This is a genomic window from Microbacterium sp. NPDC064942, from assembly GCF_049545525.1.
Lineage (GTDB): Bacteria > Actinomycetota > Actinomycetes > Actinomycetales > Microbacteriaceae > Microbacterium > Microbacterium gawkjiense.
The window spans coordinates 1-94,452 of record NZ_JBMWDR010000010.1 but is presented as its reverse complement, the minus strand read 5'-3'; the positions used below and the strand labels follow the sequence as shown (position 1 = coordinate 94,452).

At 67.8% G+C, this 94,452-nt stretch carries 116 protein-coding genes and 1 tRNA gene; 36 read left to right on the top strand and 81 right to left on the bottom strand.

The annotated features are described in order from the left end of the window. Positions 1-164: 164 nt before the first annotated feature. From ACPEH2_RS14625 to ACPEH2_RS14590, 8 genes are all read right to left on the bottom strand, one after another. The gene (locus ACPEH2_RS14625) at positions 165-758 is read right to left on the bottom strand and encodes a hypothetical protein (protein WP_423719020.1); all 594 of its coding nucleotides are present in this window, start codon (positions 756-758) and stop codon (positions 165-167) included. Continuing rightward, a complete protein-coding gene (locus ACPEH2_RS14620; RefSeq protein ID WP_005052651.1) occupies positions 755-970 on the bottom strand; it encodes a hypothetical protein in 216 nt (71 codons plus the stop codon). The genes ACPEH2_RS14625 and ACPEH2_RS14620 overlap by 4 nt, the downstream gene beginning before the upstream one ends. 14 nt (positions 971-984) lie before the next feature. Next, on the bottom strand, positions 985-1,695 hold the full coding sequence (locus ACPEH2_RS14615) for a hypothetical protein (RefSeq protein ID WP_005052653.1): 711 nt from the start codon (positions 1,693-1,695) through the stop codon (positions 985-987). Positions 1,696-1,794: 99 nt separating this feature from the next. Then, positions 1,795-2,232, bottom strand: coding sequence for a DNA-directed DNA polymerase (locus ACPEH2_RS14610; protein ID WP_005052657.1), 438 nt, complete (start codon positions 2,230-2,232; stop codon positions 1,795-1,797). A gap of 105 nt (positions 2,233-2,337) precedes the next feature. Further along, a complete protein-coding gene (locus tag ACPEH2_RS14605) occupies positions 2,338-2,904 on the bottom strand; it encodes a hypothetical protein (protein ID WP_005052659.1) in 567 nt (188 codons plus the stop codon). Then, complete coding sequence (locus ACPEH2_RS14600) at positions 2,904-7,898, bottom strand: CHC2 zinc finger domain-containing protein (protein WP_005052663.1); 4,995 nt, start codon at positions 7,896-7,898, stop codon at positions 2,904-2,906. Before ACPEH2_RS14600 ends, ACPEH2_RS14605 begins: the two co-directional genes overlap by 1 nt. 224 nt (positions 7,899-8,122) lie before the next feature. Next, positions 8,123-8,395 carry a hypothetical protein gene (locus ACPEH2_RS14595; RefSeq protein WP_005052665.1) on the bottom strand — a complete coding sequence of 91 codons (273 nt, stop codon included), beginning with the start codon at positions 8,393-8,395 and terminating at the stop codon, positions 8,123-8,125. A 621-nt stretch (positions 8,396-9,016) separates the two neighbouring features. Next, positions 9,017-9,709, bottom strand: coding sequence for a hypothetical protein (locus tag ACPEH2_RS14590; RefSeq protein WP_423719019.1), 693 nt, complete (start codon positions 9,707-9,709; stop codon positions 9,017-9,019). 210 nt (positions 9,710-9,919) lie between these two features. On the opposite strand from ACPEH2_RS14590, the gene ACPEH2_RS14585 reads away from it, so the two are divergent. After that, positions 9,920-10,396 carry a hypothetical protein gene (locus ACPEH2_RS14585; RefSeq protein ID WP_423719018.1) on the top strand — a complete coding sequence of 159 codons (477 nt, stop codon included), beginning with the start codon at positions 9,920-9,922 and terminating at the stop codon, positions 10,394-10,396. Positions 10,397-10,411: 15 nt separating this feature from the next. Here the strand turns inward: ACPEH2_RS14585 and ACPEH2_RS14580 are convergent, their stop codons facing one another. The 6 genes from ACPEH2_RS14580 to ACPEH2_RS14555 form a co-directional block, all read right to left on the bottom strand. Continuing rightward, positions 10,412-11,872 (bottom strand): hypothetical protein, encoded by a 1,461-nt coding sequence (locus ACPEH2_RS14580; RefSeq protein ID WP_423719017.1) that lies wholly within the window; start codon positions 11,870-11,872, stop codon positions 10,412-10,414. Continuing rightward, positions 11,865-12,857: a hypothetical protein gene (locus ACPEH2_RS14575; protein WP_423719016.1), complete on the bottom strand. Its 993-nt coding sequence runs from the start codon at positions 12,855-12,857 to the stop codon at positions 11,865-11,867. The genes ACPEH2_RS14580 and ACPEH2_RS14575 overlap by 8 nt, the downstream gene beginning before the upstream one ends. Positions 12,858-13,157: 300 nt before the next feature. Next, positions 13,158-14,201 carry a hypothetical protein gene (locus tag ACPEH2_RS14570; protein ID WP_005052668.1) on the bottom strand — a complete coding sequence of 348 codons (1,044 nt, stop codon included), beginning with the start codon at positions 14,199-14,201 and terminating at the stop codon, positions 13,158-13,160. 2 nt (positions 14,202-14,203) lie between these two features. After that, positions 14,204-14,356, bottom strand: a complete 153-nt coding sequence (locus ACPEH2_RS14565) for a hypothetical protein (RefSeq protein ID WP_005052671.1) — start codon at positions 14,354-14,356, stop codon at positions 14,204-14,206. A 38-nt stretch (positions 14,357-14,394) separates the two neighbouring features. After that, a complete protein-coding gene (locus ACPEH2_RS14560; RefSeq protein WP_423719015.1) occupies positions 14,395-14,760 on the bottom strand; it encodes a hypothetical protein in 366 nt (121 codons plus the stop codon). Further along, a complete protein-coding gene (locus ACPEH2_RS14555; protein WP_005052675.1) occupies positions 14,757-15,035 on the bottom strand; it encodes a hypothetical protein in 279 nt (92 codons plus the stop codon). Before ACPEH2_RS14555 ends, ACPEH2_RS14560 begins: the two co-directional genes overlap by 4 nt. An 88-nt stretch (positions 15,036-15,123) precedes the next feature. On the opposite strand from ACPEH2_RS14555, the gene ACPEH2_RS14550 reads away from it, so the two are divergent. Further along, positions 15,124-15,288: a hypothetical protein gene (locus ACPEH2_RS14550; RefSeq protein WP_423719014.1), complete on the top strand. Its 165-nt coding sequence runs from the start codon at positions 15,124-15,126 to the stop codon at positions 15,286-15,288. Positions 15,289-15,295: 7 nt separating this feature from the next. Here ACPEH2_RS14550 and ACPEH2_RS14545 read toward each other — a convergent pair whose 3' ends face one another. From ACPEH2_RS14545 to ACPEH2_RS14465, 17 genes are all read right to left on the bottom strand, one after another. Further along, complete coding sequence (locus ACPEH2_RS14545) at positions 15,296-16,177, bottom strand: hypothetical protein (RefSeq protein WP_423719013.1); 882 nt, start codon at positions 16,175-16,177, stop codon at positions 15,296-15,298. Then, complete coding sequence (locus ACPEH2_RS14540) at positions 16,178-16,636, bottom strand: prepilin peptidase (protein WP_172400032.1); 459 nt, start codon at positions 16,634-16,636, stop codon at positions 16,178-16,180. It lies immediately after the preceding gene. A 156-nt stretch (positions 16,637-16,792) separates the two neighbouring features. Then, the gene (locus ACPEH2_RS14535; RefSeq protein WP_423719012.1) at positions 16,793-20,116 is read right to left on the bottom strand and encodes a LysM peptidoglycan-binding domain-containing protein; all 3,324 of its coding nucleotides are present in this window, start codon (positions 20,114-20,116) and stop codon (positions 16,793-16,795) included. Between the two features lie 16 nt (positions 20,117-20,132). Further along, on the bottom strand, positions 20,133-20,888 hold the full coding sequence (locus ACPEH2_RS14530) for a hypothetical protein (protein WP_423719011.1): 756 nt from the start codon (positions 20,886-20,888) through the stop codon (positions 20,133-20,135). A 280-nt stretch (positions 20,889-21,168) separates the two neighbouring features. Beyond that, positions 21,169-21,780 (bottom strand): hypothetical protein, encoded by a 612-nt coding sequence (locus ACPEH2_RS14525; RefSeq protein ID WP_005052688.1) that lies wholly within the window; start codon positions 21,778-21,780, stop codon positions 21,169-21,171. A 10-nt stretch (positions 21,781-21,790) separates the two neighbouring features. Beyond that, positions 21,791-22,192, bottom strand: a complete 402-nt coding sequence (locus ACPEH2_RS14520) for a pilus assembly protein TadG-related protein (RefSeq protein WP_423719010.1) — start codon at positions 22,190-22,192, stop codon at positions 21,791-21,793. Positions 22,193-22,197: 5 nt separating this feature from the next. Next, positions 22,198-22,647 (bottom strand): hypothetical protein, encoded by a 450-nt coding sequence (locus ACPEH2_RS14515; RefSeq protein ID WP_005052692.1) that lies wholly within the window; start codon positions 22,645-22,647, stop codon positions 22,198-22,200. Next, on the bottom strand, positions 22,647-23,060 hold the full coding sequence (locus tag ACPEH2_RS14510) for a TadE/TadG family type IV pilus assembly protein (RefSeq protein ID WP_423719009.1): 414 nt from the start codon (positions 23,058-23,060) through the stop codon (positions 22,647-22,649). The genes ACPEH2_RS14515 and ACPEH2_RS14510 overlap by 1 nt, the downstream gene beginning before the upstream one ends. Before the next feature lie 15 nt (positions 23,061-23,075). Beyond that, entirely contained in the window at positions 23,076-23,270 is a 195-nt protein-coding gene (locus ACPEH2_RS14505) for a hypothetical protein (protein ID WP_005052697.1), read from the bottom strand. Between the two features lie 101 nt (positions 23,271-23,371). After that, positions 23,372-24,253 (bottom strand): type II secretion system F family protein, encoded by an 882-nt coding sequence (locus ACPEH2_RS14500; RefSeq protein ID WP_005052700.1) that lies wholly within the window; start codon positions 24,251-24,253, stop codon positions 23,372-23,374. Beyond that, positions 24,250-25,116 (bottom strand): type II secretion system F family protein, encoded by an 867-nt coding sequence (locus tag ACPEH2_RS14495; protein WP_423719008.1) that lies wholly within the window; start codon positions 25,114-25,116, stop codon positions 24,250-24,252. The genes ACPEH2_RS14500 and ACPEH2_RS14495 overlap by 4 nt, the downstream gene beginning before the upstream one ends. Position 25,117: 1 nt before the next feature. Next, positions 25,118-26,743, bottom strand: a complete 1,626-nt coding sequence (locus ACPEH2_RS14490; RefSeq protein WP_423719007.1) for a CpaF family protein — start codon at positions 26,741-26,743, stop codon at positions 25,118-25,120. Further along, positions 26,740-27,567 carry a hypothetical protein gene (locus ACPEH2_RS14485; protein ID WP_005052708.1) on the bottom strand — a complete coding sequence of 276 codons (828 nt, stop codon included), beginning with the start codon at positions 27,565-27,567 and terminating at the stop codon, positions 26,740-26,742. The genes ACPEH2_RS14490 and ACPEH2_RS14485 overlap by 4 nt, the downstream gene beginning before the upstream one ends. A gap of 6 nt (positions 27,568-27,573) precedes the next feature. Beyond that, positions 27,574-28,266, bottom strand: coding sequence for an SAF domain-containing protein (locus ACPEH2_RS14480; RefSeq protein WP_005052710.1), 693 nt, complete (start codon positions 28,264-28,266; stop codon positions 27,574-27,576). A 118-nt stretch (positions 28,267-28,384) separates the two neighbouring features. Then, entirely contained in the window at positions 28,385-28,984 is a 600-nt protein-coding gene (locus tag ACPEH2_RS14475) for a hypothetical protein (protein WP_423719006.1), read from the bottom strand. Position 28,985: 1 nt separating this feature from the next. Continuing rightward, entirely contained in the window at positions 28,986-29,660 is a 675-nt protein-coding gene (locus ACPEH2_RS14470; RefSeq protein WP_005052715.1) for a ParA family protein, read from the bottom strand. Positions 29,661-30,515: 855 nt separating this feature from the next. Next, on the bottom strand, positions 30,516-31,280 hold the full coding sequence (locus ACPEH2_RS14465; protein ID WP_423719005.1) for a hypothetical protein: 765 nt from the start codon (positions 31,278-31,280) through the stop codon (positions 30,516-30,518). A gap of 312 nt (positions 31,281-31,592) precedes the next feature. Between ACPEH2_RS14465 and ACPEH2_RS14460 the strand changes: the two genes are divergently transcribed. The 12 genes from ACPEH2_RS14460 (at position 31,593) to nrdH (ending at position 43,665) form a co-directional block, all read left to right on the top strand. Further along, positions 31,593-31,829, top strand: coding sequence for a hypothetical protein (locus ACPEH2_RS14460; RefSeq protein ID WP_005052720.1), 237 nt, complete (start codon positions 31,593-31,595; stop codon positions 31,827-31,829). Then, positions 31,829-32,818, top strand: coding sequence for a conjugal transfer protein (locus ACPEH2_RS14455; RefSeq protein WP_005052723.1), 990 nt, complete (start codon positions 31,829-31,831; stop codon positions 32,816-32,818). Before ACPEH2_RS14460 ends, ACPEH2_RS14455 begins: the two co-directional genes overlap by 1 nt. A 16-nt stretch (positions 32,819-32,834) precedes the next feature. After that, entirely contained in the window at positions 32,835-33,158 is a 324-nt protein-coding gene (locus tag ACPEH2_RS14450; RefSeq protein ID WP_005052725.1) for a hypothetical protein, read from the top strand. A 10-nt stretch (positions 33,159-33,168) separates the two neighbouring features. Continuing rightward, positions 33,169-33,744 carry a hypothetical protein gene (locus ACPEH2_RS14445; RefSeq protein ID WP_423719004.1) on the top strand — a complete coding sequence of 192 codons (576 nt, stop codon included), beginning with the start codon at positions 33,169-33,171 and terminating at the stop codon, positions 33,742-33,744. Positions 33,745-33,746: 2 nt separating this feature from the next. Further along, positions 33,747-33,962: a hypothetical protein gene (locus ACPEH2_RS14440; protein WP_423719003.1), complete on the top strand. Its 216-nt coding sequence runs from the start codon at positions 33,747-33,749 to the stop codon at positions 33,960-33,962. Positions 33,963-33,976: 14 nt separating this feature from the next. Then, positions 33,977-36,499: an ATP-binding protein gene (locus ACPEH2_RS14435; RefSeq protein ID WP_423719002.1), complete on the top strand. Its 2,523-nt coding sequence runs from the start codon at positions 33,977-33,979 to the stop codon at positions 36,497-36,499. Continuing rightward, positions 36,496-38,526 carry a hypothetical protein gene (locus ACPEH2_RS14430; RefSeq protein ID WP_423719001.1) on the top strand — a complete coding sequence of 677 codons (2,031 nt, stop codon included), beginning with the start codon at positions 36,496-36,498 and terminating at the stop codon, positions 38,524-38,526. Before ACPEH2_RS14435 ends, ACPEH2_RS14430 begins: the two co-directional genes overlap by 4 nt. A gap of 6 nt (positions 38,527-38,532) precedes the next feature. Continuing rightward, entirely contained in the window at positions 38,533-39,780 is a 1,248-nt protein-coding gene (locus ACPEH2_RS14425) for a M23 family metallopeptidase (protein WP_423719000.1), read from the top strand. Positions 39,781-39,903: 123 nt separating this feature from the next. Beyond that, positions 39,904-40,497: a hypothetical protein gene (locus ACPEH2_RS14420; RefSeq protein WP_423718999.1), complete on the top strand. Its 594-nt coding sequence runs from the start codon at positions 39,904-39,906 to the stop codon at positions 40,495-40,497. Between the two features lie 406 nt (positions 40,498-40,903). Further along, positions 40,904-43,015: an FtsK/SpoIIIE domain-containing protein gene (locus tag ACPEH2_RS14415; RefSeq protein ID WP_423718998.1), complete on the top strand. Its 2,112-nt coding sequence runs from the start codon at positions 40,904-40,906 to the stop codon at positions 43,013-43,015. Between the two features lie 58 nt (positions 43,016-43,073). Next, entirely contained in the window at positions 43,074-43,352 is a 279-nt protein-coding gene (locus ACPEH2_RS14410; protein WP_423718997.1) for a hypothetical protein, read from the top strand. Between the two features lie 52 nt (positions 43,353-43,404). Next, positions 43,405-43,665, top strand: coding sequence for a glutaredoxin-like protein NrdH (gene nrdH / locus ACPEH2_RS14405; protein WP_005052743.1), 261 nt, complete (start codon positions 43,405-43,407; stop codon positions 43,663-43,665). Positions 43,666-43,734: 69 nt separating this feature from the next. Here nrdH and ACPEH2_RS14400 read toward each other — a convergent pair whose 3' ends face one another. Genes ACPEH2_RS14400 through ACPEH2_RS14385 form a run of 4 tightly spaced genes read right to left on the bottom strand, consistent with a single transcriptional unit; the run spans position 43,735 to position 45,659 of the window. Further along, positions 43,735-43,968 carry a hypothetical protein gene (locus ACPEH2_RS14400; protein ID WP_005052746.1) on the bottom strand — a complete coding sequence of 78 codons (234 nt, stop codon included), beginning with the start codon at positions 43,966-43,968 and terminating at the stop codon, positions 43,735-43,737. A 7-nt stretch (positions 43,969-43,975) separates the two neighbouring features. Then, on the bottom strand, positions 43,976-44,197 hold the full coding sequence (locus tag ACPEH2_RS14395) for a hypothetical protein (protein WP_423718996.1): 222 nt from the start codon (positions 44,195-44,197) through the stop codon (positions 43,976-43,978). Beyond that, positions 44,194-45,147 (bottom strand): DUF3560 domain-containing protein, encoded by a 954-nt coding sequence (locus ACPEH2_RS14390; protein ID WP_423718995.1) that lies wholly within the window; start codon positions 45,145-45,147, stop codon positions 44,194-44,196. Before ACPEH2_RS14390 ends, ACPEH2_RS14395 begins: the two co-directional genes overlap by 4 nt. Continuing rightward, positions 45,144-45,659, bottom strand: coding sequence for a hypothetical protein (locus ACPEH2_RS14385; RefSeq protein ID WP_005052752.1), 516 nt, complete (start codon positions 45,657-45,659; stop codon positions 45,144-45,146). Before ACPEH2_RS14385 ends, ACPEH2_RS14390 begins: the two co-directional genes overlap by 4 nt. A 193-nt stretch (positions 45,660-45,852) precedes the next feature. On the opposite strand from ACPEH2_RS14385, the gene ACPEH2_RS14380 reads away from it, so the two are divergent. Together ACPEH2_RS14380 and ACPEH2_RS14375 are read left to right on the top strand one after the other, a co-directional pair. Then, a complete protein-coding gene (locus ACPEH2_RS14380; protein WP_423719021.1) occupies positions 45,853-48,639 on the top strand; it encodes a DNA methyltransferase in 2,787 nt (928 codons plus the stop codon). Continuing rightward, positions 48,636-48,971, top strand: coding sequence for a hypothetical protein (locus ACPEH2_RS14375; protein WP_423718994.1), 336 nt, complete (start codon positions 48,636-48,638; stop codon positions 48,969-48,971). The genes ACPEH2_RS14380 and ACPEH2_RS14375 overlap by 4 nt, the downstream gene beginning before the upstream one ends. 485 nt (positions 48,972-49,456) lie before the next feature. On the opposite strand, the gene ACPEH2_RS14370 is transcribed toward ACPEH2_RS14375, so the two are convergent. The 17 genes from ACPEH2_RS14370 to ACPEH2_RS14290 all read right to left on the bottom strand — a co-directional run bounded on the left by ACPEH2_RS14370 (position 49,457) and on the right by ACPEH2_RS14290 (position 59,059). Continuing rightward, positions 49,457-49,732, bottom strand: coding sequence for a hypothetical protein (locus ACPEH2_RS14370; RefSeq protein ID WP_005052758.1), 276 nt, complete (start codon positions 49,730-49,732; stop codon positions 49,457-49,459). Next, positions 49,729-50,013, bottom strand: a complete 285-nt coding sequence (locus tag ACPEH2_RS14365; RefSeq protein ID WP_423718993.1) for a hypothetical protein — start codon at positions 50,011-50,013, stop codon at positions 49,729-49,731. The genes ACPEH2_RS14370 and ACPEH2_RS14365 overlap by 4 nt, the downstream gene beginning before the upstream one ends. Next, positions 50,010-50,255 carry a hypothetical protein gene (locus ACPEH2_RS14360; RefSeq protein WP_005052762.1) on the bottom strand — a complete coding sequence of 82 codons (246 nt, stop codon included), beginning with the start codon at positions 50,253-50,255 and terminating at the stop codon, positions 50,010-50,012. The genes ACPEH2_RS14365 and ACPEH2_RS14360 overlap by 4 nt, the downstream gene beginning before the upstream one ends. Positions 50,256-50,265: 10 nt before the next feature. Continuing rightward, positions 50,266-50,676, bottom strand: a complete 411-nt coding sequence (locus tag ACPEH2_RS14355; RefSeq protein WP_423718992.1) for a hypothetical protein — start codon at positions 50,674-50,676, stop codon at positions 50,266-50,268. Positions 50,677-50,702: 26 nt separating this feature from the next. Further along, complete coding sequence (locus tag ACPEH2_RS14350) at positions 50,703-51,410, bottom strand: HNH endonuclease family protein (protein WP_423718991.1); 708 nt, start codon at positions 51,408-51,410, stop codon at positions 50,703-50,705. A gap of 11 nt (positions 51,411-51,421) precedes the next feature. Beyond that, positions 51,422-51,625 carry a hypothetical protein gene (locus ACPEH2_RS14345; RefSeq protein WP_005052768.1) on the bottom strand — a complete coding sequence of 68 codons (204 nt, stop codon included), beginning with the start codon at positions 51,623-51,625 and terminating at the stop codon, positions 51,422-51,424. Between the two features lie 104 nt (positions 51,626-51,729). Further along, complete coding sequence (locus ACPEH2_RS14340; RefSeq protein ID WP_062633409.1) at positions 51,730-52,605, bottom strand: ArdC-like ssDNA-binding domain-containing protein; 876 nt, start codon at positions 52,603-52,605, stop codon at positions 51,730-51,732. Positions 52,606-52,710: 105 nt separating this feature from the next. After that, the gene (locus ACPEH2_RS14335) at positions 52,711-53,664 is read right to left on the bottom strand and encodes a hypothetical protein (RefSeq protein WP_423718990.1); all 954 of its coding nucleotides are present in this window, start codon (positions 53,662-53,664) and stop codon (positions 52,711-52,713) included. Between the two features lie 4 nt (positions 53,665-53,668). Beyond that, positions 53,669-53,992: a DUF3846 domain-containing protein gene (locus ACPEH2_RS14330; RefSeq protein ID WP_423718989.1), complete on the bottom strand. Its 324-nt coding sequence runs from the start codon at positions 53,990-53,992 to the stop codon at positions 53,669-53,671. Positions 53,993-54,076: 84 nt separating this feature from the next. Next, on the bottom strand, positions 54,077-55,480 hold the full coding sequence (locus tag ACPEH2_RS14325) for a hypothetical protein (RefSeq protein WP_423718988.1): 1,404 nt from the start codon (positions 55,478-55,480) through the stop codon (positions 54,077-54,079). Positions 55,481-55,591: 111 nt separating this feature from the next. Further along, the gene (locus tag ACPEH2_RS14320; protein ID WP_423718987.1) at positions 55,592-55,720 is read right to left on the bottom strand and encodes a hypothetical protein; all 129 of its coding nucleotides are present in this window, start codon (positions 55,718-55,720) and stop codon (positions 55,592-55,594) included. An 88-nt stretch (positions 55,721-55,808) separates the two neighbouring features. Continuing rightward, positions 55,809-56,300, bottom strand: coding sequence for a hypothetical protein (locus tag ACPEH2_RS14315; protein WP_423718986.1), 492 nt, complete (start codon positions 56,298-56,300; stop codon positions 55,809-55,811). Continuing rightward, entirely contained in the window at positions 56,297-56,518 is a 222-nt protein-coding gene (locus ACPEH2_RS14310) for a hypothetical protein (protein ID WP_005052790.1), read from the bottom strand. The genes ACPEH2_RS14315 and ACPEH2_RS14310 overlap by 4 nt, the downstream gene beginning before the upstream one ends. A gap of 47 nt (positions 56,519-56,565) precedes the next feature. After that, entirely contained in the window at positions 56,566-56,865 is a 300-nt protein-coding gene (locus ACPEH2_RS14305; RefSeq protein ID WP_062633405.1) for a hypothetical protein, read from the bottom strand. A gap of 164 nt (positions 56,866-57,029) precedes the next feature. After that, complete coding sequence (locus ACPEH2_RS14300; RefSeq protein WP_423718985.1) at positions 57,030-57,272, bottom strand: hypothetical protein; 243 nt, start codon at positions 57,270-57,272, stop codon at positions 57,030-57,032. Between the two features lie 36 nt (positions 57,273-57,308). Continuing rightward, positions 57,309-58,586, bottom strand: coding sequence for a hypothetical protein (locus ACPEH2_RS14295; protein ID WP_423718984.1), 1,278 nt, complete (start codon positions 58,584-58,586; stop codon positions 57,309-57,311). A gap of 11 nt (positions 58,587-58,597) precedes the next feature. After that, on the bottom strand, positions 58,598-59,059 hold the full coding sequence (locus ACPEH2_RS14290) for a hypothetical protein (protein WP_423718983.1): 462 nt from the start codon (positions 59,057-59,059) through the stop codon (positions 58,598-58,600). Between the two features lie 380 nt (positions 59,060-59,439). Here ACPEH2_RS14290 and ACPEH2_RS14285 point away from each other — a divergent pair, with 380 nt between their 5' ends. The 13 genes from ACPEH2_RS14285 to ACPEH2_RS14225 all read left to right on the top strand — a co-directional run bounded on the left by ACPEH2_RS14285 (position 59,440) and on the right by ACPEH2_RS14225 (position 71,808). Then, positions 59,440-59,649, top strand: coding sequence for a heavy-metal-associated domain-containing protein (locus tag ACPEH2_RS14285; protein WP_067119704.1), 210 nt, complete (start codon positions 59,440-59,442; stop codon positions 59,647-59,649). After that, positions 59,649-60,611, top strand: coding sequence for a heavy metal-binding domain-containing protein (locus tag ACPEH2_RS14280; RefSeq protein ID WP_067119702.1), 963 nt, complete (start codon positions 59,649-59,651; stop codon positions 60,609-60,611). Before ACPEH2_RS14285 ends, ACPEH2_RS14280 begins: the two co-directional genes overlap by 1 nt. Before the next feature lie 35 nt (positions 60,612-60,646). Further along, a complete protein-coding gene (locus ACPEH2_RS14275; protein WP_067119698.1) occupies positions 60,647-62,920 on the top strand; it encodes a heavy metal translocating P-type ATPase in 2,274 nt (757 codons plus the stop codon). A 49-nt stretch (positions 62,921-62,969) separates the two neighbouring features. Then, on the top strand, positions 62,970-63,212 hold the full coding sequence (locus ACPEH2_RS14270) for a YHS domain-containing protein (protein WP_067119694.1): 243 nt from the start codon (positions 62,970-62,972) through the stop codon (positions 63,210-63,212). Between the two features lie 55 nt (positions 63,213-63,267). Further along, entirely contained in the window at positions 63,268-63,564 is a 297-nt protein-coding gene (locus tag ACPEH2_RS14265) for a metal-sensitive transcriptional regulator (protein ID WP_067119691.1), read from the top strand. A gap of 55 nt (positions 63,565-63,619) precedes the next feature. Further along, complete coding sequence (locus ACPEH2_RS14260) at positions 63,620-64,771, top strand: FAD-dependent oxidoreductase (protein WP_067119688.1); 1,152 nt, start codon at positions 63,620-63,622, stop codon at positions 64,769-64,771. After that, positions 64,768-66,012: an MFS transporter gene (locus ACPEH2_RS14255; protein ID WP_067119687.1), complete on the top strand. Its 1,245-nt coding sequence runs from the start codon at positions 64,768-64,770 to the stop codon at positions 66,010-66,012. Before ACPEH2_RS14260 ends, ACPEH2_RS14255 begins: the two co-directional genes overlap by 4 nt. Then, complete coding sequence (locus ACPEH2_RS14250) at positions 66,009-67,529, top strand: multicopper oxidase family protein (protein ID WP_101305190.1); 1,521 nt, start codon at positions 66,009-66,011, stop codon at positions 67,527-67,529. Before ACPEH2_RS14255 ends, ACPEH2_RS14250 begins: the two co-directional genes overlap by 4 nt. Positions 67,530-67,672: 143 nt before the next feature. Then, positions 67,673-67,885: a YHS domain-containing protein gene (locus tag ACPEH2_RS14245; protein WP_067121084.1), complete on the top strand. Its 213-nt coding sequence runs from the start codon at positions 67,673-67,675 to the stop codon at positions 67,883-67,885. Between the two features lie 62 nt (positions 67,886-67,947). Continuing rightward, positions 67,948-69,153, top strand: a complete 1,206-nt coding sequence (locus tag ACPEH2_RS14240) for an FAD-dependent oxidoreductase (RefSeq protein WP_067121082.1) — start codon at positions 67,948-67,950, stop codon at positions 69,151-69,153. Positions 69,154-69,171: 18 nt separating this feature from the next. Further along, positions 69,172-71,346, top strand: coding sequence for a heavy metal translocating P-type ATPase (locus ACPEH2_RS14235; protein WP_067121080.1), 2,175 nt, complete (start codon positions 69,172-69,174; stop codon positions 71,344-71,346). An 18-nt stretch (positions 71,347-71,364) separates the two neighbouring features. Then, entirely contained in the window at positions 71,365-71,679 is a 315-nt protein-coding gene (locus tag ACPEH2_RS14230; protein WP_067121078.1) for a metal-sensitive transcriptional regulator, read from the top strand. 58 nt (positions 71,680-71,737) lie between these two features. Further along, positions 71,738-71,808, top strand: a tRNA-Cys gene (locus ACPEH2_RS14225). A 29-nt stretch (positions 71,809-71,837) separates the two neighbouring features. On the opposite strand, the gene ACPEH2_RS14220 is transcribed toward ACPEH2_RS14225, so the two are convergent. The 3 genes from ACPEH2_RS14220 to ACPEH2_RS14210 form a co-directional block, all read right to left on the bottom strand. Continuing rightward, entirely contained in the window at positions 71,838-72,623 is a 786-nt protein-coding gene (locus ACPEH2_RS14220) for a F510_1955 family glycosylhydrolase (RefSeq protein WP_354645990.1), read from the bottom strand. Positions 72,624-72,748: 125 nt separating this feature from the next. Continuing rightward, a complete protein-coding gene (locus tag ACPEH2_RS14215; protein ID WP_067121076.1) occupies positions 72,749-73,360 on the bottom strand; it encodes a DUF305 domain-containing protein in 612 nt (203 codons plus the stop codon). A gap of 79 nt (positions 73,361-73,439) precedes the next feature. Beyond that, positions 73,440-73,865, bottom strand: a complete 426-nt coding sequence (locus ACPEH2_RS14210) for a DUF6153 family protein (protein WP_067121074.1) — start codon at positions 73,863-73,865, stop codon at positions 73,440-73,442. Between the two features lie 129 nt (positions 73,866-73,994). Here ACPEH2_RS14210 and ACPEH2_RS14205 point away from each other — a divergent pair, with 129 nt between their 5' ends. Further along, the gene (locus tag ACPEH2_RS14205; RefSeq protein WP_067121088.1) at positions 73,995-74,381 is read left to right on the top strand and encodes a four-helix bundle copper-binding protein; all 387 of its coding nucleotides are present in this window, start codon (positions 73,995-73,997) and stop codon (positions 74,379-74,381) included. A gap of 45 nt (positions 74,382-74,426) precedes the next feature. Here ACPEH2_RS14205 and ACPEH2_RS14200 read toward each other — a convergent pair whose 3' ends face one another. Further along, on the bottom strand, positions 74,427-75,368 hold the full coding sequence (locus ACPEH2_RS14200) for a cation diffusion facilitator family transporter (protein WP_067121073.1): 942 nt from the start codon (positions 75,366-75,368) through the stop codon (positions 74,427-74,429). Positions 75,369-75,461: 93 nt separating this feature from the next. On the opposite strand from ACPEH2_RS14200, the gene ACPEH2_RS14195 reads away from it, so the two are divergent. From ACPEH2_RS14195 to ACPEH2_RS14185, 3 genes are read left to right on the top strand one after another with little or no spacing between them, the layout of a single operon-like run. Continuing rightward, positions 75,462-76,067 carry a TetR/AcrR family transcriptional regulator C-terminal domain-containing protein gene (locus tag ACPEH2_RS14195; RefSeq protein WP_131494501.1) on the top strand — a complete coding sequence of 202 codons (606 nt, stop codon included), beginning with the start codon at positions 75,462-75,464 and terminating at the stop codon, positions 76,065-76,067. 48 nt (positions 76,068-76,115) lie between these two features. Then, positions 76,116-76,496: an ArsR/SmtB family transcription factor gene (locus ACPEH2_RS14190; protein WP_423718982.1), complete on the top strand. Its 381-nt coding sequence runs from the start codon at positions 76,116-76,118 to the stop codon at positions 76,494-76,496. Further along, a complete protein-coding gene (locus tag ACPEH2_RS14185; protein ID WP_101305188.1) occupies positions 76,493-77,716 on the top strand; it encodes an MFS transporter in 1,224 nt (407 codons plus the stop codon). The genes ACPEH2_RS14190 and ACPEH2_RS14185 overlap by 4 nt, the downstream gene beginning before the upstream one ends. Positions 77,717-78,068: 352 nt before the next feature. On the opposite strand, the gene ACPEH2_RS14180 is transcribed toward ACPEH2_RS14185, so the two are convergent. From ACPEH2_RS14180 to ACPEH2_RS14160, 5 genes are all read right to left on the bottom strand, one after another. After that, positions 78,069-78,518, bottom strand: coding sequence for a hypothetical protein (locus ACPEH2_RS14180; RefSeq protein ID WP_423718981.1), 450 nt, complete (start codon positions 78,516-78,518; stop codon positions 78,069-78,071). Between the two features lie 11 nt (positions 78,519-78,529). Then, a complete protein-coding gene (locus tag ACPEH2_RS14175) occupies positions 78,530-79,300 on the bottom strand; it encodes a hypothetical protein (protein ID WP_423718980.1) in 771 nt (256 codons plus the stop codon). 339 nt (positions 79,301-79,639) lie between these two features. Then, positions 79,640-79,771: a hypothetical protein gene (locus tag ACPEH2_RS14170; protein WP_423718979.1), complete on the bottom strand. Its 132-nt coding sequence runs from the start codon at positions 79,769-79,771 to the stop codon at positions 79,640-79,642. A 125-nt stretch (positions 79,772-79,896) separates the two neighbouring features. After that, complete coding sequence (locus tag ACPEH2_RS14165) at positions 79,897-80,142, bottom strand: hypothetical protein (RefSeq protein WP_423718978.1); 246 nt, start codon at positions 80,140-80,142, stop codon at positions 79,897-79,899. Then, positions 80,139-80,588 (bottom strand): hypothetical protein, encoded by a 450-nt coding sequence (locus ACPEH2_RS14160; protein ID WP_423718977.1) that lies wholly within the window; start codon positions 80,586-80,588, stop codon positions 80,139-80,141. Before ACPEH2_RS14160 ends, ACPEH2_RS14165 begins: the two co-directional genes overlap by 4 nt. Before the next feature lie 158 nt (positions 80,589-80,746). Between ACPEH2_RS14160 and ACPEH2_RS14155 the strand changes: the two genes are divergently transcribed. Together ACPEH2_RS14155 and ACPEH2_RS14150 are read left to right on the top strand one after the other, a co-directional pair. Next, a complete protein-coding gene (locus ACPEH2_RS14155) occupies positions 80,747-81,007 on the top strand; it encodes a hypothetical protein (RefSeq protein WP_423718976.1) in 261 nt (86 codons plus the stop codon). Beyond that, the gene (locus ACPEH2_RS14150) at positions 81,007-82,188 is read left to right on the top strand and encodes a hypothetical protein (protein ID WP_423718975.1); all 1,182 of its coding nucleotides are present in this window, start codon (positions 81,007-81,009) and stop codon (positions 82,186-82,188) included. Before ACPEH2_RS14155 ends, ACPEH2_RS14150 begins: the two co-directional genes overlap by 1 nt. 56 nt (positions 82,189-82,244) lie before the next feature. Here the strand turns inward: ACPEH2_RS14150 and ACPEH2_RS14145 are convergent, their stop codons facing one another. The 6 genes from ACPEH2_RS14145 to ACPEH2_RS14120 all read right to left on the bottom strand — a co-directional run bounded on the left by ACPEH2_RS14145 (position 82,245) and on the right by ACPEH2_RS14120 (position 85,334). Then, positions 82,245-82,826: a DUF6927 domain-containing protein gene (locus tag ACPEH2_RS14145; protein WP_423718974.1), complete on the bottom strand. Its 582-nt coding sequence runs from the start codon at positions 82,824-82,826 to the stop codon at positions 82,245-82,247. Positions 82,827-82,937: 111 nt separating this feature from the next. Then, the gene (locus tag ACPEH2_RS14140; RefSeq protein ID WP_423718973.1) at positions 82,938-83,207 is read right to left on the bottom strand and encodes a hypothetical protein; all 270 of its coding nucleotides are present in this window, start codon (positions 83,205-83,207) and stop codon (positions 82,938-82,940) included. A gap of 62 nt (positions 83,208-83,269) precedes the next feature. Beyond that, the gene (locus tag ACPEH2_RS14135; RefSeq protein WP_423718972.1) at positions 83,270-83,788 is read right to left on the bottom strand and encodes a hypothetical protein; all 519 of its coding nucleotides are present in this window, start codon (positions 83,786-83,788) and stop codon (positions 83,270-83,272) included. Positions 83,789-83,917: 129 nt separating this feature from the next. After that, positions 83,918-84,337, bottom strand: a complete 420-nt coding sequence (locus ACPEH2_RS14130; protein ID WP_423718971.1) for a hypothetical protein — start codon at positions 84,335-84,337, stop codon at positions 83,918-83,920. Positions 84,338-84,394: 57 nt separating this feature from the next. After that, positions 84,395-84,778 (bottom strand): hypothetical protein, encoded by a 384-nt coding sequence (locus tag ACPEH2_RS14125; RefSeq protein WP_423718970.1) that lies wholly within the window; start codon positions 84,776-84,778, stop codon positions 84,395-84,397. 124 nt (positions 84,779-84,902) lie between these two features. Beyond that, a complete protein-coding gene (locus ACPEH2_RS14120; protein ID WP_423718969.1) occupies positions 84,903-85,334 on the bottom strand; it encodes a DUF6573 family protein in 432 nt (143 codons plus the stop codon). Positions 85,335-85,442: 108 nt separating this feature from the next. Here ACPEH2_RS14120 and ACPEH2_RS14115 point away from each other — a divergent pair, with 108 nt between their 5' ends. Continuing rightward, on the top strand, positions 85,443-85,955 hold the full coding sequence (locus tag ACPEH2_RS14115; protein ID WP_423718968.1) for a DUF1643 domain-containing protein: 513 nt from the start codon (positions 85,443-85,445) through the stop codon (positions 85,953-85,955). A gap of 55 nt (positions 85,956-86,010) precedes the next feature. Here the strand turns inward: ACPEH2_RS14115 and ACPEH2_RS14110 are convergent, their stop codons facing one another. The 14 genes from ACPEH2_RS14110 to ACPEH2_RS14045 form a co-directional block, all read right to left on the bottom strand. Continuing rightward, positions 86,011-86,355: a hypothetical protein gene (locus ACPEH2_RS14110; RefSeq protein ID WP_423718967.1), complete on the bottom strand. Its 345-nt coding sequence runs from the start codon at positions 86,353-86,355 to the stop codon at positions 86,011-86,013. Beyond that, positions 86,352-86,636 carry a hypothetical protein gene (locus tag ACPEH2_RS14105; RefSeq protein WP_423718966.1) on the bottom strand — a complete coding sequence of 95 codons (285 nt, stop codon included), beginning with the start codon at positions 86,634-86,636 and terminating at the stop codon, positions 86,352-86,354. Before ACPEH2_RS14105 ends, ACPEH2_RS14110 begins: the two co-directional genes overlap by 4 nt. A gap of 124 nt (positions 86,637-86,760) precedes the next feature. Continuing rightward, positions 86,761-87,339 carry a hypothetical protein gene (locus ACPEH2_RS14100; protein ID WP_423718965.1) on the bottom strand — a complete coding sequence of 193 codons (579 nt, stop codon included), beginning with the start codon at positions 87,337-87,339 and terminating at the stop codon, positions 86,761-86,763. After that, positions 87,336-87,779: a hypothetical protein gene (locus tag ACPEH2_RS14095; protein ID WP_423718964.1), complete on the bottom strand. Its 444-nt coding sequence runs from the start codon at positions 87,777-87,779 to the stop codon at positions 87,336-87,338. Before ACPEH2_RS14095 ends, ACPEH2_RS14100 begins: the two co-directional genes overlap by 4 nt. 115 nt (positions 87,780-87,894) lie before the next feature. Beyond that, positions 87,895-88,440, bottom strand: coding sequence for a hypothetical protein (locus ACPEH2_RS14090; RefSeq protein WP_423718963.1), 546 nt, complete (start codon positions 88,438-88,440; stop codon positions 87,895-87,897). A gap of 135 nt (positions 88,441-88,575) precedes the next feature. Continuing rightward, a complete protein-coding gene (locus tag ACPEH2_RS14085; protein ID WP_423718962.1) occupies positions 88,576-88,764 on the bottom strand; it encodes a hypothetical protein in 189 nt (62 codons plus the stop codon). 119 nt (positions 88,765-88,883) lie between these two features. Next, positions 88,884-89,096, bottom strand: a complete 213-nt coding sequence (locus tag ACPEH2_RS14080; RefSeq protein WP_423718961.1) for a hypothetical protein — start codon at positions 89,094-89,096, stop codon at positions 88,884-88,886. A gap of 163 nt (positions 89,097-89,259) precedes the next feature. Further along, a complete protein-coding gene (locus ACPEH2_RS14075; protein WP_423718960.1) occupies positions 89,260-89,535 on the bottom strand; it encodes a hypothetical protein in 276 nt (91 codons plus the stop codon). A gap of 124 nt (positions 89,536-89,659) precedes the next feature. Next, entirely contained in the window at positions 89,660-90,058 is a 399-nt protein-coding gene (locus ACPEH2_RS14070; protein ID WP_423718959.1) for a hypothetical protein, read from the bottom strand. A 138-nt stretch (positions 90,059-90,196) separates the two neighbouring features. Next, complete coding sequence (locus tag ACPEH2_RS14065; protein WP_423718958.1) at positions 90,197-90,595, bottom strand: hypothetical protein; 399 nt, start codon at positions 90,593-90,595, stop codon at positions 90,197-90,199. 161 nt (positions 90,596-90,756) lie between these two features. Next, positions 90,757-91,140 carry a hypothetical protein gene (locus tag ACPEH2_RS14060; RefSeq protein WP_423718957.1) on the bottom strand — a complete coding sequence of 128 codons (384 nt, stop codon included), beginning with the start codon at positions 91,138-91,140 and terminating at the stop codon, positions 90,757-90,759. Positions 91,141-91,249: 109 nt separating this feature from the next. Next, positions 91,250-91,828 (bottom strand): hypothetical protein, encoded by a 579-nt coding sequence (locus tag ACPEH2_RS14055; RefSeq protein WP_423718956.1) that lies wholly within the window; start codon positions 91,826-91,828, stop codon positions 91,250-91,252. Between the two features lie 134 nt (positions 91,829-91,962). Beyond that, positions 91,963-92,973, bottom strand: coding sequence for a DUF4192 family protein (locus tag ACPEH2_RS14050; protein ID WP_423718955.1), 1,011 nt, complete (start codon positions 92,971-92,973; stop codon positions 91,963-91,965). 240 nt (positions 92,974-93,213) lie between these two features. Continuing rightward, on the bottom strand, positions 93,214-94,098 hold the full coding sequence (locus ACPEH2_RS14045) for a hypothetical protein (RefSeq protein ID WP_423718954.1): 885 nt from the start codon (positions 94,096-94,098) through the stop codon (positions 93,214-93,216). Positions 94,099-94,452 lie beyond the last annotated feature (354 nt).

Genomic DNA, 94,452 nt, shown 5'->3' with positions numbered 1-94,452 from the left:
CCTTCCCGGGTGGGCAAGCGGCTGCGCCGCACGCCTCGGGCGGGCCGGCGAGCCGGCCGCTGTCGTGGGTGGAGTTGTCGTGGCGGTGCCCGGCAGGTCCGGCTCGCTGCGCTCGGCCGGCCTCGCCTCGATCCCGAGCGCGGTCGACACCGCGGCTCCCCCGGTCAGCGGGGGTGATGGGTACGGGTGGCTGTCGCGATGCGCTCGAGTGCGGTTTCGACAGGAGTCCACGGACGCACGATCTCGTCGACGGTGTCCTGAGTGAGGCCGAGGCTCTCCATCTGCCAGGTGATGCAGAGCCGTCCGTCCTCGAGGTACATCGGTCGACCGTCGTCCCAGGTGGCGTAGCTGCCGATGACGCGGGTTGCGTCACGAGCTCGCATGCGCACATCGGTTTCGACGATCGCAGTGATGATGGCGCCGGGCGCGCACCATGAGATCTCGTGGCCGGCGAAGTCGGGATCTTCCTCGGTGGCGCCGATCGGCTCGACGGCGTAGAGGGTGCCTCGCGATGTCAGGGTGCCGGAGGGTGTGGTGATCTCGGTCTGGAACGCGAAGGCGCGAGCGAACTCCTGGCGCGTGCTGAAGTAAACGCGATCGGTGCGAGAGACGAGGCCGATTTCCGGCCGATCGCGGGGTGTGTATGAGATCGGGATGCGCGCGGCCGCGGCGTCATAGGGACTCAGGAGGCGTGAGCCGACCGTGAGGCCGGGGAACCCGCCATGCCAGAACGTGGGGCCCGTGTGCCCCTTGCTCACGGGGTCTGCTCTCTGCCGACTGCTTCTTCTGCTTCGATACCGGTGGCGAGGATGCGCAGCGCTCGAGCCTGCTGAGTGGGCGTCATTTTGAGCGGGGCGTCGACGATGTTGTGGATGCTCAGGCTGTACTCCCCGGCGCCGTCGAGCGTGATCGTGGCGACGGCGAGAAGCTCGTCCTCGTCGGGAAGGTTGAGCGGGAGCTGTCGGAGCATGCCTCTGCCGCCTGTCAGTCGCTCTGTTCGGTGGTCTTGCGGACGCTGGTGCGGGCACGCTTCCGGTAGGAGCGCAACGTCTTGCGGGGAGCCTCGTCGAGGAAAGCCTTGCCAGCGCCGCTGGCGAGCTTCGTGTTGCGCAGCTGGACTCGGTAGGGGTAGACGTCCTCGAGGAGCTCGCTACGGGCGACGATGGCTGCCCAGTAGCTCGGGAAGGTCACGCGCTCGACGAGCTCGCCGCCGGCGACGAGACGCTTGTCTGCGGCGCGGTCGCGGTCGGTGCGGGCCATGCGGACGGTGAGGACGGGCATTCCCTTGATCTTGATGATCGCGAGATCCCACTGCTCGAGGTAGCCCTTGTAGCCCCAGAGTGCGACGGCGTTCTCTGGATCGGTGGTGATCTTGGTCACGGCGCCGCGGGCGTAGACGAGATCCTTGCGCTCCTGGTCGAATGCGCCCTGTGGTGGGCGGACGAGCGAGATGACACGCTCGAGTCGACTGGCAGGAACTCCGTCGCGGATCCACCGGCGGATGGTGCCCTCCGAGACGCCGAAGGTGTCGGAGGCGGTGCCGGCGTTGACGTGGCCGAGCCGGTTGAAGCTGCCGAGGGCGGCGCCCATGATTTTGCTGAGCTTGTGGGCTCCCCAGGCTTGCTCGAGCGCATCGACGTCGGCGCTCTCGGGGGTGAACCACAAGGGTGCCGGCGTGTCGATCTCGTCTGGCATTACCTGACTCCTACTAGTGAATGTGACATTCACAGCCTAGAGGCGTGGGCGCGCTCCGTCAACCGAGCTGGTGCCGGCGCTGCGGCGAGCGCGAGGCGATCACTCGACTGCAGCGCCGCGGTAGGCGAGTACGTGGGCGACGAAGGTGGATCCGGTGTCGGCATAGAGCTTCTTGAGCGCTGGCGTCGAGACGGAGTCCTTCTCGGTGCGGGGCAGGCTGAGATCCTCGAAGAGGGCCTGCTGCAGCTGTTCGCGGCTGCGCAGGTTGATCTCGCGGCCGAGCTCGGCGAATGCGCTGTGAGCTGCCTCTTCCTGGGCGGTGTCGCCGGCGGTCTCGGTGAGGCGTCGCTGGATGAACGCGTCGGCGTCCTTCTTGCGGAACAGCGGCGAGCGCGCGGTCTTGGGTGCGACCGACTCGGGGAAGCCGGCCTTGCGCTGCTTGGTGCCGGTGGCGTAGACGCGCACCGTCTGCTGAGAGACGTTGAGCTTCTCGGCGATGTAGGCGTAGTCGACGAGCTCGGGCATGGAGGCTGCCATCGGCTGGTCCTTTCTCTGGTCGTCAGTCCGGTCACACCTGATAAAAGCGTGACATTCACTACATACAGCGTAGCGTGACGAGGCTGTGGTGCCGGGTCATTCGTGTCAGCGGAACTCGACGCCCTTGATGCCGTGGAACTGCCAACCGTCGACGTAGCGGTTGTCGTAGAGGCCGGTGAGGTAGTCGGTGGCGCCGGTGTCGCCGCCTTGCACCCAGGCGTCATAGAGCTGTTGCTGCTCGGAGGGTGACATATCGAGGTTGCTGAACCGTTCGGCGACGTACTTCTTGTCCGTGGGGTCTGCGGACGGGCCCTGCAGCGCGTTGATGCGGATGGTGCGCTGACGGGTGGGGATCTGGGATTGGATGCGCTTGGCGAGCTGACCGCGGCCGCGCTTGGTGGTGACGGACTGGCGGACGCGCTTGGTGAGCTCCTGGGTGATCGCGGCGCGGGGATTCTGCGCCCCGCGGATCCAGCGCTGCACGGTGCCCTGGGAGACTCCGAGCTTCGTGGCGGCGAGCTTCGTGGCGATCGGGAACCGGTCGCTCTGGCCGGGGAAGAGGAACTTGAGCATGGATTTGGTGTCGCGGGAGACCTCGGGGAGCTTGTGCCCGGTGAGTCCCTCGAACATCGCGGCGAGCTGCCGCGCTTGCGCTTCCTTGCTCAGTGCCATCAGATCAACTCATTCAGGTGTCGCTTGCCCTTGTAGGTGCCGTCGCCGTTGAGGAACTCGGCGTGATGCGAGAGCTGGTCGGAGCCCTCGTACTTGTACTGACCGAGGCCGCGGCCGAACCAGGACGGGTCGCCGGGCCAGGCCTCGAGCGGGTCGATGTGGTCGCTGGTGTAGACGACGGTGTCCTTCTCGATCGCGACGGGCCAGCGGCCGGTGCGCTCGGCGTTGGCGAGGACGCGGCGGATGATGTTGGCGCGGGACTTCGCGACGATCATGTCGTGGCGGTGCGGGGCCCACACGGCGAGGGTGTCGTGGTCGCCGCGGTAGTCGAGCATGCCGATCGCGGCCGCGTAGACGATCTTGAGGAGGTCACGAGCGGCCTGGTCGTCGACGTCGGTGGTGTCGAGGGTGGTGCGGGCGTCGCGGACCCGCTTGTACCAGGCCTCGAAGACCTTGGCTTTGCGGTCCCACAGCCAGGCTTCGTGGATCTCGAGCTCGAGGCCCATTTCGCTCGCGAGCTCGAGCGTGGGGGTGGTGACCCAGATCTGCGATCCGGTGAACCCGTCACGGACGATGCCTTGGGCGGCGAAGATGTCGGGCATCAGCCAGCTGCCGGGTTCCGGTGCGGTGATCAGCCAGTAGCCGGGCTTGTTCGTGGCCTTGGTGAATTGCAGCGGGCCGTCGTAGTGGGTGGGGGCTCCGACGCCGACCTCGGTGCTCGCGGCGGCGAGGTAGGAGCCTCCACGGTCGAAGCCGTGTACCCAGCGCTGCTCGAGCTCGTCGCCGAAGAGCTTGCGCTGCCAGTTGAAGTCACCCTCGGCCATCATCTGGTCCTTGACCGGGCCGGGGCGGTCCTGTGGGTAGTAGATCTCGTCGTGCTTGTCGCGGGGCAGCAGCGCGCGCATGAGCTTGGTGCCGGTGGTGCCGGCGCTGCTGCGGTAGGGGAACTTGAGCGCCGCGGTGAACTTCCCCAGGCGACGGGCGATGGTCGCGGGGTCTGGGTCGCCGTCGAGGATCGTGCTGATGAAGCGGAAGTCCTGGGCAGGGATGAGGGCGATGTGCGCGCCGATCCGGCGGTCATCCTCGCGCCAGATGTCGATGCTGCCGGCCATGGATCCGTCGCCGCTGAGCGAGAATCCGGTCTCGGTCGCCATGGTGATGAACGGGTGCCCCTTGGTGGCTTCGCGCAGCAGCTTGCCGTAGTCGGAGTCGGTGGACTCGGGCAGGGTGTCCAGCGGGAGTCCGAGAGCGAGAGCGGCTTCCATGGTGAGGAAGATCTGGCCGCGCTCGGTCTTGCGCGCCCCGTTGGTGCCCTGGTTGATGCGGGTGCCCAGGTTGAGGTCGGTGGCGAGCTGCGCGAGCTGGCCGGCGTGCTCGAGCTGACCGCGGATGGTGATCAGCTCGCCCGTGGACAGCCACAGCCCGTCCGTGTGGAGCACGCCGAGCGGTGCACGGAAGTCCTCGGCCGACGTCGCGACGGCGGGCTGTGCGGGCGCTGCCGGTCGGGGGGCAGGCGCGGCGGGTGATTCTGCGGATGCAGGCTGCTGGGGCTCGGTCACGGCGGGCTGTGCGGGCGCCTCGGGGGTGGTTGTGGCCTCGTCGACCTTGGGCGCCTCGAACAGCGACGGGATGTCGTTCTCGGGCGGCGTCTGGGGGCCTTCTCCCCCGTCCAGGCCGGTGTCGTCGTTCGGGGTGTCGGGGCCGCTGCCGGTGAGCGCGGACAGTGGGATGTCCCACACGCGGTGCTGCATCGACCGTCCGGTGCGGCGGACGACGCTGCGCTTGCCGGCGCCGTCCGCGATGAGCCAGCCGTGGGAGAGCATCGACGAGGAGAGCGAGGTCTTGGTGTCGCTGAACGCTTCATCGGCGCGCTGCGACATCTGGCGGGCCACGGCGACGGCCGTCGTCGGGAACAGGTAGAGGCGGTCTTTGTTGATGACGCCGACGCGCTGCCCGTTGGGGCGCCACTGCGGGTTCATTCCGGTGGACTGGTCGGCCCACCCCAGCGAGCTCGCATCGTCGGGGACTGTGCCGTCCATGCCGGCTAGGTGAGCGTTGCCGTTGGCGATCGCCTCGCGCAGGTACTCCATGAGTTGCTCGGCGGGGTCGGATGCGGACGAGTCCTGCAGACTGATCGCCTCGGCGATGCCCGCTCGCGCCCACCCGTAGAAGTCGCGGGCCTCGTCGTCGCTGATGACGTCGAGGTCGCGGAGCATCATCAGCATGATCATGATGCCGCGGTCCAGGACCACGGCAGACTGCACGAGGCGGTCGTGGAGGCCCGCGTGCCCGTTCTGGCGGGGGATGGCCTCACGCCAGTAGGCCTGCGTGCACAGGCGGTGCTCGCTGTCCTCTTCGGCCTCGGTGAAGTCGTCGACGAGCTGCTGACGGCGCGCGGCCGTCCACTGCACGAGCGAAGCACCGATGAGCGCGCGAGCGTGGCGGGCGCGCTTGGACTCGAGGCGACCGAAGATCACGCCGCCGTTCTTGAGCGTGGCGGGATCCAGCGGGAGGTTGACAATGCGGGAGTCGGCGGAGCCCTGGGCGGAGAGTTCGCCGGACGTGATGATGCTGGCGAGGATCGGGCGGTCGGCCTCGGCGCCGCCGCGCTGCTTGCCGCGGATGCGACCGATGCCGTTGAACACGGTGCGGCCCAGGGTGCTGATGCGGCGGATCGCGTCGCTGGCGTTGCCGTCCGGGGCGAAGTCGTCGACGATCACCGGCACGTTGCTGATCGCGGAGAGGGTGCGCTGCAGGCCGATCGCGGTGGATCCGCCGGATGCGCCGGAGATCAGGCCCTTGGTGTTGTGGGTGAGGTTCGGGGCGAAGTACTGCACGGCCAGACGGCTGTGTGAGGTCTTGTAGGAAGCGAACCCGCCCACCAGGTGCAGCAAGATCGGGCCAGGCAGGACCGGGGCGGTCCAGGAGTGGCCGAGCAGCGGTGCGATCACACGGGCGGGCAGCTCGGATTCCCGCAGCGCCACGGTGCCGTCGAGCCACGCCTGGCGCAGCTGGTCGCGGTCGGTGGTCGGCTCGGGCATCGCGTAGATTTCGGAGGTCGTCGCGACGTCGACCTCGACGCCGAGCGCGCCGTTCTTGGCGATCGCGCCGGTCGCGTGCACGAAGTAGTCGCCGGTGTCGGTGGTGCGCCATCCGACCGTGGTGTGCACGATGCTGTTGTTCCGCGGCGGCTTGATCGCGTTCATCGCATCCCATGCCTGATCCGCGCCGCGGCGGCTGTTCGACTCGAGGAACCCAGGCCAGGGCATCGCCTTGGACCATGACCCGTCGCGGATCTGGTCTTCGGTGTACTTGAGCACCACCGACTCGGTCTGGAACTGGCCGGTCTCCTTGTCGCGGATCGGGTAGCCGCGATCGTTGCGGACCCACCGGGAGAACTTGATCACGTACAGGTGCGGGGGGCGAGCGATCTCGTTGTCCGTGCCGTCGTCTTCGATGGCGACTGTCTGGACCTCTGCCCAGCCGTGCATGACCCGATGGTACTGGTCGTCCTCGTCGCCGGGGGTGTGCTTGATGAGCACGGTCTGCCCCTCAACCACGCCGTAGTGGTTGCCTCGGATGAAGGGGCGCTTCTCGGGCTGGTCCTCGGGGTTGTCGTTGCCGAAGAACACTCCCCCGCCGCCGCTGCCGGTCTGCGTGAGGGGTGCGGAGGGGGTGATCTCGATAGTCTCTGCCGGCTGCTGCTCGTCGACGACGGGGCGGGTTGCGACCACGGAGGAGGCGACCGCTTGGGGCACGTCGAGACCTGCGACGATGTAGGTGTCGCGGGAGATCCGCGCGCCCTCCGCGACCGCGGCCGCGTACTCGGTCAGGGCCACGCGGCCCCGGTCGCTGAGTTGCTCCGCGGTCAGGTCCGGGTTGATCGCGTGGATCCGCTCGAGGCGGTTGAGGGACTCGCGCGCCCACGCCTCGGCGTGCTGCTCGGAGGTTGCCCGGTCCTGCTGGTTCTGCTCGAGCTGGGCAGTCGCTTCCTTGAGGCACACGGCGACGCCGGTGCGGCCGTGGACGAGCTTGTCTGCCTCGGCCGCGGCGACCATGGCGCGGGCGTCGTCGACGGAGATCTCGACGAGCGTAGCGACGGTGCCGCCGGCGTCCATGTGGTCGGTGAAGTCCGACTTGCGGTCGTCGAGGTTGGGCAGGTAGATCCGTGCCGGGATGCCCAGCTCCGCCAGCTGCGCGCCGACCGCCGCGGCCCGCTGTGCGCCGGCGGGATCGTTGTCGACGACCAGGTTGACGGTGGCGCCGCGGAACTGCTCGAGCAGCTCGGCGGGGAACGCCGTGGCACCGCCGGCGTTCGTCGTCGCGGCCAGGGCCTCGGCGATCGCGCTGTCGGCGTCCTTCTCCCCCTCGAGCAGCCACACGTCGCCGCCGGCGGCGACCGCTGCGCGGATCGCGGCGAGGTTGTACAGGAGGGGCGCGAAACCTTCGGGCTTGCGCTTGACCCACCGGCCGTTGGCGCCACGGTAGCTCTGCGTGAACCTCTTGTGCCGCTGTCCGTCCAGGGTGGTCTCTTCGCGGTGCACGCGCTGCAGGACGACGCCGTTGTCGTCGACGTACTCGTAGACCTTGACCTGGCGCCATGTCGCGCCCGTCAGATCCGGAGTCTTGGGGGCGAGCTCATCTTGCGTCAGCCGCGGCGGCAGCGAGGGCCGCTTCGCCCGCGGGGTGCGCGAGCCGGTGCGGCGATCGGCGGGCAGCGGTGCGTCGAACAGGTCGCTGACGGTCAGGCCGAGCGCGCCGCACACGTCGCGGAGATCGAAGGCATCGCCGCAGCCGAAGCAGTGCAACATCACCTTGCCGCCGGTGCGGTCGTAGCGGATGCTCAGCGACGGCATCGCGTCGCCGTGCACTGGGCACAGCGCCATGTGCTGGCTTCCCTGCCGGCGGGGCTTCCACCCGCCCCGGTCCAGGGCCTCGAGAACACGATCGAGAGAGTTCGTAGCCGTCGACGTGCCGGTGTACTCAAGCGTCATCGCTGCAGCACACCCCCTCGGGTGCACGCTGCAGCGCCCAGCGTGTGCGACACGACGGCCACACCAACGCTAGACATCCGCAATATCGCGGCTATAATCATGAACATCCGATCATGGATTGACTGACTCAGCATCAGTAACTTGATCAGCCTCTGGCAGGAGGCTGTGACCCAAAAGCACTCAAGACCCCCGATGGTTGGCAGACCAGAGGGGGTTGAGTCTTTCTACGCGGACTTTGGCATGTCGAGCATGTCGAGCTCCTGTTCTGCCTCGCGCGTAGCGCGCTCGCGCGCCGCCTTTTCCAACTCGTCCTTGACGTAGTCCGGGATCTCAAGCCCGGCCTGCTGTGAGACAGCCAGCGCAAGCCAGCTGCTGAGGGGGATCCCAGACTCCGCAGCGAGGCGTTCGAGGATCGGGTCGTAGGCCTCCGGATATCGAACCGTCCTGACGGCGCGAGGGCCGTATGAACGACGTCCTGGCTTCGCTCTGGCTGGCATGCCCTGTTTCTAACACGTAGCTGATTCAGAATCACGGATTGGTTCGGTGCGTCGCGCAGACGGCTCTGAGCTCTCATGCCAGGTATAGGCCCAGCCTCGGACGCTTCGCGGACATCGGTTCCCGAAAAAAGTTTGGCTTCGCTGTTGGTACACCTTTTACGCCTCGCGCGGGCGCGCGTGTGTGAGGACTGCCGCTGAAAAGGTGTACCAGGTGTACCAACCGTGATAAAAACACTGATCAGAAGGCAAAAATGCTTGGTACACCTTGCGAATCGGCAGGTGTACCAGAGGTAATGAAACCCCAGGTCAGCGCTAATTTCGTTGGTACACCTCAATTGTGTACCACTGCGCGCGAGTCGGGCTTTGCTGTTACAGCGACGTGCGAGCAATACTGCTGCGTGTCGGGAACGGCTTGCGATGACACAACCAGGCTTTTCGTGACACACGCGGTGGGCAACGTGACATCAAGTGTCACGACACGCCGATTCCGAAGGCGGGTGCGCAGGCTTTCACTCGTTGATCGCGAAAGCCCCGCGACGATCGTCCGGATGCGCGCGCCGGTGTGTTGACTTGCGACAGCCGTTAGTCGTCAAGGTTGCGGCTTCTATGGGAGGCGCGCTGCTATGCGAAGTAGCCGCTGACACCGAGGACGAAGGTTGGGCAGGAATCGCCGAACAGGTTCGCTGAGAACGTGACAGTTCCGCCCTCTGGGATCTCGTCGGTCTGCTCAGCGAAAGTGATCATGCTGGACAAGAGGGTGTCGCCCTCGAAGCAGTAAACCTCGACGCTGTATGGCCCCGTCGTCTCGGCCCCCGTTTCGTTCGTCGCGCTGCCCACGATGGAGTCGCCGGACACGTTGGCCTCGGTTACGGTCAGCGGCGCAGTGTTGTAGGGGCTGGTGTCAGCAGCGGTCGTGCTCACCTGAAACTCGTACTCGGCATCGGCTGGGATGGCATCGGCATTGTCGAAATAGATGTAGGAAAGGCCCGCCTCGCCCGGCTGCAGCTGAGCCGGCGTCGTCCCCTGGCTACTTCCGGTCGCCGTGATGGACCCGCCGCTACGTGCGGTCGCCGTCCAGTCGACGTGCGAGATGCTCTCGCTCGTGTTGTTGCGGAACGCGAAGATCAGGGTTCCGCTTGCCGCATCGAGCGGGCCGATCTGCACCACCGAGACCTCGCCGGGCTCTCCCGCGTCGAGGTTGGGCTGTGCCGTGCCGCCGAGGTAGCCGCTGGCGTTGAACGGCAAGGGCTCAATCTCCGCAGCTGCCGGCTCTTCGGCGGGCGCCGAGGTCATCGTGTCGGGCTCACCAGCCACCGGCTCACTCGATGTCCCGCACGCGGTGAGCAAAAGCGTCGCAGCAACAATTGCCGCCAATCCCCCAGTAGTTCGCATGATCCCCACGCTATCGGTTGGCTCAGACGTCACCCGGCGCGGAGGAATGGTCGCCGACTCAGCTGGGGAACGATCAGCGGCCGAATGCGCGCGATGCTAAAGGCGTCACCGGCCGCCCATAGTATCCAAAGCATGAAGCTCAAAGCCCTCGCCCCCGTTGTTATCGTCGCGCTTCTACTGACTGGCTGCTCGAGCAACCCGGAAACGGCAGCGACAGAGAGCAGCGGAGGCGGCAGCACCGCCTCGGCTACTGCCGAAGAACAGGCTCCTGCGGCCGAGCCGCTGGATCTCACAGGTGACTGGATGCAGACGAACTCGAACTCGGCCGACTCCTACCAGGCCGCTTCGATTTCCGGCGACGTCATCACGGTGAACTGGGTCAACAAGGCGGACTCCACAACGGCGCTGTACTGGGTCGGCACGTACGAGGCGCCCACCGAGGCTGTCGAGACATTCACATGGATGTCCGCTGGCGACGTCGCACAGATGGAGACGGGGCTGCTGGCTTCAGGAGACGACTCGAAGGAGTTCACCTATGAGGACGGCAAGCTGAAGTACGAACTGACCGCGATGGGCGTGACGATGACGGTCGAGATGGAGAAGCAGTAGCTCACCCGGAGCGATCTAGTCGAGGAAGTACGTGAAGGTCTTCTGTTCTGAATCGAGAACATCATCTGCCACCACGCCGAGCGTGAGCGCTAGATCGACCGATCCGAGAAGTGCGACCTCCACATCGGGAGAGAACGCTCGCTCGAGAACCGCGAGGTAGTCGCCCATGCTTTCATCGAGCCGGTTGACGAGCTCCTGGTAATCAGCAGCGAGATGCTCGTCGAGCACCCGTTGCTCTTCGAGGTAGCGGGTGATGAGTTCCGCTTCTCGCCGGGATAGCGATGATGAGACCGCGCTGTACATGACCATGCCCACGGTGTTGCCGATCACGGCACCGAGAACTGGGACCGGGATGAGTGCTTGGCCGACGAAGGATGATAGGCCGCTGACTGCAGCTTCCAGGGAGACGAGCTCCGCCGCCTCGATGAACTCGAGCTCGTCGATCTCCCCGCGTCGTAGCTTGTTTGCCTGCTCAGCGATCCCAAACGCCGCGGTGACTATCGAGCTGGCGACGGCCGCAGAAGTCGCCGTAAAGTTCGTCAGCGAATAGATGCTGAGACCACGAACCCCGCCCCTGACAGTGCCGCGCCCCGTGCTACCGGCGATCTCCGTCCAGTCGTCGACCGTGAAGTCCTTGAGTTTCTTGCCCTCTCGGCGTTTCTCGACCACCGCGACAACGAAGGCGGTCCCGCCCTCGACGGCAGCCGCTACGAGTGTTGCTTTCGCGCCTTCTTTGAGCTTCGGTCGGCTCGCGTGGTAGGCGTGGTCGCGCTGGGTCTGGTCGGTGGAGCGGAGAGCGTCCTTCTCCGCCGCCAGCGTGGACTCGTATACGCCTCGCTGCACCTCGTGGTAGTCGAGCGTGGATGGTTCGAGTGACTCGATGCTGACCGAGCCCTTGTCGAAGAACGCCTGGACCCGCTCCCAGTCCCGAAAAGAGGGACCGTCCCCGCTACGTGTCAGCAGACTGCCGGCTTCCTCGCGCGGCATATCGTGGAGCTTTCGGATCACATCAAAGTGGTCACTGGGGATTTGGTACTTCCCACCGCTCGTCACGAAATCCGGGTACTTCTCAAGATGCTCCGTGATTGCGCTCAAACCAAAGCGCCCGCCGGCAGCGACAAACTTCTGCTGGATCTCCACGCCGCCGCGCATGAGGTCCACAGGGCCGTTGTCGTTCACCCACTGGTAGACGGCACCTTCTCCGAGAATCTGGCTCCGCGCGTTACCGACGCCCACCTCGGCAACCTCGGCAATGAAGCCGTGCATGCCCTTCACGCCGCCGCGGTTGGACGTGATCACTTCGAGGTCGATCTTTCTGATCGCCTCGTCGACGCTGGCGAGCGCATCCTCGAGATTGACGTCTTGCCGACGAAAGGCGCTCAGCAGATTGTCCAGGCGGAGTTGGTTCAGGTAATTGACCCATGCGGCGACCGCTTGCTCTTGGTTGGTTTTCGCGAGCGTCTGCGGATCACTCATCGGCGGCCTGCTGATCCACTGTGCGGCTGAGGAGCACCGCGGCCCCCTTTGCGTTGTTGACCAGTGTGGCGAGCCGGGACTGCTCAGGCGCGGACAGCGCGAGGAAGTCAGCGCCGACAAATGTGAGCGCGTCGCGATAGCGGTTCAGAAGGTGCTCGCGGAGCGAAGAGGTGCGTTGTAGCAGGTCGTCGATCTGGGCGTCGATGCCCCGGACGAGGGCGGTGTTCTGCTTGACGCCGGCGAGCGCTTCCTGCTTCGCCTCGCGGTTCTCGAACTTCTTCCTCGTAAACAGCACGACCGAGACGAGCAAAGTAGCCCCCGCCACAGTCCATCCGATGGGGCCTGCAAGTGCGAGCAGCGCGCTGCCAGCTGCAGCGCCGCCGCCGCCAGCTGCGAGAGCTCCCCCACCGAGCCACGCCAGCGCCGCGTTGGTCGCGGCAGCCCCCGACAGCGTGGAGATTGCAGTGCCGGTCGAAGCAACACCGAAGGTCGTGGCGGCCCACATGGCCGCTGTCGGCGCCATGCTCGCCACAGCAGCACCCGCCGCGAAGCCTGCCCCCGCCCCGACCGCGGACGCTCGAGCGGCCTCAAGATCCTTCCGTGCGAACTCGATGACGTCGACGAACTGCGCTTTGTGGACGTCGATCTCCTTGAAGTCCTTCTCGAATGACTTCGGCGTGTTCGCAATGCTGTTCACCAGGAACTCGACCAGGTCGATCAGGTCCGTAGAGCGTTCACGCTGGCGGAGCAGCGATAGTCCGCTGTCGTTCATCGCTGTGAACGCACCGTTGTACTCGGCGATTGCTTCTTCGTAGGGGTCCGGCTTCTTGGTGGCGAGCCTCTGGAGGGTGTTCCCAGCGGCGTCCTTCAGATCCCCGGCCTGCTCGACGACTTGTGCCGAGGTGCTCCGGGCGAGCCTCCCCATGTCATCTGCGGCCTTGCCAAATCCCGCCCGAAACTTATCCACATTGAGCGGCTCAGCCATCACGATCCCCCGTACTCCGCGCTGCGTCCTCCAGCTGACGAGAGAATATCGGCCACGAGCGACAGAGACCTTCTGTTAGGCCCCGCTAGTGTCGGGAGCCGCGCGGCAGCCGGGTGGAAAGTGTCACGGCAAGAAACGCCTCGATCGCACCCGGAGGCCCCGGCAGACGTGACATTCAGTGTCATCTCACCGCGATCCCGACACTGCGTCGACGAGGGTTGTGTGTCATCCGACGCTTCCTCGGAGTGGATTCCTCGGGTGGTGTGGCCCGTCTTCGCTCGCTGAGCTCGGCGTGTCGCGCTAGATCTCTCGATCGGCGGGGATCTTCCAGACGCGGGTGGGTTCTCCACCGATTCGCGCGGTCACGGTTCCGGTCTTGGTGCCGATCAGATGTAGCCGGCGCAGTGTCGTGGTGATCGCTTTGATGCTGAGGGTGGGGTCACCGTGCGCGGCCCGGATGAAGGGCAGCGCTTCGGTGGGGCGGATATACAGGTAGCGGTGGTCGGTGCGTCCGATCACCCACTCCTTGGTCTGGCTGGCGTTGTCGGTGAGCTCGCCGCCGTTGGCGAGCAGGTATCTGACGGCCTCGCGTAGGGCCCAGATGATTTGGTCGTCCTCGCCGAGCCATGACGTCGCGGGCTGGGCGGGAGCATCGAGGCCGAGGGTGCTCAGGATCGTGTCGCCGAGGTAGAACGCGGCGTCGAGGCGCCGGGGCTTGGCGAAGTCGGGATGTCGGGCGATGTTGATCCCATGAGGGTCGAGATCCAGGTGGGGCGCGTTCTGCTGCAGATAGCTCGCGATGATGCGTCGGCCGGCAGCGGCGGGTTCACTTCCCAGCGAGCGGAGCGGTTGAAGGCTGCGCGGACGCTGGGGAAGCTCGATGGTGATGGAGCGCTCGGCGCTGAGCGGCTGAATTGTCTGAGAGCTGGCGATGATCAGCGCGGAGGCCTTGCTGAGTGGGGTGGCGAATGAGACGAAGCTCTCGATTTCGATCTCGTCGAGCGCGCTGAGTGGTGCGCGGGGGCTGACGTGGGGGGCGCTGGTGAGGACCAGTGGCCTGCCGGGCACGACGGCACGTCGGACTCCTGCGAACGTGAGGGGGTCGATGTGTGGTCGTTCGATCTCGCCGGCGAGCTCGGCGAGTGCGTCGGCGAGCGCGTCTCGGGTTGTGGGGGTTCCCCCGATGATGAAGATCGGTGTCGGGAGGGGCTCGATGTAGGAGTACGCGATCGCGCGGACGAGCTTGTCGGCGTGGAGTGGGAACGCCTCACGCAGGGGCTCGATACCCGCAGCCCAGGCGCTTCGCGCGTGAGCTGCGGGTATCGAGTCTGCGAGTGTGCCCATGGTCAGCTGGCGTCGGTGTCGTCGGTGCGGATGGCGATGAGTTCGTGGCCTTCGGGGATCTGCGCTTCGAGCATCTCGCGCGCTTCCTGGTAGCTGCCGGCCTCGACGGTGATCCGCTCTGTGGCGGTGCTGCGGATGGTTCCGATGACGCGCATGGGCGGACCCTAGTGGTCGTCTCCGACATTCCCCGCTGTCATGCGCTGGCTTGCAGGTGCCGTTGCACGTACTCGTCGAGGGCGGCTCGGACGACGTCGGAGTCGGTCTTCATCCCCAGCTGCGCGCGCAGCTGGTCGACCTCGCGCTTGCGGGTCGGGGTGACGCGGGTGCGGATCGTCGGGGACGCGCCGGATCCCGCGGCCGTGCCGCCGACGCGGGGTCGTCCTCCGACGGCCCGTGCGACAGCCTGTGTGCTTCCGAGGGCCTCGAGGAGGAGCTGCTGCCCGATGGCTGCGGCGTCGGCGCCGTGGGCGCTCTCCCCCGGCGTTGACGCGCCGGTGGGCTGCTCTTCGAGCGCGGCGAGGGTGGCGTAGCGCTCCTGGTCCTTCTTGCTGAGGGTCATTCGTTCTCCTCCTCCATCTGTCGGCGGTAGTAGGCGCCCAGCGGCATGACGTGGTAGACGACGAAGTTGCCGCCGGGCTTGAGTTCAATGAGCACTTCGATCAGCCGATCGGTCTGTGCGTGCTGTGGGCCGATGAAGACGCGACGCTGGTTGCGGGTGTCGCCGTCGTTGATCTTGACCTTGGTGCTCGTGTAGGTCGCGTTCTGCATTGCGTAGAGAGCGTCAGCGTGGGGGATGTCGTGCTTGTCAGCTGACTCCGGCCACTCGATTCCCATATAGGTATTGTGCCACAAAACACCTGTCTGGGGAACGTGCTGTGGAGAAGTCGATGCTCGCGGCCGCGCGGGGGCGTAGCTTCGCAGGATGGTCCACGACTGGCTGGCAGCCGGCACCCAGCCGCATTGCTGCGGTGTGGTGATGCGCGATCGCCCTGCCGCGTTGGTGTGCGTGGTGTGCGGCCGTGAGGAGGCGCTGCCACAGGTGGCCTCTCCCCCGGTCTTCGTCGGCGCGAGCATCCACGGAGGATGACCCTCTGCTACCTCGAGCTGGTGATGACTTCGATGATCCGGGGGGCGATCGCGGCCGGCGCCGGCGTGATGGGGTGTTCGGCGAGCTCGGTCGGGTCGGCTTCGCGCCAGATGATCCGCCGCTCGTTGCACCAGGTGCAGCTCGCCCCCCAGTGGTACGGGTCGGCGTCGTGCAGCCTGGTGCGCAGCGGCGCCGCATAGGGGCTCTGGATACCGGCACGCCAGCGGACGTGTGGGTGGAGGTCGGCCGCGGAGAGGTACAGGCGACGCCCGATGCCGAGACCCGCGTACAGCTCCCAGCGGTTGCCATCGTCGTGCGGGTTGTCCGGGTTGATCGACGGGATGTCGTAGGGCTTCGAGAACACGTCACCGAACCCGTCGAAGGGATCGACGGCGAATCGTCCACGCAGACCGCTCGCAGCGTGCTGCAGCACGGTCATCGGGTTCCCCTCTGGCGTCGTGGTGCGCAGCAGGTAGATGGTCGGGTCGTCCACCACGCGCCTCACCCGATCGACGTTCTCACGCGCGAGCTGTTCCGCGGCCGCGGCGGTGAGCAGCGGGTGGAGCAACTCGTCGTCACCGGCCTGCAGCACAGCCTCGGCCGCGGCCTCCTCGGCGAGGCCCGGAAGGTGCTCGAGCAGTCGCGGATGCCACTCGTTGGAATGCCGGGAGGTCCGCGCCCAGGCGTTCGCGATCTCGGTCAGCAGCATCGAACGCGCCCATCGCTGTGCTGCATCGTCGAGGCCGTCGCTCTCTTCGAGCTCACGGAGCTGGTCGCGTGCGCGTCTGCGGCCGAACCAGCCCGCGGCCGCGACTTCGGTCCGCGCGCGCCTGCGCCGCAGCACGCGCCGTAGGTACTCCCCTTCGGGGCTGTAGTACTCGTCGGACATTCAGCTGGCGAGGGTGGCGAGGGTGGCGACGATCGCGACGACCAGGCCGGCGGCGATCATGTAGGGGCCGAACGGAAGGTCCGTGCTCTCGTGTCCGTGCTTGCGTCGCACCGCCGCGATGATCGCGTGGGGGAACGCGAGGACGTAGGCGACCGCGATTGCGATGAACGGGAAGTACCAGGTGTGCCACCCGGTGAGCAGCCCCACGCTGAGAGCGAGTTTCACGTCACCGAAACCGACTTGCCCGAGCAGCCCGAACGCTGCCAGCAACACCGCGAGGCCGAGTGCGCCGCTGATTGCAGAGATCGCTGCACCGCCGGCGCCGGCAGTGATCGCGAGAGCGAGGACGGTGCCCGTCAGGAAGGCGGCGAGCGTGAGTGTGAGCGCGTCGGGCAGTCGACGCTCCTGCAGGTCCGTGCGCGCCAGGAGCGCCCCGTAGACGCTGTAGACGCTGATCATGACCCAACTGCCGACCGTGAGCCCGAGATCGGGGCTCAGGGGCGCTGTGATGGCCGCTGACAGAGCGAAGCCCCCCACAGCCGCGAGCGGGTACCGCAACGCCGGGAAACGTCCCGCGCGCGCGCTTTGGGGGGCCTCACGAGTTGTGGTCATGGGTCAGCTGGCGATCGCGTGGCGCTGTCGCAGCTGAGCGATGAGGGACTGCGTCTCGGTGTCGGGCTCGTAGTCCTCGTCGACGGCGGCAAGGTTCTGCTCGAGCTGCGTGATCAGTCGCTCGACGCCGGCGTGGTCGCCTGCCTGGTGCTCGGCGCGCAGACCGTCACGCCAGAAGACCTCGTTGATGGGGTCGACCATGCGTCCGATCGCGGAGGCGAGGCGTGCGTGTCGGACCTTCCCTGTGGACAGGCTGCGGGTGGCTACCTCATGGGCGACGTCGCCAATGGTCGCGATCATTTCGTTGCGCAGCCGGTCGGCGAACACGTAGCGCTTGTCGGGGACGCCGCTGATGGGCTGTCCCTTGACGAGCTCGAGCGCAGCGAGCAGCCGGTCGGTGGGGGTGTCGGAGATCTCGTCACCGATGAGACCGAGGAAGTCCTGCCAGTCGGAGCGGACGTCCTCGTGCAGCCGGTACTCCCCCGTCGTCACGAGCGGCACATAGAGCTCGCCGTCATCGTTCTGTCCGAGCCAGCGGCGAGTCTTGGAGGTCAGCCCGTTGCGGTCGTCGTTTGCCTTCTTGCCCGAGGCGATCTGGCCGGGCCAGAACACGGCGTGTACCTGCTCGGCGGTGGCGTTCGGGTTCACCGACAAGAACGCGACCAGCTCGGTCCCCTTGCGGATTGCCGATCGCCACTGCGCGGCGGTGTTCGGGTTCACCGGCGCCTCTCCACGCGCGCCGCGAACCTCGACGGGTCCGAGCAGCTGCAGGTACGGCCCACGGTGCAGCGGTGTGATCGCCGCGAGCGGCTCGTCGTGCTCGGCCGCGGCCTCCTCGTCGACCAGGTCGACCGTGACGGTCTCCGCCGGCTCCTCGTCGACGGCGGCGGGTGCTGCCTCGTCCGCCTCGGAGATCTCCGCCTCCTTCTCGGCGGCGACAGGCTCGGAGATCTCGACGTCGGGCTCGTCGACGAGCGGGAGCTGCTCGGCTTCGACCTCGTCGGCTTCGACTGCAGCGGCGGGGATCTCGTCGAGCTCGAGTTCGTCGTCGAGCGCGACGCCGGTAGCGGCGCCCTCTGTGGCGACGTCGAACAGCGCGAGGATCTCGTTGTACTCGCGCGTGCCGACAAGCTGCGGGGTGATCGGGATGGCGACGCCGGTGCCGGGGATCTCGAGCTGAGCTCGACGGTCCTCGGTGAGTGCCAGGTTCCAGCTGCCCGTCAGGTGGCCGGCGCTGACAGCTGCGATACCGACCCGCGGGATCCGGGTGACCAGCTCGCTGATGGCTTCACGGGTGGCTTCGTCCGGGTTGTCGCCGAGGATGATGATTTCCGGCGCCCAGGCCTCCGCATCCGCTCCGGTAGTACGTGCCTGCTCGAGCCCGTCGACGCCGAGCTCAGCGAGAGCAGCTTCGACCGCCGCGGCCTGTCCGTGCAGGTTGCGCAGCAGCGTGTCGGTGTCCTCGACGTGACGCACGCGGCCGCTGCCGAGCGCGAGCGGGAGGCGATCGCCGACGCCGACGAGGGTGACCTGGACGTCCTCAGACCAGGTGTTCGCGGCGAGCTCGATCGCGATGGCGGTAAGCACGCCCTGGCGCAGCTCTCCGGTGGCGCCGGTGACGTTGAGCGCACCGATCCGTTCCAGGTCGACGAAGATGTGCCCGTTGTTGTCGTCGTGGCCGAGCATGACCAGCGCCGGGTACGGCGCGGACGGGACCGTGTCGAGAGGCTCGAGGTCGGTCAGCGCGACCATCCAAGCGAGCTTGTCTTCGGGGTCGTACTGGGTGAACGGTGCCGGAAGGTCGGTCGGCTCGTCGAGGTAGACGGCGACCGAGCTCTCATCGAGGCGGAGGGCGTACAGCGCGGGGAGCCGGCTGCCGGTTTCCTGCGCCCACACGGCCAGGTGGCGCAGGGCTGTGTCGACCGCCTCGGCGCCCAGCGGGTTCTCCACGGCGCGCAGCTCGAGCTCCACGGAGGACACCGTCTCGTCGGGCATCGCGATCCGCTGGCGGGGCTTGCGGTCGCGGCGCTGCTTGAGACGCCGCCACCCGAGGAGGGTGAGGAGGCCGGCGGCGAGTGTGGCGCCGATGCCTCCGATGGTGGCGACCTGGAAGTAGTCCTCAATGCCGCTCGTGTCGTCCTCGTCGACGTCGACGGCCGCGGCCGGAGCTGCAGCCTCGTCGACGGGCGCCTCGTCGGCGGGCGCCTGGGTGGCATCCGTGGTGAACCCCAGACCGCTTGTGGCCTCGTCCTCGGCCGCGGCATCCGCACCCGACGCGCCAGCGCCTTCGTCGGCGCCGCCGCCAGCACCCGCGGCACCAGCACCCTCGTCTGCGTCGACGTCGACGGCGCCGGCAGCGCCCTCGTCCGTGTCGATCAAGCCAGTGCTGCCGGTGGTGCCCGCCGCGTCGACGGTCGGAGTGATGGGGACGACGGTGGCCACGGGGATGTTGACCTGCTGGCCGGGGTAGATCCAGTTCGGATCGGTGATGGTGCCGCCGCCAGGCTGAACGATGTCTTTCGAGGCCTCGAAGATCTCGGGGTAGCGGGTACCGTCGCCGAGCTCCTCGGCCGCGATGTCCCACAGGGTGTCGCCGGAGACGATGGCACGCTGCTCGTAGGTGATCTCGGTGACCGTCTCCGCCTCGGCGCTGGCAGGCGCTGCCGCGACATCCGCTGCGGCTGGCACGACGGCGTCTGCCGGCAGGGTGAGCACCCATCCCTCCTGCAGCCATCCCGATGCGGTCAGCGCTCCCCCATCGGCCTGCTGCACACCGAGGTTGAGCGCGGAGATCTCTGCAGCGCGGCTGCGGTCGCCCAGCGTGCTCTCCGCGATCCGGGCGAGTGTGTCGGTACCCGTCACCACGTACTGCGGGCCTGCCTCGACGACAGGGGCCTCCTCAGCCGCAGCCTCGGTGGTCGCAACCGAGACGACAGAGGTGCTCATCGACACCGAAGGCTGTGTGGGTACCTCTGACGCAAACGCGGCCGCGGGCGAGAACAGTGCGATGACTGCGGCGAGCAGACCGCCCATGACCTTCTGCTGGACGCCGAGGCCAGGGATCCGCGGCCGCGGCACGCCGCGCAGCTGCGCGGGCAGCTCGGCGAGGAAGCCGACAGCGAAGGTCGCCCACGCGATCCACGCGACGATCGGCATGATCGTCCCGATCAGGAAGGATCCGGTGTAGTCGCGCATCGTGAACCCGGCCACGAGCTCGTCCCACGACGGCAGCGGGTTGCCGGCGAAGAACACGAGCCCGGCGGGGATACCGACCAGGAGCACGGCGAGCAGGATCAGCGACCCGAGGCCCTTTCCGATGCGGTTCATGATGCCTCCTTGGGGGTCAGGGGACGATGACCGTCTGCAGCTCGTTGACCTCGAGGTCGACTGCGCTGTTGGTGGTCAGGTTGATGGTGCCGCCGGGGCCGGCGAGAGAGGTCCACGTCACGGTCCAGTTCGTCGTGGCCGTGACCGTGAAGCGATCGCCGGGGTTCCGGCTCGAGGTCGACGTGTACTGGTAACCGCAGGTCGGCGACGTCGTCATGCCGTAGCCGACGTTGTACGGGGTGCCGGTGTTGCCGCAGGTCGTCGACGCGCCGTCGCCCATCTGCCAGCGAACGGACGTGGCCTGAGCGGTCGCCGTGATCGTCTGCCCACCCAGCGTCGCGGTCTCCGTATAGGGGCCCCAGGTCAGGGGCTCGGGGTTGTTGACCCAGAGCCAGATCGGCACCCCGACGTAGCCGCGACGGTGACCCCATTCCGGGTTGACCTCGGGAGCCATGCCGATGTCGATGCCGCGCAGGGCGAACGTGGAGATGAGCTGTTGAGCAGCGGCACCCGGAGTGAGCACCCGCAGCCCCGGCGGGACCGTCTCACTCCAGAAGTTGCTCTCCGTGCCCAGGCCCGGCGATCCACCGGGCGTCGGGTTGAACATGATGCAGCCGTAGTAGCCGGCCTCCTGCGAGTAGCCCGGCGGGCGGGCCGGCCATACGCCGTCCTTCATGAAGACGTAGCACTGCCGCGTGTTCGACCAGTACGAGTCGGATCCACCGCAGTCGATGATCGCGTAGAAGCGCTGGTAGGTGCCGCCCTCGAACACTCGAATCTGATCCTCGGTCCAGCCCAGCTGCAGAAGGCCAGACTGCGAGTTCTCGTAGTAGCAGGTCGGTGCGCCAGGGGTCCACCCGTTGCTGTCCGGGTTCGGCGCCGGATCCGAAGGTATCGAGATCGTGAGGTAGCAACGCGAAGACTCCGGGTCACACCAAACACCACCGGCAGCATTAGCAGGCGCAGCCGTGGCCATCAAGGTGCCTGCGATCAAGGCGATCGAGGCAAGGGCGGTGACTAGTCGTTTCAGCATGCGATCTCCCGAGCTACGGTCAGCAGCTCTCCCCCAGACTGATCAGGTTGTAAACCAGCCAGGTCTCGCTCTCGCTGTCGTAGACGACCTGGTAGTCGAAGGTGCTGCGAGCTTCGGGGCGCATGGCCTCCGACCCGTCGCTAGCCCAGACCTTGTACTCGCTCGCGTCCTGGCAGGCATTGATCGTGACAAGACCGTTCTCGATGCCTTCCCACTCCTGCCCGTAGGAAGCAACCGTTTCGTACTTGATCGCTCCCTCTGTGGTTGCGGGGCCTTCGACGTTCACCTGGTCGACGTTGAGAATCGGCCCCTCTGCGATGCCAGCTGCATCGTTGACAGCGACCTCGAGAGCTCGCCCGGTCGCCCACGCCTCAAGCGGCGCAGTATCGGTACCACCAGCTGCGTTGACCTCGCCCCGTGTGACGAAGTACTGGGTCAGCACGGTCTCCGCTGCGGTGATCGCCTCATCCTCGCTCGCCGGCGGCGGAACCTGTGCGTTGCTGGCGGTAGGCGTGGGGGTCGGGGTGTCTGTGGGGCTGGCGGTGGGGTTCTGGTTGCCGGTGCCCGTGCATGCGGTCAGCGTCAGTGCGGCGGCGATGATGCCGGCGATGGCGAGGCGCTTGATGCTCATGGTGGGGCTCCTATTGGGTGATCAGCTCTGCGGTGGCTGTGGCTTGGACGGGGAACGGCACGGGGAGGAAGGTTGCCGAGTAGTCGGTGTCGACGGTGACGGTGATGCGGTCGCCGCTGACGGCGACGCTTCCTCCGACGCCAGCGGCGGCGAGGTAGCCGTTGGCGGCGCTGACGGCTCGGTTGCTGTCGATCGCGGTGGTGCCGTCGATGATCGCTTGGCCGCTGACCGCGTTCGCTGCGGCTCGGGCGGCACTGGCTGCGGTGGTGTAGGCCTGCTGGTTGGCTTGCACCTTGCCGGCGCCGTCGACGACGAGTCCGACGATCGCGAGGAACGCGACGGTCATGATGACGAAGTAGATCGTCGCGACGCCCTTGTCGTCACGGAACTCGGCTTGGAGCCTCTGGATCATGGTTTTCATCGCCGCTCCCTGTAGGCGTCGACCGGAGAAGCAGCGGTGCCTGTGAGGTCGCGGGTGCCGGGGAGGCCGATCATGGCGGCGTCGCTGAGTGCGACGGTGCAGGAGACGGTCGCACTGACTCGGCCGGTGGTCCCGATCGGGGCGCTCAGGCCAGAGGCGTCGATGTTGACGGAGAGGGTGGTGCAGTTGACGCCGGACTGTTCCATCGAGATCCGCGCCATGTCTTCGGCGGCTTCCTGCGCCTCGGCTGTGGTGCGCGCGAGCGAGGCTTCGCGAGCTGCGGCTGACGCTGCGGACTCGACGGCATTGCCGGCCAGAGCGAGACGTCCGGAAGCTGCGAGCAGCACGAGCACGGCGGCGAGGGCCGGGGCGAGGATGGCGATCTCGAGGCCGGCGGAGCCGCGGTCGTCGCGGAGCTTGGCAATGAGGGTGCGGATGGTGCGCATCAGTTGACCCACCTTTCAGTGGGGCCGGTCACGGTGACGTCGATGTTGGTGGTCAGTCCGGGGACGAAGGAGGGGGCGTTGCCGGTGACGGTCACTGTCACGGTGTTGGCGCCGCGGTCGACCGCGACGGACGCGCCGCTGATCGGTGAGCCGGACTGGTTCAGGACAGCGAGGCCGGCGGTGGAGCCGTCTGTTCCGCTGGCGTTGTAGGCGCGGGCGGCGTTGTAGGCGCTGGTGGCGGCGGCGTGGGCGAGGTTGTTGGCGTGAAGGATGATGCCCAGGTGCAGGAAGACCGCGAGGACGAGCAGCAGTACCGGGGCGATGATCGTGTTCTGCAGCGTGGCCGCACCCCGATCACCGGCGAGCGCTTCTGTGAGGCGCTGCCGGTGACCGGGGTTGGTGGTGCGGACCATCTGCGGGTGGCTCTTTCAGCCGGTGGGGATCTGGCCGGCGTAGGCGTTGATCGCGGTGACGATGATCGCCACGACTGCTACGGCGGCGAGCGCGATGCCGGCGGTCCAGATGACCTGCTCGAGGGTGATGGAGCCACGTTCGGGCTCTTCGGTGAAGCGAGCTGCCCGCCCGCGCATGCGGGACAGGAACTCTCGGCTCAGGGTCGACATAGGATCCTGGTTCCTTTCTCTCTCTGGGTGGGTGGTGCTTGGTCTACTAGGTATAGGCCCCGGTTTGGAGCCTTCGCGGACATCGGTGGATAAACAAACTTTCAGAAGAAAGCGTTGAGAACGAACGGTGTGCCGAGGAGGAGCATGAAGAGGACGCCGGTGAGGGTCATCGGGATGGTCATCTTGTTGGTTGCTTTGTTCGCCTCCGTCACTTCGTCATTCAGAAGTCGGTCCCGGAGGTTCTGCCCCCGTGCCCTGAGTGTCTCATATACCGATGCTCCTTGCTCCCCTGAGAGCCTGATCACCTTGGCGATTTCACCTAGGTCGGGGACGTTGATCTCGACGGAGAGCTGCTCGAGCGCGTCCCAGGGGGCGGTACCGGCGTAGCGGGCTTCGGTGAGGGTTTGGCGGATACGGACGAAGGCCCAGTTGCGTCCGACTTGGGCTGCGGACTCGAGGGCTTTGCCGGGAGGGGCGCCGCTGATGCGTTCGGATCCGACGAGTTCCATGTAGACGGCGACCGAGCGGGAGAACTCCTTGCGGGCGGCTTCGGCTTGGTCGCGGACGAGCAGGTTGGGCAGGTACCAGCCGCCGATGGCGAGGGGGATGCCGAACAGTGCGGGGATGTAGAACGCGGTCAGGCCGAGGACTTGGAAGATCAGTCCGATCGCGATGGGGGCGATGAGGCCGAGGCCGGCGGAGAGAACCTTCTGGTACAGGAACCGGTTGACGCTCATGCCGATCAGGCGCAGATCGCGGGTGGGGATCTTGAGAGAGGGGCTGTCGCCGACGCGACGGAGGACGGCTGAGCCTACCCGGTTCTCAAGGGTGGCGGCGTAGGCGGGGTCGGCGGCGACGGTGGTGGTGCCGATCCGATCGAGCGCTGCGGAGAGGCTGGGCTGGGTGGGCACCAGTGCGGCGATGACCAGCGCGAAGCCGAGCCCCAGGACGAGGCCGGGGAGGACGATTAGTGCGAGGTTCACTTCTCACCAGCTTTCTCGGAGGCAACGAGCAGACGGGGTGCCGGCACGCCGCGGCTGATGCGTCGCATCCACAGCAGTACGAGGGCGTAGCTGACGAGGTACGCGGCGAACAGGAGTTGACCGATCGGGGTGCCGTAGGGGGCGGAGTACTGCTGGGCGAGGACCAGAAGTACGAGCAGTGCGACGGTGAAGTAGACGACGAACCTGGCCTCGTTGCGCGGGGTGGCGCGGTCGGCTTCGATCTGTCGGCGCATCTTGACCCGCTCGAAGATGCTCTTGGCGAGATCCTCGAGCGAGGCGGCGAGACCGGAGCCGCGGAGCTCGGCCTTGCGGAGAAGGTGCATCACGAGCACGTCCGCGGTCTCGTCGTTGAGATCGTCGGCAAACGCCTGCAGCGCCGCGGTGGTGGTCCACCGGGCGTTGATGCGCGCGACGAGCTGCGTGACCTGTGGGCGGATCGCTTCGGGGCAGCTGCTCAGCGATGCGGCGATGGTGCGTTCGAGGCCGGCACCGGAGACGGTGAGGCCGGCGAGGCTGCGGGTCCAGGACTCGAGGGCGTCGAGCTTTGCGATCGTGTTCTCCTCGGGGCCCTTCTGCAGCAGCCATGGCAGGCCGACAGCGGCGACGGGCACCGCGATCACGAGCAGCCACCAGCCGGTGATCAGCGCGAACACCAGACCGACCGCGGCGCCGCCGACGAGCTGGATCTGCTGCGTGCGGGTGAAGTCGCGTGTCGCCTTCCCGCGAAGTGCGCTGCGCGTGGGCAGTCCACTGGTGCTGGGCTTAGGGGCGGCGCCGACGATGACCAGGATCGCGCCGGCGACCGCGACGATGATGCACAGAGCGAGGGTTGCGGTAGTCATCTCACGCTCCCAGGTTCGCGGGATCGAAGCCGTAGAACTTGAGCTCCTCGAGGAGCCGCGGCGATGGCATGTCAGCGGTGATGAGGCTGCCGGTGGATCGGTCGAAGCGGAACACCTGAGAAGCCACAGGGCGGGAGTTGTTCTGCTCCTCGCCGGGCAGGATTTCGGCGATCTCGGTGACGACGCGGCGGGGCTTGCCGGTAGCGGGGTCGATGATCTTCGAGATCTGCACCACGATCTTGATGTTCTGCTCGATCATCCGGTAGGCGTACACGGGGGTCGTGTTGTTGCCGCGCGACAGCATCAGCGCCGACATGCGGTCGATCGAGTCGTCTGCGCTGGCGGCGTGCAGAGTGGACAGCGACCCGACACCGGACTGCATGGCCTGCATCATGGCGTAGATCTCAGGCCCGCGGACCTCACCGACGATGAAGCGCTGCGTGTCCAGTCGGAGGGTGTCGTAGACCAGGTCTTCGGGGGTGATCTCACCAGGCAGCCGCCCATCGGCGCCACGCTCCCCCTCCCCCGGCTTCGCCTCGAGCGAGACCACTCGAGGGTGGCGGTCGTTGATCTTGTGAAGGTAGAGCTCACGCTCCATCTCGATTGTGACGATCTTCTCCTCGGCCGGGATGCAGTCGGCGAGCGCGCGCAGCAGTGTGGTCTTGCCTGCGCCGGGGAAGCCGCTGGTGACGACGGAGACCCCGGCGATGACGGCCGCGCGGAGGAAGGCTGCCGCCTGGCGGGTGATGGTGCCGCGCTCCACGAGCTGGTCGAGGGTGACGTCGACGAGGCGGTGGATACGGATGACGATCGTGGGGCGGGTGGCGACGGGTTCGGCGATCGCTGCCAGGCGCGCTCCGCCGGGCAGGTCCATGTGCAGTCGCGGCCGGGCGCTCGTGAACGATCGTCCGCCCTCACCCGAGCGGGCGGCGAGCAGGTTGATCTCTCGCTCGAGCTCACGGTCATTCTCGGCGATCGGGTACTGGTACTTGACCACGCGGCCGTCCGCGTAGGAGATCCAGACGTCGTCGAACCCGTTGATGTGGATGTTCTCAACGTCGGGCTCGTCGACGAGCGGCTGCAGCCGACCCAGGCGGAACAGCTGGTCGAAGACGGCCTGCCGGATCGCGGTCTGCATCGGCGCCGGCCAGCGGCCCTCGCCGGGGCGTCGGGTCTGGTCGTCGACGCGAGCTCGGACCCGGTCAACGATGTGGTCCTGCGCTGTCTGCTCGCGCTGCTCGGCAGTGATGTCCATGGACTCGCTGAATACCGCGGCGAGCTCACGGGAGACCTCGTCGCGAATGGCGGCGATGTCAGCCCAGGGCAGATCGCTGCGCGCGTCGAGGGTGGTTTGCGGAGTGACCTCGGGTGCAGGCCGTTCGGGGGTGGAGGGCGGTGTCGGCACGATCGGAGCAGCAGGTGTCGTGGGGGCGGCTTCGGCCGGAGCGTTCCGCTGCGCCGCACGGGTCAGGTGCGCGGCGGCGTGTCCCAGGTTGCGCAGGCCCGTGTCGGCCGGTGCGGTCGTTGGTGCCTGCGGTGTTGCCGGTGCCGGCGCGGTGGCCGGTGCTGGCGCGGTGAAGAACGGGATGTTGCCCAGGTCTGCAGGGTCGGGCGTGGAGTCGCTCACTGCTGTCCCTCCCAGTCGGTGGTTGTGTATGTGCGGGTGTTGAGGACATCGCTGTAGCTGTGCAGCAGTGCGCCGATGGCCCGCGAGTAGGGGGTGCGCTGGGCACCGAGGGTGGGTGCGCCGACCGAGTAGATAGCGGCGCCCTTCGGATCCCAGGGGATGGTGCCCAGCAGGTTCATGCCGATCTGCTTGGTGACGGTCTTGAGAGGCCAGGTCTCCTGCGTGGTGGAGCGTTCGGTAACGAGGAGATCCACGTAGCTGGCGTGCCCGATCTCGTTGAGCGTGTTCAGCAGCCACTCGGGGACGGTGTTGCGGTTCTCGTCGAGGGATCGCCAGTGTGCGAGCACGGCTGCCACGGAGGGCAACGTGCGATCGGTGAACAGGGTGATGCTGTCCGCCTCGCGCAGTAGCGGGAGACGAGGGTCGTTGACGTGGAGGCGCCCGCCGTCGACGAGGATGTCGTAACCGGCGGACTCGTAGGGTCGCAGCGCGTCGAGCAGTGCCCGCCAGAAGTGGGGGCCCGCGCCGGCGGCGCCCTGCAGGCTCTTGAAGCCGGGGATGAGCACTGAGCGGGGGCTGAGCTCGACGGTCTGCTCCCAGAGCTTGTCAGGGGTCAGAGCGCCGTACTGGTCTGCGACGGCCGCTTCGGTCAGTCCGGTGCTGTGGTAGACCTGCCCGCGGATGAGTCCGGGGATGATGCTGCTGGTCTTGGTGGTGTCAGCCTCGACGAGGATCACGGGCTTGGACCAGTTGAGGGCCAGGGCGCCGGCGGCGGTGGTCACGCCGGGGGCGCCGGACGCGCTGGCAAGGAAGATGATCGCCATGCGGGGTCACTCCCCCGTCGAGTCGATGACCAGCGCGACACGGCCGGTGGCGGCACGAGCGGCGATGTCGGGTGCTTCACGGTTCGGCACGACCAGGTCGACAACCCACACCTGGGTCTCAGTGTCGTAGGTGGCGGTGAACACCGTGGCGTCGAAGCTCTTGGGGGTTTCGACGGGCGGGTCGCCCTGAGTGACGGGGGTCTCGACGACACGGACGTTGTCGCCTGCTGCGAGTTGGTAGCCGGGCATCTGCGCCTGGGTGAGCGTGACGCCCACGATCGAGGAGCCGGACGGCACCGCGAGGGTGTCGCCGGTGTTGGCCGACGTGATGAGGGTGCCAGCGGGCAGGTCGACCAGCGCGGTGGTTCCGACGAGGTCGGCGGCATCCGCGGCGGAGACGGCGTCGACCTGCTGCCCGCCGGCGAGCTGGATGGTCGTGAGGTCGTCTGTGGTGATCGTCTCCCCGCGTGAGACATCGACGCTGGTCGCCATGACGCTGACGGTGCGGGTGAGGTTCGTGGTGACCCACCACACGCCGATTCCGCCGAGGAGGACAAGCGCGATGCCGAGGGCGATGATCGCGGGGCGCCGGCGAGACTTCGTCGGCTGCAGGACTGCAGGAGTGAGTCCTTGCTTCTGCTCGCCCTGCTCGGTGGTGTCTTTCGTGCGCTTGCTCTTGCGGTCAGTGGTGGTGGTCATTGGAAGTCAGTCCTTCAACGTGGGCGGATGTGGCGTAGGTGTCTAAGCAGTTCGGGGAGTGTCTCATATACCGCTGTCGCGACAGCTGGTCTTCTGCTGTAGCTGGACACCGCACCGTCTATTCGAGAGGCGGAAGGAATGCCTCGTAGGCGGTGATGATGACGAAGTTCCGGGAGGGAGCATCGAGTTCAGCGGTGACGCGATCGAGGATCGCGCGGTACGACGGGGCAACGCGCACGGTGTGCTTGACGCGAGGCCCCGCATCAGTGACGGGGGCGGGACGCTTCTGCCGGTTGAACAGATCCGTCCAGTCCTCGTCAGTCTCTTCTCCGCCGGCGGTGGCCTGGCGGATCAGTTCAGGAAGACGCTTATAGGTGGCCGAGACGGCGTCCAGGAGGACCGTCTGGTGGCTCTTGCGCGTCTTGGCCATGTACGCCTGCAGTCGGTCGTTCAGCGGGACCGGAAGGTGGACAGGGACGCCCTTGGTCGCGGTCTCCCGCTCCTCCCCCTCTCCCCCGTCTTCGTCCTCCGCGCGGGTCGTGCGAGTCGGCTGCTTGCGCGGCGCCTGCTTCTTCGCAGGAGCGGCCGCAGGTTCGACCGCCGCTGCAGGGACGGGCTCGGTGGGCGGAGCCTGGTCGACGGTGGGCTCCACGGGTTCTGCGGGAGCCAGCGTCGGCACGGCGCGGCGGGTGAGTTTTCCGAGATCCTGGCGTGCCACGTCAGGCCTCCTTCATCTGGTTGGCCCACAGCGATGTGAGCTCCAACGCGACACTGGTGTAGTCGGAGATCGCTGCTTGGTTCTTGCGGGAATCGGTGTACTGCGTGACGACCTTGCCGTCGTAGGGAGCGTCCTCGATGCTCGCGGACAGGCGGATGTGACGCTGGAACCGCGGGAGTCCGATCTGTCCTTCGATGAACTCGACGGTGTCGAGCTGCTCTTCCCAGTCCTCGAGTCGCCGCCCGCCTCGGCGGGTGTCGATCTTGTTCAGCAGGAGTCGGTAGGGCACCCCAGTCGGGATGATGTGCTCGGCGAGCGTGTCCGCGACGGACTCGATGGCCATGGTGGCCGCTTCGAGCGGCAGGACGATGAAGTCGGCGACCTGCAGGACTGCGGTGAGAACGCCGGTGTTCTCATGGCTGCCAGGTGTGTCGACGAGGACGATGTCGTATCCGTCGAGGTCACGCAATCCCATGATGTTGTTGGGGTCGACGTCGGCGGCGAAGTCGAACGGAAGGTCATCCCCCGCGCGCTCGGCCCAGCGTGCTGCGGACTGCTGCGGGTCGACGTCGACCACGAGCACATTGTTAGCGCGGGACAGCGCGGCCGCGAGGTTCATGACGGTGGTGGTCTTGCCCACCCCGCCCTTCTGGTTGCAGACGCCGATGATTCTCACGATCGGCCTCCACGGCTGAGGGCGTTGGCAGCGGTCGCGCCAGTCGAGCGCGCGGTGTGCGGATGTGTGGCGCGGGTATGGGGCAACTGTGGCGGGTTCATGGGCGCCAGTATAGCGTCACATTCACGCCTATATGCAACAACAATCGCGCGTGGCTGGCGCGACACATGCGCTAGAGCATGTGGAGCTACGGCGCTAGAACTGTGCGATGAACGCGCTCTGTCGGTGCAAGAACAACGCAAGCAGAGCGCTTGACAGTGCGCATCATCTAAAACAAGACCCGCGCCATAGTGGCTACATACGGGCACAAGCAATGCGCAAGTAAGGGGCCGTACAGGCGACAGCCGGGCGCTCGTAATGCGCACGTTAGAGCGCAACAGCATGCGCGGGTAGGGCGAGGTAATAGCGCGAATATTGCAGTTGATATTGCGGATGGCTGGCGCGGGTATGGCGCGGGGGTTGCTCAGCGTATCGCGCAAGTGATGCGGTGATCTGGCGGGGGAGTGGCGGAGGCTATCGCGGTGTTGCTGCGAGGGTACAGCGCAGAGCATGGCGGCGGGGTGGCGCGTGTGTAGCGCGGCGCTGGCGATGGCGGGGTGCGCGGTGTCGCGAGGGCTGGTCATGGAGTCGTGGCGGGGCATCCAAACGATGGATGCGGGCGTAGACAGGCCTGTGCGGCCTGCTGAGGCGATTTCGGCCAAGAGGAGGGCTCCGAGTGAGGCGGAGGGGAAGACAGGGCCCCTGGGGGCCATCCAGAGGCCCTGTCTGTCTGGGGGGCGGAGCGGGAGTGTTGCTCCGGCCTGTGGGGAGCGCTCGACTCGTCGACTGCGCTTGCCCCCTGGATGGCGGGTTGGCTCAGCTGCGGCGCGGGGCGTAGGAGACCTTGGCCTCCATGTCGCCGCTGACGGCCTGCATGAGCTTGGTGCGGATTCGGCACACTCGGCGGTTGAGCGTCTCCCGGCTGACGCCGAGCTCGACAGCTGCTTCCTCACGCGCCACACCGGGATCACCCTCCGCGAGCTCGATGCGAGCAAGCAGCTGGACCTCGTCGCGGCGGAGGGTGCCGGAGTCGATCGCCCAGGTGAGGATCGTCACCAGATCCCGGAAGACGTCATCGCTCTCGTCGGGGCCTGCGATCTTCTCGAGCAGCTCGTCTTCGACCGGCATTGCGTCGACGCTGTGCTCGCTGCCGAACCAGACTCCGAGGTTCTTGATCGTCTCGAGGCGGATGTTTCCGGAGACGGAGTGGACCCGCTCGAGCGGGTAGGTGTGAATGACCTCCCAGAGCACGCCGATCGTCGCGGTACGGGCGTCGGCGGGGGAGTGCTGCCACAGGCTGCGCATGCTGCTGCAGCTGCTCGGCAGCCGCAGCGCGAGCGGCATGAACGACTTGAGCAGGACGCGGCCTGCGAAGGTATCGCCGGCGTGCTCGAGGGTGAGCAGCTCGAGCAGGAGCGCGTCGCGCTGTTCGGGAGCTTGCGGCTGCCGGATGAGGTTCACGGCCTCATCGCCAGTCAGCTCGCCGAGCGTTCCGAAGTGGTGAGTGGTGTGGGAGTGGAAGCTGTTCCACTCGTCGAACAGCTGGTCGGCAAGAGGTGATGTCTTCGCCCAAGCAGTCATGAGAAATGGCCCTTCGTCGTGACGTCGGTTGACGAAGGGCCACGTTCCTCAGCACCCCTGGTTCAGATCCTGGAAAGTTCCGGCCGGGCAGGAGAGCGCCCGATCGACGGATGCTGGCTTCGGTGGATCTGAGTTGCGATCCGATGCTGTAAATACCCGTTCAGGGGCGGTTTCCATGTCTCGCTGCATGGGCGCAATATCCACGCAAGATTTCTTCGATCCGCGATGTCCGCGAAGGGCCGAAAACCCGGCCTATACAGATATGCCCCCGTTGGTCGGGAGGCATCAGGACTCCGCGGAAGGGACAGAAACGTGAGCGAGAGCAGCACCGCAGACAGCGCCGACGACGCCATGTGGGAAGGATTCAAGCCCGACGCTGCACGCGCGATCCGTGCGCGCCAGGGGTTCGAGGAAGCAGTGGCGAGCACTCTCGACGCACCCTTCGACCCCTCCACGCATGGTCGCGTGGTGAAGGCGGTTGAGGAGCTTTCGGCAGCGGTGCCGGCAGCTCTGCGGGTGGCGCAGCTGCGAGTGGGAGGAGCTGCATAATGGCGCGTCGTGAGAAGACGTCGAAGCCGGCCAAGGAGACGAAGACCGTCCCGGCACAGGGGAGCAGCTGGACCCATGGTCGGCAGCTGGGCGGCAAGCTGCTGTCCGCGCTTCTGTTCGCCGCGATCGCGTGTGGGCCTATCGCGCTCTTCGCCGCGGCCGCACGTCCGGCGCCCGTCGTCGCCGCAGCGCCCGAGGCGCAGGCAGCGGGACTGAGCACGCAGCAGCAGGCTGCCGGCGGTTACGCGGAGGGCTTCGTCTCCTCGTGGCTGAGCGCGACGAAGGACGCACCGGGCGACCTGGCTACCTACGTCGACCTGGCGGCGCTGCGGCAGCTGTCGGTCACGGCCTGGGAGTACCGCGACCTGTCCGTGGTCTCCATCACGCCCGTCGACGGCTCGGACTTCGTCAACGTCGTCGTCGCGGCGAACATCAAGGAGCTGTCGGTGACGGACTCCGACGACACCAGCACGACGAGCTGGCCGCGCCGCTACTTCCAGGTGGCGATCGCGGTCAACGGGGACACGGTGAGGGCAGTCGGTCTCCCGGCCCAGATCTCCGCTCCCGTCCAGGGCGAGACAACGTCGCTGGTCTACAAGCAAACCATCGGATCCTCTGACCCGTCCGCGGAGACAGTGTCGGCGTTCCTCGGCGCGTACCTTGCCGGCTCGGGTGACCTGTCCCGATACAGCGCCCCGGACACATCTTTCGTGGCGATCTCGCCCGCCCCCTACGTGATGGTCAACGTCGAGGAGATGCGGTCAGACCTGACGCCTACGGAGTCCCCGAGCGATGGCGACACCCTCAAGGTGCTCGCGACCGTCTCACTGCTGAGCCCGCTGGACCAGCAAGTGACCTCGACGTACACGCTCACTCTCACCGCGCGTGCCTCCCGCTGGGAGGTCAGCGCCATTGATCTTGCACCGCAAGCGGTCTCCGACAAGGGATCGACAACCCCCACGCCGACACCGTCCGGTAACGGCAACTAAGGAAGGAACACCAACCATGTTCGATTGGATCAACGGGATCACCGCTGATGCGACGACTGCTTTCCGGGCGGTCGTGTTTCTCGCAGCAGCAGTGATCTTCTTCGTCGTCGCCGCCAAGGTGCGGTTCGCCATGGCGACGACCATCATCACCGGCATCGCGTGCGGCCTGGCCATGTTCCTCGCCGCCGGCGGTGGCGAGTGGGTCATGGGCCTCATCCAGACCGAGACCGTCGACGCCATCGGAGTCACGATCCATCAGATCGCAGCTCCGGCGGACGCCCTGGTGCTCAACGAGACCACCACCGCGGCCGGCGACACGGTCTACCGGCTGGTCGCGTAAAGGGGCGAACGTGGCCGATCGCGACGAAGAGAGAGAGGTTGCGCGCTTCTACACGCGCAGCCGCCGGTTCCCAAAGTTCATCGGCCGTCTCCACGACGGCACGAAGATCCCCGGGGGCCCCTACACGCTGACGCAGGGCGTCGTCCTGGCGATCGTCCTGGTCGTCGCCCTGCTGACGCAGAGCGTGTGGGGGACTGGCTCTCCGATCGTCGATATCCCCGTCGCTGCCTTCGTGTCCTGGGGAGCAGCGTGGGGAGCCGGAAGGATCCCGGCCACACGCCGGAACCTGCTGAGCATCATCACCAGCGGCCTGTCCGCGATGACCCGCCCCGCAGCCGGCCGCTACCGCGGAGTGACCATGCGGGTTCGCCCGCCCCACTTCGCAGGCGGCGGAACAACGATCGCCGAGCCGGTCGGAGCCACGCTCACCACCCCGGATAGCGAGACCACCGCACCCGCACCGGAAGCGCCCGTCGTGGCGCAGCCGGTCCTGCAGCCGCGCTCGACGCCGCTGCCGGCGCTCGCACCCGCACACGCGGTCAGCGGCGTCGAGCGCCTGCTGCAGCAAGCCCGAGGAGGCAACTGACCATGAACAACACCGACATCCCGCTCGGCATCATCGGCCGAGGCCGCGGCTACGTCATCAAGACCCTCGTGGTCAAGGCGGAGACCGCGCGTGGGCCGATCTGTGCGGACCCCGCTGCCACGAGCTACGCAGCCCTCCTCCCCATCCTCGGCGGCACGCCGATCACGGCACCCCTCAGCGGCGGTCGCGATCTGCTGCTGGCCACGCCGACCGACTGAGAAACGAGACGACGATGCAGATTCCGGCAACAGCGATGACGAGCAACCTCATGTGGACCCGCTCGGGCGTGGTCTGGGCTACGTGGCGGCTGCAGCCGCTCCCGTATGCCTACGCCACCACGGCGGCAAAGCAGCTCGTCAAGGCGCACCACCAGGCGCTCTTCCAGGCGCACCGGGGCGAGGGACTGCTGCTGGGGCTGTGCGCTGACCTGGATCCGGTGTCTGTCGTGGAGCGGATGCTGGACGGTGTTCGCATCGACGAGTGTCCGGACTGGGCGCGCGAGGTCGAGCTGACCCTGGACGCGCTCGAGCAGATCCCGCTTGGAACGCGCGCGTTCTGGTTCTCGGTCCCGCTCGCGGCCGGTTCGATGAAGGCTCGCGCGAGGTCGGCAGTGCGCGCCGCCGACACCAAGCTGCGCGACACGTTGGCTCTTCCCCGTCAGCTGCCTACCGACTCCGAGATCGCTGCGGCCGCGCGGATGGCCAAAGAGATCGAGGTTCGCATCCCGGCCGCGTTCCAGCCGACCCGTGCAACGCCGGCCGAGCAGATCTGGATCGCCCTTCACTCGCAGCAGCGCGGCCTCTCCGCAGATCTCGCCGCCCCTGTCCCGCCCGCCGAGGGTACCGAGGACGGATTCGGCGTCGACGAGCTCGCGCACTTCCAGATGCCCTCCGCGATGCCGAACCCATGGCTCGACGAAGGCGGACAGAGCGACCTTCCCAAGGGGCAGCAGTTCCTCCCGTTCAAGCGCCGCTACCTCAAGGTGCACAGCCCCTACGCGGACGAGACGTCGTCCTACCAGGTGGTGCAGGCCATGGTCGCCGCACCCAAGGCCGGCTGGGTTTCGCCCGGCGTCGAGTGGATCTCACACGTCGACCAGTTCCCCCTTGACGTCGACTGGGGGATCCGTTTCACCGTCACCGGCGCCGACGAGGTCAAGCGTCGCAACAAGAAGGCCGAAACCGCCCTCGAGGAGCAGTACAAGCACCAGGAGGGCACCGCGACGATCACCGGCGGCGGATCCGACCTCGGAGAGATCGCGGAGACGCTGGCCGCCTACCACGCCTCCCTCAACCGCTCCGATAAGGAGGTCGAGGTTCAGGCGACGGTGCTGTTCGCTGTGGGGGCAGATACCGCCGATCTCGCGAAGGCTAAGGGCCGGTTCGTGGCAGACGAGTACAAGCGCGCTGACTTCCTCCTCGAGGCTCCCCTGGGAGGTCAGGAGGAGCTTTGGTGGGCGATGATCCCCGGCACGCCCACCGGGCGCATCGTCCGTGAGCTCACCCAGATCACGACGGGCCGGGAGTTCGCGACCGGCGTTCCGCTTTCCAGCAACGAGCTCGGAGACGAGAAGGGCGCCCGCTTCGGCGAGAACATCAGCACCGCCCGGCACACCCCGATCCTCCGCGACGCGGACGGCAGTATCCAGGCCGACACCAGCGCCAGCTTCGGCGTGGTCGCCGAGCTCGGCGCCGGCAAGAGCGTGCTGCTCAAGGGAGACATGGGCGACACGGTCGACCGCAACGGCCGCGTCGTCGCGATCGACCGCACAGAGGCCAAGGAGTACGCGGTTTTCGCGCAGAGCCTCCGGCCGGACACCACGACGATCGTTGACCTGATGACCCCGGAGTACTCGCTGGACCCGCTGCGGGTGTTCGGCCCTCTCGTCGGCGCACGCATGGTGCAGTCGCTCTTCGCGGTGATGCTCGGCATCCGGGCCCGCGACTCCCGAGGCGTCGCCCTGTCCCGCCTCCTCGAGCCGGAGTACGTCGCGGCGCACGACATCACCAGCCTCGGTCGCCTGCGGGCGCACCTCAAGACGATCTCCTCGGCGGAGAGCGATGAGCTGTCGGGCCTGATCAACCTGGTCGCGTCGAAGGACATCGGCGAGGTTCTCTTCAATGACGGGCTGACCGCTGTCGACCTGAAATCGCGTGCCCTGGTCTTCCTCACCCATGGGCTGTCGCTGCCAGACAAGACCGAGCTCGAGCACGCGCACCTGTTCGAGGAGATGCCCCTGGAAAAGATCTACGGCCGCGCCATGTACGCGATGCTCATGGGGATCTCCCGCGAGGTCTGCTTCATGAACCCCGGCGAGCTCGCCGGCGCCTACTTCGACGAGTGCCACCACATCACCCAGTCACCGGAGGGAGAGCGCGACCTGCGCATCGGCATCCGCGACGGTCGCAAGCACCGCGCGTTCTTCGCCCTCGGCTCGCACGACCCCGCCGACTTCGGAGAAGCTCAGACCCGAGGCCTGCTCAAGACCCGCTACGTGATGCGCCAGACCGACAAGGAGCTCGCTCGCCGCGCGATCGAGTGGCTGACCGGCGAGCCCGCGGACCCGGCGATGGTCCAGGTGGTCACCGAAGACCTGTCCCCGCTCGGGGCGGACGGAAAGGTCGCCCCGGAGCGGCGCGGCGAGGGACTGATCCGTGACCAGCGCGGTCGAATCGGGAAGTTCCGCAAGACGCTGCCCGAGCGCCCCGACCGCCGCGAAGCCGTGCTGTCGACCCCGTCTCTGGTGACACCATGATCACCTTCTACCGGCACACCTTCGAGACTCTGGGCGGCGCGTTCTGGCGGGTCCGTTTCTGGGCGCACGATCACCCGCGGTGGAGCAAGGTCATCGCCGTCGTCCTGATCGACCTGTTCCTGGTCCTGTTCGGCAACACGTACTGGGCCTTCGCCGCTGACGGCGGCGGCTCGTCCCCGTTCATGCTCGGCGGCGACATCACTGACAGCGACGGCGTCCCGCTGACCAGCTACACGGTGCTTCCACTGGACCGCGGCGATGTGTTCACGATGGGGAAGTTCTTCATCTCCATGTGGATCGACCCGATCTGGACCGGGCATCTGGGTCTGGTGTCGTGGATGATCTGGTTCTGCAACTGGCTGCTCTCCTTCGAGTGGGTCGACATCGTCGCGGCACCGTTCGGCGCGCTGGCCGACCTCTTGCAGGACTTCCTCGGCGAGATCGCATGGATCCCGTTCGCGCTGACGATCGCCGGCGGCGTCGCGGGCCTGGCGATCATGCTCGGCCGGCACTCCACCGGGTGGGCGGAGTTGTTCATCTCTGCGTGCTGTGCGGTGCTGGCGACCGGTCTGCTCGCTAACCCGATCGCCTCGCTCACCGCCGCAGGCGGAGCATTCGACACCGCCCAGGAGTACGGCGGTCAGATCGCTGCCGTCGTCGTCACCGACGACATCAACAGCACGGAGCTCGACTCCGAGAACCTGCTGTCAGCTGCGGTCACGTCGCAGCTGGTCGACATCTTCGTGAAGATCCCTGCGCAGACGATCGCGTTCGGCCACGCTCTCGAGGGGCAGTGCGCCGCGACGTTCACCGACACGATGACCAACTCGGCGCCCATCCAGACCGGCGGCAACGAGGTCCGTGACGCGGTCGGCGGGTGCGACGAGGCGGCGAAGACGTTCAACCAGAATCCGAACTTCGGCCAGGTGCTCACGGCCGTCACGATGACCCCCGGAGCGCTCACCCTGTTCATCCTGCCGATGGCCTTCGGGGTGCTGTTCCTAGTCACGGTTCTCGGCTTCCTGATCTCCGCACTCAAGACCATGTGGAACGTCTACATCGGGATCCTCCCGGTCAACCGATACCCGCTGTGGAAGTCCCTCGCCGACACCTTCATGGGCCTGGTCGCCATCGTCTTCATGGCAGTCGTCATGGCGGCCGTCCTCAAGCTCACCGTCGCAGCGATCACCGGGCTCAGCAGCCTGGGAATCCCGCTCGTCGCGCAGATGACCTTTGCGACGCTGGTGATGATCGTGCTGCTGTTCCTCATCATCCGAGCGCGTCGCATTGCCAAGAAGACCGGCCGGTCGATCGCCGAGCAGCTCTCCAAGTACGGCATCGGCAAGGGCGCGCCGGCGCAGCGCGACGGGGTCAAGACCGTCGCGGCGATGAGCGCCGTATCCACCGTCGCGGCCGCGGCGCTGCGTCGCCCTGACAACAAGGTCGACGCGCGCTCCATCAACTTCGGCGCGGGGGCTGCGCAGGACATCGGCACAATGACCGCTACACGCCCGCCCGCGGCTCCCAAGCCGCCCTCGACGCCCTCTGGCGGCTCACCGAGCCGTCCCGCCCTCCCGTCGCCTCAGATGGGCTCTGGGGGCGGCGCTGGCGCGGGTGCTGCCGCCAAGGCCTCGAAGACCGCGGACCTGGTCTTCACGGCCGCGCGGATCGGCAAGGGTGCCGCAGCGGGCGGTGTGGCCGGCGCCGCCGGCGCCGCGGCGCTCGAGGTCGGTGGCCGAGTCGCGAGCAAGGGAGCGTCGAAGGCTGTCTCCGCGGCCGCGGCAGGCGCGAGCAAGCCGCGAGCTGCGGGCGACCCGAAGGTGGTCTCGATGGTCGTCGACCAGGGCCCGGCGCCCACGCGCACCCCGGACGGTCCTCGACGGATCGTCGTCGACTCCTCGGGCATGGGACACATCGAACGGCGCCCCTCGTCAGGTGTCGTCGACATCTCGTCCCTGCCGGCGCGCGCGCCTCGCTCTCCGCGCAGCGGTGAGATGCGCGCCCGGCTCGCGATCGCACAGAAGTAACCCCGCATGTCCGCATCGGGAGTACTCGAGCGCTCTGCCGACGTCGCCGGCGCCGTCAATGGGGGAGACGACGGGGACGGTGGTGGTTCGCGCAAGGTCGTCCTCTCGGTGATCGCGCTCGTGCTGGTGCCGGTGGTGCTCTTCGCCGGCTACACGATGTTCCTGATGATGGCGATCGCCGGCGCCTCCGGCGGTGGGTCGTCGCAGTGCACCGCGGGGTCGCTGACCACCGACAAGCTCGAGGTCCAGACCACAGGAGGATCGACCCGCACCCTCGGTGCGACGGAGCTCGGCCACGCGGCCACCATCCTCTCGGTCGCCCGCTCACTGGGCGTGTCCGCGCGGGGCCAGCAGATCGCGATCATGACCGCGCTGCAGGAGTCCGGCTTGAAGATGTACGCCAACTCCTCCGTGCCTGAGTCCCTCGATTACCCGCACGACGCGGTCGGCAGCGACCACGACTCCGTCAACTACTTCCAGCAGCGTGTGTCGGGCTGGGGCACCGTCGAGGAGCTCATGGACCCCCTCTACGCAGCAAAGGCGTTCTTCGGCGGCGAGGAGGGCCCCAACGGCGGATCGCCGCGTGGGCTGCTCGACATCCCCGGCTGGGAGGACATGGGGCTGGGGGAGGCCGCGCAGACCGTGCAGGTCTCCGCATACCCGACCGCTTACGACAAGTGGGAGCCCGCAGCACAGCAGATCATCACCGCGGTCGGCGGGTCGATCAGCTGCGACAGCAGCACTGTCGTCGGGCAGGCCGCTTTCCCCCTTGCGGCCGGCTACCAGATGACCTCCGGCTATGGGCCGCGCGACATCACCGTTCCGGGTGCGTCGAGTTGGCATGTCGGAATCGACCTGCAGCGCTGGCCAAACCCGTGCGGCGACCCTGTCTACGCGGTCCTGCCGGGCACGGTGACTCTCAGCAGCTCACTGTGGTTGTCGATCAAGCACCCCGATGGGTTCGTGGTGTCCTACCTGCATATGTACAAGAGCGAGCGGCTCGTCGACGTCGGAGACACCGTCACCGCCGGCCAGCAGATCGGTGTCGTCGGGAACGTGCCGCCCAGTGGGGGATGCCACCTGCACCTGGCCGTCAACAAGAACGGGACGACGAATCAGGCCGTCGCCGGGCTGCAGGAGGCGACCGCCCTCGGCGCCCCCTCGCAGTACGCCGGCTACGTGAACCCCGAAGAGTTCCTCCGCCTGTATGGCATCGAGATCTGTCCCACAGACGGCACTTGCCGGCGCCTCTGACCCCTGGAAAACCGCGTCAACTCGCGGCACGTAGCCCTCCTGACGGTCTGGAAACCGGCCTGTAGGCTGGGGACAGCCCCGGCCCGAAACGGGGCCGAAGCCTCCCCACTCAGACGGTGACTCGTGCCTCCAACAGATGTCAACGCCGCTGGTGACCCCGACCGACCCGCCGGGTCAGTGTCGGCCACCGGCTACCGCTCTATCGCATACTTCCTGCCCGTCGCGTTGCACGCGCGCCTCAAGGCTGCGTGGTGGTCGACTCGGGATGAGCCGGAGGGGGCGCCGGCGCTGGCCGGACTCGTCGAGGTCGCCATCGGACGCGAGACCGACCGCCTCGAGCATCTCTACAACGCCGGCTCACCCTTTCCCCCGGCACCTGACCGCGCCCAGGGCGTGAATCCAAGAGGCGCCGCGGGGTACCGCCACCAGACCTACTACCTGCCGGTCGCGTTGCACGCGCGCCTCAAGGCTGCGTGGTGGTCGACTCGGGAGGAGCCGGAGGGGGAGCCGGCGCTGGCTGGACTCGTCGAGGTCGCCTTCATGCGGGAAGCCGACCGCCTCGAGCAGCTCTACAACGAGGGTGCCCCGTTCCCGCCGGCGCCGGCCAAGGCGCGAGGGGTCAGCCGCGCTGCAGCACAACGGCAGGGCGAATGGCTGCGAGGCGAGTGGGAGCGCCGGCGGCAGGCGCAGACCCAACCGACCAACTCAAACGACTGACCCGACCCGGCGACGTGTTGCACGGGGTGTGCGGCGCAGTATGCCGCCGATGTGCGGCGCAGTATTGCGCCATAACTGCGCGGGTGTGCCTGCTGGAAATATTTCCCAGGGGGAGGGGGTCAAGCTCGATTCGACAACCGTGCCTGCGGCAGAACGCCGATCGGGCTTGATCCTATCACCCGTGTCAAGCGCGGGTGTGGCGGAGGTATTGCGCTGGTCTGCGCCGCGATGTGGCGCAATAACCCTTTCCAGCCGCCGTCGCGATCCCCTCGAGCACACTCTGGCACGAGGGACATCACGAGTGCGTCAGGCGCGGGGAGAATCCGCGATGTCCGCGAAGGAGCAGATCTCCGGCCTATACCTCGCAAGAGGGTCGTGAAGTACTCGGCCCACTCAGGAGGCTCGAATGGCAACGGCAACTCGTGTGGCATCTCGTCCGCCGGCGCGACCGCCTGCACCGGCGACGGTGGCTCTGGGTGTTCTTCCTCGGCGTCAGCTGACCGGGCTCATCCCGGCGCTGCTGTGCATCGCACTGGCGACCGCCGCTACCGGGTTGAATGCGGTGCGCCCGTTTACCAATCTGATCCCGCTGGTGTGGGTCGTGGCCGTGTTGCTCGCCGCCGGCGCGGTCGCATCCGGCGTGCGGACCTTCCAACGGGAGGGGCGGATGGACCCGGCGATCGAAGCGGTCCTTCCGATGCTCGGTGCGGCACAGCCAACCCGTGCTCTCGTCGTGCCGGTGAAGTGGACTCGTGGATGGGTGGGCCTCCCGGAGCGCATCAAGATCCGGTACGCCTCGCACGTCGATGACACCGACCCCCGCTTCGTCGACCAGATCCTCGCAGGCCTTGCACGCAGGCTTGGTGCCGAGTACCGGGTGCGCAAGCACAACTCGAGGCGGTGCGTGCTCGTCGTCGAGCTCGCACCCGTGAGTGATCCGGTCTCCCGTGAGCAGCAGCGCGCGATCGAGGTCGTCAAGCTGGTCATCGACCCGACCGCGAGCGTCTCGGTGAAGAGTGCCGATGACGGCTCGGTCTCGAAGATCGACGTCAAGCACAACGTGGGACCGAAGATGGCGATCGCGGCGCGGCGCTCCCAGGTCGAGAAGGTGGTCTCCTCGATGCTCCCTGGCCGGTGGCGTGCGCACTGGGATCTCGAGGGCGACAAGATCACGTTCGAGGTCCGACCGACGATGCCCGACATGGTCCTGCACGAAGTGGAGCCCGCGGCCGCACTCACCCACGCCGCCTACAAGGCGTTCAAGATCCCGATCGGTCCTGACGAAGACGGTCAGATCCAGTCGTGGCATCCGGCGGTCTCCCCGCATTGCCTCGTCATCGGTGGAACCGGATCGGGGAAGACCAGCTTCCAGCACACGGTGCTCACCCATCTCGCGCACGCTCATTGGCGGGTGTGGGTACTCGATGGGAAGCGGATCGAGTTCGCCGGATTCCGGGACTGGCCCAACGTCGAGCTCGTCGGCGCGCGGGTGGAGCACCAGGTGCGGATGCTGCACGCTGCGCACGAGCTCATGGAGGAGCGGTACTCGCAGCTCGAGAACGGCACGGCCCGGCTCGAGGACTTCGACCCCCTCGCGTTGATCATCGACGAGTACGCGACGTTCAAGGCGCGCGTGCAGCGCTGGTACAAGACGGTGAAGCCGAAGGGTGCGCCGGCGCAGGCCCCCGTTCTTGATCTGCTCTCCGATCTCGCCCGACTGGCACGGTCGGCGAAGATCCACATCCTGCTTGGTCTGCAGCGCCCCGACGTCGAGTTCCTCGGCGGTGAGATGCGAGACAACTTCGGCGCCCGCGTCAGCTTCGGTCGTCTCTCCCCGCAGGGCGCCAACATGATGTGGGACAGCTTCGCGGTCGGTGTCGCGATCCCTCGCAACAAGCGTGGCCGCGGTGTCACTCTGAACGCCGAATCTCAGCCCGTCGAGATTCAGGCGTTCTACACCCCCGACCCCGCCAAGCTCGACTCCACCGACAAGGCGGACTGGGATCACCTGGCGGCGCTGCGTCCCGACGCTGCGGACTACGAGCGGATGATGGTGCGCGACCCGGAAGCGGAGCTCACCGACGACGGCGAGGGGGAGGAGCTCGAGCCCGACTACTTCCAGTGGTCCTCGGCCGAGATTGTCGCTTGGGATGCATCGGTACCGTCTACGACCAAGCACGACGCGCTTCGACCCTCCAATGTCACCCCACTGGACTCCCGTGAACGGGTCCGGTTCGTGCCCGACGTCGACGACGATGCACCGGACGTCGACGCGGCTGCTGACGGCGACGGATACGGCGAATCCCTTGAGGGCCCCGCGGTGGAGCTCGAGGTCGGAGATCTCCTGCTCGTCGACGCGACTCTGGGGCTGTGGGGAGTGGTCGAAGGAGTGGAGCCCGACGTCGTCGACGACGAGTACCTCGCGATCGAGTACCGCGACCTCGACAGCGGTGAGGACGGGCTGCTGACGCTCTTCGACAACTCGGTGATCAGCTACCGCCGACCCGAAGCCGCCTGATCGTCGTGGCCGTCATGATGCTGCGGGCCCACCGGCTCCGAGAGAAGGGATGAATCGCGTGTCGAACCAGAGCGTGTCGGAAGACGACTGGATCTCGCTGCTGCTGATCGCCGTGCTCGTCCTGGCCAGTGGCGCAGTGTCGCTGGGGATGTTCCTCGATCCGCTGCGCGCGTGGATGTTGCAGTACCACTTGCTCGAGCAGGGTGAAACCGTGGCGATCCCCGTCGTCGACGGCGTCGGCCTCGGCTGGGGGCAGATCCTCGTCATCCTCGCGATCCTGATCGGTGCGATCGCGCTCATCGTGTGGCTCAAGCGCCGCGCGGCTGCCCGTGTCTGAGCTGCCCGCCATGCTCAGCAAACGAGACCCCAGGAAGGAGGAGAGATCACCCATGACAACCACACTGACGAACGGCGACAAGACGATCACGCTGTTCACCAAGAAATCATGCGTACAGTGCGTCGCGACACACCGCGCGCTCGATGCTAAGGGAATCGAGTACGACGTCGTCGACCTCAGCGAAGACGCCGCAGCGCTCGAGCAGGTCAAGTCGCTCGGCTACCTGCAGGCACCGGTCGTCATCACGGATGAGGATCACTGGTCGGGCTTCCGTCCCGACAAGATCGACGAGCTCGCGCAACGACTCGCGTGATTGATGACAGAGGCCCCACCGGCAGCTCTTCGCCGGTGGGGCCTCTGCTCTGCCCATCGGAGCGGGACATCATCTGTGCGGCATGTGCGCCGCTGCCCACCGCTGCAGCAGCTGCTCCCGCAGAGGCCCGTTCCGCTCGAGCATCATCCGAACCCCTGCCGGCGCCGCGCCTGCCGGCGCACCGGCCTCGAGGGTGCGCAGTCCGAGATGCTCGCATGCCCAGTCTGCGAGCTCGTCGAGCTCCACAGTGACGGTGGCGGTGACGTCGACGCGCTGCTGCCATTGGACCTTGTAGGCGGGCATCGGACGCTCAATCTGGGTTGCGGAAGAAGTCGATCACGAGCGCGATGGTGATGGGGACGAGGATCACCGCCGCGGCGGTGACGATGATGCGATCGAGGATCGGCGCGGCGAGGATCCCGAGCCACCCAGAGAGGACCGCGGCTGCGATGTACAGCAGCGCGATTACGAGACGGCGGAGCCAACGAGTCGTGGGCTCCGGGATCGTGCGGGGGCGGGCGGCGATGGTCATGAGATCGCTCCGCTCTGGCCGGCACGGTGCTCGCGGATGTGTGTGTAGGGGACTGTGCCGCGGTGGCCGTAGGCGTCGACGATGGTGGCGCTCTTCGGGTTGGTGCGGGTTACGGTGCACCAGGCGCCGAAGTACTTGATCTGGTCGCCGACGCTGATGGTGTCCTTGCTGTGGTCGGTGGCCGCGCCGGTCGCGACCTGCTCGGCGCGGACCTCCTGCCAGTAGGTGAGTTGATCGTCGGTCGCGGCCAGTTCCCTTTCGAGCCGTTCGGCGTAGGCGCCGGTGGCTGCAGCCGTGACCTCGACATACCCGCCAGGAAGGGTGCGGCTTGACCCGTCGAGACGTCGACGGATGCCGGCGCGATCTGCGCGGAGCTTCTCGATCCGGTTCGCTACGGTGATCGGCGCATACCGTGCATCGGTCGCCGCGGCCGCGACGTCGGCACGCACCTGGGCGCGCCGTGCTGCCGCGTCGGCGTCGATGGAGCGGCGGATCGCCGCGTCCGCCTTGCCGATCGCTCGGCGGTGGCCGGCCTCCGAGTGATGTCCGACCTTGATGGGCTCGCCACCTTCGGGGAGGCGTCGCAGCGCGCGGGCCGCGCGCTCTGCCTCTTCGGTGGCGTCCTGGTGTCGTCGATCTGCGCGCACCGCCAGGGCGGCAGCGCGATCGTTCCTGCGGTCGACCAGGTCAGCCTCGACGACGGTCGCGGCCCGGCGTTCATAGTCAATCGAGATCTCGACGCCGAACCCGGCAGCGGTGAGCTGCTCGGCGGTGCGGTTGATGATCGCGATCTTCGGTTCGCGGTCGCGGGAGTGGGGGATGTACCAAGATCCGAGCCCCCGGCTCCACCGCCAGCCGTTGGCCTTGAGAGTATCGGCCGTGCCGTCGCCCCTGCTGGTCCCTTCGATGAGGGTGCCTTCCGCGGCCGCGTGGATGATCGTGAGCGTCATGGCCGGCTCCCTTCGCGCGCAGCCGCGTCGTGCGTGAGAGGGTGACGGAATCCGATCTCCCGTTCCCAGACCTCCGCGGCGCGATGCAGGCCCTCGTACTCCTTCACGCCCAGGTGGTCCGGGGAGTCGACGAGCGGGCGGTGAGCGAACCGTCGCGCGATCGCGTCGCCGAGGCGTTCGACGAGGTCACGCGCAGGGGACTGATCCCATCCGGGGTGATGGCAGGAGACTTCGGCGAGCAGTAGACGGCTGCGCTCGATCTGCAACGCCTGCTCGTCATCGGCATGGGGGACGATCTCGGCGACCGGCTGCCATTCGTAGCGCGGTGCGGCGATGTGCTGCTTGATCGCGTAGCTGACGCTCGCGTAGTTCTCATCCCAGAGGCTCTGACCCATCCGGTCGGCGTTCTCGGCGAGCTCGCGCGGAGTGCTGCTGCGGTAGGCGGGTGTGGAAATGTAGGCGGCGGTGACCAACAGGTCGATGGTGTCGCGGTTCACGGGAAACGCGCGCATGATGACCCCCCTCAATAGGTGGTGAATGTGACATTCACTACCCTAGAATCAGTCGGCGCTCATGTCAAGACGTCGTCGTCGTCGTCGCTGTGGTGGTGGCGCCAAGCAGCAGCCACGCTGCGGACGGAGGTCGTAGTACCGGGTGCGAGTGGTCTGGCCGGATAGCGTTGGGATCGTGCCGAAGTCGTTGTCGATGAATGAGATCCGAGCCCGCGCTGCGCAGTTCACCCGTGACTGGCAGGACGAGCCCGGCGACGAGCGACAGCAAGCGCAGTCCTTCGTCCGAGATCTGCTCGGCGTGTACGGGATAACCCAGACCCGTGCGGCGTTCTACGAGAAGCGTGTCAAGCGCTCGTCGACCGGCTCGCGCGGATACATCGACGCGCTGATCCCTGGTCTCGCGCTGATCGAGATGAAGTCCGCCGGCAAGGATCTCGTCGCGGCTGAGCAGCAGGCGCTCGACTACATTGACGACCTTCCTGACCCGGAGGTTCCTCGGTGGGTAATCACGAGCGACTTCCGCCGGTTCCGTCTGCTCGATCTCCACGCTGAGAGCGAGGGTGTGCAGGAGTTCGCCCTGAACCAGATGCGGGATCGCGCTGACGTGCTCGCCTTCCTCGCCGGGTACGGTGAGCGCACCTTCGGATCGAAGGCGCAGGAGTCTGCGTCGATCAAAGCGGCAAAGCTGATGGCGTCCCTCTACGAGGCCCTCGAGGGGTCTGGGTACGACGATCACGAGGCGTCGGTGTTCCTGGTGCGCACCTTGTTCGCCCTCTACGCCGATGACGCCGGAGTGTGGGATCGCGATCTGTTCCTCGAGTTCCTCGAGACCCGCACCGCGACGGATGGTTCCGACCTCGGGCCTCAGCTGTCGTTGCTGTACCAAGTCATGGGACGTGAGCCGTCTCGTCGGCAGTCGAACCTCGACGAGCTAATCTCGCGATTCCCCTACGTCAACGGTGGAGTCTTCGAGGAATCGGTGTCGATCCCGTCGTTCGATGCCGGCATGCGTGACCGGCTGATCGCGGCTGCAATGTTCAACTGGTCGGCGATCTCGCCAGCCATCTTCGGCAGCCTCTTCCAGGCCGTCAAAGACAAGACAGCTCGGCGTGAGCTCGGCGAGCACTACACCACCGAGACCAACATCATGAAGGTCATCGGCCCGATGTTCCTCGATGAGCTGCGGCAGCGGTTCACGGATGGGTACCACGACACCGCCAAGCTCAAGAAGCTGCGTGCGGACATGGGGCTGATGCGATTCCTTGATCCGGCGTGCGGCTGCGGCAACTTCCTGGTGGTCGGCTACCGACAGATGCGAGCCCTCGATCTTGAGGTTCTGCTGCGGATCCAAGAATTGTCCGGCGAGACGGCCCGCACAATGTTCTTCACCGAGGAGCACCTCGCCGTGCGGCTGTCGAGTTTCCACGGGATCGAGCTCGAGGAATGGCCCGCCCAGATCGCAGCGACGGCGCTGCACCTGGTGGAGCACCAGGCAAACCAGGCGATGGAGCTCGCGCTTGGTTCAGCACCCGAACCGCTCCCGCTGGACAAGATCAAGAGCATCGTGGTCGGCAACGCGCTGCGCATCGACTGGGCCACCGTGGTTGAGCCGAGCGAGCGCATCCATGTCATGGGCAATCCGCCGTTCCTCGGTCACTACACCCGATCATCGGAGCAGGCCGACGATCTCAGGCTCGTGTGGCGGCGGTCGGACATTGGACATCTCGACTACGTCACCGGGTGGTACGCGAAGGCAATGGAGTTGTTCGAGCAGCCTGGCTATGACGGCAAGTTTGCCTTCGTCTCCACCAACTCGATCACACAGGGCGAGCCGGTGCCCGACCTCTTCAGGCCCGTGTTCGATGCCGGGTGGCGAGTGCAGTTCGCGCACCGCACTTTCGCGTGGACCAGTGAAGCTCCCGACGCGGCATCCGTGCACTGCGCGATTGTCGGCTTCGACCGAAGATCCAAGAGCCCAGTGGCACTCTTCGACTACGCGGGCAACCTCCGCGGCGAGCCTGTCCGACTTCCAGTCACGCAGCAGATCAACGGCTACCTGATCGACGGGCCGATCGCCTTCGCTGAAGCTCGCCGTTCACCGCTCTCGCCCGCGCTTCCGGCCGTCATGTTTGGAAGCATGGCGAACGACGGCGGGCACTTCTTTGTCGGCCCCGAGGAATATCACCAACTCGTCGCTGACCCGATCGTCGCGAAGTACCTCAGACCATTTGTCGGCGCTCGTGAGCTCATCCACGGGACCGACAGGTGGTGCCTGTGGCTGGCAGATGCCGACCCTTCCGACATCTCCCGCTCTCCTACGATCAAGGAGCGTGTTGAGGCCGTGAGGGCGCTGCGGGCGGCATCGAACCGAGCAGCGACCCGTGCTCTCGCGGACACGCCTCACCTGTTCGGTGAGCGCCGCCACCGTGATGTCACCCACCTTGCTATCCCGCGGCACGTCAGCGAGACCCGCAGGTACTGGACCGTGCAGCTGGTCGGGCCTGAGACCATCGTCGGCGACGCCAACTTCATGGTCGAGGATCCTGACGGATTCGCTTTCGGAGTGATCTCGTCGGCCGCGTTCATCGCTTGGCAGCGCGCCGTGGGTGGTCGGATCAAGTCAGACCTGCGATTCTCGAGCACCCTGACCTGGAACACCTTGCCGCTCCCGGAGCTCACCGATAGAGCGAGGGCGGGCATTATCGCCGCCGGCGGTTCCGTCCTCGCCGCTCGCGGTCTGCACCCGCACCGCTCTCTCGCGGACCACTACAACCCGCTCGCCATGACCCCGGAGCTCCTGCGGGCACATCGCGAGCTCGACTCCGCCGTCGACAAGGCGCTTGGCCTTCGGGGCCAGGTCACAGGCGACGCGCGGTTGCGCGGTCTTTTTGCCAACTACACGAAGCTCACCACTGCCGACGAACTGGCAATGCCGAAGAAGCGTCCCCGCAAGGCGACAGCAGTGAGTGCGGCATCGTGAGCTGGCCGTACCCGACCGTCCGCGTCGATGGGACCGCGACTGTCGATGAGGAAGGGGAGAATCAGGTCTGCGCCTGCGGCAATGATTCGTGGACTCAGGACTGGCGGAGCGCCGATCGCCATGGGCGGCTTGCCTTCGATACTGCTGGTTCGGCCGACCCCGACGAGTTCGCGGTCTGCCCAGTGTGCGGCCGTGTGTATCCCAACGCTGCTCTGTTCCACGGCGCCGCGGCCGCGGTGGCTCGCTATGAGATCACTAGTGCCGAGTTCATTGCTGCGCTACAGCGGTATGACCACGACGCCTACGGATCCGGCGGGTCGCTGACGAGCTGAGTCACGCGGTCGTCGTCGGCACGGGGCTGTCGGTGCGCCGGCATAGTGTTCGCTGTTGTGGTGCAGCACTGGTCTCCGATGTCTCAGCTGCAGGCGTCGCCGGAGCCGGGGATCTGGTACGTGTTCGACCACAGCAAGAGGATCGCGATCATCCGCCATGTCGAGATCCGCGGCCGTAGGCTGCTGCGTTCCGTGACGTTCGATCGCGATCCCGAGCGGCGAGTGTTGATCGGCTACTTCCCCGACGATGCAATGAGGCTCGCTGTCGAGTGCACCTGGTCGGAGTATGTGAGGGCGACTGGTCCACCGGTGAGCAATCGTCGATGATCGCGTGCCACCAGGGCAAGAGAAAACGGCACCCGGCCGGAGCGTGGAAATTGTCACATTCACCAACGATCCAACTGAGGAGGAGCCATCGCCCCGAGGGGCGGAAGGGAACCTGCTCAACAGCCGGGTGCCGCGCCTTAGTGTACCGCGCGGGGCGGTCAGAGCGGGGTGGATTGGAGGAGCTCGTCAGCGACTCGGTCGAGCAGCTGAGGGGTGAGCTGCTCGTGGCGTCCTGCGCGCTTTATGGCGTCGATCGTCGCGAGGATCGTGGTGTGCGCGTCCGGCGCGGAGGGGATGGTCTTCTGTGCCTGTCGGATGCGTGCGCTGAGCTCGAGGATCGCGGTTTCGTCGCGTTCATTGTTCGCGTAGCCGGCGGCGAGCTCGAGCGACTTGTGTAGCAGGCGGGTCTCGGTGGTGGTGAGCGGTGCGGTCATCGTGTCCTCGTGTTCAGGAGATCTGCGGTCAGTCGGGCGAAGCGTGTGTCGACGTCGCGCTGGTCGGGGAGATCGACGTCGGCCGCGATGGGTCGGGCGTCGTAGAAGTGGTGCCGGATGACGCGGCCCCGGTGGTCGACCAGGCCCTCACCCTCGCCCTCGATCGGCTCGAGCAGAGCGACGATGGTGACGGCGAGCTCGCGTGCTGTCGCGCGCTCCCGGATGAGGGCATGATCTCCGAGGCGCAGTGCCGGCCACGCAGTGAGCTCGCGGTCGGTCATGAGGGTGTTCCTTCCTTGCTCCTGGGGGAGGAGCGGCGTAGCCGCCGAGCGGATTTGGGGAGGGGTTCGTTGCGAGGCAGCTTCGCGAGGCGCCAGTCGTCGCGGACGGCGATCGCGGCGGCGAAACAGGTCATGAGCGTGGGGTGGTGGTGGTTGGCGCATCCGGCGCGGGTCTGGCATCCGAGGTCGTAGCCCTCGGGGCTGCCGTGGATGATCTGTCGAGCGACCTCGTCGGAAAGCATGGCCTGGTCCTCAGTCGAAGCTGGCGTCGATCAGGAGGTCGAGCGCGTCGGCGAGCTCACGGAGCCTGTAGCTGCGTCGACCGGCGATGACGTGGCCGAACAGGTTGACGAAGTGCAGCTCGCGAGTGGTGGTGTCGGCGACGGCGACGGTATGGACGTCGTGAGCGTCGATGTACTGCCAGCTGATGATGTAGTTGCGGCCGGCGACGTGCGCTTGAGCCCAGCGGAGGAGCAGTGCACCGAGCGGACCATCTTCGGATGCGCGGGGCGAGTAGGGGTCGGCTGGCACGATCGCGTCGACGGAATGGAAGCCGACAGAGGAGCGGGAGATCTCGTAGCTGTCCAGCGGGATGTCGAGGAAGAGATCGTTGTAACGGGTGCCGGTGTCATCGGTGATGACGATGTTGTTCAGAGTGCTCATCGTTGTCAGTCCTCTCGGGTGGGGGGTCATGCGGCGCAGCTGGCGAGCTGCGCGCGGAGCGTGGAGTAGTCGGCCGGGTTGACCGTCAGCTGGTAGGCGGTGAGGACATCGACGAAGCGCGCAGCGTAGGCGCATCCGTACTGCGCGTTCGGGGGCATCCATTCGGAGGGGCCGCGATCGCTCTTCGACTGGTTGGTGCTGCCGTCCGTGGCCTGCAGATTGAGAGGATCGTTGGCGAAGCGCTCACGCTGGGCCTCGTCCCATTCGTCGGCGCCCTGACGCCACCCCCACGCGAGCGGCACGACATGGTCGATCTGCACGAGCTCACTCGTGCCCTGGCCGCGCTCGAAGGCGATCGTGAGCCCGGTGTACGGGTCGTGAAGCGTTCCGGTGAGGACGACGCAGTCGTGTGTGCCGGGCTTGGTGGTGATGTTCTCGAGCGCGGCCGCGAGTGCGTCGTTGCGCTGGTCACAGCCGTTGCGGTCGATGTCGGCCCAGCGTTGCCCGAACGCGTCACGGTCGTAGCTGTCCTGGTCGGCTGCATCGGCCACGACGAGCTGCTCGAGCTGATCGAGGGCTGCGGCGGCGTCCGCGGAGATCTCTGCGGTAGGCACAGGCGCGGGCGCGGTGTCGCTGACGCCGGAGGGCTGGCTGGTGATCGCGATCGCGCCAGCGAGCAGGGCGACGACAACAGCGCCGGCGGCGGAGGCGAGGCGTGTGGTTCGGCGGTTCATGAGTGGTCCGTTCAGAGGAAGAGGGCGGCGCCGAGTACGACGGCCGCGGCGACCGCGGCGACGCTGAGGAGAAGGGTGACGAGGAACTTGAGGCTGCGCCGTACCGTGCGCTCTGCGCGGCGTGCAGTGTCGACGGTGACGAGGATGCCGACGAGGCCGCCGCTGCCCAGCAGAAGGGGAGCGAAGTCGCGGGCGGTAGACAGGGCGAGATCCATGGGTTCCTCCGGGGTATTCGTCTAGGGGTATAGGTCGCAGTTCGGGGTGTTCGCGGACAGAGATTCTCGGGGGCGGGCATAGGCGAGCCCGCCCCCGAGGGCTGTTACGCGGCCGCGGCCTGGTCGTCGGCGCCGAGCATGGCGTCGGCGATCGCGTTGACGGCACGGAGGACGTTGCCGGCGACGCTGCGGATGAGGTCGACGTCACCGCCGGCCCATCCTGCGACGTACCCGATCGACCACGCGGACGTGTCGAGTCCGAGGAGGCCACCGGCGCAGTACGCGACCGACTCGGCTTCGGTCTCGATCACTCCGCGGTGCTCGCGGGTGCTGCCCTCGTCGAAGTGCAGAAGTGCGTGGCCGATCTCGTGCAGGAGGGTCTTGACGCGCATGGCCGGTGCCATCTTGCTGTCGACCCGGATCTGTCGGGCCTGGCCATCGGTGTACCCGTTGAGCCCGTCCTGTGCGATGTCCTCGAGCGCGACATCCCAGCCCTGCGCGGTGATGAAGTCGGCGAGCTGGTCGAAGAGGCCTGCGACGTCGTCGCCCTCGAGGTAGATGGCCGGCTGCTCGGGGAGCGGCTCGCCATCGGTGTCGCGGACGTCGAACACGGAGAGCACCGGATAGATCACTCGACTGCTGGTGGACTCTTCTCCGGTGGCCTCGTCGACCTCTACGATCCGCTTGGTGGAGTAGCCGAAGATCTTGATCGACTTCGCGCCCTTGACGACGTGACGGCCGAGGGTCTCCCACTGGCGGTAGCCGAGGCAGTGGGTGCCGCCCTGCGCGAGGATGAGCATCTGGTTGGAGAACGAGCGCCGGCGGACGATGCGCGCGAAGCGCAGCCAGGCCTTCCAGTTCTCGCTCTCGGCCAGCGTGGCGACCTGTGCGGTGAGCTGCTCGTGGAGCGCCTCGGCCTGTGCGCGGCGCTCTTCCGGGGTGCGGCGGGTGGTGCCGCTGCGGCGGGTCTTGGTGGTCATGGTGTCCTCCCTCAGAGTGGACGAGTAGTGAATGTGACATTCACTAGTATGAGGCATTCGATATGCCCCGTCAACTCCGATTTGCTCCCGCCTGCAGCGGGGGTCTCAGCCCGGAAGGATGTCGGTGGCGGCTTTGGGGTACGCGGTGCGCGGCAGCCCGATCGGCAGCCGGCGACGCTGGGAGCTGCTGCCAAGGGGGAAGGCGTATCGGAAGTTCCCCGGATGCCTGATCTTCGTGACATCGAGCGCGGCGAGCGCCTCGCGCAGCCAGGCTCGCGGGTCTTGCCCTGCGCGGCGGATGGGGGCGCCGAGCGAGACCAGGTGTCGCTCGGCGGCGTCGGCGCCTCGCTCCTGTCCTCTTACCTTGGACAGAGATCTCTCGGAGAGCACGAGGCCGCGGCGGGGGAGGTAGTTCAGGGTGCGTGCGGTGCTGCGGCCGAGGGCGATCGCGTTGACGCTTTGGTATATCCCGCCGATGTGGCCGGGCGAGGTCTGTTCGATGCGCTCGATTGTGGTGCCGTTGTCGAGGGTCTCGGTGATCTGTCGGCGCCGTGGCAAGGGGTCGGCGAAAGAGACGACGCCGCGGATGCCCCGGTCGTAGGCGTGGCGGAAAGCGCGTGCGAGGAACCAGGATTCGGCGTTCGCGGGTGTGTCGGTGAGTACGAATCGGCCGAGCTCGATGCTCTGTTCGTAGGGCTCGAGCGTGCCGAAGACGGAGCTGAGGACTCCTCTGCTCATCGGGGTGGAGAAGGTGGCGACGCCGACCAGTGCCATCTCGTCGACCATGGCGCCGTTGATGGGGAAGCGGTCGTCGCGGGTGAGCAGCCCGATCGAGAAGCGTGCTGCGGGGAAGGATGCTGCGTAGTGCTCGTCGATGACGAATGCTCGCGCGGCGGCTTCCGTGATCGGGGCCACCTGGTATAGACGGGGGTCGAACCCGCCTTCGGAGATGTGGCGCCACGAATGGGTGCCGCGAGACCAACGCTGGCAGTAGTCGCTCGCGGGGGAGGAGGGCGGCTCGGCCGGCATGAGTACCGGCCGAGCGTTCAGGGTGGGCATGAGGTCAGATCTGCGCAGCGATCGCGCGGAGCTGCTCGTCGACGTCGGGGGCGACGTCGATCCACTCACCGGTCCTGGGGTGCAGCCCGACGATGAGCGCGGTGCTGAACAGCAGTGCGCTGCGGCCGTGCTCGGTCAGGTAGAGCGAGGCGAGCAGGTTCGGCTCTGTGACCTTGAGACCGGCTTCCTCGTCGACGAGCAGTGCGTGGCCGTTGGTCAGGCGGAGCTCTGCGACCCAGCCGCCGATCTCGCGCTGGTAGTCGGGCAGCTCGTCGATGCGGATGGTGTCGATCTCGCCAGTGGGGGTGATCTTGATGGCCGTTGTCATGGAGTCCTCCTCAGATCAGAACGGTAGTGAATGTGACATTCACTGATGGTACGCGGGCGACGTACCCTCGTCAACCGCCGTGGACTAGAGGAGTGCTGAGTCGACGCGGCAGCACTTCTGCTGCGCATAGGGGCGTTCACTCAGCGGCATCCAACCCGGTTCCCTTCGCCGAATGAGCCGGGGATGCCCGGCTTCCCCCTCCGTGGTCATGTGGGGGCCGGCGTTGGTCCAGCAGTTCTGCGCGCGCGTCTCGCACCACAGCGCGAGCCGCGCTTCGCGGGGGAGGCAGGCACGATGTGTCCACCAGGCTCGCTTCTCGCCGTAGGGTCCGAACTGGTGTCCCTCGCTGTGCGCGATCGCGTCGTGGACGGCGCGGAAGACGTCGTTGGCGAGCATCGGCGCACGCTCGCCTGTGGGCAGGGTGACCGTAACGCTGCGAGCCATCGGATGATCCGGCGGAAGGGCCCCCTCGCTGTGCTGCGAGACCTCGGTGCGGAAGTAGAACAGGTGCTTGTTCTCGCGGAGATCGGCCAGCATCGCGGCAGAGTCGGCGTAGGGCTGCTCGGTCTCGCCGTACCAGGGCTCGAAGGTGTAGCCGGCTTCTGTAAGCATGTTCCACTGAGCGCCGATGTGCTGCCGCAGTGATCGGTAGGAGCGGGCGACCTGCGGGTGCGCGGGCTCGTGCGGTGCGGCCGCGTATGCCCGCGCTGCAGCGATGTCGTCGAGCTCGGTCAGTCGGGGGATCGGCGTGCGCTGTGGGAAACCATGCGCATCGGCGTACCTCTCTCTGAGTGACTGGATCTCCTTGATCGGCTGGTGGCGACGGTAGTTGTCGTTGCCGGGCACGAAGGCAACGTGCGCTCGAGCGAAGGTGGGTTCTGTTCCGAGACGGGCGGCGATCGCGTTCACGGCGGATGCCGGCAGTGGATACTCGGCGGGTTCCGCGATCTCGAGCTTGCCGTCGTAGAGCCTGCCTCCCGGTGCGCCGGCGGCGCGGAGAATGTCGAGGGTCTCCTGGACCTGCTGCTGCGAGCCGGTGCCGGCGGCGAAGCTGTAGACCCGGTCGGGGCCGTCAGCGTCGAAGTACCCGGCCATGATGCTGTCCTGGTCATACCGCCCCGCCAGCTCGCCGGCCCAGTCGGTGACCTGCTCGAAGCTGTCAGCGTGGACGATATATGCGCCTGCAGGCTCCGACGTGCCCTCCCAGAGCCCGTCCGCGTGCTGCAGATCGGAGATCTCGATCCCGTGACGTTCCGCGGCCGCGCGCAGGGTGTCTTCGTACTCGATCCACTCGTCGGTGTCCCAATAGCTGGGGCGCGAGCTCATCCGCATCAGCTCGCCCGAGACCGGCCGGAACGGGGTCGCGCCGATGAAGGCCTCAAGCTGCTTCTCGGCGTTCCGCTCGCGCTTCTCGGCGCGGCGGCGCCGCTGCCCTTCGGCCGTCGACGACGGGCACCGCCGCCCGCCGTGGTCGATGTCGTCGCACATTGGCCTCTCCCGTTCGTCTGCTGGGTATAGGCCGGGGTTGGGGGTGTTCGCGGACAGAAATCGGGGCCCCGCCGGTCGGCAGGGCCCCGATGAGGGCGGCACGGTCAAACGTCAGCCGTTGAGCTCCTCCCACAACTGGTAGGCGCGGTGAAACTCCGGGCTGTCATCGTCGCCGTCACGCACGAGCTGGTCGAGGTACTCGTCGAGCTCAGCCTGGGAGAGCTGGCGGGGATCCTTCATGCTTCGGCTCCCGCCTCGGCAGGCGGGCAACTGCACCGTGCGCGCGGCCGCGAACCGTTCCAGTTCCCGACGTGAACAGCGCGCCCGGTCATCGTGTCCACTCGCTCGGGGACGGGATCGGGAGGTCAGGATCGCGGATCTCGTACTGCCGGTCTTCCACGTAGGCCGCGTACTCGTCTGCGAAGTCGTATGCCTCGGCTTCGCTGCGCCCTTCCTGGCGTGCATGATCGAACGCGCTCCGCCATGACTGACCGGTCGAATCGAGCGGCGGGTACAGTCGGTCGATCAGCGCCTGATTCGCAGCGTCGTCGATCCGTCCGCGAGCCTCGGCGTCGGCGATCGCTCTGGCAGTCGCATGCGTGCCGTCTCGCAGCCGCGACAGATCACTCGAAGAGGGCGCCACCCGCGCATAGGTGCAGTCGTCCCACCGGCAGTAGGTGGTCGTCTCTCCTGGCGTGAGCGGGCGGGGAGTGACGCTCACCAGCGCGGCGCCACGTCCGCACACCGGGCATCGTCGAGCCTCCGCGCTGCGGACACCAACGCCGCGGCGATGGGCTGTGTTGTTCCGGCGCTCGGTCATCGCTCGCTCCCGCTCTCATTGGGCGGGTTGGTGATGATGAACCCTGTGCCGGCGTCGGGCTGGTCCTGGCGCAGTCCGACGATCTCGGTGTCGGTCGCGTCGGTGTCATTGAGGGTCTGAGCGAGCAGGTCGGCGTACTCGTCCGCGGTGAGTGCCTGGACCGCGGCGGCGTCGGTGACGTCGACGGGCTTGCCGTTGACGTGGAAGATGCGGGTCATGGGGTTCTCTCCTGCTGATGCGTCGTGGTGTCCATCCTCGTCGTGGGTCAGCGGAGGTCGAGTTCGACGCTGTCGGCCTCGAGGTCGGGGATGGTCTGGGCGGGGTGGCTGAACGTGACAGCCGGGCCGTGGACGATTACACGGTCGCCGCGGTGGGTCGTCAGCCGGAGCATCTCGGCGAGGATCCCGTTGGCGTGGACGTTGTATGAGCCGGCGTCGGTCTCGACGCGGAACCCTACGCGCGCCTGACGGTCGGTGAGTCGGCGGACGAGGGTGAGCGGTGTGCGGACGGTTCCTGCGATGGTGACCGCGGTGCCCGTGGGGGCTGCGGCCTGGGTGATGGTCATGGCCTGTCTCCTCAATCAAATAGTGAATGTGACATTCACTGACTATACGCCTGCGAGTCTGGTAGGGGAACCCCCGTGCCTGACTGTGCGGCAGGCCCTTCTTGCTGGGTATAGGCCGGTCTTGGCGCTGTTCGCGGACACCCGAGTTGCGAAGATCGGTGAGGTTAGTCGTCGATGCTGCTGTCGGGTTCGTCGCACGCGCCACTGTTGATGGCATCGACGCCGGCTTTCGTGAGCGCCCAACCGGGTTCGACCCATGAGTAGCGCTCGATCAGGCCGCGCCTGCGGAGGGAGCGGATGGCGCCACCGGGAATCCCCAGGCCTGTCGTATCGAGGTAGCTGGCGCCACCGGAGGGGGACCGGCCATCGGCGATCATCCGCATGGTGACCCGCTGCGACCAGTTCAACGGCGGGGCCTTCTTGCGGCGGTTGAGCTGTCGATGTCAGGTGGAACGTGCGAGCTGCGCAGCGGAGGCGGTCGGCTGCAGCGCGAGGAGCCGCTGCGCCTTCGCTGCTTCGATCTCGCCCGGCAGCTCTCCCTTACGAGCGCCGGAGCGGCCGTAGAGAAGGACTTTCACGCCGGTCTTGGAGGCCTGCGCTCGGTCGGCGATCTCGAGGACGGTCATGCCGGAGGCCATCAGTTGTCGGACGTGCCGGCGAACGGGGTCAGCGGGCACGCGAGGTGCCTGCGCGGCGATGCCGGCTTCCCGCCGCCGGCGTCGCTCTTCGGCCAGCGATGCATCGGCGCAGGAGATCTCGGCAGGGCATTGATCTCGTTCCTTGCAGCCGAGCTGGTAGCCGTAGGCGGTCCCGTGGTGTTCGGCCGGGATGCTCTGCGCCTTCCGGTTCGCCATCCACTGCCGGTGATACTCGCGGCCCGCCTCGATGCACTCCGGTCGATCGCAGCCACGCGCCCGGCAGGCGTTGGTGCCGTGCGGCTGCAGCTGCCGTGGTCGGGAAACGCGAGGGGCCCGCGGTGTCTGAGGCCGCGGCATCCGCGGCCTGGCCGGCGGCGCGGGGCGATCGTGCTTCGCGAGCTCATCGACGGCTGCTTGGTGCCTGGCCGTGGCCTCCTGCAGAGCACGCTCGATCACGCCGCCGACCGATAGGCCGCTGCCGGCGGCGATGGTGGCCGTCTTGAGCGTCTCGGCCGCGGAGCGCAGCTGCGTGCGCAGATCCCGGTGTTCACTGCGCCACTGTGCGAGCTCGTCGACGTGACGATCCAGCGCCGCTTCATAGTCGTCGACCCTCTCCGCGAACGTGCTGGCACGCTCGACGGGGAGTGTCTCGGCCGCGAGGCGGGCCTTGTCGATCCACTGGTAGCCAGGATGTGTGCGTGTCCTCGGCGACTTCGGTCGCGGGGCCGCGATCCTCAGCGGCGCCGTCTTCGGCGGGCGGGCGGGCCGTGCTGTCGGCGTGCGCTTCGAGGCTTGCTTGGGTCGGCGGGGCTGCGTGGCTTCGGCCGCGGCGCGGCGCTCTTCTTGAGCGGCGATCTTGTCGCGCTGCCGGGACTGGTCGCGTGCGGCTGCGTCGCGCTCGAGGATCTCCGCAAGGGGCGTGCCAGCGTCGATGAGCTTCGCGAAGGAGAAGTCGCCGGCGTAGCGGGTGTGGACGGTGCGGCAGGGGATGAGCGCGGGGCACGCTGCAGTGCGGCATCCGCGGCGGTACCCGTCCGTGGTGCCGTGCGGGAAGCTGTCGTCGAGCAGGTCGAGGGTGGACATCACGTTCGGCCTCAGTAGCGCAGGAGCTTCGCGGTGACGAGCGACAACAGCGCCGCCCGTTGCGGAGAGTTGAGGCGGGAGAAGTGCGCGCCCAGGGTGTCCAGTGCTGCGGTGAACTCGGCAGGCAGCCCGACGAGATCCCGCTTGACGCGCCGCTCGTTCGCGTCGCGCTGCGCCTCGGCCTGATCGGTCACACGCCACTCGTCGGTGGCCGCGCGGTCGGCATAGGCGCCCGCGATCCGTGGCGCATGCAGCCCGCGGGTGTAGAGCGAGTTCGGCTCGTTGATCGGGCGAGTGATCGTGATGATCGCGCCGACCGGCGCCGACGTGTACGGCTTGTACGAGCCGAGCTCCTTGTCGGAGATCTCGCCGTCGACGAGCGTGCGGTACCAGTGCGCGAGCTTGCCATTGCCCGCCTGCCTGCGCCCGACGTAGACGACATCCTCGGTGACGGTCTCTGCCGATTCGCTCATGGGCGATCTCCTCAATCAATCAGAAGATAGTGAATGTGACATTCACTGATACTAGAGAGGTTGCAGCCTTCTCGCAACCGTCGTGTAGGGATTTTTCTAAAATGTCCATTTCGCAGATGAAGTGTCCACGTGGTGTCCATATGGACATTTCGGTCGGGTGGTTCGGGTGATCTCTCCTGCAGCAAGGGGATAGCTGCTGGGCGGGAGACGTAATTCACGCACAGGCGGCCGGTTCGAGGCGGTAGGTCTCACGCGATGCCACAAACAAATCTGAGCATGGACACCACGATTTCCTCAGTACTCCGGAATACCCTAGGGGGGTAGGGGTGTTAGGGTGGGTGTCGCCGATTCTGGCGCATCACCGACGGAAGGAAACCATCATGGCCACCAGCGAGTACCAGGTCACCGGCATGACGTGCGGACACTGCGAGATGTCCATCCGTGAAGAGGTCTCCCAGATCCCCGGCGTGGACGAGATCCAGGTGAGCGCCCAGACCGGCAAGCTCGTCGTGTCTTCCACCAGTGCTCTGGATGACGCCGCCGTGCTGGCCGCGGTCGACGAGGCTGGTTACTCCGCGGTGCGCGCCTGATGAACGCTGCGGGACGACTCAGCCTGTATGGCGCCGGCGTCGTCGTGGCTTTCGGCGGGGCGTTCGGCATCGCGGCAGCTGTCGTCCCGGACAGCGCCGTCGCCAACTGGACGGCCGCGGCTGACGACAGCTCGATGGCCGATCACGCCGGCATGACCGGCGAGGACACCGCCGAGACCGCCACCATCCCCGGCGTCTCCCTCTCCGGTTACGGATACGAACTCAGCCCGATCGCCGCGCCCACCGGAACGGGCGAGTCAGGCGAGTTGAGCTTCCAGATCCTCGACGCTGACGGGACTGCGCTGACCGCGTACGAGTCCTCGCATGAGAAGGACCTGCACCTGATCGTGGTGCGCACCGATGGAACCCAGTTCCGGCACGTGCACCCCACGCTCGACGAGGCCACCGGCACCTGGACGACCTCCTGGGAGTGGACCGAAGCCGGCAGCTACCGGATCTATGCCGACTTCGTGCCGGACGTCGCCGACGGCCCCGACAAGGTCACCCTGACCCGCACGGTCGACGTCGCGGGCGCGTTCACCCCGAACCCGGCGACCGCCACGTCGACGACAAGCGAGGTCGACGGGTACACGGTCACCCTCGATGGGGACCTGACCGCGGGGGAGAGCTCCGAGCTAACCTTGTCGGTCACCCGTGACGGGCAGCCAGTCACCACCCTGCAGCCGTACCTTGGGGCCTTCGGGCACCTCGTCGCGCTGCGCGATGGGGACCTGGCCTACCTGCACGTGCACGCCGAAGGCGACGACCCGCAGGACGGCGACACCGCCGGACCCGACATCCGATTCGCGGCCGAGGCGCCTACCACCGGCCGGTACCTGCTCTACCTCGACTTCCAGGTCGACGGGCAGGTCCACACCGCCGAGTTCGTCGTGGACGCCGGGCACGGCACCGGCGACACGGACACGGACGACACACACAGCGACACGGGCGACGGTCACTGACCGCCCCGCGGTGATCTGAGAGAAGAAGGAACACCATGAGCACCACAGCCCCCGCAGAACAGACCGCGGACTCCGCCGTCGAACTCCAGATCGGCGGGATGACCTGCGCCTCCTGCGCGATGCGGATCGAGAAAAAGCTGAACAAGCTCGACGGCGTCGCCGCCACGGTCAACTACGCCACCGAGAAGGCGAAGGTCACCATCCCCGCCGGATACGACCCGGCCCTGCTGATCGCCGAGGTCGAGAAGACCGGCTACAGCGCGGCGCTTCCGGCCCCGAAGAAGGCCAAGAACGACACCGCCGAGGGCGGGGACGCGGACGATGCCGACCCGGAGCTGACCAGCCTCCGCAATCGGCTCATCGTCTCCATCGTCCTGAGCGTCCCGGTCATCGCGATGGCGATGGTCCCCGCCCTGCAGTTCACCTACTGGCAGTGGGCGTCGTTGGCGCTGGCGGCGCCGGTCATCGTGTGGGCGGCGTTCCCGTTCCACAAGGCGGCGTGGGCGAACCTCAAGCACGGCACCGCGACGATGGACACGCTCATCTCGATGGGCACGACCGCCGCGTTCCTGTGGTCGCTGTACGCGCTGTTCTTCGGCACCGCCGGCACCCCCGGGATGACGCACCCGTTCGAGCTCACCCTCGCCCCCTCGGAAGGAGCCGCGAACATCTACCTCGAAGTCGCCGCCGGGGTGACGATGTTCATCCTCGCCGGCCGCTACTTCGAGAAGCGGTCCAAGCGTCAGGCCGGCGCCGCGCTGCGCGCGCTGCTCGAGCTCGGCGCGAAGGAAGTATCCGTGCTGCGCGACGGGGTGGAGACGAAGATCCCGGTCGAGGACCTGCAGGCGGGGGACGAGTTCATCGTCCGCCCGGGCGAGAAGATCGCCACCGACGGTGTCGTGGTTTCCGGCACGTCCGCCGTGGACGCCTCCATGCTCACCGGCGAATCCGTCCCGGTCGAGGTCGCCGAAGGCGACCCCGTCACCGGAGCCACGGTGAACGCCGGCGGACGCTTGGTAGTTCGCGCCACTCGGGTCGGCTCGGACACGCAGCTGGCGCAGATGGCCAAGCTCGTCGAGGACGCCCAGACCGGAAAGGCTGAGGTGCAGCGCCTGGCCGACAAGATCTCCGGCGTGTTCGTCCCGATTGCGATCCTCATCGCCGTCGTCGCGATGGGGGCATGGTTGGGTGCCGGGTTCCCTGTCGCTGCCGCGTTCACCGCCGCCGTCGCCGTGCTGGTCATCGCGTGCCCGTGCGCCCTGGGTCTTGCCACGCCGACCGCGCTGCTGGTCGGCACCGGCCGCGGCGCGCAGATGGGCATCCTGATCAAGGGCCCGGAAGTGCTGGAATCCACCCGCAAGGTCGACACCGTCGTGCTCGATAAGACCGGCACCGTCACCACCGGCAAGATGACCCTGGTCAACGTCGTCACCGAGCCGGGCACCGATGCGGACGAGCTACTCCGCCTCGCCGGTGCACTCGAAGACGCCTCCGAGCACCCCATCGCGCAGGCGATCGCGAAGGGCGCCACCCAGCAGACCGGCACCCTCCCCACCGTGGAAGGGTTCACGAACCTGGAAGGCAAGGGCGTGCAGGGTGTCGTCGACGGACACGCACTCATCGTCGGCCGGGAATCGCTGCTGGCCGAGTGGTCGCTGCGCCTGAGCGCCGAGGTTGCCGCCGCGAAGGCGCAGGCCGAAAGCGAAGGCAAGACCGTCGTCGCCGTCGGATGGGATGGTGCCGCTCGCGGCATCCTCATCGTCGCCGACACCGTCAAGCCGACCAGCAAGGAGGCCATCGCCCAGCTCAAGGCACTCGGCCTGACTCCGGTGCTGCTCACCGGCGACAACGAGGCGGTCGCCCGCCAGATCGCCGCCGAGGTCGGTATCGACCAGGTCATCGCCGAAGTCCTCCCGAAGGACAAGGTCGATGTCGTCACCCGCCTCCAAGGCGAGGGAAAGGTCGTCGCGATGGTCGGAGACGGTGTCAACGACGCCCCCGCGCTCGCGCAGGCCGACCTCGGCTTGGCGATGGGAACCGGCACCGACGTCGCGATCGAGGCCTCGGACATCACCCTGGTCCGCGGCGACCTGCGCAGCGCCGCTGACGCGATCCGGCTGTCCCGCAAGACCCTCGGCACTATCAAGACCAACCTGTTCTGGGCCTTCGCCTACAACACGGCCGCGATCCCGGTCGCAGCCCTCGGTCTCCTCAACCCGATGCTCGCCGGTGCCGCCATGGCACTGTCCAGCGTGTTCGTCGTGGGCAACAGCCTGCGTCTGCGCGGATTCAAGAGCATCGCCCGCTGACCGGGCAACCCGGCAGCACCTACCACCCACATCGGAAGGAACACCACCCATGTCCAGCTGTTGCAGCACCAGCGCCCCCGCCCCCGGCGGCCGTGAGAACCTCCTCGACGCCGCCGGTGGCGCCGACATGACCACCTGCCCCGTGATGGAGGGCACCCCGGTCAACAAGGCCACCGCCGTGGCGGCCGGCCTGTTCCGCGACTACGAGGGCGAGCGGTACTACTTCTGCTGCGCCGGCTGCGGTCCCGCGTTCGACGCGGACCCGGCCCGCTACGCCGCCGCCATGGCCTGAGCCTCACTCCCGGTGCCCACACACCCCGTGCGGGCACCGGGAGACCGGACCCTTCATGACCTCCACCATCGCGGCCGCCCGCGAACCGGGCTACATCACCGACCCCCGCACCTACCGGAACCGGCTGCGCCGTCTGGAAGGGCAGATTCGCGGGCTCACCGGGATGATCGAGCAGGAACGCCCCTGCATCGATACCCTCACCCAGATCTCCGCCACCCAACGCGCGCTCCAGGGTGTCGGTCTCGCCCTGCTGACGGACTACCTGCGCCACGCGCACGCCACCGGCACCCTCACCGACGACACCGTCCTTGATGCCGCCTCGACCGCGATCACCCAGCTGATCCGGTCCTGACCCTGCCCTCCTCGCAGCGCCGCGACCCCCGTACCCCGGAAGCGAACTGCACCTCATGCCCACCCACCATGTCCTCATCCTCGGGGCAGGAGCAGCCGGCGTCGCCGCCGCAACAGCCCTCGCCCGCCACGAGGACATCCACGTCACCCTGGTCGGCAGAACCCACGAGACCCCGTACATCCGGATGCACATCACCGGCGTCGCGTTCGGTCCCACCTTGCCCGAGACCATCCACGCGCCGCTCCCGCCCGTCACCGTGCTGGCAGACACCGCCACCCACCTCGACCCGATCAGCCGCATCGTGCACCTCGCCTCCGGCGCACAGTTGCGCTACGACGCGGTCATCATCGCCACCGGCAGCCGCCCGGACACCCTCACCCCGGGCCTGCCCGGGCGGCACACTCCCGCTGCACGGCACCAGGTCGTCACCCTGCACAGCATCCAGGACGCCCAACAGATCCGAGAACACCTCACCCGCACCGCCGGGCCGTCCCGGGTCGCGATCTACGGCGGCGGATTCACCGGCGCGGAGACCGCGTCCGCACTCCACGCCGCCGGACATCACGTCGCCCTCATCAGCCGCTCCCGCATCCCCGGGCGGGCCTCCTTCGGCGCGCAGATCGCCGCCCACATCACCGGCATCCATCGCGGCAAAATCACCACATTCCTGGGCCGCACGATCACCGCCGTCCGTGACAGGAGCCCGCTGCTGGGGATCACCCTGGATGACACCACCACGCTCTCCGCCGACCTGCTCATCACCGCCCTCGGCAACGCCCCCACCGCACCGGGACCGTTCTCTTCCGGGGTGCCTGTCGATGACCGGCTGCGGAGCACTGCCCCGCACGTGTACGCGGCCGGCAGCACCGCCATACACCGCGACGACCACCTCGGGATCTGGCGCCTGGATCACTGGGCCGACGCGGCCGCGCAAGGACAGCACGCCGCCGCCGCGGTGCTCCACGACCGCACCGGCGCCGCCGACCCGGGACCCTACCGTCCTCGTAGCTCCTACACGTCACTGATCCACGGCACCGCCATCACCGGCATCGGGTACACCATGACGCCCGCCACCGAAGGACAGGGCCCAGGACCCGGCACCCTCGTCACGCACACGCTCAACGGTGCTCTGGTGGGGGTGAGCGGTGTCGACGCGGTCGCCACCGTCCACGAAACCGCCCAGCACCTGCACGAGAGCGCCGCATGACCGCCGCCACCCCTGTGACCCCGGCCACTCGTGCCCGCGGCGGGTTCTGTCTCGCCGTGACCGGCACCGTCGTGCTAATGGCGGCCGCGTCGGCGCCTTCCCCGTTCTACCCGCAACTCACCGAGCAGCTCCAGCTGCCCCCGGTGGCCACCACTCTTATCTTCGCGATCTACGCCATCCCGCTGCTGCTCGCACTGCTGACGCTCGGGTCGCTTTCTGACCGGGTCGGGCGTCGCGGCATCCTCACCGTCGGATCGGTGGCCCTGTCGGTGAGCCTGCTGATGTTCTGGGCCGCCGATTCCTTCCTGCTGCTGCTCGCCGCCCGCGCCCTGCAAGGCCTGGCGGCGGGACTGCTGGTCCCGGTTCTGAACGCCATGATGGTCGACCACGAACCCTCCCGCTGGCTGGGGGCGGCCGCGCTGGCCAACACCGTGGCCCCCATGGCCGGTCTCGGGCTCGGGGCGCTCACCGCCGCTGGACTGCTGGACCTACCCGGCATCGACGCGGGCACCATCTTTCTGCTCCTCGCCGCGGTGTTCCCTCTCCTCGCCGCCACCGCCTGGACCATTCCCACCCCACCCGTCCTTCCCGGGGACGCGGGACCGGACCCACGGGCCCGGCGGGTCTCGGCGGCGACGCGGCGGATCATCGTCTCGGTCGCCCCCGCCATCATCGCCGGGTGGGTCACCAACGGTCTGTTCCTCGCCCTGGGACCGGGGATCATCGCCACCCGGTTCCACGCCGACACCTACCTGCACCAGGCCGGGTCCATCATCATCCTCGCCGCGGCCGGGGTGGTCGCCGCCACCGCACTGCAGGGGGCCACCGCCCGGCGGATCAGCGTGTTCGGGGCCGTGTCTCTCGGCGCAGGCACCGTGCTCAGCCTCGCCGCGCTGGCCGTGCCAACTCTGCCCGGGTACCTCGCCAGTGTCGCGGTCGTGGGTGCCGGGTTCGGGACTGCCTTCATGGGCGCGATGCGCACCCTGCTGCCGCACGTCGACCCCGGGCAGCGCGCCACCGTTATGGCCGTGATCTACACGATCTCCTACCTCGCGATGTCCGTCCCCGTCGTGCTGGCCGGCTTCCTCGTCCCCGCTCTCACCCTCCCTGGAGCCGCGGCCGTGTTGGGGGGAGTGGTGGTGCTGCTCAGCATCACCGCCACCCTCACCCACCTGCGCACCCCCACGGAGCTCACACCGCCCGCCACGCAACATCGACCGAAAGGGACCCGCCGACCATGACCGCCCCCGCGCCCCGCCGTTCCCCCCACCTCACCCGGCGACGCTTCCTCGCCCTCGGCGCCACCGCCGCCGCGGTTGGAGCTCTGGCCGCCTGCACCCCCACCCCCGCCTGGGTCAGCCCGACGGGAGCGGCCGTCGACCGCACCGAACGGGGCCGTGGCGGCACCGGCCGCGTGGTCACCGCGACGCTGACGGCGGCGGCGGCGACCCTCGATCTGGCAGGAACACCCGCGTCCACGTTCTCCTACGGCAGCATCCCCGGGCCTGTCCTGCGCGTCCAGGCAGGAGACACCCTGCAGGCCACCCTGCGCAACACCCTCCCCGTCGACACGTCCGTGCACTGGCACGGCCTGGCACTCCGCAACGACATGGACGGCGTCCCCCCACTCACCCAGACCGCGACCCGCCCCGGCGAGTCGTTCCAATACGAGTTCATCGCCCCCGACCCCGGTACGCACTGGTTCCACCCGCACGTCGGCGCCCAGCTGGACACCGGCCTATACGGGGTGCTCATCGTCGAAGACCCGAATGAGCCGCTGCGCTACGACGACGAATGGGTCATCGTCCTCGACGACTGGCTGGACGGGGTCACCGCCACCCCCGACGCGGTGCTCGAGCAGCTGCGAGAAGGAATGGGCGACATGGGCGGGCACGGCGACATGTTCATGCGGATGGGGAACATGCTGATGGGCGCCGACTCCGACCTACTCGGCGGCGACGCCGGCGACGTGTACTACCCGCACTACCTGATCAACGGCAAACCCGCCGCCGACCCCGCCCAATTCACCGGCACGCCCGGCACGCGGGTACGGATCCGGCTGATCAACGCCGGCGGCGACACCGCGTTCCGCGTCGCCATCGGCGGGCACCGGCTGACCGTCACCCACACCGACGGGTTCCCCGTCGACCCGGTCGCTGCCGATAGCGTCCTGGTGGGAATGGGGGAACGCTACGACGTGATCGTCACCCTGGGCGACGGTGCGTTCCCCCTGGTGGCGGAGGCCGAAGGCAAGCGGGAACGCGGCTTCGCCATCATCCGCACCGGCAGCGGACAGGCGCCCACCCCGGACGCGGACATCGCCGAACTGGGCGAAGGCCGCGTCGTCGCGGTGGCGAGCATGCTCTTCGCCGCACCCGAGGTCACCCTCGACCGTCGTGACGTGGACCGCACCCTCGACCTCACCCTCACCGGCAGCATGGCCAATTACGACTGGGGGTTCAACGGCACCCAGTTCGACATGCACAACCCGTTGCGCGGCGCGCACGCACTGGTCGCGGGGGAACGGGTGCGGCTGCGGGTGACGAACGACACCGACATGTGGCACCCCTTCCACCTGCACGGCCACACCTATCAGCACGCCGGTGGCGGCCCCCGCAAAGACACCTCCATCGTGCTGCCGAACCAAACCCTCGACCTCGAGTTCGACGCCGACAACCCCGGCCAATGGATGACCCACTGCCACAACATATACCACGGCGAAGCCGGGATGATGACCGTGCTCGCCTACCGCCCCTGAGCACCAGCAGTCCAGGGAATACACGCCACACCCCACCTGTTGTCATACCCGTACGGGGTATAGCCTGGAGGGGTTCGGACGCAGACAAACGAGGCAGCGACGACGGCTGCCGCCCCGGACCCACATCACGGAGAGCAACGGATATGAGCCACGACCATCACCACGAAGCACCCGCCGGCACCCCCGCCGATGACATCGTCACCTGCCCGGTGATGCCCGGCAGCACCGTCAGCAAGAGCACCGCGGAAGCCCAAGGCCTCTACCGGGACTACGACGGGCAGCGGTACTGGTTCTGCTGCTCCGCCTGCGGCCCCCTCTTCGACGCCGACCCCGCCAAGTACGCCACGGCCGCCTAACCGACCACAGGCCGGGGATACCGGTCACCAGCCCCCACATTCGCGAGACGCAAGGAGCAACATTGTCACCCCAGAAGGTCCTCATCCTGGGAGCCGGCGCCGCCGGCGCGGCCGCGGCGCGCGTTCTTCACGGTTCCGGCACGGTGAGCGTCACCCTCGTCGACCGCACCGGACAGGCCCCGTACAACCGCACCCTGGTCAACAAGGGGGTCGCGATCGGGCTGCTCACCCCGGAACAGGTCGTCACCCCCGGGGTGGAGGTCATCAGTGACACCGCGGTCGAGGTCGACCCACAGGGAAAGACCGTGCGGCTCGCATCCGGCCGGATCGAACCGTACGACGCGCTCCTCCTCGCCACCGGCAGCACCCCCCGCTTGCTGCCGGACACGCTGCCCGGCCTGACCGCCGCCACGGAGGCAGGACGGGTCACCACCCTGCACTCCCTGGAAGACGCGGTCGCCGTCCGCGACCTCCTGGGCACGCTTGGCCGCCCCGCGCAGATCGTCATCTCCGGTGCCGGTCTGGTCGCGGCCGAGACCGCCACGCTGCTCCGCGACCGTGGACATCAGGTCACCCTCCTCGCCCGCGCGACCACCCCCGGGGTCAGCGTGTTCGGCGCCGGCGCCGCGGAGCGCCTCGCCGCCGCGCACCGGGAGCACGTGGACGTCGCGTTCGGCCGCACCCTCACCGCCGTCACTGACACCGGCACACAGCTCGAGCTCGCCTTGGACGACACCACACAGCTGACGGCGGATCTGCTGATCATCGCCCACGGAACCACCCCGACCGGCCCCGCCCCTTGGGAAGACGGGGTCATCGTGGACGGGAAGCTGCGCACCGCCACCCCCGGCGTCTACAGCGCCGGCGGGGTCGCCGCACACTATGACACCACCCTGGGCGCCTGGCGCATCGATCACTGGTCGGACGCGGCCGCGCAGGGTGAACATGCCGCACGCACCATGCTCGCCGACCTCGGCGCCGGCACCCACCCGGGCGACTACCAGCCCCGCGCCCCCTTCACGGCAACCGTGCACGGCATGATGGTCGCCGGTGCCGGGATCACCGGGGGTCACACCTCCGCACGCATCGACACTACCGACCCGCTCCTGGTCGTCCACGAGCATGACGGTGTCCCCGTCGGGGTGCTCGGGCTGGACGCCGTGCCCGCGGTGTTCGGGTGGATGCCGAACCTTCATACTCCTGCCGCGACCGATCCGCAGGACCTCGCCTCCGCGGGAACCGCGACGGCAGACTCACACCAACGCTAGGCACAGGGAAGTGAACCGATGACTGACCCGCACGCACACCACACCGACCACCCCACCGGCAAGGCCGCCACCGCCACCGGGGGAGACACCCGCCACGGCGACCACACCCCCGAGCCGCCCACCCAGCACGACACCCACACCGGCCACGGCACGCAGGCCAGCCACGGGGACCACGCAGGTCACGATGGTGGTGGCCACGGCGGCGGGCACGGTGGGCACGGGGATCACGTCGGCCAGTTCCGGCGACTGTTCTGGATCAACCTGATCATCGCCGTCCCGGTCGTGGCGTTCTCCCCGATGTTCGCGATGATCCTCGGCTACACCGTCCCCGACTGGGCACTGTTCATCGCCCCCGTCCTCGGCACCGTCATGTACGCGTGGGGCGGGTGGCCGTTCCTGACCGGTGCGGTCAGCGAACTCCGCTCCCGCAAACCCGGCATGATGCTGCTGATCGGTCTGGCCATCACGGTCGCGTTCTTCGCGTCCTGGGGCGCCACCCTGGGCCTGCTGCACCACGAGCTGGAGTTCTGGTGGGAGCTGGCGCTGCTGATCGTGATCATGCTGCTCGGTCACTGGATCGAGATGCGCTCCCTCGCCCAGACCAGCTCCGCGCTGGACACCCTCGCGGCGCTGCTCCCGGATGAGGCAGAGCGCGTCGAAGGGGACCAGATCGTCAAGGTCTCACCCGCCGACCTGCAGGTCGGGGACGTGGTGGTGGTCCGCCCCGGCGGCAGCGTCCCCGCCGACGGGAAGATCGTCGACGGCCGCGCCGACATGGACGAGTCCATGGTCACCGGTGAATCCCGCCCCGTCGCCCGCGGCACTGGCGACCCCGTTACCGCGGGCACCGTCGCCACAGACTCCGGCCTTCGCGTGGAGGTCACCGCCACGGGGGATGAGACCACCCTCGCGGGTATTCAGCGGCTGGTCACGGAGGCACAGAACTCGTCCTCTCGGGCGCAGCGGATCGCCGACAAGGCGGCGGCGCTGCTGTTCTGGTTCGCGCTGGGCGCCGCCGCGATCACCGCGGTGGTGTGGACTGTCGTCGGCAATCCCGATGCGGCGGTCGTGCGCACCATCACCGTGCTGGTCATCGCCTGCCCGCACGCGCTGGGCCTGGCGATCCCGCTGGTGGTGTCCATCGCCACTGAGCGCGCCGCCCGTGGCGGGGTGTTGGTGAAGGACCGGCTCGCGCTCGAGAGCATGCGCACCGTCGACACCGTGCTGTTCGACAAGACCGGCACCCTCACCAAGGGCGAGCCCACCGTCTCCGCCGTGGAACCGGTCGGTGACCTGGACGCTGACCAGGTGCTCGCGATCGCCGCGGCGGCCGAGGCCGACAGTGAGCACCCGCTCGCTAGGGCCATCGTTCGCGCCGCGAAGGACAAGAACCTGACCCTGCCGAAGGCGACCGGGTTTTCCTCTTCCCCGGCGGTCGGTGTCACCGCGACCGTCGACGGTGCGGAGATCCGTGTCGGCGGTCCCCGTCTGCTCGAGGACGTCGGTGCCAGCGAGGTCGACACGGCGGACGCGTGGCGTAGCGAGGGCGCGATCATCCTGCACGTGACCCGGGACGGAAAAGTCATCGGCGGGCTCAAGCTCGCCGACGAGATCCGCCCCGAGTCCCGTGAAGCCGTCGATGCCCTGCACAAGCTGGGTGTCCAGGTGGTCATGATCACCGGCGACGCCGAAGCCGTCGCGAACGCCGTCGGCGCCGAGCTGGGCATCGACCGGGTCTTCGCGCACGTGCGCCCGGAGGACAAGTCCAGCAAGGTCGCCGAGCTGCAGAAGGAGGGCCGCAAGGTCGCGATGGTGGGCGACGGCGTCAACGACGCCCCCGCCCTCGCGCAGGCCGACGTCGGCATCGCGATCGGCGCCGGCACCGACGTCGCGATCGCGTCCGCCGGGGTCATCCTCGCGAGCTCCGACCCGCGCAGTGTGCTGTCGGTGATCCAGCTGTCGCGTGCGGCGTACCGGAAGATGAAGCAGAATCTGTGGTGGGCTGCCGGGTACAACCTGATCTCCGTGCCGCTCGCCGCCGGCGTGCTCGCCCCCATCGGGTTCGTCCTGCCGATGTCGATCGGTGCGATCCTGATGTCCCTGTCCACCGTCGTGGTCGCCCTGAACGCGCAGCTGCTGCGCCGCATCGACCTCAGCCCCGAAGCCAGCACCCGCGCAGCGCTGGACAGCTAAACCCGAAGGAACCCGGCCATGACCACACCCGCACCCGACACCGCTCACGCCCCCCACGGGTACATCACCGACAAAGACCGATACCTGAACCGGCTCAAGCGGATCGAAGGTCAAGCGCGGGGCATCTCGAAGATGGTCGATGAAGAGAAGTACTGCATCGACATCCTCACCCAGATCAGCGCTCTGACCAGCGCCCTGCAGGCCGTGGCCGTCGGGCTGCTTGACGACCACCTGAAACACTGCGTGCTCGACGCGGCGCGCATGGAGGGTGACCAGGCGGAGCAGAAGATCAAGGAAGCCAGCGACGCGATCGCCCGTCTGGTCCGGTCCTAACCGGACCAGACGGGCGATCCCACGCTGCTGCGTCCACGTCCCCGGTAAGGGGACACTCGGTGCCTTGGCCGAGCGGTCAGGCAACGGCCTGCAAAGCCGTCTAGACGGGTTCGACTCCCGTAGGCACCTCGCATACGGCCCGTCGCGTGCCCGGCGGGCTATCCGGGCAGAATCGTGATGCCGCTGGTCTCGTCGACGATCACGATGCGGCCCGCGGCGTCCATACCGACCGCCTGCACCCGGCCGTCCACGCGACCTGCCGGCTCCCAGCTCGCGGCACCGGCTCCGGTCACCCAAATCTGCCCATCGGTGCCGACACCGACCACCTGAGTCCGGTCGGCCGCAGCCCCCAACGTGTACAGCAGCGGCGCTTCGGGCCACGCCGCGAAGGACGCACCGCCGTCCGTGCTGATCTGCACACCCTCTTCGGTGGCCGCGATCACCCGTCCGCGACCGTCGACGGCGAGACTGGCCGCTACCAGATCCGCACCGGTAGGTTCCCAGGTCAGCCCGGCGTCGTCGCTGCGGATCACGTCGCTGACGTCCGTGGCGATGGCGTACACCGTGTCATCGGCGCCGGCGGCGAGGGCGTGGAAGTCTTTCTCCCCACCGAACACCACCGACTCCCAACTCACCCCTGCGTCGGTGCTGCGCATCACGCCCAGGTTCGGTGCCCCCCACTCGGCGGGGCTTCCGGGGCCGGGGTGACCGGACGCGATCAGTGTCTGCGAAGTGGCGGTGAGTCCCATCGCGTCGAAGCTGTCCGTGCTGACCCGGCCACCCCACTCCCCGGTGTCGGTGACCTCGTAGATGCCTTCATGCGTTCCCAGGAGAAGCTGGTCAGTGTCCGGGGCGACGACCACCGCGTGGACATGGCTCGGTACCCCGGTGCGCCCGTCCCCAGCCGGCGGCGACGTCGGAGTGTCCGCGCACCCCGCCAGCATCAGGAGGGCGGAAGCAGCGGCGCCCGCCGCCAGTGTCTTCGTATGGACGTGCATACGCGTACCTCCGCGTTCGAAGAGTGGGGGCACCGCGCATGGCAGCGGCGCCCCCACTCGACGGATCGGGCTCAGAGCTGGCCGAGCAGATCCTGCATGGTCTCGATCTCCGCGGACTGTGTATCGACCACGGCTTGCGCGAGCGCCAACGCGTCCGCGTTCTTCCCGTTGGCGAGTTCGGTCTCGGCCATCTCGATCGCCCCCTGGTGGTGGGCGATCATCTGCTCCAGGAACAGGGGTGCCGCCTCGGCCCCGGACGCCGACTCCAGCGCCGCCATGTCCTCGTCAGACATCATCCCGCCGCCGTGCTCCATCTCACCCATGTCCATGTCGTCACTGGACACGCCCCACTCGGCGAGCCATCCCTGCATCGTCTCGATCTCCGGCTGCTGGGCGTCCTTGATCTGCTGAGCCAGATCCAGCACCCGCTGATCAACGTCGCTCTTGGCGAGGATCATGTCGCTCATCTCGACGGCCTGCTCGTGATGCGGGATCATCATCATCGCGAACATCGAATCCGCCATGTTGAAGTCCGCCTCCGCCGATTCCGACGGGGCCGACGACGACCCACCATGATCCATTCCAGGCATGCTGCCTCCGTTGTCCGCGCAGCCGGCCAGGAACAGCACCGCTGCCAGCGGTACGGCCGCGACCGCTGCCAAACGCATCTTCTTGTTCATCATCAGTCCTCTCAAACACTCGTGAAACCCGCGTACGGGCAATGAACCTCACCCCCGCCCCAGAGGGCAGGGACAGTGCGTGTCACGTTCGGCTGATCGACAGCTCCAGGAGTGAGGGAGGCCGGTCCGGGGCCGGCCGGCACCGCGTCACCGGCGGACGCAATGCATGCCGCTCCCACACAGACGACCATGCGGCGCGGGGGACCAGCAGCACGAGGGCGGCTGCCAGCAACGCCAGCACGCACATCATCATCAGAACGTCATGGCCCCCGCTCGGGCTGCACGACGCGCACGCCTCCGCATCCTCATCGCCGGTCGCGGGCGCCGACGAGTGGTGAGGTGCCCCGCCCGGCATCTCGACATTCTCCGAGGTCGTAGGGGCGGTGTGTCCCGAGGAGATCGTGTGCATCCCCATCAACCCGACGATGACCGCTGCAGCGAAGCACACGGCAACCAGCCACCGCACCGGGTGCGGCAGCCGCAGGCGCAACGCGGACAGGCCGATCATCCCGTCCAGCCTACCGTCCGTACCATACCCCCGCACCGTAACCCAAGGGGGTCGCCGGCATCCGGAACAGCGACGTAACGTAACCCCCTCACCGATTCAAAGGAGAAGGCCGTGACCGTCACCGCCCAAATGTTCGACACCCACCCCCGAGCCAACGACATCGCCAACCGAGACGCGCTCCTGGCCTGTATCGACGCGTGCCTCGAGTGCGGCCAGGCTTGTACGACCTGCGCCGACGCCTGTCTCAGCGAGGAGATGGTCGCCGATCTGACCACCTGCATCCGTCTGAACCAGGATTGCGCCGACCTCTGCGACACCACCGCGCGCCTGCTCTCTCGCCACACCGGCACGGACACCACCGTGCTTCGTGCCGCGCTGGAGGCGTTGCGCGCAGCGTGCGCCGCATGCGCCGCCGAGTGCGACACCCACGCGGACATGCACGAGCACTGCCGGGTCTGCGCCGACGCCTGCCGCCGCTGTGAACAGGCCTGCACTAACCTGCTCGCGACGCTCTGACACCCTTCCTCCGCCGACCGCTACCGCGGCGCTGGGGGGCCCGGCTCAGCGGTGGCGGACAAGGGCTGGCTCGTCCTCGGTGAGGTGCGCGGTCTCGATCTGGAAGGTCGAGTGCTGAATCGACACCGGGAAGTGACCGGCCACGCATTCGCGTACCTCGTGCAACACCTCCGCGGCATGCCCGTCGGTGAAGCACTCATCCTCGACCACCACATGCGCGGTCAGGGTGGGCAGGCCAGTGGCGACCGTCGATGCGTGCAGGTCGTGCACGTCGGTGACGTGTTCGAGCTCAAGGATGTGCCGGCGTACCTCGTCCAAGTCGAGCCCGGCAGGGGTGAACTCCATGAGCACCCGGGTGGTGTCGCGCATCAAAATGATCGCGCGCGGCACGATCAGTCCCGCGATCAGGAGCCCTGCAATCGCGTCGGCCTGCTGGAACCCGGTCGTGGCGATCACAATCGCGGCCACGATCACCCCGAGCGAGCCGAGTGCATCGTTGATCACCTCCAGGAACGCTGCCCGCATATTGAAGTTCGCGCCGCGGCTCGAGGAGAGGATCACGATCGCGATCACATTCGCCGCGAGGCCGACGATGCCGAACACGAGCATCTCTCCCGCGGCGACCTCCGGCGGCTCGAACAGGCGTCGGATACCTTCGACGGCGGCGTAAGTGCCCACCACCAGCAGCAGTGCGGCCTGCCCGAGTGCGGCGATCACCTCGATGCGTCGGAATCCCCAGGTCCGCTTCGGATTAGCCGGCCGCAGCATCAGCGTCGCCGCGATCAGCGCGACCAGCAGACCGGACGCGTCGGTGATCGCGTGTGCGGTGTCCGTCAGCAGCGCCAGGCTGCCGGTGACGATGGAACCGATCGCCTGCGCGATCACGATCGTCGCCGTCAGGCCGAACGCGATCCACAGTCGTGCTCGGTGATCCCCGGGCGCTCCTGCCTCGGTAGTCGGTGCACCGTGGTTGTGACCCGCACCCATGTCCCACTCCTTACTTGGTCAGTGACCAATTTCCTTGATCGGTGACCAAGCTACTACAGTGTTGGTCACTGACCAAGCTCGGAGGAGAGACCTGTGGCCGACCGACTATCCGGCCGCGACGTCATCCACGCCGCCTTGGCCCTGCTCGATCGCGGCGGGGCGGACGCCATCACCCTCCGTGGGATCGCCCGACATCTCGACGTTCACCTCAACTCGGTGTCGCTGCAGGTGGGGAGCAAAGCGCGCCTCTTCGACCTGATGGCAGACGCCATTCTCGGCGAGCTCTCCTTCGACGACCTCCCACACCCGCCGATCGACCGGGTCAAAGAGATCTTCCGCCGCTACCGCCAGGTCCTTCTGAACCACCGCGACGGCGCACATCTCGTCTCGGGTACGAGGGTCTCCGAAACCAACACCCTGCGGCTAGGGGAGGCGGTGATTGCCGCGCTGCTCGATGCCGGCGTCGACCCCGACCTCGCCGTCACCACCTTCTGGAGCCTCAACTACCTCGTGGTCGGACTCGTCCACGAAGAACAGACCACCCCCGAGGACGGCGCCCACCGCTTCGAGCAGGAACTCGCCGCACATTCGTTCCCCGCACTCACCAGCGTCCGCGATCTCTTCCTCGACGACAACGCCGCCGCACACCTTGAATTCGGCATGGACGCGCTCCTGCACCGCGCCCGCCACCTCGACTGAGCATCATCGTCAGCGGCGAGCCATCCCTCCATATGGAAGAATCTGCGTATGAATGCAGATAACGTGACATGCGGCCGCGACCCCGACAGCCTCTACGTAGAGCTCGCCGTCGAGGTCTTCGCGATGCTCGCTGACGCCACCCGCGTGCGGATCATCCTCGCGCTCGAGGGAGCCGGGGAGTTGTCCGTGAACCACATCGCCGACATCGTCGACAAGTCACCCGCCGCCGTCTCCCAGCATCTCGCCAAGCTGCGCCTGGCCCGTATGGTCACCACCCGACAAGACGGCACCCGCGTGTTCTACGCCCTCGCCGACGAACACGCGCGCCAGCTGGTCACGGACGCGATCTTCCAAGCCGAGCACTCCCTCGGTGGCGCCGCCCCGTACCACCACGCCGGAGCCGACGCCAGCCGCCCTGTGGCGCCATGATCACCGTCTTACGCAACGGCACCTACCGGGCGCTGTTCTTCGCCCAGGTCATCGCCCTTGTCGGCACCGGCCTGCTCACCGTTGCCCTCGGACTGCTCGCGTTCGAGATCGCCGGAGATGCCGCCGGATCGGTGCTCGGCACCGCGTTGACGATCAAGATGGTCGCCTACGTCGGCGTCGCACCCCTGGTTGCAGCGCTCGTGGACAGGCTCCCCAAGAAGGCCGTTCTGGTCGGCGCCGACGCCGTTCGACTCGCGATCGCGTTCACCCTGCCCTTCGTCCAGGACACCTGGCAGATCTACGTGCTCGTGTTCGTGCTGCAGTCCGCGTCCGCGACCTTCACCCCCGCCTTCCAATCACTCATCCCGAGCGTGCTGCCCGACCCCCAGCAGTACACTCGTGCCCTCGCGCTGTCACGCCTCGCCTACGATCTCGACTCGATCCTCAGCCCCGTCATCGCCGCAGCCCTACTTGCCGTGATCAGCTACAACAACCTGTTCGTGGGCACCGCCGTCGGCTTCGCCGCCTCCGCCACCCTCGTCCTCATCGCCCGCCTTCCCGCACACGTACCCGATGCGTCCACCGGCACGTTCTGGGAGCGGCTGCCAACCGGGCTGCGCGTGTTCGCCCGCACGCCCAGCCTCCGCTTCCTGATGGCCGCCAACGTGGTCGTCGCGGCCGGCACCGCTATCGTCCTGGTCAACTCCGTCGTCTACACCAAAGGCGTGTTCGACCTGGATGACACCGCCCTCGCCCTCGCCCTCGGCGCGTATGGGGTCGGCTCCCTGATCATTGCCCTCAACGTCCCGTGGATCGTCGACCGCATCGGTGTCTTGTGCGCCATGAGCATCGGTGCCTGGACGCTTGTTTCGGGTCTGATCGCGGCCATCGCGATGACGATTATCGCCACGACCACGGGAGAGGGCTGGTGGATGCTGCTTGCCACCTGGGCGTTGCTCGGTGCCAGTACCTCGCTGATTAACACCCCTTCGTCACGGCTTCTAGCCGACGCGTCCACCCCCGCTAACCGCAACCTGGTATACACCGCACAATTCGCACTTTCGCACGGCTGCTTTCTGGTTAGCTACCCGATCGCGGGCTGGCTCGGTGTCATTGGACTGCCCATCGCGGCTAGCGCGCTGCTCGGATTCGCCATCGTCGGCGTTACCGCCTTGGCTGTGCTGTACAAACCAGCAGGTACCGTCGTCACCACTCTGTAAACGATGAGCTGCGAGCACATGTTTCTGGCGGGTGTCGTCAGCTCGAACCGCGATGGACAACTCGAGGAGTAGACACACGCGTTGGACGCGGACACTTTAGCCGCGATTCCTCGGTCTCGTCGAGTCGTCGTGGACATCTCTGAGCGGTTCCTACACGTCGTCGCCGAGGAAGGTCGAGAGCGCTGCCTGTCGGCGGGCACGGTGCGCATGGGCTCATCACGAGGCGCTTCGATCTCGAAGCCGCAGGCGCCGCAGCTGTGCAGTCCGACGCCATCGACGTCGTCGGAGGGGATGTACATGGTGGTGGGCTCTTCGCACATCAGGCAGCGCATGGTGATCTCCGATCGTGTGGTCAGGCGGTAGCCGCCGGGGTGATCTGTTGGACGGTGGCTGAGTAGCCGCGGTGGGAACCCCAGGCGGCGGCGATGCGGTCGGCGACGTCGCGGTCTTCGCCGAGATAGGGGCGGTATCGCTTGCCTCGCGAGTCGGTGATGACGACCTGGACGACGCCGGAGGGCTCGCGCACGGTGACTCGGGCAGCAGGGATTGGGTGGGCGTGGACGCGGCCGGCGATGATGAAGGTCGGGTACAGATCGCGTGCGAGCTCGGGGGAGCGGAACACGTCGTGGACCCATGCCGTGATGGCGATCGCGCCGGCAGGACTGAACCCGATGAGGCGGGCGGGGAGCTGCTCGAGCCCGGAGCGGACGAAGTAGTGCTCGTCGACGAGTATCGGCGCCGGCGGATGCAGAGACCGCTCGTCGTGGGCGGGGTAGATCGTCAGGCTGGTGCGGCTGTTCATGAGGCGCTCGTTCATGCGGTGCGGCGGATGCCGGCGGCGATGATGTGCGCCTTGGTGGGACGGGAGTAGAAGCCGAAGCTGTCGTCGTCGTCCGAGGCGGAGACGGTTGCGGTGAATGCGACGACGTCGCCGCGCGTCGCGGTGGAGATCTCGGAGGGCTTGGTGCCCCACACGCGCCAGCCTTCGCCCTGGATGAGGATCTTGACGGTGATGCCCCACTGGGTGTCGGTGGTCTTGGTCGCGAGGATCTCACCCTGGATGAGGGTGCGTCCCGTGGGGACGGGGCGGCGCGCTGCCAGCTCGCGCTCGAGCTGCTCGAGCAGCTCGTGGGCAGTGCGGACCTCATCGGCGTCGAGGGTGCCGGTGGAGTCCTCGAGCGAGTCGAGGAGGTAGCCGATCTTCTCGCGCAGCGGGTTGCCCTCCCGGATGCTCAGGTGAGCCTCGGTGAGCTGGTCGCGCAGGCCGGGGTGCTCGGCCTCGAAGGCTGCACGGCGGGCGGTGATCGCGCGCGTCGTGTCGATGTGCTCGGCGTGCGCCTTCGCGTGGGCGCGGGCGGTGGCGCGAGCGCTGCTGACGAGCCTGCTGCGAGTGCCAGTGCCGCGGCAGTCGAAGCAGATCGGGCGACCGTGGCCATCGGTGAAGTGGGTGGGCCCGGTGTACAGGCCTGTGCCGATGCACTTGCCGCAGGTGTCGGTGATCCGCTCGGAGCCCTTGTGGCCGGGGAAGGGGTCGACGTAGAAGTCGTGCCAGTCTGCCGGGGCGGTGGCGGTGATGCTGTCCATGGGATCCTCCGATGCGTCTGTGGGTATAGGCCGCGGATCGTTCTCTTCGCGGACATGAAGGGGAAGGTGCGGGGGCGGCTATGTCACGGAGCCGCCCCCGCGGCGGCGACCTGGTTGGGAGGACGGCGGTCGCCGTGAGGGACGGAGCGAAGAGCGCGGCGAGCGCTCGTCAGGCTGCGATGTGGCGCCTGTCCCTGGGAGGGGAACGGCGTTGCGCGGTTCCCCTGGCTGTGGGTCTGTGGGGTCTCCCTCTACTCAGTTAGTAGTGAATGTGACATTCACAGAGTAGGGGGTTTCTGTGTGTGGGTCAAGCGCCGATCTGATCGCTGCCGGCCGAACTCAGTCCGAGGGGGTGTCGCCCTCGCCGGCGGGGCCGAGGCTGTCCCAGAGATCGGGGCGGTTCTCGCGGACCCAGGCGCACACGGTGGCCCAGTCTGCGACGCCGGACGGGTACTGGGTTGTGGTTGTCATGGTGTCCTCCCGGATCGACTGTCTAGTGAATGTGACATTCACAGCCTAAGGGAGGCGTCGGACATCGCTCGGGGACATCGCGAGTGCGTCACCGGGCGGCGGGGGTGTGCCGCCACCCGGTGCGATTAGTGCATCTGTCGCGCGATCCCGGCGGCTGCGCTAACGACGCGGCGCGGGATGCCGAAGAGGGTGGGGGGCCCGGATGTGACGCCGTTGGTCCACACCTTTCCGACGCGCCAGCCGATGGGGAATCGGATGGCGGTCGTGGTGTAGACGGCGCCGGATTCGAGGGGGCCGGCGATTACGCCGAGGGGGCTGACCTCGACGTACCACCGGCCTACCGTGCGGGAGCCGCCTGTCTCGCCCGTCATACGCCGTCCCCCTCGAGGGACACTTCGTCGTGGGTGGGGAGGTTCCCGGTCCATCCCTGTTCGGCCATGAGGCGGGCGAGCTTCTCGTCAGAGAGCTTGGGGAGCTTGCGCGGGCGCGGGAGGGCCTTGGGCTTCCACTTGGGGTCGTGCTTGCGGGTCATGAAGTCGGCGACGCTCTCGCGGGGGACGCGGGAGGGTGTCGGGGCGAGGTCGACGACGTCGTAGGTGCGCTCCTCGGCGAAGAGGTACGTGACGACTTCGATCTTGCGGCCGCGGGGCCGCTCTTCGGTGACTGGGGAGCCGAAGCCGACCGTGACCCGTGGGGTGGGCTCACTGCCGGTGCGGGCCCATCCCACGGGTCGACGCTGGATGCCCACGACGACGCCGATGCCGTCAGGGGTGATGACGTGAGAGTTGATGCGGGGGAAGGTGGCGACCGAGTACATTGCTGCGCTCCTTGATGGATAGTGAATGTGACATTCATAGGCTACGGTGGGGGTCCGACATTGTGTCGATGGCGTCGGGGATCTCCGTGTCCGCGAAGACGCCGTCACGCGGCCTATACCCCTCAGACGGGCACGAGCCCGCGATGAGAGGAGGAGCGATGCCGAGTCGCGAAGAGGTACAAGACGTCCTGCAGCGTGTGGGGCTGGCGGCGATCTCGTACTACCCAGAGATCCACGTCGACGAGCCCGACTACACCGTCGACGGAGACGTGGACTGGTGTCTTGAGCCGGTGACCGATCTGACCGCCGAGCAGCGCACGTCGCTGCGGGAGGCGGTCGGGCTGGCGATCACCAACCCGACCGCTCATCGGTACGCCCTGTTCCAGTCCTTGCTCGAGCTGGCGCCCGCGGATTCGTAATGCCCGCCGGCGTCGACGATGAATCGGCGCGAGCGGTTGGCGGGGCAGCAGACCCACACGCGGCATGGTTGCGTGCGGGACAGGCACGCCAACAGGCGAAACGCGCCGAGCAAGATCAGGCGGCTGCGGCGAGCGCTGCGGCCGATCGGAAGCGGGACTACGCGAAGAGGTACCGCGAGGAGCATCGCGAAGAGATCCGCGCATACCGGGCGAACTATCACGCGAAGAACCGCGAAGAGGTGAACCGGAAGAACCGGGAGTACATGCGTGAGCGGCATCGGCGGATGCGCGTGCAGAAAGAGCGACGGGAGAAGGATCGGCAGCGTGCGGCGCGGTGGCGGGAAGCCAACCCGGATCGGGTGCGAGAGCGTCAGCGCAGATGGGTGTCTGAGAACCCGGAGAAGGTGCGCGAGTATCAGCGCCGACACTATGAGCGGAATAGGGACGCGCGGCTCGCGCAGGCGAGGCGGAGGCGCGACGAGAACCCGGAGAAGGTGAAGGCTGCAGCGCGTGACTGGCAGCAGCGCAACCGGGAACACCTGAGCGAGTGGCAGCGGCAATACCGGGCTGAGAATGCGGATGCCTACGCGCGCTCGCTCAAGTCGAATCGGGACTCGAAGCGGCTGGCACGGCGGCTCAACTCGTTGGGGTTGCCTGCGAAGCGCGTTCATCGTTCACCGGCTGCAGAGCGGCGTGCGCATGAGGCGGAGTCGCAGGAGTTCTTCGACCGTCAGCCGGCGGCGAGCGCGAGGAAGCGGCTGATGGACGAGTACAAGCCGCTGGATCAGTCGGCGATGGATGCGTGGTCGTCGCGGTCGGCGCTGGCGCGTCGCCGGGATGCGCAGCTGTCGCGGTTCCGGCGGCAGCTGGCTGCAGGCGCGTCGCGGGTGCCAGCGATTCGTGAAGAGGTTCGGATGGATGCCGTGGCGCGGCGGGTCGGTGGGGATCGGCTTGACGCGGCCGCGGAGCTGCGCCAGCGAGTCTTCGACGCGGCAGGGGGTCGGGAGTACCTGGCCGCGGGCGGGGATCGTCACACGGCCGCGCTGATGCTCGAGGAGTCGCTGGACGGGTTGGCGAAGCCGGTCACGCGCCCGGACGGTCGTGGCCTGGTGTGGGTGCCCGAGCACACCCGCGCCGGTCGGGAGATTGCCGGGCACTGGCGCCGGCGACCCGGCGAGTGAGCAGCTGCGCGGTCGGAGTGCGGGGCGTCCCTGGGGTGGGGCGCCCCGCACTTTGTTCAGCTGGCGGCGAGCGCGTAGCTGCGAGCGCGCCAGCGGGGGATGCGGACCCGCTGGCCGTGGTGGTCGATCACGCGGAGCACGTCGCGCCCTTCGACCTCGAAGACGGTCTCGGGGGTCGTCTGCAGTCCGCCTCCGAAGGTGAACGGCTCAGCGAAGCGGATGCGGTCGCCGCGGTGCACGCGCGGCTTGGCCTCCTCGAGCTCGAGGTTCGCCCAGCAGCGAGCGCGCCACTGGTTCGCGTACTCGTGGTCGGTCGGGGTGAGCGCCTCGAGCACCCGGCGGGGAGCGTGGACGGCGCCGGGCCCGACCGTCTCGTCCATGTCCTTGTACGTGAAGTTGTAGTAGCTGGACGGGGCGACGGAGTAGAGCACGACGAAGGCGAAGACCTCCCCGGCGTGGGGGTGGCCGTCGTTGTAGCGCACCGCGGCGTAGAACTCGTAGGGCCAGTCGTAGCTCCCGCCGACGTAATCGGGGTCGCGGCGGGTGCCGCTGGCGATGATCGTGGCGTTGGTGAAGTAGTCCGCGAAGTAGTCGCTGACGCTGACGCCGGCCGTCTTGTGAGTGGATGTGGCACCCATGGTGTCCTCCTCGATTGCTAGTGAATGTGACATTCATAGGCTACGAGGGGCCTCGGACATTGCCGGCCCTCGATGGCGGGTGACCGTGCAGCACGGCCACCCGCCGGGAGGTCAGCTCTGCAGCGTGACGGCGAGCGCGGCGAGGATCTCGCCCGCGTACTCGTCGGTGTCGCGTGAGCGGTCGTCGTTCTTGGCCTGGTTGATGACCGTGCACACTGCCGCGTACTGGTCCCAGCTGGCCTCTCGGGCGCGCGTGACGGCGTAGATGAGGTCTGTGCGGTATTGCGCGGGGGTGCGGATGATGTAGTCGCGGTGCTCGTCGTAGGAGGCGATGATCGTGTCGGCGATGTGGGCTGCGCTCGAGGTGTCGTGGGCGGGCATGGGTGTTCTCCTGTCTGGCATGTGGGGGCGGGGCAGGCGGTGTGCCCGCCCCGCCGGTTGGGTTACTCGCGCTCGCAGTCGGTCGCTTCCGCGTCGATCGAGTCGGCCACGTAGTTGTCGGATCGGAGCGACTCGATCACGTCTTCGACGGTGTACGTCTCGATCGCGAGGTCTTCCGCTTCGTCCGTCGTGCGGGCGCTAACGGAGACGGTGACGCGCTGCGTCAGAGTGACGGAGAGCGTTACCTTGAAGTCGCGCTCGCGCGGGGTGCCGCCGATGGCTTCCACGAGCCGGTCGTACTCGGAGCAGAAGCCCTCGTCGTTGGCGATCTGCTCGCCCCTCTCCCAGATCGCGGCGAGGCGATCGTCGGCTGCGTTGGTGATCGGCAGCTGCAGTCGTTCGATCTCGCGCTGCTGTCGCTCGACGGTCAGCGCGAGATCCGCGGCCCGTGCCTCGGCTTCGGCGAGTTCGGCCTGAGTGCGGGCCATCTCTCCGGCGTAGCCGCCGCGGCGGTCGGTGACCGGGGCGGGAAGGTCGAGCTGCCCCTGAGCGAACTCGATGGTGGTGGTGGTGGGTGCCATGGTGTCCTCCTTGGAACGTAGGCGGTGAATGTGACATTCACAGGCTACGGGAGGCCTCCGACATTGGCTCCGGCGAGCGCGACGGTGCCCCGCCGGACGATCCCGGCGGGGCGTTGAGGGGGGGGCGGGTCAGCTGGTGGTTGGGGTGAGTGCTGTCAGGATCGCTCTGAGCGCGTCCACGGCCCCGTCGCGGGCCTCGAAGACGGCATCCATGGTGTCGGCCTCGGTGGAGCGCTCGGCGTCCTCGATCGCTGTCAGGGCGGCGCCGGCCAACTCGCGCAGCTGGCTGGTGTCTGCGGCGAGCGCGAGCGGTGCCGCGTGCTGGTGGATGTGCAGCGTCCAGCCGTCGTCGGTCGGGGTAGCCCAGACCGTGGCGATCGTCTGGCCCTCGGGGTTGTCGAAGTCGACCTTGCCGAAGTCGTCGCCGTGGTGGGCGAGGATGCGGGCGCGGTCGTCGACGGGCATTGAGTGCAGATGCGAGTTGCTCGGCGTCCAGGTGGACGGCTCCGCGCGGCTGCCGGTGTCGTAGGGGGTGAGTGCGGTGGTCATGGTCGGTCCTTTCGTGCTGAGTGCCGGGGCGGGCGTGGTGCCCGCCCCGGCGGGATGTCAGCGGGTGATGATCCCGGCGATGATCTGGTCGACGGAGTCCGCGGAGACCGTGATCGCGCACGGGATGCAGACCTCCGTGCGGGTGTGGCGGATGTCGTCGTGGTCCAGGATCGTGACGACGTAGTTGGTCGCGTCCTGTGTGCCGCACTCGGCGCAGGCGTAGCCGACCGGCTCGGCCTCGGGTTCCTCGTCGATGTCCGGAACGTCGAGCCCCTGGCGGGCCAGCTCGACAGCCTGACCGACCCAGTAGGCGACGGCCTGGTCGTCGATGACGAATGCACCGTCCTCGATCGCCTCGACGAGCGAGCCGCCGTGGTTGCTGGTCATCCGCTCGAGGATCGTTCGCGAGATCTCGTCGACGGTGAGGGGTGTGGTTGCCATGGTGTCCTCCTTGGAACGTAGGTGGTGAATGTGACATTCACAGGCTACGGGAGGCCTCCGACATTGGCAGCGGCGAGCGCGACAGTGCCCCGCCGGGATCTCCGGCGGGGCACTGTGTAGGGGGTCAGTCTTCGCCGGGGAGGGCGATGATGATGCAGGCCTGGCCGGTGAGGTTGTAGCCCTCGATGCTCACGCGGAGTCGCTGGCGGCTGGCGGTGGTGGCGGTGCTCGGCTTGCCGGAGCGCGTGCTGTTCGGCACGCGCAGCACGTAGGTCTCGCGTGGGATGAGATCGCCGGCGACCTGCCGGGCGGTGGGGCGGATGACGTTGAGGACGTCCCAGAATCGGGCGTCCTCGCTCTGCCAGCTGCCCTCGCGGGTCCACTGCACCGCGGCCGCGTAGGCGGCGCGGGTGAGGAGCACCGTGAGCCGGTATCCGGCCTCGAGGGCGGTGGCGGGGTTGAAGTGCAGCAGGAGCCCGTCTGCGACGGCCTCCTCTGCGGTGTAGACGGCGATGATCTCTGCGCCCTCGAACGGGTTCTCGCCCTGCTCGGTCATGGTGTCCTCCCGGATCGCTTGCTAGTGAATGTGACGCTTACACTCTAAGCGAGGGGTCAGACATTGGCCCGGCGATGAGCGCAGAGCGATGGGGAGACAGCGGCACGCATGACTGAGACGTGGATATATGAGCACACGGCGGACAACTCCGCGCGATTCGTGCTGGGCACGGTGGGCGATAACCCTCTCGTGTGCGTCGGCGTGAATCCCAGCACCGCGGCGCCGGGAGACCCGGATCGCACCGTCAGCAAGGTCATGGGGTTCGCGGCCCGCAACGGATTCGACAGCTGGGTGATGCTGAACCTCTACCCGCAGAGATCCACAGACCCCAAGGGCATGCACCTGGTGCACGACCCGCAGCTGCAAGCCGAGAACGAGCGACACATCGCGGATCTCATCGGCGGGCGCCAGCTCACGATCGTCGCCGCATGGGGCGAGCTGATCCAATCCCGCACCTACCTCCCGCGGATGCTTGAGGGCATCGCCTCGGTGACGGATGCCTCCGGTTGTGACTGGGTGTCGATCGGCGATCTGCTCAAGAGCGGGCATCCTCGGCACCCGTCACGCGCCCGCTACGACTGGCCGCTGCAGAGCTTCGACGTGGCGAGCTATCTGGCCTAGACGATGACAGGCGCGACGGTGCCCCGCCGGTTGATCCCGGCGGGGCACCGTGTGGCTACCCCTCGTCCTCCGGCCATTCCAGGCGGGGGTCGAAGTGGAACCGCTCGCGGCCCTCGTTATGGGCGAGGTCGTCGCTGCGGGCCGCGTATTCATCCTCGCTGAGCCGGGAACCGTGGCCGTTGGCCCAGGGCAGCGGGTCGCGATCGCCGTCGCTCTCGGCCAGCCAGGTCTCGCGAATGATGTGATCGGCGGTGCCGGTGCAGCCCAACTCGTCGAACAGGTCGGCGAGGATGCGCCCCTCGGTCATGTTGATCGAGCCGAACACGTCGTCATGCCACCCGCCGATCATGTCGGCCGCGGCCGCGACGACGGCGAGGTCGGGGATCGTGCCGCTGCTCATCGCTGCACCTTCCCCAGTCCCCAGTCGGCTCGTTCCTCGTCGGCCATCCACACCGCCCGGTCGAGCGCGTGGTGGATGTCGATGCCGCGGGTGTCGGCCAGGTGCACGAGATCCGTGAGCACGTCCCGGATCGCCTGGTCCGGCTCGCTCGGCTCGTCGTCGTACCACGCCGCGATCAGCGTGTTCATGCGGAACTGTGCCCGCCCCAGGGTGTCGGTCGTGGTGCGGTTGTCCAGCTCGCGGCTCATCTCGAGCTCGAGCTGAGTGATGGGGTTTGCCATGGTGTCCTCCCGGATCGGTGGCTAGTGAATGTGACATTCACAGTCTAGGGGAGGGGTCAGACATTGGCTGCGGCGAGCGCGACGATGCCCCGCCGGATGATCCCGGCGGGGCATCGGGTGGGTGTCAGCTGCGGATGCCGCGCGCCCAGTAGAGCGCCCGCGGCAGGTCGAACCGTGCCGCGATGCCGTCGTGGGCGATGTGCAGCGCGCTCGCCGCGTACCGGCGTGTGGGGAGCGGCTGGATGCGCTGCGGGTGCACGTCTCGCTCGGGAGCCTGATGCGGGGTGCTGCCGGTCAGGATGCGGCGGGCCGTGCCCTGGTAGGCGCGGTCGGCGTGACAGGTGATGATCTGGAAGGCCACGAAGCCCGGCCCGCCCCACGGGGCTGCGTACTGCGTGTCGAACAGTCGCCACGTCTCGGTGATCGTCCTCGCGGCAGGATCGAAGCTGCGCGTGTGGATGACCGCCTCCGGGTCGTCGGGTCGCTCGGCCTCGATCGCGTCCAGCGCCGTGCCCAGCCGGTCGAGCACGCGGCGAGCGCGGGCGATCTCGTCGCGGCTGCTGATCGCGTCGTGGTCGCCGCGGTCGATCGAGTGCACCCACTCGTCGCAGGCCCACGCGGTGAGGGGGAACGTCTCAAGGCAGGCCCATTCGCGGAACGCCTCGACGATCGGGTTGCGCCGGGTCGCGCTCGCCGCGGTCACGGTGCCACCACCCGCAGGGAGCGCAGCCAGTCGACCTCTTGGGCGTCGAGAACGTGCCCGGCGGTGATCCAGTCGGCGGCATCGTCGGTGCCGTCGAGATCGCGGAGGGTGTACACCTGGCCGGGGGCGTCGTCGCGCTCGGGGTTGCCGTCGTAGATCGTGCCGTCGTTGAGGAACACGCGGATGCGGCCGGTGCTCTCGGTGGTGTCGATCTGTGCGACGGCCGCGCCGTCGATGAGGGACACGTACCCGTGCACGTCGATGCCAGCGGCCTCGCCCGCGTGGTCGGCGACGGCCCGCTCGGCGGCGCCGGTCGCGAGCGCGCGGATCGCGTCGGCGTCCACGTCGCCCTGGCCGAGCGCCTGGGTGAGACCGTCGATGTCCTCGTAGTTGAGCGCGATCGTCTCGGCGACGATCTCGCTGATCGGTTTGGTTGCCATGGTGTCCTCCCGGATCGTTGGCTAGTGAATGTGACATTCACAGTCTAGGGCGGGGGTCGGACATCGGCGCGTGCTCGTCGCCGTGAGGGTGGAGCGCTCGCCGATGTCCGGGCGGCTACATCTGCCCGACATCCCGCGCCATGCGCTCGCGGAACGCCGCGCACGCTGCGTCGATGACGGCGGCACGGTAGGCGCTGCTGTCACTCGCGGGGAGGGCGGCGAGCGCGTCTCTGAGCGCGGTTCTGGTGCTGTAGTGCAGGGCCTCGGATGCTTTGTGTGCCGATCGGGTGCTGATGTCGTGGGTGATCCGCTCGATGATCTCCGGCACGGTGAGCGGGGGCAGCTCGAAGCGGTAGCCGGCGAGGTCGGCCAGGATGATCTCGCGCTGCCGATCGGTGAGCGGGGTACCGTACCCGCTGCTGGGGTACAGCTCGAGGTCTCCGCTGCGGCCTGCCCGGATGTTCACGCGCACGTAGGGGCGCTCGGCGCGTCCGATGCGGACGTTGCTGATGCGCTCGCCGCTGTCGGGGTTGATCGGGCAGAGGTCGGCGCGCGGCTCGCCGAGGGTGGGGCCCGGCTCGTGGCTGCGGGCGTCGGAGACCTCCCAGGTCAGTCCGGCTGCGGTGAGTCGGTCGCCGAAGGTGAGGGGTGCGGTTGCCATGGTGTCCTCCCGGATCGTTGGCTAGTGAATGTGACGTTCACAGCCTATGGGTGAGGTCGGACACTGCGGCGAGCGCGGCAGCGCCCCGCCGGTCGGTATCCGGCGGGGCGCTGCGGGTGGGGTCGTGCTCGTTGCCTACTCGGGGGAGAGTGCGCTGGTGACCTGAGTCTTGATCTCTTCGGCGGCGAGGATCATCGCGCCGTCCTTGTGGGACTCGCCGTAGGCCGCGATCACGCCCGCGATCGCGCCCCATGCGGCCGCGGGCAGGCTTACGGAGATCGGCGTTGGCTGCGATCCTGCGGGTGATCCGTTCTGGCTGGTCATGGTGTCCTCCTGGGTGTCAGGTAGTGAATGTGATGTTCATAGTCTAGGGAGCGGGTCGGACATTGCGGCGAGCGAGACAGCGCCCCGCCGGTAGATCCCGGCGGGGCGCTGTCGGTGGGTCAGTAGCCCTCGTCGGTGCGGGCGAGGGTGTCGATGATCCGCAGTCCGTCGTGGAGGGGGACGGTGACGGTGGACAAGAGCGCGTAGCCCTGTGCGCCGTAGGCGTTCAGGTCTTCCTCGCGCTGCTGGCGAGCGCGGTTGCTGGCGACCTCGCCCACCGCCTCGGTGTACTGGCGGGTGTCGATGGTGATGAATCGAGTGCGGTTTGCCATGGTGTCCTCCCGGATCGTTGGCTAGTGAATGTGACATTCACAGCCTACGGGTGGCCTCCGACATTGGAGCTGTCCACGGGTATAGGCCTCGGCTTCGGGAGTTCGCGGACATCGCAGAGCGGTGCCCCGCGACCATCGCCGCGAGGCACCGCCGAGGGGCCGGCTACCCGCCGGGGCACTCGGTGTCGATGTCGTCCTGGTCGAGCGGCAACAGTCCGCACGCCTGGCAGGTCGTCGTCCCGGTGAAGCGAGCGCTCTGCCACTGGTGCGCGAGCGGCGCGGCGGGCGCATCCTCTTCGTCGGTGTCCATGGTCGCGGTCGCGCCGCAGTCCAGGCATCGGGCGGCGACGTCGCCGTTGAGCGTGACGACGACGCCAGGGACGCCCGAGAGCCATTCGATGTTGGTGTGGGTGCAGTCGGTGGTGACGGTGGTGGTCATGATGTCCTCCCGGATCGCTTGCTAGTGAATGTGACATTCACAGTCTAGGGAGAGGGTCGGACATTCCCGGCGAGCGCGCGTGCGACGGTGCCCCGCCGGTCGTCCGACAGGGCACCGCGTGCGCTTAGGCCGCGTCGAGCGGTGTCCAGTCCCGCTCGTGGGCGGGGGTGTAGTCGATCAGTGCGGCCAGGCGGTCGCGTGCGGCCTGTAGCGCCTCGATCTCGGCGTCGTTGCTGTCACCCTCAGCCGCGGCGAAAGTGTCCTCGATCAGACCGGCGATCTCCTTCTGCGCCGCCTCGTCGATGAGGGTGAGGCGGGCGATCTCGCCGTCCGGGTAGCGGGCATCCAGCGGCGCGGCGTCCTGGTAGTCGAAGGCCCACTGCTCGCCGAGGATCGCGAACGCCGCGGCGATGTCGCGGCCGCGGTCGCCGGTGCTGATCGCGACGTAGCCGCGGTTCAGTCCCGTGCCGACGTGCGGGTGCAGGTCGGCGTGGTCGGGGCCGAAGGTGATGTACGTGGTCATGGTGTCCTCCCGGATCGCTTGCTAGTGAATGTGACATTCACAGTCTAGGGCGGGCGTCGGACATCGCAGCAGATGGTCGGTGATGCCGCGCGTGAGCGCCCGGCAGAGGCGCGGGGCGCTCACGTCGCTGGGGTGCGGCTACACCTTCCAGACGCCTTCCCAGCCTTCGGGGAGACGCACGCCGTGCTCTCCGTGCTCGTCGGTCTGGTGCAGGTACACGAGCACGTCGCCGGGGTCGGGGTCGGCCTCGTACTGCGGCACGGTGCGCTCGATGGTGTTGATCTGGCCGACGCTGTTGTAGCGCACGTCCACGTCGATCGCGCGCAGGTAGCCGTCCTCGACGTTGACGTGCTGATCGCAGCGCGGGCACCACAGCACGACGCGCTCGCCGTAGTCGGTCGGCTCGTCGAGCTCGACGATGCGCAGCGCGGGGAAATCGGCTGCCTCGATGTCGTGCATGAGACTCCACAGCCGGTCGATCAGGTCGTCGGCAGGGATGCGGGGTGCGGCTGAGGCCGCGGGTTCGGTGGTGGTCATCGTGTCCTCCTGGGGACGGTGAAGGCCTGCGGCGAGCGCGGGCGGGGGATGGAACTCGAGGTGCTCCCGCCGAGGGGAGGGGCGTGTAGCCGGCTCCCCTCGGGATGGGGTGGTGCTCGCCGCCGCCGGGGTAGGTGTGCACCCGGCGGCGGCGAGGGGGGTCAGACGGCTTCGACCAGCCCAGGGCTGACGCGCCAGCCGTTGGCGAGCGTGTACGACTTCGGGTTGGTGCGGACGATGAGTGTCTCGACTCCGGCCAGCCCGTCGCGGGTGGTGCGCGGGTTGGCGACGATGCGCACGCGGGTTCCGGGGATCAGGCTCGGCAGCGCGGCCGCGGTGGCTTGCAGGGCGGCGGCGAGCGCGTCGTCGCTGTGCCCGGTCGGCTCGATGGTGGCGGTGCGGGCGAGTGTGTAGACCTTGCCGGGTTCGGTGAGGGCTGCGATCTTCGCCTTGGTGCGGGCGAAGTCGATTAGCACGTACTCGGTGCCGCGGAAGCAGAACGTGTCGCCGGGGGTGCGGGTGATGAGGGTGGTGGTGTCGGTCATGGCGTCCTCCTTGGACTCTCGACGGTGAATGTGACATTCACAGGCTACGGGTGGCCTCCGACATTGGCCGGAGCGGGTGGCGCGGTCTGCGCGCCCGCTCCGACGTGGGTCACTGGGAGGCGATCGCCGCGGTGATCTCGGCGGTGACCCGCTCGCGCTTGGCGTCGGCGTCGCGCCCCGGCTCGAAGTGCCCGAACGCGGTCAGGTACGCGTCGATCTGCCCGCGCAGGTACTCGGTGTTGCTGGCGTCGGAGTTGAGGCCGATGATCGCGTAGCGCGCTGCGCTCGCCGCGGCCCGCCAGCCGCTCTGCGTGAGGCCGTGGGGGTCGCCTTCGGGGAGCGAGTAAGCCTGTTCGATCTGGCCGTCGTGCGCGGTGTACTTGGTGACGGTGCGCTCGGTGACCACGACGGCATCCAGATAGTCGGGGTCGCCCTGCCCGCCGAGGGGCACCCACACCTGGGGGTCGTCGTCCGGGTGGTCGGCGTCGATGCGAGCGAGCAGGGCGGGCATTGCGGGGTCGAGGGTGAACGGGTCGCTGAGGCTGTAGTCGTCCCAGGCCTGGCGCAGCTCGTCCGGCTCGATGGTCGTCCATCCCTCGTCGAACTCGGCGCGCAGCGGCGCGTGGAAGCGGATCGCACGCTCGACGGCTGCGCGGATGTCGTGGACGTTGTTGATGGTCTCGGTCATGGTGTCCTCCCGGAACGATTACCAGTGAATGTGACATTCATAGGCTACGGGTGGCCTCCGACATCGCGCGGGGACATCGCGAGTGCGTCACGGGGGAGTGCCCGCCGGGGTGACCGGCGGGCACTCGGTGACGCTCAGCGGGCGAACGCCCAATCCGGGAGCACGGCTGCCGAGCAGAGGGTCGCGACGATCTGGCTCATGCCGTGGTCGGGGTCGATCGCGAGGGCGCGGTCGGTGTAGACGGTGGCGTGAGTGGATCGCCCCAGCGCCCAGGACAGCCAGGCGGCGGCGGCGAGCAGGTTGGGGCGCTCCTGGTCGTCGGCGTAGGCGGCAAGGTGGCGCACGAGCGCGAGGCCCGCCGTCAGCCGGTCGGCGTCGGGGCGGTCGCCCTGTCCGTAGAGGGTGCGGGCGATGCTCTCGGGGACGGGTGCGCCCATGATCGAGTGGCCGATCTGCGCGGCCAGGGCGCGGGTGCCGTTGTCGCGGTCGGTGGCCCACTGGATGAGGGCCACGTCGCGCCACAGCGGGATGCCGATGCCGGTGAGCAGGATCGCAGCCTGGCGGGTGTCGAGGTCGGCGGGGTCGCCGGTCAGGGCGTCCTCCGCGACGGCGACGAAGTCCGCCAGGGCGTCGTCGTCCATCCGCGCGGCCGCGAACGCGATCCGGGCGGCACGCGCCGGTTCGGCGTCGGGGATGCTCGCCCCGGCGGTCTGGGATGCTGCGACCTTCTCGCGCAGCGCGTCCGGGGTCGCGATCTCGGCGACGGGTCGGGGTGCCTCGCCGGTCAGGTGGCTGCCGTAGCCGTCGCTGGCGACATAGAGCACGTCCACCAGGTGCAGTCCCTGCCGGTCGGCGACATCGGTGATCCGCTGGCCGAGATCGCGGGTGCTGTCGGCGTCCTCGGTGGCGTAGATCACGGCGGCTACGCCGGTCACGCGCGGCACTCGGCAGACCAGGCCGAGGCCGGTGTGCGCGAGCGTCGCGGCATCCGCGTCGAGGTCGAGTCGCATCGCCCCGATCGTGCGCGCCGCCTCGAACGGCACGAGCACGAGCGAGTCCTGCGGGGTGAAGCCGAGCAGCGCGGGCACGAGGCCGAGGAAGTCGCGCGGGGTGCCCGCCTTGATGGTGGTCGGTGTGGTGGCCATGGTGTCCTCCCGGAACGTTGGCTAGTGAATGTGACATTTACAGGCTACGGGAGCCCTCCGACATTGGTCGATGCACGCCAGAGCGCCCCCGCCGGTAGGTGGCGAGGGCGCTCCGAGAGTGGTGTCAGTGACCCGAGCAGCCGCAGCAGTCCAGGCACTCGGTGTGGATGTTCGGACAGGCGATCTCGTCCATGTGCGGGGTGCTGCACAACCGGCAGACGGCCGGGACCGGGGTGCCGGTCATTCGCTGTCGCCGTCCGTTGTGCCGTCGCTCCACGCCACGGTGAAGTCGAGGCTCAGCGCGTCGATGATCTGGTCGAACGGGATCGAACCGTTGCCGTCGTCGTTGCCGTGGATGGAGAGGAACCCGACGCGCTCGCCGTTCCAGAACGGGATCACGTAGGCGTCCCATCCGCCCATCCACTCGGCGGAGTAGACCGCGTTCGTCGCGGCCTCGGCGTGCTCGATCCAGCGGTGCACGATGGGGCTGATGTCGGCCTCGCACGCGACCCGGCGGTCATCGTGCCATCCGGTGGCGGTGAGCAGCTCGTCGCCGTGACGCTCGGTGACCTCGCTGTAGTCGAACGCAGCGGCGAACAGGTCGCTGTAGTCGTGGCCCCACTCGTCGGTCACGGTGACCGTCTGCACCCGGCGCGGTTCGGCGGGTTCGGTGGGCACCGGAACCCGCGTGCCGTCCAGACCGTCCGCCAGCCACCGCGCGGCAGCCGCGAGATCACCCGATCCGTCCAGCGCTGCCCGCAGCCGCGCGATCGACTCGGTGAGATCGTCGGGCACCAGGCCGCTCTCACGGTCGTTGCAGCGCTGCCCGCCGATGTAGGAGTACTCGATCGAACCGGCCTCGTCGGCATCCCGCGTATCCCACTCGATCCGCACGCCCACGACCACGCCGGGGAACCGACCCGACACCGCCTCGGCGAAGTCCTCCACGCCCTCCGGCTCGTACTTGGTGTTGCCGTCCAGCGCCCAGCCCGCACCCGTCACCGGGCCGTAAGAAAGATCGCTGATGTTGCCTTCCAGATGACGCTCCACAGCCTCATCGAGCAGACGGCCCGCGACCCCGCCCGCATCCTCGATGCCGACCGAGACGGTGATGTAGTGACCCATGGTGTCCTCCCAGGGTTGTTAGTGAATGTGACATTTACAGGCTAGGGGGAGGGTCAGACATCGAGGCGCGCAGCGCCGACCCCAACGTGACAGCCCCACCCGAGCCAGCCATCCGAACCGGGGGAGAGGGGATGAGCCGGCTTCGCCGGCGGGACCGCCAGGAGCCCGTCAGCGCCCCGCAGAGGCACCCGACCCGGCCCACGGCACACCGACACCAGCCGCCCCGAAACCGCCAGCCAGAGGCACGCACACCGCACCCATCGGAGGGTCGCGCAGCGGCCCGACCCCGCGCGCAGCGCCCGGCCTGCCGGGCGCCCGTCCCTGCGAGCGCAGCGAGCGGGGCACTCGGGAAGG

What these genes read in the sequence shown, in the direction of transcription:
- ACPEH2_RS14620 (WP_005052651.1), bottom strand. Translation starts at nt 970, where the DNA reads ATGCTCCGACAGCTCCCGCTCAACCTTCCCGACGAGGACGAGCTTCTC.
- ACPEH2_RS14615 (WP_005052653.1), bottom strand. Translation starts at nt 1,695, where the DNA reads ATGCCAGACGAGATCGACACGCCGGCACCCTTGTGGTTCACCCCCGAG.
- ACPEH2_RS14610 (WP_005052657.1), bottom strand. Translation starts at nt 2,232, where the DNA reads ATGGCAGCCTCCATGCCCGAGCTCGTCGACTACGCCTACATCGCCGAG.
- ACPEH2_RS14605 (WP_005052659.1), bottom strand. Translation starts at nt 2,904, where the DNA reads ATGGCACTGAGCAAGGAAGCGCAAGCGCGGCAGCTCGCCGCGATGTTC.
- ACPEH2_RS14600 (WP_005052663.1), bottom strand. Translation starts at nt 7,898, where the DNA reads ATGACGCTTGAGTACACCGGCACGTCGACGGCTACGAACTCTCTCGAT.
- ACPEH2_RS14595 (WP_005052665.1), bottom strand. Translation starts at nt 8,395, where the DNA reads ATGCCAGCCAGAGCGAAGCCAGGACGTCGTTCATACGGCCCTCGCGCC.
- ACPEH2_RS14585 (WP_423719018.1), top strand. Translation starts at nt 9,920, where the DNA reads ATGAAGCTCAAAGCCCTCGCCCCCGTTGTTATCGTCGCGCTTCTACTG.
- ACPEH2_RS14580 (WP_423719017.1), bottom strand. Translation starts at nt 11,872, where the DNA reads ATGAGTGATCCGCAGACGCTCGCGAAAACCAACCAAGAGCAAGCGGTC.
- ACPEH2_RS14575 (WP_423719016.1), bottom strand. Translation starts at nt 12,857, where the DNA reads ATGGCTGAGCCGCTCAATGTGGATAAGTTTCGGGCGGGATTTGGCAAG.
- ACPEH2_RS14570 (WP_005052668.1), bottom strand. Translation starts at nt 14,201, where the DNA reads ATGGGCACACTCGCAGACTCGATACCCGCAGCTCACGCGCGAAGCGCC.
- ACPEH2_RS14565 (WP_005052671.1), bottom strand. Translation starts at nt 14,356, where the DNA reads ATGCGCGTCATCGGAACCATCCGCAGCACCGCCACAGAGCGGATCACC.
- ACPEH2_RS14560 (WP_423719015.1), bottom strand. Translation starts at nt 14,760, where the DNA reads ATGACCCTCAGCAAGAAGGACCAGGAGCGCTACGCCACCCTCGCCGCG.
- ACPEH2_RS14555 (WP_005052675.1), bottom strand. Translation starts at nt 15,035, where the DNA reads ATGGGAATCGAGTGGCCGGAGTCAGCTGACAAGCACGACATCCCCCAC.
- ACPEH2_RS14550 (WP_423719014.1), top strand. Translation starts at nt 15,124, where the DNA reads ATGGTCCACGACTGGCTGGCAGCCGGCACCCAGCCGCATTGCTGCGGT.
- ACPEH2_RS14545 (WP_423719013.1), bottom strand. Translation starts at nt 16,177, where the DNA reads ATGTCCGACGAGTACTACAGCCCCGAAGGGGAGTACCTACGGCGCGTG.
- ACPEH2_RS14540 (WP_172400032.1), bottom strand. Translation starts at nt 16,636, where the DNA reads ATGATCAGCGTCTACAGCGTCTACGGGGCGCTCCTGGCGCGCACGGAC.
- ACPEH2_RS14535 (WP_423719012.1), bottom strand. Translation starts at nt 20,116, where the DNA reads ATGAACCGCATCGGAAAGGGCCTCGGGTCGCTGATCCTGCTCGCCGTG.
- ACPEH2_RS14525 (WP_005052688.1), bottom strand. Translation starts at nt 21,780, where the DNA reads ATGAGCATCAAGCGCCTCGCCATCGCCGGCATCATCGCCGCCGCACTG.
- ACPEH2_RS14520 (WP_423719010.1), bottom strand. Translation starts at nt 22,192, where the DNA reads ATGATCCAGAGGCTCCAAGCCGAGTTCCGTGACGACAAGGGCGTCGCG.
- ACPEH2_RS14515 (WP_005052692.1), bottom strand. Translation starts at nt 22,647, where the DNA reads ATGCGCACCATCCGCACCCTCATTGCCAAGCTCCGCGACGACCGCGGC.
- ACPEH2_RS14510 (WP_423719009.1), bottom strand. Translation starts at nt 23,060, where the DNA reads ATGGTCCGCACCACCAACCCCGGTCACCGGCAGCGCCTCACAGAAGCG.
- ACPEH2_RS14505 (WP_005052697.1), bottom strand. Translation starts at nt 23,270, where the DNA reads ATGTCGACCCTGAGCCGAGAGTTCCTGTCCCGCATGCGCGGGCGGGCA.
- ACPEH2_RS14495 (WP_423719008.1), bottom strand. Translation starts at nt 25,116, where the DNA reads ATGACTACCGCAACCCTCGCTCTGTGCATCATCGTCGCGGTCGCCGGC.
- ACPEH2_RS14485 (WP_005052708.1), bottom strand. Translation starts at nt 27,567, where the DNA reads ATGGCGATCATCTTCCTTGCCAGCGCGTCCGGCGCCCCCGGCGTGACC.
- ACPEH2_RS14480 (WP_005052710.1), bottom strand. Translation starts at nt 28,266, where the DNA reads ATGACCACCACCACTGACCGCAAGAGCAAGCGCACGAAAGACACCACC.
- ACPEH2_RS14465 (WP_423719005.1), bottom strand. Translation starts at nt 31,280, where the DNA reads ATGACTGCTTGGGCGAAGACATCACCTCTTGCCGACCAGCTGTTCGAC.
- ACPEH2_RS14455 (WP_005052723.1), top strand. Translation starts at nt 31,829, where the DNA reads ATGGCGCGTCGTGAGAAGACGTCGAAGCCGGCCAAGGAGACGAAGACC.
- ACPEH2_RS14450 (WP_005052725.1), top strand. Translation starts at nt 32,835, where the DNA reads ATGTTCGATTGGATCAACGGGATCACCGCTGATGCGACGACTGCTTTC.
- ACPEH2_RS14440 (WP_423719003.1), top strand. Translation starts at nt 33,747, where the DNA reads ATGAACAACACCGACATCCCGCTCGGCATCATCGGCCGAGGCCGCGGC.
- ACPEH2_RS14435 (WP_423719002.1), top strand. Translation starts at nt 33,977, where the DNA reads ATGCAGATTCCGGCAACAGCGATGACGAGCAACCTCATGTGGACCCGC.
- ACPEH2_RS14430 (WP_423719001.1), top strand. Translation starts at nt 36,496, where the DNA reads ATGATCACCTTCTACCGGCACACCTTCGAGACTCTGGGCGGCGCGTTC.
- ACPEH2_RS14425 (WP_423719000.1), top strand. Translation starts at nt 38,533, where the DNA reads ATGTCCGCATCGGGAGTACTCGAGCGCTCTGCCGACGTCGCCGGCGCC.
- ACPEH2_RS14415 (WP_423718998.1), top strand. Translation starts at nt 40,904, where the DNA reads ATGGCAACGGCAACTCGTGTGGCATCTCGTCCGCCGGCGCGACCGCCT.
- nrdH (WP_005052743.1), top strand. Translation starts at nt 43,405, where the DNA reads ATGACAACCACACTGACGAACGGCGACAAGACGATCACGCTGTTCACC.
- ACPEH2_RS14400 (WP_005052746.1), bottom strand. Translation starts at nt 43,968, where the DNA reads ATGCCCGCCTACAAGGTCCAATGGCAGCAGCGCGTCGACGTCACCGCC.
- ACPEH2_RS14395 (WP_423718996.1), bottom strand. Translation starts at nt 44,197, where the DNA reads ATGACCATCGCCGCCCGCCCCCGCACGATCCCGGAGCCCACGACTCGT.
- ACPEH2_RS14390 (WP_423718995.1), bottom strand. Translation starts at nt 45,147, where the DNA reads ATGACGCTCACGATCATCCACGCGGCCGCGGAAGGCACCCTCATCGAA.
- ACPEH2_RS14385 (WP_005052752.1), bottom strand. Translation starts at nt 45,659, where the DNA reads ATGCGCGCGTTTCCCGTGAACCGCGACACCATCGACCTGTTGGTCACC.
- ACPEH2_RS14380 (WP_423719021.1), top strand. Translation starts at nt 45,853, where the DNA reads ATGAATGAGATCCGAGCCCGCGCTGCGCAGTTCACCCGTGACTGGCAG.
- ACPEH2_RS14370 (WP_005052758.1), bottom strand. Translation starts at nt 49,732, where the DNA reads ATGACCGCACCGCTCACCACCACCGAGACCCGCCTGCTACACAAGTCG.
- ACPEH2_RS14365 (WP_423718993.1), bottom strand. Translation starts at nt 50,013, where the DNA reads ATGACCGACCGCGAGCTCACTGCGTGGCCGGCACTGCGCCTCGGAGAT.
- ACPEH2_RS14360 (WP_005052762.1), bottom strand. Translation starts at nt 50,255, where the DNA reads ATGCTTTCCGACGAGGTCGCTCGACAGATCATCCACGGCAGCCCCGAG.
- ACPEH2_RS14355 (WP_423718992.1), bottom strand. Translation starts at nt 50,676, where the DNA reads ATGAGCACTCTGAACAACATCGTCATCACCGATGACACCGGCACCCGT.
- ACPEH2_RS14350 (WP_423718991.1), bottom strand. Translation starts at nt 51,410, where the DNA reads ATGAACCGCCGAACCACACGCCTCGCCTCCGCCGCCGGCGCTGTTGTC.
- ACPEH2_RS14345 (WP_005052768.1), bottom strand. Translation starts at nt 51,625, where the DNA reads ATGGATCTCGCCCTGTCTACCGCCCGCGACTTCGCTCCCCTTCTGCTG.
- ACPEH2_RS14340 (WP_062633409.1), bottom strand. Translation starts at nt 52,605, where the DNA reads ATGACCACCAAGACCCGCCGCAGCGGCACCACCCGCCGCACCCCGGAA.
- ACPEH2_RS14335 (WP_423718990.1), bottom strand. Translation starts at nt 53,664, where the DNA reads ATGCCCACCCTGAACGCTCGGCCGGTACTCATGCCGGCCGAGCCGCCC.
- ACPEH2_RS14330 (WP_423718989.1), bottom strand. Translation starts at nt 53,992, where the DNA reads ATGACAACGGCCATCAAGATCACCCCCACTGGCGAGATCGACACCATC.
- ACPEH2_RS14325 (WP_423718988.1), bottom strand. Translation starts at nt 55,480, where the DNA reads ATGTGCGACGACATCGACCACGGCGGGCGGCGGTGCCCGTCGTCGACG.
- ACPEH2_RS14320 (WP_423718987.1), bottom strand. Translation starts at nt 55,720, where the DNA reads ATGAAGGATCCCCGCCAGCTCTCCCAGGCTGAGCTCGACGAGTACCTC.
- ACPEH2_RS14315 (WP_423718986.1), bottom strand. Translation starts at nt 56,300, where the DNA reads ATGACCGAGCGCCGGAACAACACAGCCCATCGCCGCGGCGTTGGTGTC.
- ACPEH2_RS14310 (WP_005052790.1), bottom strand. Translation starts at nt 56,518, where the DNA reads ATGACCCGCATCTTCCACGTCAACGGCAAGCCCGTCGACGTCACCGAC.
- ACPEH2_RS14305 (WP_062633405.1), bottom strand. Translation starts at nt 56,865, where the DNA reads ATGACCATCACCCAGGCCGCAGCCCCCACGGGCACCGCGGTCACCATC.
- ACPEH2_RS14295 (WP_423718984.1), bottom strand. Translation starts at nt 58,586, where the DNA reads ATGTCCACCCTCGACCTGCTCGACGACAGCTTCCCGCACGGCACCACG.
- ACPEH2_RS14290 (WP_423718983.1), bottom strand. Translation starts at nt 59,059, where the DNA reads ATGAGCGAATCGGCAGAGACCGTCACCGAGGATGTCGTCTACGTCGGG.
- ACPEH2_RS14285 (WP_067119704.1), top strand. Translation starts at nt 59,440, where the DNA reads ATGGCCACCAGCGAGTACCAGGTCACCGGCATGACGTGCGGACACTGC.
- ACPEH2_RS14280 (WP_067119702.1), top strand. Translation starts at nt 59,649, where the DNA reads ATGAACGCTGCGGGACGACTCAGCCTGTATGGCGCCGGCGTCGTCGTG.
- ACPEH2_RS14275 (WP_067119698.1), top strand. Translation starts at nt 60,647, where the DNA reads ATGAGCACCACAGCCCCCGCAGAACAGACCGCGGACTCCGCCGTCGAA.
- ACPEH2_RS14270 (WP_067119694.1), top strand. Translation starts at nt 62,970, where the DNA reads ATGTCCAGCTGTTGCAGCACCAGCGCCCCCGCCCCCGGCGGCCGTGAG.
- ACPEH2_RS14265 (WP_067119691.1), top strand. Translation starts at nt 63,268, where the DNA reads ATGACCTCCACCATCGCGGCCGCCCGCGAACCGGGCTACATCACCGAC.
- ACPEH2_RS14260 (WP_067119688.1), top strand. Translation starts at nt 63,620, where the DNA reads ATGCCCACCCACCATGTCCTCATCCTCGGGGCAGGAGCAGCCGGCGTC.
- ACPEH2_RS14255 (WP_067119687.1), top strand. Translation starts at nt 64,768, where the DNA reads ATGACCGCCGCCACCCCTGTGACCCCGGCCACTCGTGCCCGCGGCGGG.
- ACPEH2_RS14250 (WP_101305190.1), top strand. Translation starts at nt 66,009, where the DNA reads ATGACCGCCCCCGCGCCCCGCCGTTCCCCCCACCTCACCCGGCGACGC.
- ACPEH2_RS14245 (WP_067121084.1), top strand. Translation starts at nt 67,673, where the DNA reads ATGAGCCACGACCATCACCACGAAGCACCCGCCGGCACCCCCGCCGAT.
- ACPEH2_RS14235 (WP_067121080.1), top strand. Translation starts at nt 69,172, where the DNA reads ATGACTGACCCGCACGCACACCACACCGACCACCCCACCGGCAAGGCC.
- ACPEH2_RS14230 (WP_067121078.1), top strand. Translation starts at nt 71,365, where the DNA reads ATGACCACACCCGCACCCGACACCGCTCACGCCCCCCACGGGTACATC.
- ACPEH2_RS14220 (WP_354645990.1), bottom strand. Translation starts at nt 72,623, where the DNA reads ATGCTGGCGGGGTGCGCGGACACTCCGACGTCGCCGCCGGCTGGGGAC.
- ACPEH2_RS14215 (WP_067121076.1), bottom strand. Translation starts at nt 73,360, where the DNA reads ATGATGAACAAGAAGATGCGTTTGGCAGCGGTCGCGGCCGTACCGCTG.
- ACPEH2_RS14210 (WP_067121074.1), bottom strand. Translation starts at nt 73,865, where the DNA reads ATGATCGGCCTGTCCGCGTTGCGCCTGCGGCTGCCGCACCCGGTGCGG.
- ACPEH2_RS14205 (WP_067121088.1), top strand. Translation starts at nt 73,995, where the DNA reads ATGTTCGACACCCACCCCCGAGCCAACGACATCGCCAACCGAGACGCG.
- ACPEH2_RS14200 (WP_067121073.1), bottom strand. Translation starts at nt 75,368, where the DNA reads ATGGGTGCGGGTCACAACCACGGTGCACCGACTACCGAGGCAGGAGCG.
- ACPEH2_RS14190 (WP_423718982.1), top strand. Translation starts at nt 76,116, where the DNA reads ATGAATGCAGATAACGTGACATGCGGCCGCGACCCCGACAGCCTCTAC.
- ACPEH2_RS14185 (WP_101305188.1), top strand. Translation starts at nt 76,493, where the DNA reads ATGATCACCGTCTTACGCAACGGCACCTACCGGGCGCTGTTCTTCGCC.
- ACPEH2_RS14180 (WP_423718981.1), bottom strand. Translation starts at nt 78,518, where the DNA reads ATGAACAGCCGCACCAGCCTGACGATCTACCCCGCCCACGACGAGCGG.
- ACPEH2_RS14175 (WP_423718980.1), bottom strand. Translation starts at nt 79,300, where the DNA reads ATGGACAGCATCACCGCCACCGCCCCGGCAGACTGGCACGACTTCTAC.
- ACPEH2_RS14170 (WP_423718979.1), bottom strand. Translation starts at nt 79,771, where the DNA reads ATGACAACCACAACCCAGTACCCGTCCGGCGTCGCAGACTGGGCCACC.
- ACPEH2_RS14165 (WP_423718978.1), bottom strand. Translation starts at nt 80,142, where the DNA reads ATGACGGGCGAGACAGGCGGCTCCCGCACGGTAGGCCGGTGGTACGTC.
- ACPEH2_RS14160 (WP_423718977.1), bottom strand. Translation starts at nt 80,588, where the DNA reads ATGTACTCGGTCGCCACCTTCCCCCGCATCAACTCTCACGTCATCACC.
- ACPEH2_RS14155 (WP_423718976.1), top strand. Translation starts at nt 80,747, where the DNA reads ATGCCGAGTCGCGAAGAGGTACAAGACGTCCTGCAGCGTGTGGGGCTG.
- ACPEH2_RS14150 (WP_423718975.1), top strand. Translation starts at nt 81,007, where the DNA reads ATGCCCGCCGGCGTCGACGATGAATCGGCGCGAGCGGTTGGCGGGGCA.
- ACPEH2_RS14145 (WP_423718974.1), bottom strand. Translation starts at nt 82,826, where the DNA reads ATGGGTGCCACATCCACTCACAAGACGGCCGGCGTCAGCGTCAGCGAC.
- ACPEH2_RS14140 (WP_423718973.1), bottom strand. Translation starts at nt 83,207, where the DNA reads ATGCCCGCCCACGACACCTCGAGCGCAGCCCACATCGCCGACACGATC.
- ACPEH2_RS14135 (WP_423718972.1), bottom strand. Translation starts at nt 83,788, where the DNA reads ATGGCACCCACCACCACCACCATCGAGTTCGCTCAGGGGCAGCTCGAC.
- ACPEH2_RS14130 (WP_423718971.1), bottom strand. Translation starts at nt 84,337, where the DNA reads ATGACCACCGCACTCACCCCCTACGACACCGGCAGCCGCGCGGAGCCG.
- ACPEH2_RS14125 (WP_423718970.1), bottom strand. Translation starts at nt 84,778, where the DNA reads ATGGCAACCACACCCCTCACCGTCGACGAGATCTCGCGAACGATCCTC.
- ACPEH2_RS14120 (WP_423718969.1), bottom strand. Translation starts at nt 85,334, where the DNA reads ATGACCGAGCAGGGCGAGAACCCGTTCGAGGGCGCAGAGATCATCGCC.
- ACPEH2_RS14115 (WP_423718968.1), top strand. Translation starts at nt 85,443, where the DNA reads ATGACTGAGACGTGGATATATGAGCACACGGCGGACAACTCCGCGCGA.
- ACPEH2_RS14110 (WP_423718967.1), bottom strand. Translation starts at nt 86,355, where the DNA reads ATGAGCAGCGGCACGATCCCCGACCTCGCCGTCGTCGCGGCCGCGGCC.
- ACPEH2_RS14105 (WP_423718966.1), bottom strand. Translation starts at nt 86,636, where the DNA reads ATGGCAAACCCCATCACTCAGCTCGAGCTCGAGATGAGCCGCGAGCTG.
- ACPEH2_RS14095 (WP_423718964.1), bottom strand. Translation starts at nt 87,779, where the DNA reads ATGGCAACCAAACCGATCAGCGAGATCGTCGCCGAGACGATCGCGCTC.
- ACPEH2_RS14090 (WP_423718963.1), bottom strand. Translation starts at nt 88,440, where the DNA reads ATGGCAACCGCACCCCTCACCTTCGGCGACCGACTCACCGCAGCCGGA.
- ACPEH2_RS14085 (WP_423718962.1), bottom strand. Translation starts at nt 88,764, where the DNA reads ATGACCAGCCAGAACGGATCACCCGCAGGATCGCAGCCAACGCCGATC.
- ACPEH2_RS14080 (WP_423718961.1), bottom strand. Translation starts at nt 89,096, where the DNA reads ATGGCAAACCGCACTCGATTCATCACCATCGACACCCGCCAGTACACC.
- ACPEH2_RS14075 (WP_423718960.1), bottom strand. Translation starts at nt 89,535, where the DNA reads ATGACCACCACCGTCACCACCGACTGCACCCACACCAACATCGAATGG.
- ACPEH2_RS14070 (WP_423718959.1), bottom strand. Translation starts at nt 90,058, where the DNA reads ATGACCACGTACATCACCTTCGGCCCCGACCACGCCGACCTGCACCCG.
- ACPEH2_RS14065 (WP_423718958.1), bottom strand. Translation starts at nt 90,595, where the DNA reads ATGACCACCACCGAACCCGCGGCCTCAGCCGCACCCCGCATCCCTGCC.
- ACPEH2_RS14060 (WP_423718957.1), bottom strand. Translation starts at nt 91,140, where the DNA reads ATGACCGACACCACCACCCTCATCACCCGCACCCCCGGCGACACGTTC.
- ACPEH2_RS14055 (WP_423718956.1), bottom strand. Translation starts at nt 91,828, where the DNA reads ATGACCGAGACCATCAACAACGTCCACGACATCCGCGCAGCCGTCGAG.
- ACPEH2_RS14050 (WP_423718955.1), bottom strand. Translation starts at nt 92,973, where the DNA reads ATGGCCACCACACCGACCACCATCAAGGCGGGCACCCCGCGCGACTTC.
- ACPEH2_RS14045 (WP_423718954.1), bottom strand. Translation starts at nt 94,098, where the DNA reads ATGGGTCACTACATCACCGTCTCGGTCGGCATCGAGGATGCGGGCGGG.